Raw genomic sequence first — 115343 nt, 5'->3', positions numbered from 1 at the left:
CTTAGACGAGGCGAAAAACTTTGTAGCGAAAATTGGCTACCCAGTAATCGTTCGTCCTGCCTTCACACTTGGTGGTACCGGTGGCGGTATTTGCTACAACGATCAAGATCTAGAGGAGATTGTTACATCTGGTCTAAAATATTCTCCAGTAACACAATGTTTACTTGAAAAATCGATTGCTGGTTATAAAGAAATCGAATATGAAGTAATGCGTGATGCTGCTGACAACGCTATCGTTGTATGTAACATGGAAAACGTTGACCCAGTTGGTATTCATACAGGTGACTCTATCGTAGTGGCACCTACACAAACACTTTCAGATCGAGAAAACCAAATGCTACGTAATATTTCATTAGATATTATCCGAGCACTAAAAATTGAAGGTGGCTGTAACGTACAGTTAGCACTTGATCCATATAGCTTTAATTACTATGTGATCGAAGTAAACCCTCGTGTATCGCGTTCATCAGCATTAGCATCAAAAGCAACAGGTTATCCAATTGCAAAGCTAGCAGCAAAAATCGCGGTTGGTTTAACATTAGATGAAATCAAAAACCCTGTAACAGGTTCTACGTATGCTTGCTTCGAGCCAGCTTTAGACTACATCGTGGCGAAAATTCCACGTTGGCCGTTCGATAAATTCGAATCAGCAAAACGTAATCTTGGTACACAAATGAAAGCGACTGGTGAAGTAATGGCACTTGGTCGTACATTTGAGGAAGCTATGCTAAAAGCAGTGCGCTCTCTTGAAACAGGTCAAGTTCACTTAGAGCTAAAACATGCAGAAGAAAACTCTGATTCTTGGATTGAAAAACGTATTCGCAAAGCAGGTGACGAGCGTCTATTCTTCATCGGTGAAGCACTTCGTCGCGGTGTAACAATTGAGCAAATCCATGAATGGTCTGCCATTGACTTATTCTTCTTAAATAAATTCAAAAACATCGTAGATATGGAGCAAACACTTGCTGACAATAAAGACGATAAAGAAGTGTTACGTACAGCAAAACGACTAGGCTTTGCAGATAAGAAAATTGCTGAGCTTTGGGAAACAACACCAGAAGAAGTATATGCATATCGTAAAGAAAATGGCATTATCCCAGTATACAAAATGGTGGATACGTGTGCAGCGGAGTTTGAATCTGAAACACCATACTTCTATGGCACATATGAGGATGAAAACGAATCGATCAAATCAGACAAGCCATCAGTTATTGTACTTGGTTCTGGTCCAATCCGCATTGGGCAAGGGGTAGAATTTGACTACGCAACAGTACACTCAGTATGGGCAATTCAAGAAGCAGGCTACGAAGCAATTATTATTAACTCGAATCCAGAGACAGTATCCACTGACTTCTCGGTTTCAGATAAATTATACTTTGAGCCATTAACAATCGAAGACGTTATGCATATTATCGACCTTGAGCAACCAATTGGAGTAGTTGTACAATTCGGTGGTCAAACAGCTATTAATCTAGCTGATAAATTAGCTGCCAATGGCGTGAAAATCCTAGGAACAACTCTTGAAGATATCGACCGTGCGGAAAACCGAGATAAATTCGAGCAAGCATTACGTGAATTGAACATTCCACAGCCACTAGGTCAAACAGCTGTATCTACGGAGGAAGCACTTGCTATTAGTGGACGTCTAGGCTTCCCGGTACTAGTTCGTCCTTCATACGTACTAGGTGGACGCGCAATGGAAATTGTCTACAACGAAGAGGAATTACAACATTATATGGAGAACGCGGTAGAAGCATCTCCAGATCATCCAGTATTAGTAGACCGCTACTTAACGGGTCAAGAAATCGAAGTAGATGCCATTTGTGACGGTGAAAATGTCTTAATTCCAGGTATTATGGAGCATATCGAGCGAGCAGGGGTTCACTCTGGCGACTCGATCTCTGTATACCCGCCACAAAAATTAACACAAGCACAAAAAGATACGTTAGTGGATTATACAACTCGCCTTGCAAAAGGTCTTGGCATCATAGGCTTAATGAACATTCAATATGTTATTTCACAGGGCGAAGTATTTGTCATTGAGGTTAACCCTCGTTCATCTCGTACAGTACCGTTCTTAAGTAAAATTACAAACATTCCGATGGCAAATATTGCAACGAAAGCGATTCTTGGTAAATCAATCGTAGAACAAGGCTATCCAACAGGCTTAGCGCCAGAGCAAAATGGTGTCTTCGTAAAAGTACCAGTATTCTCCTTCGCTAAATTACGTCGTGTTGACATTACACTAGGGCCTGAAATGAAATCAACAGGTGAAGTAATGGGTAAAGATGCAACATTAGAAAAAGCACTTTACAAAGGCTTAGTTGCAGCAGGTATGGAAATTCGTACAGAAGGAACAGTATTGTTCACTGTATCCGATAAAGATAAAGAGGAAGCAATTGAACTTGCAAAACGCTTCTCAACAGTAGGCTATCGTATTGTCGCAACTGAAGGTACAGCTAAAGCGTTTGAAGATGCAGGCGTACGCACAGATATAGTTGGAAAAATCGGTGCAAAAGGTGAAACATTAATCGATTTAATTCAAAACGGTGAGGCACAGCTTGTTGTCAACACTTTAACAAAAGGCAAGCAACCGGCACGTGATGGCTTCAGAATTCGTCGTGAGTCTGTAGAAAATGGCGTACCTTGCTTAACTTCATTAGACACAGCGGAAGCAATGGTTCGAGTTATTGAATCAATGACATTCACAGCAGAACAAATGCCAAAAGCGGAGGTAGTACATTAATATGATTCGTCAAGAGAAAATGACGGTCGTCTCTCAAAAGCAAATTGCGACAAACATTTTCGAATTGACACTTCGTGGAGAACTGGTTCAGGATATGACACCTGGCCAGTTTGTCCATGTAAAGGTGTCAGATTCATTGGAGCCGCTTTTACGTCGACCAATTAGTATTGCAAATATAGATAAAGACAACAACGAATTTACAATGATTTATCGTGCGGAGGGTCGTGGAACACAAGTGTTAGCGACAAATCGCGAAGGGCAGCTTGTCAATGTCCTTGGTCCAATCGGTAATGGGTTCCCTGTAGAAGCAGTAAAAGAGGGAGGCACAGCTCTACTAGTTGGTGGGGGAATTGGAGTACCTCCATTACATGAGCTTTCCAAGCAATTGAACGCGCGTGGTGTTAAAACAATTCATGTGCTAGGCTTCCAATCGGAAGATGTATGCTTCTATGAGGAAGAATTCAGTGCCCTTGGTGAAACACATTATGTAACGGTTGACGGTTCTAAAGGAACAAAGGGCTTTGTCACAAATGTTTTAGAGTCACGAGCACCTGAATTCGATGTCTTTTATTCTTGCGGTCCGCTACCAATGTTAAAAGCACTTGAAGGCTTTTATCCAGAAAAAGAAGGTTATTTATCATTTGAGGAGCGTATGGGCTGTGGGATCGGTGCTTGCTTTGCATGCGTATGTAAAACAACAGACCAAGTAGCAAAAGACTATGTAAAAGTATGCTCTGACGGTCCAGTTTTCCCGAAAGGTACGGTGGCATTATGAGTCGTTTAAACATTCAATTGCCAGGCTTAGACTTGAAGAATCCAATAATGCCAGCATCCGGCTGCTTTGGCTTTGGACGTGAATATGCACAGCTTTATGATTTATCAAAGCTTGGCGCTATTATGATTAAAGCTACGACTGTGGAAACACGTCCCGGCAATCCAACCCCACGCGTAGCAGAAACAGCAGCAGGGATGTTGAATGCAATTGGTTTACAAAATCCCGGAATCGAAAAAGTAATGAATGAAGAATTAAAGTTTTTAGAAAAGTATGATGTGCCAATCATTGCAAATGTTGCTGGTACGGAAACAGAAGATTACGTGGAAGTAGCACGACGTATTTCAACTGCAGGAAATGTGAAAGCATTAGAGCTTAATATTTCTTGTCCGAACGTTAAATGTGGCGGAATTCAATTTGGGACAGACCCTGCAACTGCACGTGAGTTAGTTAAAGCTGTCAAAGCTGTTTCTGAAGTGCCAGTATACGTGAAATTGTCTCCTAACGTAACGAATATCGTAGAAATTGCACAAGCTGTTGAAGCAGGTGGTGCAGATGGCATTACAATGATTAATACACTAATTGGTATGCGTTTAGACGAGCGTACAGGTAAACCAGTGATTGCCAATGGTACAGGCGGCTTATCTGGTCCTGCTGTAAAACCAGTAGCAATTCGCATGGTTTATGAAGTGTATAAGGCTGTCAATATTCCGATTATTGGGATGGGTGGCGTGACAGAGGCGCAGGATGTTATTGACTTTATGTCGGCTGGCGCTTCTGCAGTTGCTGTTGGAACAGCAAACTTTGTCGATCACTTCGTTTGTCCAACTATTATTGATGAACTACCAGCAAAGCTCGATAAATTAGGAGTAGAGCATATTTCAGAAATTATCGGGAGGAGCCATCGTCTATGAATACAAAACCAATACTTGCACTAGATTTTCCTGGAGAAGCAGAAGTATTCAACTTTCTAAAGCACTTTAACGAGCCTCTTTTCGTAAAAATCGGTATGGAATTATATATGCAGGAAGGGCCGGATATTGTACGCAAAGTAAAAGATCTAGGTCATGATATTTTTCTAGATTTAAAATTACATGATATTCCCAATACAGTGGGCTCTGCTATGAAAGGCCTAGCAAAATTAGGAGTAGATTTAGTCAACGTTCATGCTGCGGGCGGACGTCCGATGATGGAGGCAGCACTTGAGGGGCTTGAAGCGGGTACTCCGGCAGGACGTGAACGAGCGGCATTAATTGCTGTAACACAGCTGACGTCTACAACAGAAGAGCAAATGCACGCAGAGCAAAAAATTGCTTTATCTTTACAGGAGTCTGTATTACATTATGCAAGCTTAACAAAACAAGCTGGTTTAAATGGTGTTGTCTGCTCCGTACATGAGGCAAAAGCTATTGCTGAAGCATGCGGTGAAGATTTCTTGCGTGTGACACCTGGTATCCGATTAGCAGGTGGCGACGCACATGACCAAAAGCGCATTGCAACACCAGACGGCGCAAAACGTGACGGTTCTTCATTAATCGTCGTTGGACGTGCCGTTACAGGTGCACAAGATCCAGTAGCAGCATATAAAATCGTAAGTGAATTATGGGAGGCATAACTATGACATTACAAAATGAAATCGCACACGCTATGTTAAAAGTAGGTGCAGTAGAATTAAATCCAACAGAACTATTCACATGGGCATCAGGCATTAAATCCCCAATCTACTGTGATACACGTCTGACAATTTCTGACCCTGTAATTCGTAAGCAATTAGCAAATGGTCTAGCATCTCTTATTAAAGAAAACTTTGGTACAACAGAAATCGTAGCAGGTACAGCAACAGCAGGCATTCCACATGCTGCTTGGGTAAGTGATATTTTAGAATTACCAATGGTGTATGTACGCTCTAAAGCAAAAGAGCATGGCCGTGGTAACCAAATAGAAGGAAAATACGCAGCAGGTCAAAAAGTCGTAGTAGTAGAAGACATCGTTTCTACAGGCGGCTCATCCATTACAGCTGTTGAAGCTTTACGCGCAGCAGGTTGTGAAGTACTAGGCGTTGTTTGCGTTTACACATACAACCTTCCACGCGCTGAACAAGCATTTGAAGAGGCAGGCATAAAATATGTATCTCTAACAAATTTCGATTATTTAATTGAAGCAGCTAATGAATCAGGCACTATTAAAGAGGAAGATATTCCATTCTTAAAAGACTGGCATGGAAAATTAAAAGCAGGAGAGCTTTAAATTCCTTCAGCGGGTGTTCAAACATCCGCTGAAAGAATTTAAGCCTCCGGCGGATGTCACGGAATCGAAAAGGAGTTAATAAAGGATGTTAGCCTAAAATCATCGCATCCATGCGATAACGGCTAACTGACCTGCATCGGTAAAAACGCCACGTCCTGTGGCATTACCGAAATGACCGACATCGTGTCGGCCCTCACGCAGGCCTAAGCACAAAGTCGATTCCGGACGCAATTATGCCGAGGCATAATTGATTTAATAAAGGGTGGTATGAATTATTTCATACCACCCTTTCATTGTGTCAAATTAGATAAAGTATGGCTCTCCGGCAAAACGAGGGGTTGATTTCCGTTCCGGCTGGGCGCTTTCCAGGGGGCGTCCGATGCTCCAAAATGCCAATCGCTGATAAAAGTGCCGAGAATCGCTGATAAAATCGAGAAAACCGCTGATAAAGTGCCGAGAATCGCTGATAAAATCGAGAAAACCGCTGATAAAGTGCCAAGAATCGCTGATAACAACATGAGAACCGCCGATAGCATCATGAATCGCACCTGTAGTAAAGCGGTAGGTTGGAATGGAAATCATCCTCATTTCAAGCACATCAACATTCACAAAGATTTCCTTGACCATTTCAGACGGTAAACATACCCGTACAATATCGGGTATGTTTACAGCCTTTTTTATTTTTTAGTAACTTACAGTAAAGGAGAAATGAGTCGCATAAGTGATTCAAGCATGCGCTTTTGAATACTTCGCTTTTGAAATGACGCCCATGTAATTTCTATAGATTCTTTAAAATCTTGTTCAAAATCATCTTTTATATCCAGAACTGTTTTAGATTCATAAAGGACCGCAATGATTTCATAATTAAGCTCAAAACTACGAATATCCATATTTGCTGTACCAATTGATGCAATTTCATCATCGACAAGTATAATCTTAGCATGCATAAAAGCATCTTTCACGCGGTAAATGGAGACACCCGCTTTCAGAAGCGGTGTAAAGTATGATTGGGATGCTTGATCACTAATGATGCTATCGCCTTTTCCTGGATATAAAATGCGGACATCTACTCCAGAAAGTGCACTCAAACGTAATAATGTTAATGTTTCCTGATCAGGAATGAAGTATGGAGTGGCAATCCAAATTGACTTTTTTGCAGAACCCATAATTTTCAATAAAGCATTCCGAATATTTGTATCATCTGAGCTAGGTCCACTTGCAACGATTTGTACGGCACCTTCTGCCTGATGAATCCCTTGACTTGGAAAGTATGTGCTATCCATAAATTGATTCCAAGATTCGGTATTTAAACTACTAGTGGCATAGAGAAAATCTTCTAGGAAAATGGCTTGCAGTTTATATAATGCTTTTCCTTCTATTTTTAAATGACTATCACGCCAAATAGGAAACTTCTTCGAACGACCAAGATATTCATCTCCGACATTAAGCCCACCTGTAAAACCAATCGTCCCATCTACAATTACAATTTTCCGATGGTTACGATAATTTACGGTTTCTAATAGCCAAGGTGAAAGAATAGAATCAAATTCAACTACTTCAATTCCTGCTTCTTTCATTGGTTGTAAGAAACGTCTACGTAATTTACTACTGCCGAGTCCATCGAAAAGAAAGCGTACGATCACGCCAGATTTTGCTTTTTTTATTAAGGCGTCTCGAATCGTTGTACCGATTTCGTCTGATCGATAAATATAGTATTGAATATGAATATGATGTGTAGCATTTTCAATTGCTTGTAGGATTTCAGTAAACGTTTCATCACCATTTGTTAAGAGTTTTGTTGCTGTTTCATTTGCAACAGGACCACCGCCAAATTTTTGGATAACTTGTGTCAAGTAGGTGGATCGTTCATTTAAAGGGGAAGAGAGTTCTAAATTAAAACTTCTTCCTTCTAAAATTCCACGGAATAACTTCCTTTTTTCTTCTGAACGATGTAAATGTTTCTTTCTTCTCCAGCGACTTCTTCCGAATAGTAAGTACAGAAGTAAACCGATAACAGGGAGAATGGCTAATACTAAAAACCAAGCCAATGTACTTTGTGGGGAACGGTTTTCAATAAAAATAACGAAGGAAATTCCTATAATTGTGATAGGCAATAGTATGCCTATTAAGGTATATAAGGAAATAAAGGACTTATTTAAGACTCCGAGCATAATTGCCGCAATTGTAAATACAAATAGTAATTGGACTACGCGATTTTTCATATGTATACATTTTCACCTATTCTTTTTTATTTTTTTATAAGACGAAGTAGTACTTTAATAGTTTTATGATAAATTGTTTTCTTTTTATTTACAATATAGACACTTCCACGCTAACGGATATTGTTAGTAATGACCAAATCAATATCGCTAAATCGCAAAATGCTGCCTCTACTGTAAATCAAAAATCTTTAATATTGATCATTTTAAAACATTTAGAGCAATTATACCTCGGCATAATTGTTGTAGCTGACGCTTCGCTTTCGCTACAGAAAATATTGCTGAAAGAAGTTAAATTTTCTCAATTATACTTCTCCCAAATGATAAATCAACTTAACGGAAAATAATAATAAACAATTCATTAAGCGTAATATTTTCCATTAGAAGGTATTGAATATTTGAAATATTCACAATAATAAAATAATTAAATTGAGAAACTAATATAAAAAAAATTACAATTAAATATTAAGAGGTATGTATATCTTTGTTGAAGAAAAAAAGAGGGATAATATTATTTTAATAAAACGAAACACGTTTATTTTATGATATGAATTTTTTAACAAGTAATAAATATTTATTATTAATGTTATTATGTTGTTTTTTTAGGGAATAAAAATAGTTTTTTGTGAATAATTAACTATTATCTGACATTAATTGTTTTAATAAAATAATAGAGTGTTGAGAAATGAAATAATAAATAATAAATAATTATGAACTAGATTTCTAATGATTTTGATTATGATGTAAAGTCTAAATTATATTTATTTTTACAATAATTTAAAAATGTACTTGATTTAATATATTAATTCTAGATAAAATGATGGTACAATTAATTGTCAGATAATTCTTTTGTTGGAATAATATTTTGAGAATGAGAGTGATTATTAATGACAACAATTTATATGAAATTAAGATGCTTATTATATTCAAGGATGAAACTGTTTTAATTTTTCTGAAAATTGAAATGCACAGTGGTGATAACATTAAGTAAACAAAAGCAAATTCATTTAAATTGAATGTGGTTCTTAAAAAGTTGGTTTTTTCTTTTGATTTGATAGGGAGGTAATCGTGTGACTAATAATCATGAAATGATTATTGAGATTAATAATTTACGTACAAGCTTTCGGCGAGCAGATGAATATTTCGCTGCAGTAGATGGTGTTGATTTGCGCATTCGAAAAAATGAGGTGCTTGCAATTGTAGGTGAGTCAGGTTGTGGTAAAAGTACTTTAGCTACATCAATTGTTGGGTTACATAATCCTATCAACACAAAAATTGAAGGTGAAATATTATATAAAGGTAAAAATTTGGTAGATATAACGGAGCAGCAATATACCGAGTTACGCGGGAGTGATTTCGGTTTTATTTTCCAAGATCCACTGGCAGCACTGAATCCGTTAAAGCGAATCGGTTCCCAAATTGAAGAACCGCTTATATACCATACGAATTTAAATGAAGCACAACGCCGTGAGCGTGCAATGGAGTTATTACAGCAAGTAGGTATACATAACCCGGAACGTATTTATAAGCAATATCCGCATGAATTATCAGGTGGTATGCGACAACGCGTAATGATAGCGACAGCGATTGCATGTAAGCCACCTCTTATTATTGCAGATGAACCAACAACGGCATTAGATGTAACGATTCAAGCGCAAATACTAGATTTATTAAAAGAATTACAAATAGAAACTGAGTCAGGCATTTTGTTAATTACCCATGACTTAGGTGTAGTAGCTGAAGTAGCAGATCGTGTTGCAGTAATGTATGCTGGACAAATTGTCGAAGAAGCACCGGTTATTGAATTATTTAGAAATCCTAAACATCCATATACACGTTCGTTACTTAACTCTATTCCTCAATCTCATAAGGTAAATGAAAAGTTAGAGGTTATTCATGGTATGGTTCCTTCATTATTTAAATTGCCACGTGGAGGTTGTCGATTTGCACCGCGTGTTCCATGGATTGACGAAAGCGCCCATGAGGAAAATCCAATATTACATGAGGTTGGACCAGAACATTTTGTTCGTTGTACGTGTTGGAAAGACTTTCACTTTAAGAAGGATGAGGGAAAATAATATGAGCTTTATGCAAATTAAAGATTTATGCGTGCATTATCCTATCCGTGGTGGTTTCTTCAATACCATTGTAGATCATGTTTATGCGGTAGATGGCATTAGTATGGAGTTTGAAAGAGGAAAAACGTATGGTCTTGTTGGAGAATCAGGATGTGGTAAATCGACAACAGGTAAGGCAATTATTGGTTTGGAGAAAGTAACATCAGGTCAAATACTCTATGAAGGACAAGATGTAACGAAAATGCGTCGTAGCGGTAATTCAGGATTTAATCGTGACGTACAAATGATTTTCCAAGATTCCCATTCAAGTATGAATCCAAGAAAACGTATACGTGATGTTATTGCAGAGCCTATTCGAAATTTCCTGCGTTTAAGTGAAGAGGAAGAACGAAAACGAGTTAACGAACTTTTGGCGATTGTTGGCATGCATGAGGATGCCCAATATAAATATCCTCATGAATTTTCTGGTGGTCAAAAGCAACGATTGGGTATTGCACGTGCTTTGGCATGTCGCCCAAAATTAATAATTGCAGATGAGCCTGTTTCTGCGCTTGATTTATCTGTACAAGCACAGGTTTTAAACTTTATGCAAGATATACAAGATGAATTTGGTGTAACGTACTTATTCATTTCACATGACTTAGGTGTTGTAAAGCATATGTGTGATGAAATCAATATTATGTACCGAGGACGTTTTGTAGAAAAAGGACAAAGAGAAGATATTTATAATGATCCACGTCATATTTATACACACCGTTTATTATCTGCAATTCCAGATATTGAGCCTGAAACTCGTGTAGAACGTAAGCAAGAGCGTTTAAAAGTAAGTCAGTATTATAAAGAAAATCAACATAAATATTTTGATAAAGACGGAAAAGTTTATCCTTTACAATCAATTTCAGATACACATGCCGTAGCATTGGCTTCGATTGAAGGAGGAATGTGATTATGTGGAAAACGGTTCTTCGAAGAGTCATCATCATGGTTCCACAAATTATTATTTTAAGTATGTTAGTGTTTATCATTGCTAAGCTAATGCCAGGCGATCCATTTACAGGTTTAATGGGACCAGAGACAGATCCTAACCGTATTGAAGAGTTGCGCGAAGCAGCAGGCTTAAACGACCCATGGTATCAACAATATGCTAGATGGGTGTCAAATGCAGTACATGGCGACTTAGGTAAAAGCTACACATATCAACGTAGTGTAACATCACTTATTGGTGAACGTGCACTCAATACTTTCTACTTATCATTAGTTGCAATGATCCTAACGTATTTAATTGCAATTCCATTAGGGCTTCTAGCAGGTCGTTATCAAGATTCTCGATTAGACCGAGGAATTGTGTTTTATAACTTTTTAAGTATGGCAATACCTCCGTTCGTCTTTGGTTTAATTTTAATTTATGTATTCGGCTATATATTAGGCTGGGTTCCAACATCAGGTTCAGTAAATGTATTAACGGAAAAAGGTACTTTATCTTACTATTGGGATAAATTGTATCATATTATTACACCTGCTATTACGATGGCGGTTTTGGGTACGTATACAATCATTCAATATTTACGTTCAGAAATTATTGATTCTAAAAACCAAGACTATGTTAAAACAGCACGCAGTAAAGGTTTACCAATGAATAAAGTATATACACGACACATTTTCCGTAATTCATTAATTCCGATTGCGGCAGGTCTTGGGTTCACTATTACAGGTTTACTAGGCGGAACAATCTTTATTGAAACAATCTTTAGTTATCCAGGTATGGGAGAACTATTCATGTCTTCAATTGCGAGTCGTGACTATAGTGTAATTACAGCACTTATCGTGTTGTATGGTTTCTTGGGGTTACTTGGAAGTATGTTATCAGATATTATTTTAAGCATCGTAGACCCACGAATACGTATCGACTAACTTGCAAAGAATAGAGGTGACTTTACATGGATAAAACAGAAGAGAAAAAATTAGAAGAACAACATCGCCCAGCAGTAGGTTTCCAAGTCGTTTGGCGTGAGTTTAAAAAAGATAAATTAGCAATGTTTTCATTAATATTTATAACTTTATTAGTAATAGCGGTATTTATTGCTAGTTTTATTATTGATGTAGACGAAATAATGAAAGTTAAATTACTAGGTCGCTTTGCGGAGCCAGGTGTTGATGGATATATTTTAGGTGCAGATGACGCAGGGCGTGATATTTTTGGACAATTAATTATCGGAGCTAAAAACTCTTTAATTATTGCTGTAAGTATTACGCTTATTGCAGCAGTTATCGGTATTATTATGGGTTTAATCACTGGCTATTATGCGGGTAAAGTTGATCTTGTTATTATGCGAATTATGGATTTCATTATGATTTTACCTAATTTTATGATTACGATTGCCATTGTTTCAACGCTAGATAATTATTCACCAGTACACATCGTTATATTATTAAGTATATTTGCTTGGATTGGGAAGGCAAGATTAATACGTAGTAAAACATTAACTGAGGCTCGTCGAGATTATGTAAGTGCTTCAAAAACGATGGGTACAAGTGATTTCAAGATTATGTTTAGAGAAGTTCTACCAAATTTAAGCTCCATTATTATTGTTAACTTAACATTAAGTTTAGCTGGTAATATGGGTGCTGAAACAGGGCTTTCATTTTTAGGGTATGGCTTACCACCTTCAACACCAAGTTTAGGTACTCTAGTAAGCTATGCAAGAGATCCTGAGATTTTAGTAGATAAATGGTGGATTTGGTTACCCGCAGCATTATTTATTTTAGTAATGATGCTTGGTATAAATTATGTTGGTCAAGCGTTACGACGTGCGGCTGACTCAAGACAACGATTAGGTTAAGGAGGAAGGGTAAATGAAGAAAAAAAGTTATTTTCTTTTAACTTTACTATTGACACTAGTTTTAGCACTAGCGGCATGTAGTGGAGGAGGCAAAGAATCTTCAAAGGATTCTGATTCAAAAGGTGGTAATGATTCTGGAAAGAAAACTGAATCATCTCGTAGTTTTCCAATGGAAGTAGAGAATGAAGGAGAACCAATTAAAGGTGGCGTTTTACAAGTAGCTTTACCAAGTACATCACCGTTCAAAGGTATTTTCTTACAAGAACTTTACTCAGATAATAATGACTCAGCAATTATGAAGTTTGCAAGTAACATTCTTTTTGAGAATGACGGTGACTTCCAAGTAACAGATAAAGGACTTGCAACTCTGAAGGTCGACGCAGATGCAAATAAAGCAACTGTAAAAATACGCGAAAATGTAAAATGGTCAGATGGAGAGCCTTTTACAATCGACGATGTTATTTTCCCTTATGAAATTATCGGTAACCCTGATTATGAAGGTGTACGTTATGATGATGATTTCCAAAATATTATTGGTGCTAAAGAGTATCATGATGGGAAAGCTGATACAATTTCAGGTTTAAAACGAGTAGATGATTATACATTAGAAATTTCATTTAAATCAATTTCACCAGCAATTTACAGTGGTGGTGATGGATTATGGAGTTCAGCTGCACCAAAACATCAATTAAAAGATATTCCAGTGAAAGAAATGGTAAGTTCAGATGCTGTTCGTGTAAACCCAGCAACTTTAGGGGCTTTCAAGTACGATAAAATTGTAAACGGTGAGTCTGTTAAACTTGTTAAAAACGAACACTATTGGAAGGGTGAAGCTAAACTCGATGGTGTAGTAATAAAAGTAGTTTCGCCAGAAACATTACCGAAAGCATTAAATTCAGGAAGCTATGACTTAGCGATTAATGGTTTCCCAGGATCAAAAATTACACAAATAGAAAATTCAAAGAACTTAGCAATCCTATCACGTCCACAATTAGCTTATAGCTATTTGAGTTTCAAGCTAGGTAAATTTGATAAAGCAAAAGGAATTAACATAACAGATAAAAATGCAAAATTAAATGATCCAAAATTACGTCAAGCATTAGTCTATGCTATCGATGTAGAAGGCGTTAACGAAAAATTAAGTAATGGTATTCATACACGTGCGACAACGTTAATTCCACCAGCATTTGCATCATTCCATACAAAAGATATGCCAGGCTTCACATATGATGCTAAAAAGGCAAAACAATTATTAGATGAAGCAGGCTATAAAGATGTTGATGGCGATGGTATTCGTGAAGACAAAGATGGTAAGCCATTTACAATTAAATTAGGTGCACAAGGTGGTACTGAGGTTCTAGAATCTACGATTGAATACTACCGCCAAAACTGGAAAGAGGTAGGCATCAATGTTGAATTAGCTTCTGGCCGTCTAATGGAGTTTAACTCATTTAGTGATAAACTTAAAAAAGATGATCCAGAGATTGAAATGTTCTTTGGTGCTTGGGGTACAGGAACAAATCCATCTCCAAAAGGTTTATATGGTGAGGGCGCATTATTCAACTACTCACGTTTTGTATCACCTGAATTAACTGCAATGTTAGATGATATCGATTCTAAAGAATCTTTAGATGTAAATCATCGGAAAGAAGCATTCCGTAAGTTTGAAGAGTATATGTTTGAACAGGCTACAACAATTCCAACTGTAGCAATGACTGAGATCATTCCAGTTAATAAACGTGTTAAAAACTTTAATGTTGACTATGCAGATGAAACTCAATATCAAGATATCGAGTTAACTGCTGATGCTCCATTAAAAAACTAAATAGCACATAGTTAAGTGTGAAAGTGTAAAGCTGTAGGTAATTTCCTTAAAAGGAATTTCTACAGCTTTTTTACGTTTGTGTAACTTCAAATGTCCGTCGAGAAATTAATTTATTTTTTACAAAAAAATAAGGAGAAGTCCGTAACAAATAGTTGAATTAAATTATTTGTCTTCCGTAATAATTCTAGCTTTAAGGCGTTGATGTGTTAATAGAAAAAATTATTTATTAATAGTTATTAGGGAAAAGATGTGAAAATGGTGAAATGTAAAAAAACGGGATCAGCGTCATAGGTGAGACCCTGTAGTGCAATCGGACAACCTCAGCAAAGCACCCGGTCGGAATGGAAATCAATCACACGTTACGGTTTCAGCTAAAATTCATCTAAAAACCTAATCCGAATAAATGTAGAATTTATGAGGAAAAGTATAAGGAATAAATGAATATTTGCTATATTGTCATAATAAAAAAGTAATACTTTAAACCGATAAAGTGGGAAGTCAACAAAATACTCATTGAAGAAAAAAACAAATTTATTGAGTGAAATTGGAATAGTTGTATGGATTAATTTGTATATAAGAATATAAGAAATGTAAAAATTCACTTGATTAAATGTATTATTTCTAGCTAAAATGATAATACACTTAATTATCAGAATATTATTTCATTTGGGATTTGCGCGAAAATTGTTTGTGGAGTTGAGATTGATATTCTTTTAAATTGATGATTTTATACTTTGAAATGATTTTGAAATAAATTATTTTTGATGAACTTAATATCTAAATGTAATTTTTATGTAAAAAAGATAGTGCTTAACATGCAGCATCTAACTCAATACATTGGCAACAGTAGTTAAGTAAAAACTCTTAAAAGGTGTGATATAAAATGAGCTTAATGTTAGAAGTGAAAAACCTTAAAGCTGGTTTTGATATAGACGGGGAGCTATATCATGCAGTTGATGATGTTTCATTTTCAGTTAAATCTGGTCAGATCATTGGAGTGGTTGGTGAATCAGGCTGTGGAAAAAGTGTAATGTCTCTTTCTATTATGCAATTACTTCCCAAAGGAGTTGGTAAAATCACTGGAGGTGAAATAAGATTCCACGGGAAAAACATAGAGAACTATTCGAACGACGAGATGAATAAAATTAGAGGAAATGATATTAGTATGATTTTCCAGGAACCTATGACATCCTTAAATCCTGTTTTTACTATAGGCTCACAAATTGAAGAGATTATGCTTAATCATAGTAAAATGTCTAAAGCTGAGGCTAGAAGTAATGCGATTGATTTATTAAAACAGGTTGGCATTCCAAGAGCTGAAAAAATTGTAAATGAATACCCTCATCAATTGTCAGGTGGTATGAGGCAAAGAGTAATGATTGCTATCGCTATTGCTTGTCAGCCTAGACTTTTAATAGCGGATGAACCAACTACTGCACTTGATGTAACAGTTCAAGCCCAAATACTAGATTTATTGAAAAGTATTCAGGGGGAAAATAACATGTCTATTGTACTGATCACTCACGATTTAGGTGTAGTCGCGGAAATATGTGATGAAGTAATTATTATGTATGCTGGAAAGATCGTAGAACGAACAACTGTTGATAACTTGTTTTACAATCCCAAACACCCATATACGAAACTCTTAATGGAATCTATTCCGAGAATAGATACAGAAGTAAATGAGTTAGCTACTATTAAAGGCATTGTACCTTCTTTAAAAAATATGCCTCAAGTAGGCTGTCGTTTTGTTGATAGATGTCCATCGGCGATGCCTGAATGTAGCAGTGTTATGCCGCAACTTACCTTCGTAGATGACAATCATGAAGTCTCTTGTTTACTTTATGAAGGCTGTAATTCTAGAAAGGGTGTGAGCAAACAATATGAATCAAACTTTAAATAATAAAGAAAATTTATTGGAGCTAATTAATTTAAAAACCTATTACCCGATTAAAGGTGGATTATTCAAACATACGATTGGACATGTTAAAGCAGTTGATAATATTTCTTTTGCCATAAAAAATGGTGAAACATTAGGGTTAGTAGGCGAATCTGGCTGTGGAAAGTCAACAACAGGTCGTACGATTTTAAGATTGTTAGACGCAACGGAAGGAAAAGTTATTTTTAATGGACATGATATTACAAAATTGCAAGGAAAATCATTAAGAGAAATAAGGAAAGATATCCAAATGGTGTTTCAAGATCCTTATGCATCATTAAATCCTATGCAAATGGTAGGTAGTATCATAGCTGAACCAATCATGAATTACTATAAAAAATCACTTAAATCCTTAAAAAATGAAGTTTTAGAGCTTTTACAAAAAGTTGGCTTACCCGAAGATGCATATTACAAATATGCGCATGAATTTTCAGGTGGACAGCGTCAGCGGATTGGTATTGCTAGAGCACTTGCACTTAAACCAAAACTAATTATAGCGGATGAACCAGTTTCAGCATTAGATGTCTCTGTGCAATCTCAGGTTCTTAATCTGCTAAAAGAGTTGCAGGATGAGTTTGACTTAACATTTTTATTTATTGCTCATGATTTAAGTGTTGTAAAACATATGAGTGATCGAATCGGTGTTATGTATTTAGGAAACATTGTGGAAATTGCAGATAAAGAACATATTTATGATGAACCACTTCATCCTTATACACAAGCGTTAATCTCTGCAATCCCGGTACCTGATCCAAGGAAAAAGAGTAGCCGTATCGTATTAGAGGGGGATATCCCTAGTCCGGCTAATCCTCCTAAGGGGTGCCCTTTCCATCCACGTTGTCCGAAGGCGATGGTAGAGTGTTCATTATCTAAACCAACCTTAAAGGAGGTGAAGCGGGGGCATAGAGTTGCATGCCACTTATATTAAAAAATAATAAGAAAATAGTGTGTTAATTATTTTCAAAATAAAATTCACGGGGGGATAAACAATGAAAAAATCAGCATTATGGGCTTTCATGCTAATGCTAGTAACAGCTTTGCTTTTAGCAGCGTGTAATAGCGACAACTCGACAACTGACAAGGATAAGGAAAAAGATAAAGGTGATTCCACAAAGACTAGTGAAACAGCAAAAAATAAGGTTGTAACTTTCGGTACCGACCAAGCGCCTGAAGGTGTATTTGACCCAGCATTTAATGGAAGTGTTGTAGATAGTTATATCCAAAATTTCACAATGGATGGTATTTATGATGTAAATGATAACTTAGAATATGTTCCTAATTTAGCAACTTGGGAAATTAGTGAGGATAAATTAACTTATACGTTTACATTTAAGAAAGGTGTAAAATGGCACAATGGTGAGGAGTTAACAGTTGATGATTGGGTATTTGCATTAGAGACACTAGCTGATAAAGATTACGATGGCCCACGATTCAATTATGTTGAAAATATTAAAGGCGCAAAAGCAAAAAAAGAAGGGAAAGCTGACAAAATCGCAGGGATCGAAGTCGTTGATCCATATACTGTGAAAATTAATTTTGAAAAAGTGAAAGTTAATAACCTAGAAAACCTTTGGCAGTATCCTATGCCAAAGAAACATTATGAAGGTATTGCTGTTAAAGATTTAAGCGAGTCGAAACAAGTTCGTGCAAATCCTGTTGGCGTAGGACCGTTTAAAGTGAAAAAGGTTGTAGACGGCGAATATTCTGAATTAGAGCGTTTTGATGATTACTGGAAGGGCAAGCCGCAGCTTGATGGGGTGATTGTAAAAGTAATTGACCCATCATTGGCAGCTGGTGCGTTCCAAAACGGAGAAATTGACATCATGGATATTAGACCACAATCTGTGAAAGAATTGTCAGCATTGAAAAATGTACGTATTGAAGAAACGAATGGTGTAGTTTACTCGTATATCGGTCTTCGTTTTGGTCATCGTGATAAAGCTACTCTTAAAAATGTAGCAGATTTTGATAAGTTTAAATCAAAAGAATTGCGCCAAGCACTATTATACGCAATTAACCGTCCAGCAATGATCGATGCTTTCTTAGAAGGAAAAGCTAAAGTTGCAAATACTGTGGTTCCAAGTGCCTTCTGGACTGCTGCAGAGGAATCTGACTTAAATCAATATGCATACAATCCAGAAAAGGCTAAAGAGCTTCTTAAGTCTGCAGGTTATGTAGATATTGATGGTGATGGCTTTGTAGAAGATCCTAAAGGTAAGCCATTTAAAATTTCATTTGGCCACTATGCTGGTCCTGCTGCCTTTGAGGGTCGTTCACAAGCGATTATTCAAGCTTGGAATGATATTGGAGTGAAAACAGAACAAGCAACTGGTACTTTAATCGAATTTAACTTATATAACGATATGAAAGATAATGATGATGCTGCATTAGAAGCATTCTTCGGTTCTTGGAGTACAGGGGCAGATCCTGACCCAACTGGATTATGGGGGAACGATGCAGAATGGAACTTCGGTAGATACGTAGATGCGAAAAACCAAAAATTATTGGATAAAGCCTTAAGTGAAGAGGCATTTGACAAAGATAAGCGTAAGCAAACTTATGTGGAATGGCAAAAATACTTCAATGAAGAATTACCAGCCCTACCATTATGGGAAGGCTTAGATTTATATGGCATTAATAATCGACTACAAGGTGTTCATATTAACGCTGTTGGTTTCCAAACAGATGTTTATAAATGGTATATCGAGGAATAAATTGTAAACTTACAAAGAATTATTAAGCCTACTAACTAGGTCCACTTCATGAATTGGGCCTAGTTAGTAAATTTCTATATAAGGAGACGTCACATGCTTCAATACACACTTCGAAGATTTCTTGGCATGATTCCATTGTTACTCCTTATTTCTGTGGTGGTGTTCTTTTTAGCGAAAATGATGCCAGGGGATCCATTTGCTGGTGAAATCAATCCTTCTAATACGAATCCACAATACATCGAAGAAATGAGAGAAAAATTAGGCTATAATGACCCGATTATCGTGCAATATGGTAGATGGGTCGGTAAATTTATACAAGGGGATTTCGGGAAATCTACTGTTTATAAAAAACCGGCTGCAGAGATTATTGCTCAGCGAATACCAAATACAATATTTTTAGCGTTAACATCATTAGTTTTCACGTACTTTTTTGCATTTCTTATGGGAATGTATGCAGGAAGAAAGCCTTATACACTCGGAGATAATTTAATTGCAACTTATAATTATTTAGCTTTAGCCATTCCATCGTTTGTTGCAGGAATTGTTGCTATTTATTTCTTTTCCTTTAAGCTAGGATGGTTTCCTTTTAGTGGTTCCGTAGGTGTAGGCATAGGGGAGGGAACTTGGGAGTACTACATGAGTAGGATGCACCATGTTTTATTACCGGCACTTATTTTAGGATTAATGGGAACGGCGTCCTACACACAATTTTTACGAAATGACATTATTGAAAATAGTAGGAAAGATTTTGTAAGAACAGCGAGAGCAAAGGGAACAAAAGAGTCGAAAATATATAACAAACATATTTTACGAAATTCTATTATTCCAATAATTACGTATCTAGGTTTTGATATTGCAACATTAATTAGTGGTGCGGTAATAACAGAAACTATCTTTACTTATCCAGGTGTAGGCGCACTCTTCTTAGAATCTGTTGGACGTAGAGATTATGCGGTCATGATGTCGATAACAATGTTACTTTCGTTTTTAACGCTTTTTGGAAATTTAGTGGCGGATATATTATATGGTGTGGTAGATCCGCGTATTAGACTAGATTAAGGAGGGGAAATTATGACATTGGTAACTGATCAAGAAGTTTTAACTCCAAAGACACCGAAAAAAAGCCCCTCGCCATGGGTGATAGCGAGACGAAAGTTTGTAAAAAATAAATTAGCTATGATTAGTCTAATTTTTTTACTACTAGTTATCGTTTTATCTTTTTTAGCTCCCTATATTACAACAAAAGACATTGTACGTGTCGACTTTATGAAAATTAGTCTACCTCCATCAAGTGAGCATTGGTTAGGAACAGATACGAATGGACGAGATGTTTTTACTAGAATGCTCTACGCTGGTAGATCATCTTTAACAGTTGGATTAGGCTGTATGATTTTTATTGTAATAATCGGAACAGCTGTTGGCGCTATTTCAGGGTATTTTGGAGGAAAAATAGATCAAATGTTAATGCGATTTACTGACTTCGTATTAATGTTTCCGTTTTTAGTTTTCTGTATTGTTTTAAATACTATACTTTCAGGAAAAATATCCGGTCTATGGACATTAATAATTGTTATTTCACTTTTAATGTGGGGAAGCGTTGCAAGGATAGTTCGAAGTAGGGTTTTAACTGAAAAAGAAAATGAGTATATATTAGCTGCTCAGTCAATTGGTTGTAAACCTTCAAAAATAATCATTAAGCATTTATTGCCTAACGTTGCATCGACGATTATTGTACAAGCAACATTATTGATGGCGATAACAATTGTTGCAGAATCTAGTTTAAGCTTTTTAGGACTAGGTGTACCAGCTGATACCCCGAGCTGGGGCAATATGCTATTTGAGGCTAGAAACTCAGAGGTACTGAAAAATATGCTTTGGATGTGGGTACCACCTGCAACGGCTATTACTCTAGTTATTTTGTCGATCAACTTTATTGGAGAAGGATTAAAAGATGCTTTAAATCCAAAATCAAGAAGGTAATTGGTGCATATTGTTGCCACCTAGCTCAAGAAAATAGGACACCATAAAAAGTAATATTAGTTACTAAACTTTCATAGCAAGAAAATCCTTATAAACCTGTTGTGTTATCAGCTATTCAGCTTTTTAAAACTCGGCCAAGGACGTTCTTATGACTTGCTCATCAGTTATACGATAATTGTTTTTACGCGCTATATTTTCACCGCATGGCAAATGTGAAAAGAGTGGATTCCAAAACATTTGGCAATCTGTTTAATGAACGTGAAGACATAAGAGACATCGATTCCTGACAGCCAAATGAAAAAATGACTGGCGTCTCTACCTAGTTGTTTCAAGTAATGTCTAGGCATTTCAGGATGCTAGAGTTGAGTATTAATTAAAGATATTTTTCATAAGAATCAATTTTCTGTATATTCTAAAAAATAACTTGATAAATCTCTTACTTTTTATTACAATTAAGTTATAGTTTTGTAATATTGTGTTTTCGAAGGAGGTGAATTGGTAAATGAAAAGAGATATTTTTGATTTAGATTTAAAAGTATCAGAAGTAAGCCCACAGATATCGCATCCAGAACAAGAACTACCAAGTTCTAAAGATGCTAACGCTAACCTTTCTTTTAAGCCACCTTGTCCAATAAGACCATAACTATAAATGCGGTGAAAAGTTATTTCTTTTCGCCGCTTTATATTTTTGCTAAATCCGAAATTTTAATAGAATAGGGAGGTTAAATTATGAAAAAAGACTGGAGTATATTGGATTTAAGTGTTGTGAGAACCCCATTATTCCCACTTTCATTTTATATAAGTAAATTATCCTTAGAAACAAATCCAGAAAATATTATAAATTTAGTTCTGAATAATCAAGTTATTAAAGAAGCAATATATTTTGCTAATCCAAATCTCTTAAATGAATTAAAAAAATATAACAATAAAAGTGATAAGAAAAAAAGAAATATTATAACCTCTTTATATAAATACCTTGCAAGAATTTCTACAAAATCAACTCCTTTTGGACTTTTTTCAGGAGTTCAAGAAGTTTCGCAAAAAAATACTTCATATACCTCTTTAAATAATCAAACAGAAAAAAAAAATAATAAATATATAAGAGTAGATTCGATGTGGTTACTAGGTGTAATAGAAAAAATTGAAGTTCAGGAACAATTGTGGGATTTTATAAATGTTAAATTTGTGGATATGTATTTATTTGAGGGAGATAGGATATTTTTCCCGTACAAAACGATGTACGGACAATTTGATAGATATAAAGAACAAGGTGAAAAAAATGGTTTTTCCATTCGGAATAGCGAGCTAATTAATAAAATAAGGTTAATTGCAACTGACTTTATCCCACTTTCTGTTTTGTTATTTGAGCTGAAAAATATTTATACGGATTTTAATGTGACTGAAATTAAATCTTATTTGAAACAATTAATATCCCTTGAAATATTACATACAAATTTGCGTCCAAATTTAACAAATGCAAATAGTCTAGATGATTTACTATTATTTTTTAAAAGAAATAATTTAGCAGATCAGCCAATGTGTCAATTGCTTTATAAAATACAAGAATGTATTTCAGAATATTCCGATTTGGAATTAGGTAAGTTTGAAAGTATTGAGTTATTGAATGAAATAAAAGTGAAAATGGAGGATTTATATAAATGTAAAGATTATTTACATATAGATTTAAAATTTGAAAGTGATTATGAGCTTCCAAGAAACTGTAATGAGGATATAAAGAAAGCAATTGATATACTAAGTCTTTTTTTAATTCATCGCAATCATAATCACAATCAAAGTTTAGAAACCTTTAAAAAAGTATTTATAGAAAAGTATGGCTACAATACAGAAATAAAATTAGTTGAATTACTATATTCTCTTGAAATTACTGATTATACGACAAAGAATATAACGACAAGAACTTTAGATGAGGTAGAGGATCATACAATTTATAATTATATGGAAAGCTTAATCACTAATGCTTTATTTCAAGGGTTTGAAGAATTGGAGATAACTGATAACGAAATAATAAAGTTTAAACAGTATCAAAAAATAGACTTCTCCTATGTAAATGAGTCATTTGATATGCTATTCTCAATAGTCAAAAATAATGATCTTGTTTATTTGACAGTTAATAATGATAATTTTTCTGACAATGCTGGACAATTAATAGGAAGATTTTTTCCTTTGTTAAGTGATAAATATATAAAGGAAATTGAAATATTAAATGATTTTGAAAAGAGTATTTATGGAGATAATTATGAGATAGCTGAAGTTGGTTGTCAAAGTGTTTACGGAAGAGCTTCTAATATAAGTTCAACTATAAATCCTAGGGATCATGAATTACCTATTCTTTCAGGTTTTTCTAAATTAAAAAATAATATAAAAATTGGTTCGATTCTTTCTGGAATTAATGATTATGGAGAATTATATTTGAAAAATTCTGACACAAACAACTTAATTGTTCCTAAAACAACAAATATGTTAAATGGTGTAAATTATTTTCCTGAGGTATATAAATTTTTATTAGACGTAGGAAAAGAGGGGGAGATTCCTTTTCAAACTTTCTTTCCGATTTTTTATAATAAATTTGTATTTACTCCTAGAATCAGGTATAAAAATATTGTTTTGTCTAAAAAACAATGGAGAATTGACATGTATATTCTGCAGTTAGAAAAGCAGTTCAAATATGAGGATTGGGAATATGCAATTTCTAAATGGAGAGAAACGTACAAAGTTCCAAGAATAGTTGAAATGAAAAATTTAGATTCGACAATTTATTTTAATTTAGAAAATTCATTGCATTTAAAAATTTTAAGAAAAGAATTTTCTAAATTAAATAAGCTTATTTTTACTGAAGTAGACTATGGAATTGATATTAATTCTATTAAAGAAAATCAATTTAAAGAAGAATTAACAGTATCTATATTGAATAAAAGGAGTATTAAAAAGAAATTTAATACAATGCATAATAATCCAGAAATCAAAAGGAAGATTATTCCTGGTGATGATTGGATTTATTATAAACTTTATATTAAAGAAGATTATCAAGATGAGCTATTAATAAAGTCTGTATTACCATCTATGAATAAATTATTGAAAGAAAATAAGATATATTCTTATTTCTATGTAAGATATATTGATTCTCGTCCTCATATTAGGCTGAGGATAAAAGTAGACTCAACAAATTTTAATTTTGTATTTTCATTTATGTATGATTGGATAAAAAAATATATTGAAGAGAATTTTATAGATAGTTTAAGTATTGATACGTATTATCCAGAATATATGAGATATGGTGGGCAACGATTAGAAGAACGATTTCATGAAGTATTTTTTGCAGACAGCCAATATTGTTTAGAGTTATTAAATCTAAACAATAAAATTGGGGAACCTATTGAGAAAATAATTATTTTTTCGGTAAAGTGTTTATTACAGGATATTGGTTTCGAAAAAGATAAGCAGATTAAACTTATAAATCAATATTTAGACCTACATAGGTTAAATAAAAAAATATTGAAATTAAGTTTCAAAGATTATATTTTAGAAAATTCAGGGATAGATGATTCTAATTTCGAATCTGAAGAATTTTCAAAATTTAGAGCATGTGTGCTTAAACAATTCTCTAAAGAGTTAGAAATTGCTCAATTAGAAGGATTTGATATGAATGATATTGTCCTATCAGTAATTCATATGAATGTAAATAGATTAATGATTATATATAGAGAAAAAGAAAATCAACTAATGTATAGTGTATTAAAATTTCTTGAGAAAAATTAAATAAACTTCAAGTTCTTCTTACATCATATTACATTTTTTGTGATTTTTATAAATTGTATCTGGGGGTAAAACCAATGCATACTTCTTCTTTAGAGCTTCAAAAACAATGTTCAATACTTTTTGAAGAACATCTGAAAAACTTTGCTAACAATACTTTGAAAACAAATTTTGAAGATCAAAGTATTCATACTCTTAGTCATGGGATTCCGGGACTTTGTATTTTTTATGCAAGTTTAGATAAGTTGTATCCGAAAAATAATTGGGACTATTATGCACACAGGCATTTAGAAATATTAAATAAAAAGATAGATTTTAATATTATAGATGTATCACTTTACCGTGGAATAAGTGGAATTGGGGCATCAGTTTTATCTTTAGCAAAAGAGGGTAGATACCAACAATACTTAAAATCATTAAATGAAGTTTTAGAAAATCGAATTAGAAAATTACTAAATGAATTCCCTTCAGAATCTGACGTCTCAATATATGATGTTATTTCTGGAATATCAGGTGTAGTTAGATATATGCTATTTTTTAAAGAAAATAATAATATTAATCAGTTAATAAATGAACTAGTTAGTAAGATAATAGTATTTGCAGAATCTGAAATGGATAAACTTTCTGGTGATTTTGCAAATAAAAATGATTCTGTTAACCTGGGAACCGCACATGGTTTATCAGGCATCTTATCAATTTTATCAATAGTCAAACTAGAAAAATTTGAAGTTGAAAAATTGAATCTAACTATAGTTAATCTAGTAGCGTTTTTTGAAAAAAATACATTCAAAACATTAGGTGTACTTACTTTCCCTGAACGCTTACCTTTTATAAATACACCTAGACATAAAAAATATATTAATTCCTCTTGGTGTTACGGTCTAACTGGGATTACTAGATCAATGATTTTAGCATCTAAGGCAATAGATGATATGTTACTTAAAGAAAAATATATTAATAATTACAACATGTTCCTCAACTCTTTAAATTTAGAGAAAGGAAAGGTTTCTACCGTATTTTGCCACGGTGTTTCAGGGATAATTTATGAAACCTTCTTGATATATAAAGAATCTGGAAATATTAAATTTATTGAACACATTTTAAAGTTACTAACTATATTACATGACAATTCAGATTTTAATAATTTCAATTCATTTCCGGATCGCTCGTTAGAAGAAAACTATATTGAATACAAGGAGGGGATTTTAGACGGAACTATAAGTGTATACATAGTAATATTATCTATTTTGTTAAACGAAAGGGAAAATATGGATTGGATTTTTTTGAAAAGTTAATTTTAAAACGAAGGGGAATTGAAACTTAATTCATTTTCTTCTGAACAAATTAGTCTTTCTGATTGGCGTGATAAGTTTAGTTATATCACAAGATTTTCAAATATTTTCAGATACAATAATGAAAATACTAACTCCCATCACAGTGTTTATACTGTAGACGGGAGTTAGTGTTTTATCGATTAGCAACCCAAGTTTTCACAAGATCTGCAGTACCATAAACGTAATGCTGATTGCCAACTTCGTGGTATGCTGCGCTATCGTCAACTTCCGTATGCTTGTACGGAATACGTTGACGGCGTTTTTCTGACATAGGGTCAGGAAGTGGAATTGCTGATAATAATGATTTTGTATACGGATGAACAGGGTGATTATAAATATCATCTGCTTTACCGATTTCCAATATTTTACCACGGTACATAACAGCGATACGGTCACTAATATACTTAACCATTGATAGGTCATGGGCAATGAAAAGATATGTTAAGCCACGTTCTTTTTGCAGTTCTTTTAATAAATTAACAACTTGCGCTTGAATTGAAACGTCAAGTGCAGAAATAGGTTCATCGGCGATAATAAATTTAGGATCTAAGCTTAGCGCACGAGCAATTCCAATACGTTGACGTTGACCGCCCGAGAATTCGTGTGCATAACGGTTTGCGTGCTCTTTATTTAAGCCAACAGCCTCTAACAGTTGATTAACTTTTTCACGACGCTCTTTTTTATCTTTGTAAAGACCGTGAATAGTAAAGCCTTCACTAATGATTTCTCCGGCTGTCATACGCGGATTTAATGAAGCGTATGGATCTTGGAAAATCATTTGCATTTGACGATTGAATTTCTTTAAGTCATTTTTAGATTTTTTCCCATGGACGTTCTCGCCATCGAAAGTAATTTCCCCATCGGTAATGTCGTACAGGCGTATAATAGAACGACCCGTTGTTGATTTACCACAGCCGGATTCTCCTACAAGACCGAGTGTTTCACCTTCGTATACATCGAAGCTAATACCGTCAACAGCTTTAATAGGGTTATTTGCTGAACCGAAATGCTGCTTTAAATTTTTAATTTCTAAAATTTTCTTTGCGCCCGTTTTAGTCATTTGATTGTGCCTCCTTTGCTAAATATCCTTCAATACGTTTAGCAACCGCATCTGGAAGCGGAATTTTTGGTGCATCAGGATGCATCAACCAAGTTTTGGCAAAGTGTGTTTCGCTTACTTGGAACATCGGTGGCTCTTGCTCGTAGTCAATAGCCATTGCAAATTCATTACGAGCGGCAAACGCATCGCCCTTTGGAGGGTTTGTAAGATCTGGTGGTGAACCAGGAATTGTACGTAATAGCTCATCAGTATCATTATCTAAGTCTGGCATTGAACCAAGCAAACCCCACGTATAAGGATGCTTAGGATTATAGAAAACATCATTAACAGTACCATATTCAACGATTTGACCTGCATACATAACTGCAACACGGTCGGCAACGTTTGCCACGACACCTAAATCGTGGGTAATGAAAATGATCGATGTTTTCGAAGTTTTTTGGATTTCTTTCATTAGCTCTAAAATTTGCGCTTGAATAGTAACGTCTAATGCTGTTGTTGGTTCATCGGCAATTAGAAGCTTAGGATCAGCTGCAAGTGCGATGGCAATAACAACACGTTGACGCATACCGCCTGAAAATTCATGCGGGTATTGGTTATAACGTTTTTCAGGGAAGGGGATACCTACCTGCGTTAAAAGTTCGATTGCACGTTTTTTAGCATCAGCTTTTGATACTTTTTTATGTTGTAAAATTACTTCAGTTATTTGACGTCCGACCTTCATAGTCGGGTTTAAGCTTGTCATAGGATCTTGGAAAATCATTGCAATTTCATTTCCGCGTACTTTTGACATTTCTTTATCGCTTAAAGTCACTAAATCACGGCCATTAAATAATATTTGCCCGGACTCATAAATACCAGGTGGCTGTGGAATTAGTTTCATTAATGCGTTACTCGTAACACTCTTACCAGAACCGGATTCACCAACGATTGCGAGTGTTTCACCTTCTTTTAAGTCAAAGTTTACACCACGAACAGCACGAACAAGCCCTGCATAAGTTTTAAAGTTTATTTTTAAATCTTTTACTTCTAGAATTGTTTTACTCATTTTGACCACCTCCTTATTTACGTAGTTTTGGATCTAATGCATCACGTAAGCCGTCACCAACTGCGTTAAACGCAAAGATTGTTAGTGAAATGAACAGTGCAGGGAATATTAAACGCCAAGGAGCATTTGTAATCGCACCATTTCCATCAGAAGCCATTGTTCCCCAAGAGGCTTGTGGAGCAGGAACCCCAAGTCCTAGATAACTAAGGAAAGACTCTGTAAAAATAGCAGATGGCACTGTTAATGTCATTGTTACTAAAATTGCACCAAGTGCATTTGGCACTAAATGTTTTAAAATTAAATGTCCTGTTCTTGCGCCAAGAGTACGAGCTGCTAAAACATACTCTTGATTTTTAATAGATAATACTTCACCACGTACAATACGGGCCATATTGATCCAACCTGTAATCGATAGTGCGATAATCATTGGTATAATACCTTGTTCTAATACTACTAAAAGGACGATTACAACTAATAGGTAAGGAACAGCTGTTAAAACATCGGCAATACGCATCATAATATTGTCAACACGACCGCCTGCTAAACCAGAAATACTTCCCCATAATACGCCAATGATCAAGTCTATGATTGCCGCAGCAAAGCCGATGAATAAAGAAATGCGAGCGCCAGCCCATACGCGAACGAAAATATCTCGACCTAAATCATCTGTACCAAACCAAAATTCTGATGATGGTGGAGCATTAAAAGCACCTAATTGATCACTATAGTGGTATTGTGAAAACATCGGCACTAATATAGCCATTAAAAAAATAATTATTAACGCAATTAAACCAAAAATCGCCATTTTATTATGGGAAAAACGAATAAATACTTCCTTCCAAAAGGAGACAGATTTATCTGCTAATTTTTCAGTGGCTTCGTGATTTCCGCCAACAATTTTAAACTTATCTTTTTCGATTTGTTGCTGTGTCATTACTTTTTCGCTCCTTTCAATCTAATTCGCGGATCGATCACGCTGTATAAAATATCTACGATGAATACCGCAAATAAAAGAATGATTGAGTAGAACACCGTTGTCCCCATAATAACTGTATAATCACGGTTCGTAATACTTTGCACAAAGTGTTTACCTAATCCAGGAACCGCAAAAATTTGCTCTACGATGAAGCTACCTGTAACAACAGCAGCAGTTAATGGACCTAAATAAGTAACAACTGGTAAGAGGGCGTTACGTAAAGTATGGCGGAAGACAATTGTCCATTTGCCTATACCTTTTGCACGAGCCATTTTTACGTAATCACTATTATTTTGTTCAAGCATACTTGATCGTATCAGTTTAGCAATAAAGCCCATATGCGTTAATGCAATAGCAAAGGCTGGCAATATACTATAACTAAAGCCTTTCCATCCACTAATGGGGAATAGCTGAAGTTTATATGCAAGGAAATATTGCATGAGTCCAGCTAATATAAAGGATGGAACGGAAATTCCAAGCACCGCAAAGGTCGTTGCCAAATAATCTGGCCACCTATTATGATAAAGCGCAGCAATTACGCCGATTAATACACCAAATCCAATCGCTAGCAGCATCGCTTCAATTCCTAAAGTTAACGATACAGGGAAGCCTTCTGCAATCATATCATTCGTAGAACGCGCTTTATATTTCATAGATTCACCGAAATTAAAAGTGGCCGCATCGATTAAATAATCTTTGTACTGAATATACCAAGGGTTATTTAATCCATACGTTTCGTTTAACTTTGCCTCTATTTGAGGAGGGAAATTACGTTCAGATGCAAATGGGTTACCAGGAGCAAGACGTAATAGGAAAAACGTAGCCGTTACGATGACGAAAAGCGCGAGAAGTATATACATCAGCCTTTTCAAAATATATTTAATCACATAAAACTCCTCCTTCAATTTGTCAATTATCTGACAAATAAGTGCCTTCGTATTTTAAAAAGAGCTGACTCGCACCGCAGTGGCTACGAGGCAGCTCTTCGCTTAGAGCTTAAAAGAAATTATTATTTCATCTTTACGTATTTAAGGTGAATATCACCAGTTGGATTTGGATTTAAGTTTTCAATGCCTTTTTTAACTACTGATAAGTTAGTGTAGTAGTAAATAGGCGCAACTGGGAATTCTGTCATAATAATTGCTTCTGCTTGTTTTAAATATTCAATACGTTTAGCTTCGTCTACTTCAGCAACTGCTTTTTTCAATAAATCTTTGTATTGAGCATTTTCCCAGCCTGTTTGGTTGTTACCGTTTTTAGCCGTATCGAACTGTTCAAGGAATGTATATGGATCTTTAAAGTCAGCTACCCAGCCCATACGACCAATTTGATAATCACCAGTTTTTAATTTATCAATATAAACTTGCCATTCTGAGTTATCTAACTGAGATGAAATACCAAGTTTTTTGCTCCATTCTTCTTGAATATATTGAGCGATTGCTGCATGCCCTTCAGAAGTGTTAAATGAAATGTTAACTTTAAGATCTTTAGGGTCTTTAATACCAAGTTCTTTCATCCCAGCTTCAAGAGCAGCTTTTGCTCCATCAACATCATTATCTTTCATGTAACCACGGTCATTTTCAAATCCAGGGATTACTATAGGAACCATACCTGTAGCCGGTTTTTGTTCACCTTTAGTTACATTGTCAATTAATGTTTTACGATCGATTGCTAAAGTAAGAGCTTTACGGATATTTGCATTTTTCATAATTTTATCTTTTGTATTGAATTTATACCAATAGATACTTGCTTCGTCCTTGATTGTTAAAGAACCATCTTTTTTGAATTCATCAATTACATTAAGATCTATTGTTTGGAATGGTTTACCGATATAGTCAAGCTTGCCACTTTTAAAGTTAGTAGCAACAGTTGGCTCTTTTTCAATCATAGCAACATTTACAGTATTAACATCTACATTTGATGCATCCCAATAATCTTCATTTTTTGTAAGAACGATAGAATCGCTATGTTTCCAATCGCTTAATTTATAAGGACCATTTGTTACGTAATCTTTACCTGCGTCTGCGTACCATTCTTTATTAGCTTCAGTCACTTTTGGGTTAATTGGTAAATACGTTTTAAATCCTGTTAATTCTAGGAAATAGGGAGTTGGGTTTTCTAAAGTTACGACTAAAGTTTTGTCATCTTCAGCTTTGATACCAACGCCATCAGCAGATCCTTTTCCTTCGTTGTAAGCTTGAGCCCCTTTAATTGGGTAGAAAATAGAAGAATACGCAGAAAGGTTTTCTGGATTTAACGCCCATTTCCAAGCATATTCGAAGTCACCTGCTACAACGGCATCACCATTTGACCATTTTGCATCACGTAAGTGGAAAGTATAAGTCTTTTTATCAGGACTGATTTCCCACTTCTCAGCCATGCCTGGAGTAGGATCACCATTAGCGTCTGAAACAGTTAGACCCTCAAAAATGTTAATTAAGATTGCACTAGATGTAGTATCTTCTGCAAGTCCTGGGTGTAAAGATGGTGGTTCTGAAGCAACTGCTAAGTTAAGCTCTTTAGCTTTTGAACCAGAATCTTTTGTACCGTCTGAAGATGAAGAATTATCAGACTTTTCACCACCGAAGCCACATGCAGCTAGTACTAATGAGAATACTGCAAGGACTGTTAATAATAAAAACTTTTTGTTTTTAATCATGTAAATCCCCCTTATACAATTTTAAGCCTTCTATGAAGCTCTTATTTAATATACCAAAAAAATCATTGTGCACAAAATAAAAAATATTCGAATTTATATAGTATTATCTGACATTTTTGAAGATAGTAATTTTTTTCGATTTATCACATTAAATAGAGAAAGCGCTTTCATGATAAAAAAATGATGTTTATTTATTGTATATATCAAAAATAGAATAAAAATTAAAAAATAACTCACTATATCGAAAATTCGTATTCTTCAGATAATAATATTATTATCTGTAAAATGAATCAAAAGTCATGCGTGTGATATGTAAGATATTTATGTAGATTTGTAGAAAATCGTTGTAAAACTGAGTGATTTATATTCCTGAGTAGGAATTTTTTGTAATTTACATTCTCGAAGAATGAATATTTTTATCTATTAATGATATATAAGAAACTTGTTTTGTATTTTTCTTAGATTAACCAGTATAAAAGAGAAGAAAGAAAAATTAGAGTAAAATGTGCCTCTCTTAAAGAATAAATATCGGGTATTTTAGTAAAAAATGTTTTTTTGAAATAATTTACACGTTACTTGAATATACAATGATGTATAAAAAACAGTGTATTGAATCAATTATATGAATGTAGGATTGGACATGCGATAAATGGAAAAATGCATATGTTTTTGGTATTGTTTTATGGAGAAATCCAATTGTCTCGCTTATGAGGAAAGCTCCTACATAAAGTTACTAAACATTGTGTAGGTAGAACTTGATGAGTAGAAAATTACTGCATTTCTTTGTATGGTCTATTTTACCATATTTACTAAGTTAAATGGTAGTCTTCCTAAAAATAAACAGTAAAGTACGGTTAACGGTAGTTAAAGGTGAACGTTTCCTTAGGCGAGCGAAGGATTATTAGCGTATATGTTGTTAGTCTCCTTAACTATGGTAGCTCCGTTGCACTCGCGCTTTCGATATCGGGAATGTAGGTAAACATTAATAAAGCAGAGCATTTCGATTATAGAAATACTCTGCTTAAATGTATCAATTATGCCGTGACATCCGCCGGAGGCTTTAACTTCTTTCAGCAGATGTCTTTTGTACCGAAAGCGTAGCGCCAGGCACAGATGTTTGGACACCCGCTGAAAAGTAACTTAAATCCGCATTCATCTCACCACCTATAGAGGTGGGAGACTTCTGTACCTGTCACTTTGCTTTCGCTACAGGAAATAAATGCTGAAAGAAGTTAAAGCTTAAATTGATTAATTTGGGTTTGTAAGTCCGAGGATTTTTCACTTAAATCTGTAGCAACATGATTTACTTGTTGCATTGTTGCTGCTTGTTCCTTACTAGCTTCAGCAATGAGCTGTGTATTGGCTTCACTAGAAGAAGCGCCCTGAGCAATTTCTGCAACAGAGGCTGCTACTTGTTCAGCGCTTGCAGAGATTTCTTCAGTAGTAGATGAAATGTCTTCTATTTGATCTGTCATTGTAGTGATCGCTTTTGCGATTGCTTCGAAAGAGTTGCCAGCATCGTCAATAATTCTCACACCATCTGTGACAGAATGTAGCCCATCTTCGACAGCCTTCTCTACATTTTGTGTATCTTCTTGGATTTCTTGTGTTAACGTAACGATTTGATTGGCTGATTGCTTTGATTCTTCTGCTAGCTTACGAACTTCATCTGCTACAACAGCGAAGCCTTTACCGTGTTCACCTGCACGTGCAGCTTCGATTGCAGCGTTGAGCGCTAATAAATTCGTTTGATCTGTGATGGCTGTAATTACTGTAGTTATATTGCCTATTTCTTCTGATTGCTTACTTAACTTTTGAACGAGCTTGTTAATCGTTTGAGTAGAATCATAAATCACGTTCATTTGTTGTTGAGCTTCATCAACTGTACTATTACCGTTATTCGCCAATTCAGTTGTTGTTACTGCGCTTTGGTGAAGTTGTTGAGTTGCTTCTGCTATACGTTGTACACCTAGTGCTGTTTCATCCATTGCATGTGCACTCTCATTGGAAGCAATTGTAGCAGTAGATGCTGCATTCGCTGTCTCGTTAATGCGTTCAGTAATCTCATCAGCAGAAGCAGAAATTTCTTCGATAGAGGCGGATAGCTCTTCAGCAGAAGCTGATAAATGTTCCGCATTGCCTTGGATATGTGTTAATAAACCTCGTAAGCTACTTTTCATTATGTTAAAGGCTGTAGAAAGCTGACCGATTTCATCTTTAGATTGATGAGAAAGATCTTGATGATATAATTCACCATTAGCAATATTATTGGCAGCCATAACAACGGATTTCAAAGGTCGTGAAATTGTACGCTGTACATAATACATCAGAGATACCCCAAGTATTACACCAATAATGATAGCAATGATTGAGATTGTTTGAGAATTTGATACTGCTTGTTTAGATTCTTTCGTGACAGTATCAAGTTGATTTTTTTGATAACTTACAATTTTCTCTGATACTGCTAACAAATCTGTATTTGCTTTTTGAACATCGCCATTAACTTTTTGTATCGCTTCTTCTAATTTTCCAGCATCATGAAGTGCTAATGCTTCTTCAGCTGCTTTGTTAAAAGCTTCATTATATGTATTTAGATCCTTTGCATAGGTCTCCATTTCGGATGAATCAGATTTTTCATTGATCTCTTTTACATGCGCATCTAGCATTCTAGCATGCTTTGTAAAGTTATCTTTATTAGCTGCTGAGTCTTCAAGGAGTATTGCCCGAATGTAAAGACCTTGCATTGCTCGTTCAGTTTGAATATTATTAGCTAATTCTACTAGCGTTACACGGTTTTCTAGTGCATTTTCTACCTTCTTATCAATGTTTGAGAATTGAATAAACATAATGACTAATGAAATAATTAAGGTCAGAATGATGGTTAAAAAACCAAAGCTTAATTTTTTGCCTACAGACATAAAGATACGTCCTTTCTGGAATGCTATTTACTTTTTATTTAAATTTAGCCATTTAGAAGGGGGGAAGTCAATAACCTCGGAATAAACAGTACGGAATATTCATCAGTTTTTTTAGGGTTATTATAATAAGGAACAATAGATACAAAAATCAATCAAGATAAAGGGGAATTTAATAGTCGTATAGTACAGATTTCGTGGTCATTGTCATAAAAATTGAATACGATACATTTCATCATTGAGGTAAGCTCCCCATGGAGATGACGAGACGTATTGAAGCTCCCCACAAAATACTGAATATGGAGTTTAACGATTAAATCGCTATATAACTTTAGCAACCAAAAAAATTACATAAGAAAAGCGTGAGAAATCAACATTTCTAAAATTGATTTCTCGCGCTTTTTAAGGTTTTATCCAGTTATGTCCTAGCCTCAACCTTTAAGATTGTTTTTTTAACTGTAAAATGACAGTTTCATCAGGGTCGATGTATAAAGTCTTTTGTTCAAAGTAAATAACAAAACCAGGTTTAGAGCCATTTGGTTTTTTTACCTGACGTATTTCTGTGTAATCTACAGGAACAGAGGAAGAGTCTCTTGCTTTTGAAAAATAGGCAGCAAGTGTTGCAGCTTCTCGTAATGTTGTTTCGTCAGGTTCACTTGTATGGATGACAACATGTGAGCCTGGAATATCCTTCGTATGCAACCAAATATCTGTGCGTTTAGCAATTTTAAATGTAAGCATGTCATTTTGTTTGTTATTTTTTCCTACAGAGATCGCTACACCTGTTGAAGAGACATAACGTTCAGGCTCAGGCTTCGCTTGTTTTTTCTTTTTTCGTGCATGGCGTAATTTCAAATAACCTTGTTCTGCTAATTCTTCGCGAATTTCTTCAATATCTCCAGGAGCAGCTTGTTGTACCTGCTGAGCAAGCATTTCGAAATAGGTAATTTCTTCTTGCGTTTTTTCTAACTGTTCTTGAACCATAATAAGGGCATTTTTTGCTTTTGTGTATTTTGTGTAATAGCTTTGAGCGTTTTCAACAGGTGTTTTACGTTCACTCACTGGAATAGTGATTTCTTCATCCCCAGTTTCACTATAATAGTTAGTGACAGTTACTTCCTTTACACCTTTTTCAAATGCGTAAACATTCGCCATCAGTAATTCTCCAAATAATTGAAACTGATCTAGCTTAGATGCGCGTTCGTAGTCTTTATTTAACTTTTTAGTTTTTAATATAAGCTTGTCAATTTCATTTTGTAGCCATCGCTCCAAATCACCAGCCTGCTGTTTAACACGATCACGCTCAGCTCGAGCGAAGAATACACGGTCAAGTAGCTCATGGACATTTGGATAAATCGTTACATCTCCTTGTAAATGTGTAAGCGCGATTGGTGAGAAGTACGTTTTATTATTTGCGATTACATACATCGGCTTTGTTCCACCATTATTAAAGGAAGCTATAAAATTTTTAAAGCAATTTACACGATCATCTGTATCTGCTAATCGGAATAATAATTCCTCAGCATGGATAGGTGAGAAACCAATAAATTGCGAAACTACTTCCTTAGCCGTTTTTGGTTCAGAGAAAAACAGTGTAAGCTGTTCGTCGGTTACTGCTAGAGGGTGCCATTTATTCTGTGCGGGCGGTGCGATATAAGGCTGACCAGGTAAAACTGTACGGAAACTATTCACGGAAGGTGACAAATGCTTTAAGCTGTCGACTATTTTTCCCTGTTCCTTATCTATTAATAACAGGTTACTGTGACGGCCCATAATTTCAGCATGTAATTCCCTTACAATAGGGTCGCCTATTTCATTTTTACTTTCAATTTCTACTATTATAATTCGATCAAAATCGTGCTGTTTAATAGAAGAAATAAAACCACCCTCTATATGCTTTCTCAACAGCATACAAAACATTGGGGGTTCTGCTGGATTTTCTATAGATTGCTCAGTAAGGTGAACACGTGCGTAAGAAGGGTGAATCGAATAAAGTAATTTATGATTGCTTCCGTTCGCACGGATATGTAGAACTACTTCCTGAGCGTTTGGTTGATGTATTTTAGTGATCCGACCTGTTACTAATTGTTGTAAGTCGGCTGTCATTGAATAAGTAAATAAGCCATCAAATGCCATATGAATTCCTCTTTCCAACGATATAAGCATCCTTGGTACTTTCGTATTTTATATTTTAACAGGTGTATTGATTAACCATTTCTATTGCAAATTACATAAAAGGTGCAGATTTCCGTTACGGGCTACTTGCTTTCCTGCGGGCGAGCGTCGAGCCGCTTCCTCCGCTTCGCTCCGTGCAGGGTCTCGTCTGTCTCGCTTTCCCGCGGGAGTCAAGTAGCCCTTCACTACAATCTGCTAAAAATGGGCACATTTAAGCAAAATATCAACAAAAAATCGCTCGATAGCATAACAAGGTTTTCTTAATCAACACACCTTATAGTTAAATCCATTTATATGCTCATCACCATAGTTTGTGGTTGATTTTCGTTACGGCTGGGCGCTTTGTTGTTGACGCTTCGCTTTCGCGCAGATAAAACATTTGTTGTTGCTGTCGCTACGCTATCGCACAGAGCAAAGCTTCCTGGGGGCGGTGGGCCAGCACGATGCTGGTCACGAAGGCGTTATCAAAGGAAGTGATGGTTTTAGCCTGCGTTCCTCTATTGCTGATTCCCGAGGAGTTGCCCAGTCTCCACTTCAATCAGCTTCTAGACATGGCATAAATTTTACCAAAGGTCAGCCCTTCTTTTGGTGATGAGTTTTTTCTTATGTTTATCATAGCATTTTTTAGGTGAATATTAAAATATAGCTTCATATGTGGTAGAATTAACTTTTGCTCTATCTTCATTCAGTAGGTGTTTTCCCACCTACTGAATGAAGATAGAGCCTCCGGACGCAATTACGCCAAGGCGAAATTGATCTAATTTTTTACGGTGAGACACGTCATAAATGACAGAGCTTATGTTATAATAATCCCAGTATGCAAAGAAAGGTGTGACGAACCTTGGTGCGTAGTATGACTGGTTTTGGCAGAGGTGTCACAACAACAACAGACTTTCAATTAACCGTAGAAATGCGCTCGGTCAACCATCGATTTTTAGAAATCAATGCAAAATTCCCGAAAGAATGGCTTGAAGCAGAAATTTTTGCAAAGAAATTAATTTCACAAGCTTTGTCACGTGGCAAAATTGATGTGATGGTTTATGTTAAGGATTTAGAGAACGTCGAGCAATCTATTGAAATTAATTGGTCATTAATTGAAGCGTATCGTAAGGCAAAAGAGCAATTAGCAAGTAAAGTACCACTAGAAGAAAAATGGACAATGCAAGAGCTACTATCACTTGAACAAGCGCTTGTACAGGAAAAGCCACAGCTCACACCTGAGGATTTACTCTGTGCTGTTGAAAAGGCTATTTCACAAGCACTTGAACAGCTCATTCAAATGCGTGAGCGTGAAGGGCAAGAATTGCATGATGTTGTTGTACAATATAAAGAACAGTTAGTGGAACAAGTGAACCACATTCGTTCATGTGCCTCTCTTGCTGTAGAAAAATATCGTACACGATTATCGGAAAGAATTTCTCAAGTGGCGGATGGAGCGTTGTTAGAAGATCGTCTACTTGCCGAAGTAGCGATATTCGCAGAACGTGTGGACATCACTGAAGAATTGGACCGATTAGATAGTCATTTTAATCAACTGGAAGAAACATTACAAGAAACGATTTCAGTTGGCCGTAAATTAGACTTTTTAATGCAGGAAATACACCGCGAGATCAATACGATTGGTTCAAAAAATCAATCAACAGAGGCGGCCGTTGCAGTAGTTCAGGCGAAAACAATTTTAGAAAAGATGCGCGAGCAAGTTCAAAATATCGAATAGCTTGCTTTGTATCTGTTATAAATTAAGGGAGATATAGAGAATAAATGATAAAAGAACGTGGATTATTAATTGTTCTGTCTGGCCCATCTGGTGTAGGTAAAGGGACAGTGCGAAAAGAATTATTTTCTCAGCCGAATACGAATTATGAGTATTCCATCTCGATGACAACACGAAATCCTCGCGAAGGTGAAGTAGATGGTGTAGACTATTTTTTCAAGACACGTGAAGAATTTGAAGCGTTGATTGAACAGGGTGGCTTGTTGGAGCATGCTGAATTTGTAGGGAATTATTACGGAACGCCGTTAGCCTACGTAAATGAAACACTTGATGCAGGACGTGATGTGTTTTTAGAAATTGAAGTGCAAGGTGCTGCACAAATCCGCAAAAAGGCACCAGATGCATTATTTATTTTCTTAGCCCCACCAAGCTTAACGGAATTAAAAGACCGTTTAGTTGGTCGAGGGACGGAAACAGCAGACGTTATTGCGAAGCGTATTGCAACTGCAAGCGAAGAGCTCGAAATGATGAGCCTTTATGATTATGTAGTTGAAAATGATGAAGTGACAAATGCTTGTGATCGTATAAATGCGATTATTAAAGCAGAGCATTGTCGTAGAGAACGTGTTGAAAAAAGATATTTGTCAATGTTGAGAGGAGAATAAAACTATGTTATACCCATCAGTAGATACATTAAAAAAAGAAATCGATTCAAAATACTCTTTAGTAAGTCTAGCATCTAAACGTGCTCGTCAAATGCAAGAGGAACAAGACACTGAACGTTTACACAAGTATGTTTCCCATAAATACGTAGGGAAAGCGCTTGAAGAAGTAGCGGCAGGTGTACTTACGAAAGTATCACAGGATGAGTCAACTGTGTACGAAGACGAAATCTAACATTGATAAATAAGCTTTTGCCAAATTAATGTTAAAGTCTGCAGTGGATTTTTGATTATACAGAATGTCGAGAGCTCCCGGGGAATGTTCCTTTGGGAGCTTATCATTTGAAAGGACGATTGTGCATGAATAAAAATATTTTACTTTGTGTTTCAGGTGGCATAGCAGTTTATAAGGCTGTCGCTCTAGTTAGCAAGCTATCTCAGGCAGGAGCAAATGTAAAGGTTATCATGACAGCATCAGCAAGACAATTTGTGAATCCGCTGAGCTTTCAAGTTATGTCCAAAAATGATGTTTTTTTCGATACTTTTGATGAAAAGGATTCGAGTGTTATTGCCCATATTGATTTGGCGGATTGGGCAGATTTAATTTTAGTTGCACCAGCTACCGCAAATGTCATAGGTAAACTGGCGAATGGAATTGCAGACGATATGGTAACGACGACCTTGCTTGCAACTACTGTCCCTGTATGGCTTGCACCAGCGATGAATGTACATATGTATGACCATCCAGCGGTAAAACGAAATTTGGCTCAGTTACAATCTGATGGCTATCAATTTATTGAGCCTTCGGAAGGATTTTTGGCATGTGGCTATGTTGGCAAAGGTCGTTTAGAGGAGCCAGAAAAAATTACGGCGATTGTGCAAGAATTTTTTTCAGAGAAGCTTAAGCTATTAGCTGGTAAAACGGTAGTGGTTACAGCTGGGGCGTCTTATGTTCCAATGGACGAGCACCATGTAATTAGTACGCAGGCGAATAGTAGAATTGGTCAGGCAATAGCAAAAGAGGCAAAAACACTTGGGGCAAATGTAATCCTTATAGATGAGGACGAAGCAAGCGTGCATAAACTCTTTGAGCAGCTTGAAGATTATAAAAAACAATATCCATCTGCATTTTTTATCCATGCAGCAAATACGCCTACAATTGAAGGGGCACCGATACTATCCGTAGAAGGCATGACCGTAATAACTTTTGGGCAAAAGGTTATTGGAAAGCCAATGTTAACAATTACGTCTGACACGTGGATTGATTTTAGTGACACGGCAGAAGTAAAAGGTCAAATATGGGATACGACAAATGCCATGCAGTTTGCGCAAGCATTTTGGACATATTTATTACAAGGTGAGAAGCAATGAGTTTGTTGATTGCAGAGGTTATAGTGGATGTTTCAACATACCATGTAGATCGTCCATTTGACTATGAAGTGCCTACAGAATGGGCACATATTATCGAGATGGGCTGTCGTGTAAAAGTACCGTTTGGGCCAAGAAATGTTCTAGGCTTTGTGGTCGGATTAAAAAATGAAACAGAAGTACCATCTAATAAATTAAAGTCTATTGCGCAAATTTTAGATATAGAGCCTGTATTAACCGAAGAAATGCTGTTAATGGCGAAGTGGTTGAAAAACGAAACGATTTGTTATGAAATTGATGCCTTACAGGTCATGCTCCCATCAGCGCTTCGAGCGAAGTATGAAAAAATCATAACGCTATTAGAGGAGAAAGATGCTTTGCCAGATGAGGCGCAAGCTATTTTTGGTAAGCGACAACAGGCTAATTTCAAAGAATTCGAGCGTGCAGAATTACTTCCTTTATTAAAACAGCTTATTACTAATAAAATTGTAAAAATAGAAAATGTTGTGAAGCAGCAAGGCAATGTGAAAGAAATACGGATGGTCAAAATTTCCGATCATCAGCAAGATATCCACAAAGCAATGGAAGGTGCAGTGAGAGCAGCTAAACAACGCCAGCTGATTGAATGGATGGGCAGTCATCTAGGAGAGGTCCTTTTGCCACAGAAAATCTATGAGGAAACAGGTGCATCTCCCGCGGTATTACAGTCGGTTATTGACAAAGGGGCCGCCCATTTTATACAAGAAGAGGTGTATCGTGATCCCTTTACGAAGGAGGTTTCCCGTACGCAATCTTTACAATTGACGGAAGAGCAGCACATTGCACTTAAGGCTATTAACGGGTCGATGGAAGAACAGACGGCGCAAACTTTTTTACTACACGGCGTCACGGGAAGCGGTAAAACTGAAATATATTTGCAAGCGATACAAAAGGTGTTAGATGAAGGTAAGGAAGCCATTATGCTAGTGCCTGAAATATCATTAACACCACAAATGACAGAGCGTTTTCGTAGTCGTTTTGGTGAGATGGTTGCTGTGATGCATAGTGGCTTATCTGTCGGTGAAAAGTATGATGAATGGCGTAAAATTCAGCAAGGAAAAGTAAGTGTTGTTGTTGGAGCTCGTTCAGCCATTTTCGCACCTTTTACAAATTTAGGCCTCATTATTTTAGATGAAGAGCATGAATCAACCTACAAGCAAGAAGATTCACCTCGTTATCATGCTAGAGATGTAGCGATTTGGCGAAGTGAATTTTACAAATGTCCTGTTATATTAGGTAGTGCAACGCCTGCACTTGAATCATTTGCGAGAGCAAAGAAGGGCGTATATAGTTTGCTATCCTTAAAGCAACGTGCTTTGCACCAACCGCTACCAACTGTTTTTATTGCCGATATGCGAGAAGAACTTCAAAAAGGGAATCGTTCTATGTTTTCGGAGCAGCTTATTGATGCTATACGTATAAGGCTTGAGAAAAAAGAACAGATGGTGCTGTTTTTAAATCGTCGTGGCTATTCTTCTTTTGTGCTTTGTCGTGATTGTGGGACGGTTGTACAATGTCCGAACTGTGACATCTCATTAACGTATCATCGGACAACCGAGAAATTAAAATGTCATTATTGCGGTTATGAGGAGCGTGTTCCTCAAATATGTCCACAATGCCAGAGTGAGCATATTCGTTATTTCGGTACGGGAACACAAAAAGTCGAGGAAGAAATTTATAAGCTATTTCCTGAGGCAAGGGTTCTCCGAATGGATGTTGATACCACAAAGCAAAAGGGTGCACATGAAGAAATTTTGCAAGCATTTGGAGAAGGACAGGCAAATATTTTGCTAGGGACGCAAATGATTGCTAAAGGTCTTGATTTTCCTAATATTACGCTTGTTGGTGTACTTAGTGCTGATACATCTCTGCACCTACCTGACTACCGTGCAGCGGAGCGTACATTCCAATTATTAACGCAGGTTAGTGGTAGAGCTGGACGTCATGAAAAGCATGGTGAGGTTATTGTTCAATCGTATACACCAGAGCATTATGCAATTGAATTGGCCAAAATACAAGATTACGAGCCATTTTACGAACGTGAAATGTTTTTACGTCGCCGCTCTAGCTATCCACCGTATTATTATGTAGCGCTTGTTCAAATATCTCATGAGGATGTCATGATGGCAGCAGAGTATGCTGGAAGGGCAGCGGATTGGCTAAGGGAAAACTTATCAAACAAGGTAGCAATTATTGGACCAACAACTGCAAGTATTAGTCGTCTCCAAAATAGATATCGTTATCAATGTTTGATAAAATATAAAATTGAACCAAATCTCATTCCTGTATTACAGCGCCTTTTAGCGATGTATCGAGGGGAATGGATTAAACAGGGAATATTAATGACGGTAGATTTAGATCCGTCAACTATATAAAATGATTCATCACTCAAAGTTTGGGATGACATTTTGTTAAAACTGATGTCATGAGGATAAGTTGATTGGAGTGGAGATTGGGCGACTCCTTGGGGATTAGCAATAGAGGAACGAAGGCTAAAACCATCACATCCTGTGATAACGCCTTCGTGACCAAAATCGGTGCTTTCGCACATATAAAACATTTGTTGCCCCAACGCCCCAGGAAAGCGCCCAATCGGAACGGAAATCAACTACGAGTTATGATGCTGAGCATATTAAATGCTGACAGAGTCGTAGCTAGTGATATGGAGTCCAATTAAATAAGGTATAACTTTAAATCAGGCGTGTTGATTAGGTAAATATAGGTTTGTTATTGGCTGATAGAAAGATTTTTTTGTTGCTATCTTGCTAATATTTTCCCATTTTTTACTGATTGTAGCGGAGGGCTACTCGACTCCCGCGGGAAAGCGAGACAGACGAGACCCTGCACGGAGCGCAGCGGAGGAAGCGGCTCGACGCTCGCCCGCAGGAAAGCGAGTAGCCCGTAGCGGAAATCAGAGCCTTCTAAATAATTTGAGTGGTTAAAAATAACTAATCAACACACTTGACCTTAAATATAGAAATGAGGAACATAAGATGGCAATTAAAAAAGTTGTTGAACATCCAGCAAAGGTACTATCAACGCCGTGCGCGGAAGTAAAAGAAATTAATGAAGAAATTATTACATTACTAGATGATTTATATGACACAATGGTTGAATACGATGGTGTTGGTATTGCTGCACCGCAAATAAATGTAGGATTACGTGTTGCCATTGTCGAGCTTGGCGAGGAACGAGATATTTTAGAAATGATTAATCCGACTGTCATTGAAACAGATGGCGCTGAAGTAGATATTGAAGGATGCTTAAGCTTCCCAGGATTATACGGTGAGGTTGAACGACCTGACTATGTGAAAATTGAAGCATGTGACCGTGAAGGACGTGTATATGAGTTAGAAGCGGGAGGCTTTGATGCACGAGCAATTTTACATGAAATCGATCATTTAGATGGCGTGCTATTTGATTCAAAAATCAAACGCATTTTAACTGAAGAAGAGCTTGAAGCAATGTACGCTGAAGAGGAGGAATAATATGACTTCAATAATTTTTATGGGAACACCTGATTTCTCAGCGCCAATTTTGCGTATGCTACATCATGAAGGTTATGATATTAAAGCTGTAGTTACACAACCAGATCGTCCAGTTGGGCGTAAGCGTGTGCTAACACCACAACCTGTTAAGGTAGCAGCGATGGAGTTAGGTTTACCTGTTATTCAGCCTGAAAAGCTACGTGGTTCTGAGGAATTACAGCAAATTATTGATTTACAGCCTGACCTAGTCGTAACAGCTGCTTTTGGACAAATTTTGCCGAAAGAATTGCTAGATGCACCACCGCTTGGTTCCATTAACGTCCATGCGTCACTTTTACCAAAGTATCGTGGAGGAGCACCTATTCACCAAGCAATTATTGATGGTGAAAAAGAGACGGGTGTAACGATCATGTATATGGTGGAAAAGCTTGATGCAGGTGATATCATATCTCAAAAGGCTATCCCAATTGAAGAGGAAGATCATACAGGTGGACTATTTGATAAGCTAAGTGCTGTAGGCTCTGATTTATTAAAAGCTACACTTCCTTCTATTATTAATGGAACGAATAATCGTACCGTGCAGGATGAAGCACAAGTAACCTTTGCAAGCAATATTTCACGTGAGCAAGAACGTATCGATTGGACAAAGGATGCTACAACTTTATACAATCAAGTGCGTGGTCTTCATCCGTGGCCAGTTGCCTATACAACATTTGAAGATGGCAACTTTAAAATTTGGTGGGCACAAGTTGGTAACACAAAGCATGATACTTTACCAGGTGAGGTTGTTGCGATTTCAAAGGATTATTTTGAAGTTGCAGCAGGAAATGGTACAACACTTGCCTTGTATGATGTACAACCAGCTGGTAAAAAACGCATGACAGCAGAGGAATATTTGCGTGGTACAGGTTCTAAATTACAGATCGGGGACCAATTTAAATGAGTAAAAAAAGCGTAGTAATTTGGGATGGAAATGTGCGCGATGCTGCACTTTCTATTCTGTTAGCAGTAGATAAAAATCAAGCCTATAGTAATTTGCTTTTAAATGAAACAATCAAGCGACATAAAATTGAAGCGAAGGATCGTGCGCTTTTAACAGAAATTACGTATGGTACTTTACAATATAAAATGACACTCGATTACTATTTAGAGCCATTTATCCGTGGCTCAGTGGATCATTGGGTGCGCTGGCTTTTACGTTTATCTTTATATCAAATGCATTATTTAACACGTATCCCACCACATGCAGCGGTAAATGAGGCTGTAGAAATTGCTAAGCGTCGAGGTCACAAAGGGATAGCTTCAATGGTCAACGGTATTTTACGTTCTATTTTACGTCAGGGTGTAGCTTCTACTGATGACATTAAAGATCCAATTGAGCGTCTTGCTATTGAAACGAGTCATCCCGAATGGTTAGTGCAACGCTTTGTAGATAACTACGGTATTGAAGTAGCGGCTGAAATGCTACATGAAAATAATGTACCTCCAGTGCAGACTGTACGTGTAAATACGACGAAAGCAAGCGTTGAGCAAGCGATTGCCAGTATAGAAGAGGAAGGTTTAGCAGCGAAGAGAAGCGAGCTAATGCCTGAATGTTTACATGTAACAAATGGTCAGCCAGCTCGAACAAAGGCATTCCAAGAAGGGCTTATTACTATTCAGGATGAAAGCTCAATGATTCCAGCAAATGTTTTGCATCCATCACCTGGCATGCGCGTCTTAGATATGTGTGCAGCTCCGGGAGGAAAGACAACACATATAGCTGAGATTATGAAAAATGAAGGTTCAATTTTAGCGACTGACCTTCACCCTCATAAATTAGATTTAATCGACCATAATACGGATCGTCTAGGGATTGATATCGTAGAGACTGCTCCGATTGATGGACGTAAGGCACCGGATTTTCTACAACCAGAATCATTCGATGCTATTTTAGTCGATGCACCTTGTAGTGGTTTAGGTGTTATGCGCCGTAAGCCAGATATTAAATATACAAAGCGAGAAGAAGATTTAGAAAGCCTCCAAAAAATACAATTGGCACTATTAGATGCTGCAACAAAAGTATTGAAAATAGATGGCAAGCTTGTGTACAGTACATGTACAGTAGATAAAAGGGAAAACGAAGGTACTGTAGAAGCCTTTTTAACAACGCATCCAGAAATGGAAGCTATACAACTAGAATCTTTACCAACAAAATTAGCGGAAAAGCAAGCAAATGGCATGCTTCAAGTCTTTCCACAAGACTTTGGTAGTGACGGTTTCTTCGTTGCCGCCTTTCGTAAAAAAGGAGGATCCAACTGATGGTGGATCAAGAGAAATTTAATGAGCGCATTAACGACTTAGTTGAAGAAGCGGAAGACAAGCCTGTTCGACGCGCGAAAAAAGAAAAACCAACTTTAAAGGAATCGGTATACTCATTACAGCCGGACCAATTAGAAGAATGGTTAAAGGAAAATGGTGAAAAACCATTCCGTGCAGCACAAATTTTTGATTGGCTTTATAATAAACGTGTAAAAACATTTGAAGAGATGTCTAACCTTTCAAAAGGATTACGTGAAAAGCTAGAAGCAAGTTTTTCTTTAACGACATTGTCAACAATTATTAAACAGGAATCTAAAGATGGTACGATAAAGTTTTTATTCCAACTACAAGACGGCTATTCTATTGAAACTGTATTAATGCGTCATGAATATGGGAACTCTGTTTGTGTGACGACACAAGTAGGCTGCCGAATTGGCTGTACGTTTTGTGCGTCAACTTTAGGTGGATTAAAACGTCACTTATTAGCAGGGGAAATCGTGGAGCAAGTTGTCAAAGTACAACAAACTTTAGATGAATTGGACGAACGTGTGTCACATATCGTCATTATGGGTATTGGAGAACCTTTCGATAATTATGAAGCGATGATGAACTTCTTAAAAGTCATCAACCATGAAAAAGGGTTAAATATTGGTGCTCGTCACATCACTGTCTCAACATCAGGAATTGTTCCTAAAATTTACGAATTCGCTGATGAACAACTACAAATTAACTTTGCAGTATCCTTGCACGCACCAAACCAAGAGGATCGTCAAAAACTGATGCCAATTGCACGTGCTTATAAATTAGATGAATTAATGGAAGCCGTTCGTTACTATACTAAAAAAACTGGCCGACGTGTTACTTTTGAGTATGGTTTAATGTCTGGTGAAAATGATTCTGTTGAAATTGCAGAAGAATTATCTGCATTAATAAAAGGACTTAAATGCCACGTGAACTTAATTCCTGTAAACTACGTACCAGAACGTGATTATGTTCGCACATCCCGTAGTCAAATTTTTGCCTTTGAAAAAACTTTAAAGAAGAATGGTATTAACGTAACGATCCGCCGAGAGCAAGGTTCTGATATTGCTGCTGCGTGTGGTCAATTACGTGCGCAAGAGAGATCTGAAGAGACGAGGTGACCAGTGTTGAAATACACAGTCGAAAGTGATATTGGGTTAAAACGAGCAATTAATGAAGACCGTGCGGCATTTTTTAAACGTCCAGACGGGCTTGCACTAGCACTTGTAGCAGACGGCATGGGTGGTCATAATGCTGGCGATGTAGCGAGTGATATGGCGATGAAGCAGATAGAATCCGTTTTTTTACAGGCAGAGGCACATCATTTTGCATCAACAACATCAAAAAAAGAGTGGTTATTACAAGCGGTCAAGCAATTGAATAAAAGTATATACGACTATTCTTTATCACACGAAGACTGTAAAGGAATGGGCACGACGTTTATTGCAGTGTTAATTGAAAAAAATCATTGCTTTATCGCACATGTTGGTGATAGTCGTGTGTATTATTTCTTTGATGATGGTGCACAACAAATAACAAGAGATCACTCCTATGTAAATGTTCTGGTTGAAAATGGTGAAATTAGTGAAGAGGAAGCGTTGACGCATCCGAAGAAAAATTTCATCTTAAAAGCAGTTGGTACAGAAGAATCGATCGAACCTGACTTTTATGAAGTTGATTTAGCATCAGAATCGTATTTACTCATTTGCTCTGACGGTTTAAGCAATAAACTTACAGTGTATGAAATGGCATCAATTATTACGTATCCGGATTCAATAGAAGAAAAAGGACGAAAACTTGTGGAATTAGCAAATGCAAGCGGGGGAGAGGACAATATCTCCCTCGTGCTACTCACAAGGCTAGATGAGGAGGTGTAAGTATGCTTGTAGGTAAACGAATTAGTGATCGCTATAAAATTATAGGGCTAATTGGTGGCGGTGGTATGTCCAATGTTTATTTAGCACATGACATGATTTTAAACCGTGATGTAGCGATCAAAATATTACGCTATGATTTTACCAATGAGGATGAATTGCATCGCCGTTTTCAACGTGAAGCACTTTCTGCTACAAGCCTTACACATCCAAATATCGTTAGTGTTTATGATGTAGGTGATGATGGTGATCTACATTATATTGTGATGGAGTATGTCCAAGGAAAAACATTAAAGCAGTACATACAGGAATTTGCACCAATTTCTCCTGCTAGAAGTGTGCATATTATGAAGCAGTTAACATCAGCAATTGCCAATGCTCATGAAAATCATATTATCCATCGTGACATTAAACCTCAAAATATTTTAATGGACGCTGAAGGAAATGTGAAAATAACTGATTTTGGCATAGCGATGACGCTTAGTGCAACGTCATTTACACAAACGAACTCCGTACTAGGAACGGTGCATTATTTATCACCAGAGCAGGCTCGTGGTGGTACGGCAACAAACAAATCTGATATTTATGCACTTGGCATTGTTTTATATGAATTATTAACAGGGGAATTGCCGTTTTCAGGCGAGTCAGCTGTTTCAATCGCGCTTAAACATTTACAATCCGAGACACCGTCCGTTCGTGCATTCGATGCTACAATACCTCAAAGCGTTGAAAATGTTGTGCTAAAAGCTACAGCGAAAGATGCTTCTCATCGTTATTCAACTGTAGAAGAAATGCAGGCAGATTTAGAAACAATTTTATCGCCAAATCGAATCAATGAACCAAAGTTTGTCATACCGGAAGATAATGATGTGACAAAGGCTATTCCGATTATAAAAGAGCCAATTATACGTAAAGACGAAGATTTAACGAAGACCAGAGTAATCGAACCAATTACACAAGCAAAGCCGAAACCCGAGGCTAAGAAGCCTGTGGAAAAGACAGCACCTGTAAAGAAAAAGATAAAATGGCCAATATATGTTGCTGGACTATTAATAGCGGCTATCGCCATCTTCCTATCCCTTTATTTTGGCACAGATCTATTTATTCCTAAAAAGACGCCTGTACCTAGTGTGGCTAATATGACAGTTGAGGAAGCTACGAAGAAATTAGTGGCTGAAGGTTTTACTGTTGGTAAAGAACCTCAGGAGCGTTATGATGAGGACGTTGAAAAGGGTAAAGTCATTGAAACAGACCCTGCAGAGAGTACAGAGCGTATAAAAGGTACGGAAATTGATTTAATCGTCAGTCTTGGAGTAGAAACGACGAAAGTGGAAGATTATAGAGGACAGCAAATCAGCCAAGTTAAATCAATATTAGAGGGTGGTAAATTTTCAGACCCAGATATTAGTTGGGTGCATTCAACAGAACGAGAAGGAACAATTATTGATCAAGAGCCTAAACCTCAAGAAGAGGTAATCGCTAAAGATACAAAGATGAAATTTACGGTAAGCGCAGGTATACAAATGGTTACCGTAGGTAATGTTGTGAATTACACGAAGGCTGAAATGGATGAGTATGTAAGAAGTAAAGGCTTAAAATGGAGTATTGCCCGTGAAGACTATCATAATACAGTAGCTGCCGGAAGTGTTATTTCCCAATTGACAAGAGCTGGGACTGAAGTTGAACCAGGCTCTACAATAGCTGTTGTTATAAGTAAAGGACCTGCCGAAAAACCTGTAAAAACTATGGTGAAAACTGTGCATGTGGAAATACCATATGAACCAACAGAGGAAGGTATGGAGCAATCTATTCGTATTGAAATTGAAGATAAAGACCATACAATGTCAACAGCTGCCGATGAATTTACTATTACGGCTAATAAACCGTATAAAATACAGCTTGTCATTGAAGAGGGCAAAGTAGGCGCATATAAAATTATACGTGATTCGCAAATTATTGAGGAAGACAGTTTCAATTTTGATGATGTTAAATAAGGGGGAATTGGATGGCGCAAGGCCAAATACGTAAAGCATTAAGCGGTTATTACTATGTATATGATGGAGAACAACTAATACAATGTCGAGGACGTGGGGTTTTTCGCAATCGCGGGGAATCCCCACTCGTTGGCGACAATGTAGAATATACTCTGGAAACAGAGGGATCAGACGGTACTATTCAAAAAATTATGGAACGCCAAAATGAATTAGTACGTCCTCCAATAGCCAATATTGATCAAGGGATTTTAGTATTTTCTGTAAAGGAACCTAATTTTAATACAATTTTACTGGATCGTTTCTTAGTTGTTTTAGAGTCATTTCATGTTCATCCGATTATTTGTTTAACAAAGATGGATTTGCTAGAAGGTCATGAACGCGAGGAATTGCAAAGCTATATAGCAGATTATGAAAGCATGGATTATACAGTGCTACAAACCTATAAAGGTGAGGAAGAATTAGTTGATCGTCTACAACCTATTTTAAAGGGAAAAAGTTCCGTGTTAGCAGGGCAATCTGGAGTTGGGAAATCTACACTACTTAATACATTGATTCCAGATTTAAATTTGAAAACCGGAATTATTTCACAAAGCTTAGGGCGAGGAAAACATACGACTCGCCATGTCGAATTAATCGAGGTATGTGACGGCTTATTAGCAGATACTCCAGGATTTAGTTCGTTTGATTTTGATGAAATAGAAAAAGAAGAATTAGGCGCATGCTTCCCTGAAATGGCCCGTATGGCAGATGATTGTAAATTTAGAGGCTGTTTACACTTAAAGGAGCCAAAATGTGCAGTAAAGGTAGCTGTTGAGGCGGGAGAAATTCGTGACTATCGTTATAAACACTACAAACAATTTATGCAAGAAATTATGGATCGAAAGCCGAGGTATTAATGATGATACAAATAGCACCATCAATTTTAGCAGCGAACTTTGCTAAATTAGGAGAAGAAGTTAAAGAAGTAGAAAAGGCAGGGGCACAGCTTATTCATATCGATGTTATGGATGGTCATTTTGTGCCAAATATTTCTTTTGGCTCTATTGTATTAGACGCCATTCGTCCTTTAACTAATTTACCACTAGACGTTCATTTGATGATCGAAAATCCTGATCAATATATTGAACAATTCGCCAAAGCAGGAGCAGACTATATTACGGTGCATGTAGAAGCTTGCCGCCATTTACACCGTACAATTCAATTAATTCGCTCGTATGGAGTCAAACCTGGTGTTGTATTAAATCCACATACACCAATAGAATCTATTCAACACATTTTAGAAGATATTGATATGGTGTTGTTCATGACAGTGAATCCAGGGTTTGGTGGGCAAAAATTCATTCATTCTGTTGTGCCAAAAATTGAAGCATTAGCAGCTATTATTAAAGAACGTAATCTCGATATTGCTATAGAGATTGACGGTGGTATTAATGCAGAGACTATTATTCCTTGTGCCAAAGCAGGAGCAACAATTTTTGTAGCTGGTTCCGCTATTTATAGTAAAGAAGATCGTACCGCGGCCCTACAGGAAATTTTAGCTGCTGGTGAGGCTGCGATTCAAGGATGACAGTAGTCGTTGTTTGTGCAGGTGGGCCAAGAGCGGAACTCTGTTCATTTAGCCCGTATAAAGAACAAAGTGATGTGTTATTTATCGGAGCAGACCGAGGAGCGCTATATTTAATCGAGCAAGGAATCACACCGCATGCCATAGTAGGAGATTTTGACTCACTATCGCAAGAGGAATACAAGCTGGTGATGGCACATACAAATGATAGACAACGATTCCAGGAAGAAAAAGATGAAACGGATACGGACTTAGCGTTATTAAAAGCTTTGACCTATACACCGCAAGAAATTGTACTTACAGGTGTTACAGGTGGTCGTTTAGATCATTATGAGGCAGCGGTTCGTTCGATTTATCGGTTACAAAAAGAGCATCCGCAGGTAGTATTGAAGATTATTAATCATGCAAATATGTTGCAATTTTTAATGCCGGGCAAGCACTTCATTGAAGCAGACGAACAATACCGTTATTTATCTTTCTTTGCACATGAAGAGCCGATTAAAGATGTGACATTAAGGCATGTAAAATATGAAACAACAAATGAAGAAATCTCTCTTGGTACATCTCGCTTTACAAGTAATGAAATAATAGGGAATTCAGGGTCTATATCTTTCTCGCAAGGCATATGTTTAATGATAAGAAGCATAGATTAGCGTAAGGGGGAGAGAGTCCTGAAAGTATATACGTTCCAGCTGCCGAAATTTGTAAGTAGTATTACGCGTACATGTATCAACATTTTTAAAAAAGAAAAGAAAGTAAAAAAATCCGACTAACACTAGTCGGATTTTTACTTTTTGGGAAATAAATGTATCTGTGAAATTAATGTAGCATGTAAAAAAATATGGTGCTTCAGCAAAGCGAGGGGTTAATTTCCGTTCCGACTGGGCGCTTTGTTGTTGCTGTCGCTACGCTTTCGCACAGAGCAGAGCTTCCTGGGGGCATCCGATGAGCCGCTTCACTCGCGTTGCTCGCTCCAGGGTCTCGGGCCAACACGAGGTTGGTCACGAAGGCGTTATCACAGGACGTGATGGTTTTAGCCTTCGTTCCTCTATTGCTGATCCCCAAGGAGTCGCCCAGTCTCCACTCCAATCAACAACTTCACATAGCATGCGACAGCAACAACAAATGGACAATCACATCACTGTTAGTAGTTACTCTGTTCAAATAAGGTGAGTAGCTATACCGTTCATTTTTGACATGCATAAAATTGATAAAAGATGAAGATTGTTAATTTCTGCAGATTGTTGCTGCTATATGTAATGAAAGCCGCTAGGAATTACTATGAGAAGTAATTTCTAGCGGCATAGTCATTTTATTATATAAATATTCACAAAGGCGGTTGGTAGTTTGCCTAGTTATTGAGACAGAAAAAAATCGATTTTGCGCCAAATGCGAAAATCGATTTTTTGGAAGCGACGATTAAACGCGCTCGATTTTACCTGATTTTAATGCACGAGTAGAAACCCATACACGTTTTGGTTTACCGTCTACTAAGATACGAACTTTTTGAAGGTTAGCACCCCAAGAACGTTTGCTAGCGTTCATAGCGTGGGAACGGTTGTTACCAGTACGAGCTTTACGCCCAGTGATTACACATTGTTTTGGCATGTTGTATTCCCTCCTTACTGTTAATGCTGAAAGATTATTATTTCAGTTCGGTATTTCACATACCATAATAATTTAACATACGATGACGTTCAGTGCAATAGTTTTCACATAACCTTTCAAGAAAAAAACCTTTACAGACAAAAAGTACTTGTTAAATAATGGTTGTTGATTTCTAGGTGTTACAATTCCTGGTATATAGTAGCTCGATTTTAACCCGCACTAACTGCACGCCCGATTTGTATGTAATATATAAAAATAAAATAGTTTTTTAATTAGGCTCGTTGAATTAAAGTACCCACCTATCAGCATAATGGATAGATGGGTACTTAAGTGGTCTTTATGTTTATTTTGAACTTCTATGAATAAAAAATTTATATATTTTTTTGAAGACGAAAAGCATACCCAATCCCTTTGTTTGAATTAAAACTAAATGACCTAAATATTTTGGTGTATCCATGAACGTAACTTTTCAGCGTAGAAAGGTCGTTCGTCAGGATCTGTGTAGTAACCTTTCGTCATGTAAAGATTGTCACCTTCATATCTTGGATATACATGAAGATGATAATGCCACACATCTTGATTTCCCGCAGGTTCATTATGCTGCCGAGTAGAAATCCCATCACAACCGTATGTATTTTTCATTGCAAATGCTGTTAATTGAGCAACACGATGGATTTCAGTAGCCATTTCTGCTGGAAGTTCATATATATTTTCAAAATGTTCGTTCGGAACAACTAGAACATGTCCTTTATTGTTCGGCCACCATTTACTCGCAATAAATGCTGTTACATGTTTGTTTTGATAAATAATGTCTTTTTGTTTTGTACCATTATTTTGTTTTTCTTTCCCTGATACAATCCGACAAAATGGACACTCATAATTTTTTGGCTTATGAGAATACAACTTAGCACACCACCATTTCCTTATGTATATAAATATTGAAATATTTATCAATACTTTTATTATATAAGGAAATCAGAAAGAGGGTATGAAAATAAAATTTCTACGCCACCTTTAAAATCTTTATTATCTTTAATGACTTTAATATTTTTTAAACATTTTATGAATATATAGATGCCTAGAATGTTGTTCAGTAAGGAAAAATTCCGCTCCGTGCTACTCTATTTCTTGATGGTGAGCGTCGAGCCACTTCTGCCGTAACAGTACGATGACACTTCATTTTCGCAGAAAACATTGATTGCTTCCGCTACGTTACATTTCGCTTTCGCACAGACAAAACCCAGTTGTTGCCCTGACGCCCCCGGAAAACGCCCAGCCGGAACGAAAATCAACCCCTTGCTTTGCCGAAGAATCATTTTTTTACATAACATTTTCATTTCATTGAAACAATAGTTTTACAAAAAACATGGAAGTTGATTTTTGAAATAAAGCATCAGCTTTTTTATTTTTTTTGAGAATATTTTATGCAGCGAAGTGAAATGCCGCTATAAAGTTTTGTTTTTGACTACATGAAACCTGCCTAGCAATATGGTAGGTTTTTTGAGCTTTTTTAAAGGTCGAGCTAATCTTGTTCAATTTTCAACGATTTTGCAAAGATTACTTGTATTTTTCATTATTTAGACGATAAATAAAGAACAAATTATTGCAAGATTGTTTATTAGGGGCGGAAGTTATGGGAAATCAAGAAGAGCTAGCTCTCTCTATACAAAAAGAAATGATTCAATTTAATTTAAAACGCATGCGAACAGTAGCATGGATATTGATGTATATATCAGCCATTATTACAATTATTCATTATGGCGAGGTCTTCTTTGTGAAAACAGAAAGAGCGATGGTGCCAGCTTATATAGCCATCCACACTATTCTGTTTTATCTAGATCTAGCGGTGTTATTATTTGTGAAAGAAAAGAAACTTAAGGTTACATTCCTTAATTTACGAAAATACGAAACGATCTTACTTGTTTACATCTATACAATATTGTTATTAATTACTGTCATAACCGTAATGGACGTTTATTTCTTTAAACATACGGCTCTTTATGAGGTGCTGTTTTTATTGATTTGCACTGTTTTTGCTATCCCTTTCCTGAAAATTTTTTGGATTATGTTAATAACAGTGTCGCCAATTTTAATAAGTGCTTATTTGAGTGTTGGAATATCAGGTGAAAGTATTAAAATATTTTTACCGATGTCCCTTATTATTCCCATAGGGCTAATGATTCAGCGTCATACTTATAAAGTTCAAAGTAAAATTACGAAGCAACATATTTTATTACAAGAAGAAATGAAAAAATCTAAGAATTTGTCAAAATTATTAGCTGAGAAAAATAATGAACTATCAGAGCAAGTGCTTCGGGACACGTTGACAAATTTACCTAATCGACGAGCCTTTAATAATAAATTGACACAAATAGGGCAACAACTTAGTAAACCATCATCTTTATCGGTCATGATGATTGATATTGATTTCTTTAAAAATTTAAATGATTATTACGGTCATTTACAGGGTGACGAAGCATTGATAAAGGTGGCTGCTCTATTAGATGAAATTGCAGAAAAGTATAATGCATTTGCAGCGCGGTGGGGAGGCGAAGAGTTTGTAATCGTTAGTCAGCATGCCGCAAAGTTTTCAGAGCATGTTTGTGAGGAAATTTTAGAGGAAGTACGCAACTTAAATATTCGTCATGAACGTTCGGAAGTAGCTGATATTGTAACAGTCAGCATCGGGATGTGTCATGCCAAAATTTCAAATAGCGAGCAACTGAAAATATGCTGTGAATTAGCTGATCAAGCACTATACACAGCAAAACAAAACGGTCGTAATAACTTTTACTGCAAAAGTGGAAATTTCGATGAAGATGTATGTTTACCTTTTTAATGTCAGTAAAACGTTGATACAATGCGCTTTCATGCCTTCTAAGGTTGCTTAATGCATAACGAAAGTGTTACAATATCATTTAGTCAAAAAGAGCCAAGGGGGCATTTCTATGTCAATTGAATTAAACAATGAATTCGGCCAAATTGATATTTCAACAGATGTACTTGCACAAATAGCTGGTGGCGCTGCTGTAGAATGCTACGGTATTGTTGGCATGGCATCTAAACATCAAATTCGTGATGGTCTAACTGATATTTTACGTAAAGAAAATTTTGCAAAAGGTGTTGTTATTCGAAAACAGAACGACGATTTACATATTGATATGTACATTATTGTTAGTTACGGGACAAAAATTTCGGAAGTTGCTTATCAAGTACAATCGAAAGTGAAATATACAGTGGATAAAACATTAGGTATGAGCGTGAAATCTGTCAATATCTTTGTGCAGGGCGTTCGTGTAGCGAATGATTAAGAGGAGGAACTAATTCTAATGCAGTCTTTAGACGGAATAAAGTTTGCAGAAATGGTGCAAATGGGTGCTCATCACCTATTCCAAAATGCAAATTATGTTGATTCATTAAATGTATTTCCAGTACCAGATGGTGATACAGGAACGAATATGAACTTATCGATGACATCTGGGGCAAAGGAAACGGAGCAGTATGCGTCAGAACATATCGGCAAAACAGCTCAAGCTTTATCAAAAGGTTTACTTATGGGAGCACGCGGAAATTCAGGCGTTATTTTATCGCAGTTATTCCGTGGCTTTGGTAAATCGATCGAAAAAGAAGCGACAATTGATGCCATGGGCTTTGCCGGTGCCTTCCAAGCAGGCGTAGAAACTGCTTATAAAGCAGTAATGAAGCCAGTTGAAGGAACGATTTTAACGGTTGCACGTGAAGCGGCGAAAAAAGGTGTAGAAGTGGCAGAAACTGAAACCGATATCATTGCAGTGATGGAAGCATTTACTGCTGAAGCACAGGCTTCGTTGCAACGTACGCCTGAACTTCTTCCTGTTCTAAAAGAAGTCGGTGTTGTAGATAGTGGCGGTCAGGGTCTTCTATTTGTGTATGAAGGATTTTTAGCATCTTTAAAGGGCGAGCCATTACCGGTGAAAAATGAAGCAACTTTAGATGATTTAATTAATGCAGAACATCATAGAGCACAAGATTTCATGAATACTGTGGATATTGAATTTGGTTATTGTACAGAAATCATGGTACGTTTTGAAGAAGGAAAAGAGCCATTTAGCGAAGAACAATTCCGCAATGAATTAAATCCTCTAGGTGATTCTTTACTCGTTATTTCAGATGAAGAAATTGCAAAAGTGCATATTCATTCTGAACAACCAGGCGCTGTTTTAGCAATGGGTCAAAAATATGGTAGTCTTATTAAAATTAAAGTCGACAATATGCGTGAACAGCATTCTGCCATTGTTGGTGAGGATCATAAAGCTCCTTCTTCAGCTAAAAAAGCAGAAAAGCACCCATATGCAATTGTAACGATTGCAATGGGCGAGGGAGTTGCTGAATTACTTCGTTCAATTGGTGCCTCTTATGTTATTGAAGGCGGTCAAACAATGAACCCTTCAACTGAAGATATTGTGAAGGCAGTACAAGAAATTGGTGCTGAAAAAGTATTGATTTTACCAAATAACAAAAATATCGTGATGGCAGCAGAACAAGCAGTAGAGCTTTTAGATATAGAAGCGGCTGTAGTTCCAACGAAAACAATCCCTCAAGGTATGGCAGCAATTTTATCGTTTAATCCAGAAGCGGCAGTTGAAATGAACCAAGCAACAATGACAGAAGCCTTCGCAAATGTTAAAACTGGCCAAGTAACTTATGCAGTTCGAGATACATCTATTGATGGTGTGGAAATTCATAAGGATGATTTCATGGCTCTTGCAGAAGGGAAAATTGTATTATCTACTCCAGCATTAAAAGATGCTGCTGAGAAGGTGATTACTGATTTGGTGGATGAAGATGCAGAAATTGTAACAGTCATCTATGGTGAGGATACAACCGAAGAAAATGCCTCAGAATTAGTGAAATTCATTGAAGAGAATTATCCAGAGGTTGAAGTAGAGTTATTTAATGGTAAACAAGGATTATATCCATATATTATTTCAGTAGAATAATTCACTCTACTTTGCGCATAAGTAGACAAAGCAGTGCACAAGCCGTGTACTGCTTTTGTTTATGGTACAAGGAGAATAGGGGATAATAAACGAGCTAAATTAGCTAAAAATAAATGATTTGATGTATGCATCCAGTGGACACTGAACTTGGAAATACTGGAATATCAGCATTTTGAAATTATTGTGTATACGGAGTAGACAAAAGTTAATCTATATTTCCGTTGTGTAAATTATAGTCGTGTAAATTTTCTGAAAGTTGATAAAGAAGTGCTTTACTTTTATAGTAACTATCAAGCATGATATAAATAAAAAATCGATATTATTATATGGATAGAATAGAGGGATGTTATTATGAAGTTTACTTCAGTATTTGATATTATTGGACCAGTGATGATTGGGCCTTCTTCTTCTCATACGGCAGGTGCCGCACGAATTGGTCGTGTTGCTAGAGATTTATTCGGAAGACAACCAAAGTGGGCGAAAATCCACTTATATGGTTCGTTTGCTGAAACGTATAAAGGACATGGAACAGATGTAGCTTTGGTAGGGGGCCTATTAAATTACGATACATTCGATGAGCGGATCAAAACAGCTTTTGCCGATGCAGAAAAGGCAGGGTTAGATTATGAGTTTATCCCAGAAACAGCAAATATGGAGCATCCGAATACAGCTCGCCTTGTAATTGGCGATGATGAAGGAGAGATGTCTGTCGTTGGTATTTCTATCGGTGGCGGTAAAATTGAAGTGAGTGAGGTGAATGGCTTCAAGCTACGTCTAACAGGAGGCATGCCAGCAATTCTTGTTGTCCATGATGATCGTGCAGGCTGTATTGCCAATGTGGCAAATTGCTTGGCGATGCATGCAGTCAACATTGGGCATATGGAGGTTTCTCGTATTGAACGTGGTTTAACAGCCCTTATGGTGATAGAAATCGATCAAAACATCGAGGAAAAAGTATTACAACAAATTTCTTTAATACCACATATTTCGAAGGTTTCTAAAATTAATAACTAAGGAGGTGCCCCAATATGGACGTATTGTTTCATAATGTTCGTGAACTAGTTGAACGAGCGGAGCAAGAAGGAAAACTAATTTCTGAAATTATGATAGAGCAGGAAATGTTAATAACTGGACGCACAAGAGAAGAAATTATACAGCAAATGGACAATAATTTAACGGTGATGGAAGAAGCTGTTGAAAGAGGCTTGAAGGGTGTAAAATCTGTAACAGGCTTAACGGGCGGTGACGCAGTATTGCTTCAAAATTATATTGCGCAAGGCAAATCACTGTCGGGGGATTTATTACTAGACGCGGTGAGTAAGGCTGTTGCAACAAACGAAGTTAATGCAGCTATGGGTACAATTTGTGCTACTCCAACTGCGGGTTCTGCTGGGGTTGTACCAGGGACATTGTTCGCGGTAAAGAACAAGCTAAATCCGACGCGTGAGCAAATGATTCGTTATTTATTCACATCGGGTGCTTTCGGCTTCGTTGTTGCTAATAATGCTTCGATTTCAGGTGCTGCTGGAGGCTGTCAAGCAGAGGTTGGCTCAGCTGCTGGTATGGCAGCGGCTGCGATTGTAGAGATGGCTGGTGGTACGCCTCAGCAATGTTCAGAAGCATTTGCTATTACATTGAAAAATATGCTAGGGCTTGTTTGTGACCCGGTAGCGGGATTAGTAGAGGTTCCTTGTGTTAAGCGAAATGCTATGGGAGCGGCAAATTCCCTTGTGGCAGCGGATATGGCACTTGCAGGGGTCACAAGTCGCATCCCGTGTGACGAAGTGATTGGTGCGATGTACCGAATTGGACAATCTATGAGTCCGAATTTAAAAGAAACTGCACGTGGAGGACTTGCTGCAACACCAACAGGCAAAGCTATTAGCAGAGCCATTTTTGATAATGGCAATTTAGAAAGTATCAAGTCACTTCAAAAATAAAAATATTCAACACGCTTTTCCTAAGTGGAAGGCGTGTTTTTTTGAGGTTCTACATGGTGTAGGTGAAAATGTAAGGCATAATGGTGAAATAGTTCGGGAGGGTAGTTTTGACAAAGAGAGTTTTGCCAACAATGTTCATTTGTTCTAGTTTGCGATTTACAACAATTAATAACCCTCTTCATAATTGAAATTGGGTCATTTTTTAATTGATGTTGCATTAAAATTTGGACACTTTCTAAAAAGTAACTTACCCGCATTCATCTCACCACTTATAGAGGTAGGAGACTTTTGTAACTGCTGTTTCACTTACATTACATAAAAGATTTGTACCTGTCACTATGCTTTCGATACAATAAACATTCACTGATAGAAGTTAAAACGAACGCCGTGTATATAAGTTGATTGGAGTGGAGGCTGGGCGACTCCTTGGGGATTAGCGTCACAGATGAGACCCTGCAGCGAAGCGAAGCGGCTCATCGGACGCCCCCAGGAAAGCGCCCAGCCGGAACGGAAATCAACCACGCTTTATGGTGATGAGTCAAGAATATGGAGTATCACCAAGAAAATGTATTGGGATGAAAAAGTGATTATTCATGCGATATAATTAACTATTAATCAATTGAATTGCTATCTTACTGAAAATGAAAAGTTATATAATGATATTGAATATATAAAATGCTTAGTATGTTTTATTCAAAAGTGTTAAATGCAAACAACATTATTATGAAAGCCAAGAGTAATCGTAAGAAAGGGGAAAACTCATATGCTGAAAAATAGTATGGTTATACGAATGACTATAGGTAAAGTACTTGTGGTGAAAAACTTTGGAGGAGCTGTCGTGCAAGGTGACTGATCTAACGAATCCCGTTACTGAATTAAAGGGAATCGGGAAAGAAACAGCAGGGCATTTAGAGGCATTGGGCATCGAGACGATTGCGGATTTGTTATGGACATTTCCGCATCGACATGAGGATTTTCGTTTAAAGGATTTAGCACAAACACCACATAATGAACGTGTCACAGTTGAGTGTAAAGTTGAACGTGAACCGACAGTACTGTTTTTAGGTCGCAATAAATCACGATTACAAGTCACGGTGCTGGCAGGTCGACATTTAGTTAAGGTTGTTTTTTTTAATCAAGGCTATTTGAAGCAAAAGCTTGTACCGGGAGCTATTATAACCGTTACGGGAAAATGGGACCGTGGCAGACAAGTAATCAATGGAACGTCTGTAACGTTTGGCCCTAAGACAGATCAAGTTGACTTTGAACCTGTTTATAGTCTAAAAGGTTTGATTCCACAAAAGCGTTTTCGTAAATATATGCGACAAGCATTAGATGAGTTTGGTGCAGAGATACCGGATGCTGTTCCGCAGCATTTACAAGCCGATTATAAGCTTGCTACAATGCGTGAAGGGCTTGAGGGAATTCATTTCCCTGTTGATGCTGGGCATTCGAAACAGGCTAGAAGACGTTTTGCCTATGAAGAGTTACTAAACTTTCAAGTACGTATTCAAGCGTTACGTAAAATTAGGAAAGATAGTGAGCGCGGTACAGTTATACAGTTTGATTTGCAAAAGTTACGTGCTTTTATTGCGTCATTACCCTATGAATTAACAGGTGCGCAAAAACGCGTTGTCAATGAAATTTGTAAAGATTTGAAAGAGCCACATCGTATGAACCGCTTACTTCAAGGTGATGTAGGGTCGGGGAAAACAGTTGTTGCGGCAATATGTTTATATGCTGCTGTAACTGCTGGTTTTCAAGGGGCGTTAATGGCGCCGACGGAAATTTTAGCTGAGCAGCATGCTGAAAATTTAAAGGAATGGTTTGAGCCGTTTGGCGTACGTGTAGCTTTACTATCAGGATCGACGAAAGCAAAGGAGCGTCGTTTACTTTTAGAAGAACTGGCAAACGGAGACATAGATATTTTAATTGGTACACATGCGCTAATTCAGCCTGATGTTGTTTTTTACAAACTTGGTTTTGTTATAACAGATGAACAGCATCGTTTTGGTGTAGAGCAGCGTAGAATATTGCGTGATAAAGGGGAAAATCCAGATGTACTCTTTATGACGGCGACACCAATCCCGCGTACACTCGCGATTACAGCATTTGGAGAAATGGATGTTTCAATGATTGATGAAATGCCAGCGGGGCGTAAGCAAATTGAAACGCATTGGATGAAAAAAGAGCAATTTGGCTCTGTTATGTCAAAGCTAGAATTAGAGCTTGCTGCAGGTAGACAGGCTTATGCTATTTGTCCACTAATCGAGGAATCAGACAAGCTGGATGTACAAAATGCTGTAGAAATCTATGAGCAACTTGCAACATATTTTAATGGGCGTTACAATGTCGGATTAATGCATGGTCGCCTATCAGCGGATGAAAAAGACGCTGTCATGCGAGCCTTTAGTGAGGGAACTATTCATGTGCTCGTGTCTACAACTGTTGTCGAGGTAGGAGTTAACGTACCGAATGCAACTTTTATGATTATTTATGACGCTGAACGCTTCGGCTTAGCACAGTTGCATCAGCTACGTGGGCGTGTTGGGCGTGGTGAACATCAGTCATATTGTGTGTTACTAGCAGATCCAAAATCCGATGAAGGTAAAGAGCGAATGCAGTCGATGACGGAAACGAATGACGGCTTCCGCCTAGCTGAAAAGGATTTGGAATTACGTGGTCCAGGTGATTTCTTTGGGCGTAAACAAAGTGGTTTGCCTGATTTTAAAGTAGCGGATTTAGTGCACGATTATCGCATACTAGAAACTGCGAGAAAAGATGCAACGGATATGCTTGAGACGGATGCTTTTTGGCATGATGATGAGTACAAATATTTGCGTGAAATGCTTGAAAATTCAGGTGTTTTACAAGGGGACCGCTTCGATTAACTGAATCTTTGATGCTCAATTAGGAATGTGAGCGCTTGTTTTAAAAACAAGTCTTGCATTCTTTTTTTATACTCTATATACTGATATTAGTACCAAGTGCTAATAACAACTAAAAAGGTGGCGAATGATGTTGAGACGAACGAAAAAAGAGCGACAGCGACAATTATCCGAAACGATAGCTGATAATCCATTCGTCACAGATGAACAGCTAGCAACACAGTTTCAGGTTAGTGTCCAAACAATTCGTTTAGATCGTATGGAATTATCTATTCCGGAATTACGAGAACGAATTAAAGATGTTGCTTCGAAAACCTATGAAAATGAAGTTAAATCACTACCGATTGATGAAGTGATCGGAGAAATAATTGATATTGAATTGGATAATCGTGCATTATCTATTTTTGACGTAAAAGAAGAACATGTTTTTCAGCGCAATGGCATCGCACGTGGACATCATTTGTTTGCACAGGCAAACTCATTAGCGGTAGCAGTAATTGACGACGAACTAGCATTAACAGTACATTCTAACATTACCTTTGTGAAACCTGTTAGAGCTGGAGATCGTGTTATTACAAAAGCGATCGTTATCGGACGTGATGAAAAAAATCATCGTACAAAAGTAGAGTTAACGTCCACTGTTAACGGTGAAACAGTTTTTGTTGGTGAATTTGATATGTACCGCACGAAAGGTAAAGGTGAACAACAATGAAATTAGCGCTTGATGGAATGGGTGGAGACAACGCACCAAAATCAGTTGTTGAAGGTGCGTTATTAGCATTAGAACAAATTCCAGATTTAGAAATTCAATTATATGGTCAGCAGCAAAAGCTTGAACCATTTTTAAAAATACATGATCGATTAACTGTAGTACAGTGTGATGAAGTTGTCGAAGGAACAGACGATCCAGCACGTGCTGTTCGTCGTAAAAAGGATTCATCCATGGCACGCATGATGGATGCGGTTGAAGAAGGAAGGGCGGATGCTTGTCTTTCAGCGGGTAATACAGGTGCTTTAATGGCAGGAGGCTTATTTAAAGTAGGACGTATTGAAGGGATTGCTAGACCTGCTCTAGCCACTACACTTCCTACTTTAGATGGTAAGGGCTTTTTAATGCTCGATTTAGGGGCAAATGCGGACGCACGACCTGAGCATTTATTGCAATATGCGATTATGGGCGATATTTATGCGAAAAAGGTAGGAGGCTTACAAAAGCCACGTATCGGCTTATTGAATATCGGTACTGAAGATAAAAAAGGGAATGAATTAACGAAGGCAGCTTTTGGCTTATTAAAAGAAGCTGATTTAAATTTTATTGGTAATGTTGAAGCTCGAGATTTACTTGAAGGGGTAGCGGATGTTGTTGTAACAGATGGCTTTACAGGTAATATGGTGCTGAAATCGATCGAAGGTACTGCTGGCGCGTTATTTTCAATGCTAAAAGAAGCGTTTATGTCTTCAACAAAAACGAAAATTTCGGCAGCACTTATGAAAAATAATTTACGTGACCTAAAAAATAAAATGGATTACACAGAGTACGGTGGTGCAGGCTTGTTTGGTTTGCAAGCACCTGTCATTAAGGCGCACGGCTCATCCAATGCCAAAGCAATATACAGTGCAATTCGCCAAGCAAATACGATGGTTGAGCATACAGTCATCTCGACGATTACAGATACAGTACGTCACTTAGAAATTGATTAACTTATTTCAGCGGGTGTCCAAACACCCACTGAAATAGAGGAACTCAGTCTAAGAACGCCACGTCCTGTGGCAATTTATGTGTGCGAAAGCGCAGCGTCAGCAACAACACACGACTGAGTGACCAACATCATGTTGGCCTAAAGCCTCCGGCGGACGCAAATTAGGCCGAGGCATAATTGATTAAAAAGGGGATTAATAAAAAATGACGAAAATAGCATTTGTTTTTCCAGGCCAAGGTTCTCAAGTAGTTGGGATGGGGCAAGAGTTTATTGAGAATGCGGCAGAAAGTAAAGCATTTTATGAGCGTGCAAATCAATCGCTTGGCTTTGAGCTATCTAAGCTGATGTTAGAGGGACCAGCTGAGGAGCTCACATTGACTTACCATGCACAACCGGCACTCTTAACTACTGGTGTAATGGTTGCAGAAAAATTACGTGCGGCAGGTATAACACCAAATTTTGCAGCTGGACATTCACTTGGAGAATATGGTGCATTAGTAATCGCTGGTGTGCTCTCGTTTGAGGATGCAGTTTCTGTTGTGCATAAGCGGGGGCTTTATATGAATGAAGCTGTACCTGCAGGGCAAGGTGCTATGGCAGCTATTCTGGGGATGGAGCTTGAGGCACTGCATGAAGTAACTGAAAAAGTATCTGCAGCAGGTGAGCCAGTTCAGGTAGCGAATGTAAACTGTCCAGGGCAAATCGTTATTTCTGGTACAAAAGAAGGCGTTGAAAAGGCTTCTTTAGCGGCAAAAGAAGCTGGTGCAAAACGAGCAATTCCTTTAGTTGTTAGTGGTCCATTCCATTCAGAGCTAATGCGACCATCATCTGAAAAATTAAAAGCAGCGTTGGCTGATATATCATTATCAGCTCCACAAATTCCTGTAATCGGCAATGTAATGGCGAAAGGATTAGAGGATGTTCCAGCTGTTCAGCATGAATTAGTAGAACAAGTATATAGCGCTGTGCAATGGGAAGCATCTGTGCGTGAAATGATTGCGCAAGGTGTGGATGTCTTTATTGAGTGTGGACCAGGCAAAGTATTAAGTGGATTAGTGAAAAAAATCGACCGATCTGTTGCAACATACTGCGTTTATGATGAAGCATCATTAGAGGCTGTACTAGAAGCGGCGAAGGAGTGGACAATTAATGCGTAAATTAGAGGGTAAAGTAGCTGTTGTAACGGGTGCTTCACGTGGAATAGGAAGATCTATTGCATTAAAGCTTGCTGACGAGGGTGCTAAAGTTGTCGTTAACTACAGCGGTTCACAGGCGAAGGCAGAGGAAGTTGTCGCGGCGATTCAAGAGAATGGCGGCGAGGCAATAGCCGTACAAGCGAGTGTTTCAAAAACAGAGGAAGTTTCAGCATTAATGGATGTAGCGGTGAAAACATTCGGCTCGCTTGATATTTTAGTCAATAATGCGGGCATTACGCGTGATAACTTGTTAATGCGTATGAAAGAAGATGAATGGGACGCTGTGCTAGATACGAACTTAAAAGGTGTTTTCCTTTGTACGAAAGCAGTAACACGTCAAATGATGAAGCAACGTGCAGGCCGTATCATCAATATTTCATCGATTGTCGGTGTAGCTGGTAATGCAGGGCAAGCTAACTACGTAGCTGCAAAAGCCGGTGTTATTGGGTTAACTAAAACAACTGCAAAGGAATTAGCATCACGTAATATTTTAGTAAATGCAATTGCACCAGGCTTTATAGAAACTGAAATGACTGAGCAACTACCAGAAGATTTAAAGCAAGGTATGCTTACGCAAATTCCTCTAGCAAAACTTGGGCAGCCTGAGGATATTGCAAAGGCCGTAGCTTTTCTAGCTTCAGATGATGCTAACTATATGACAGGTCAAACGTTACATATAGATGGCGGTATGGTAATGTAATTTCAATTAGTCATAGATAATGATTTTTTGTATAATCATTGAGGGGAGGTGAATGTTTTGTCTACAGTATTAGAACGCGTAACAAAAGTAATCGTGGACCGTTTAGGTGTTGAAGAAAGTGAAGTTACACTAGAAGCTTCTTTCCGTGATGATTTAGGTGCTGACTCATTAGACGTAGTTGAGCTTGTAATGGAGCTTGAAGACGAATTCGATATGGAAATTTCTGATGAAGATGCTGAGAAAATCTCAACAGTTGGTTCTGCAATTTCATACATCGAAAGTAAATTAAACTAATCCGTTTAACTTTATTGAGCAGAAATTAATCACCTCTATCGGTGTTGACATGAATGCGGTCATTATACAATAAATGTTTATGATTAAATAAAGTTAAAGCCTTTAGCAGAAGTTACTCATGCTTTACTTCAGTGGAAGAGCAGATACTATGCTGAGGTGTATTTAAAAAGGGGACGAAATGGTTCGTTTAGCGAACCATGATCGTCCTCTTTTTTATCTTTATTCAGTAGAAGACACTCACTTGTGAAGGTGGTAAGAAGAATACAATAGTCGTTCCTTTTTAGTGAGTGTCCTAACACCTACTGATATTAAGGAACTCAGTCTAAGAACGCCACGTCCTGTGGCGACGACTGAGTAACCAACATCACGTTGGCCTAAAGCCATCGGACGCATTGTTTATCTGCGCGAAAGCGAAGCGTCAGCGGCAAATGTTTCCTGCGCGAAAGCGAAGCGTCAGCGGCAAATGTTTCCTGCGCGAAAGCGAAGCGTCAGCGGCAAATGTTTCCTGCGCGAAAGCGAAGCGTCAGCGGCAATTACGCCAAGGTGAAATTGGCCTTGAAAAAAATAATTTCCAAAACATTGTATTTAAGCCGAAATACTTTTGCATAAATGCCTTGAAAAAGGTACACTTAAACGGTAGAAACTATTAGGAAGGCAGATTGTTCAATGGCTATGAAAAGAAAAGGAACTATGCAGAAATCTGGCGTGCTTCCTGAAAAAGTACGCAATCAATTCGAGCTGTTACAGCATGAATTAAATATCACATTTATTAATAAAAATTTATTGTATCAAGCATTCACACATTCATCTTATGTGAATGAGCATCGCCGTAAATTGTTTACGGATAATGAGCGTCTTGAATTTTTAGGAGACGCAGTACTTGAACTGTCTGTTTCTAAATACCTTTTTGAGAAATACTCTCATATGAGTGAGGGTGAACTGACGAAGCTACGAGCATCCATAGTATGTGAGCCTTCACTTGTTATCTTTGCAAATGAATTAGGCTTTGGTCGCTTTGTATTACTTGGAAAAGGTGAGGAATTAACAGGTGGACGGGAACGCCCAGCGTTACTTGCAGATGTATTTGAGTCATTTGTAGGTGCCCTTTATTTAGATCAAGGCTTACAAACGGTTGTGTGCTTTTTAGAACGAATCGTATTCCCGAAAGTAGAAGTCGGTGCTTTTTCGCATGTGATGGATTTCAAAAGCCAATTGCAAGAAATGGTACAGCAAACAAATAACGGTCTTCTTCATTATGAAATTATTGATGAAAAGGGTCCTGCACATAACCGTACCTTTGTATCGAGCGTACTATTAAATGGGCAAGAGCTGGGTATTGGTCGTGGGAAATCAAAAAAAGAAGCCGAGCAGCAAGCTGCGCAATGTGCGATGCGTTCAATGCGTGAGCAAACTGCAAAAGAGGAGGCTTAATAGATGTTCCTAAAACGACTCGAAGTGATTGGCTTTAAATCTTTTGCGGAACGCATTGGAGTTGATTTTGTACCTGGTGTTACAGCGGTGGTCGGACCAAATGGTAGTGGTAAAAGTAATGTCATTGATGCTATTCGTTGGGTACTTGGGGAGCAATCGGCAAAGTCGTTACGTGGGGCAAAGATGGAGGATGTTATTTTTGCTGGAAGTGACTCACGAAAGCCACTAAACTTTGCAGAGGTAACATTAATTTTAGATAACACAGATGAACAGCTAGCTTTTTCTTATACAGAAGTTAGCGTAACAAGACGCGTATACCGTTCAGGTGATAGTGAATATTTACTAAATAACCAGCAGTGTCGCCTGAAGGATATTACGGACTTGTTTATGGACTCAGGACTTGGGAAAGAGGCCTTTTCCATTATTTCGCAAGGCCGTGTCGATGAAATTTTAAATAGCCGACCTGATGACCGTCGTTCAATTTTTGAAGAGGCAGCTGGCGTATTAAAGTATAAACTAAGAAAGAAAAAGGCAGAGCATAAGCTTGTTGAAACAGATGAAAATTTGTATCGTGTTTTAGATATATTACATGAGCTAGACAGTCGTCTGGAGCCGTTAGAAATTCAGGCATCAAGTGCAAGAGATTATGTGCAAATGTCAACAGAGTTAAAGGATTTTGATATTGCTATCCTTGTGCACGATTTAAAAAATTGTGCACAATCTTTGCATGCTCTGAAAGCTGAGTATACGGAGCTATATGAAACGGAGCAAAAACAAGCTCATCATATTTCTTCGATAGAAAAGCAAACTGCAAGTATTCGTAAGCTTTTAAAAGAGTTAGATGATTATCTAGATACGACTCAGGCTGAGTTTGTTAATGCAACGATGGAGGTAGAGCGTTGGGATGGTCGTAAAGCGTTAATGGCTGAAAAGCGACAAAATGCTTCTAATCAACTACTTCAATTGAATACGGCATTACAGGAAGCAAAAGATGAGGCTGAGGCACTTATAGCTCAAGAGCAAGAGAAAAAAGAATTGTTCACTGAAAAACAGCAAGAGGTTGCAGCGCTGAAACAAAGCATTAAGCAATTAGAACAATCTTTGAATCGCTCAGTTTCTGAAATTGAAGAAGAAATTGAAGAACAAAAAAACCGCTATATCGACTCTTTAAATGAAGAAGCAACAGTTAAAAATGAATTGAAAAATATTGAACAACAGTTAGCGCAGCAAAAAGCGATGGCGACACGAATGTTAGACCAGACTGATGAAATCGGGCAAGAGCTTGCGCAAATTCTAGCTGAAAAAGAGAAGCTAGTTGTTGCTCATACCACAACAACTAAAGAATTGCAGGAAAAACTTGAGCAATATGAAACATTGCAAATACAGCTTAAAAACGTCAATGCATCATTTAATGAAAAGCAGGATATGCTTTATAAAGCTTATCAGCATCAGCAGCAACTGAAAGCTAGAAAAGATACGCTTGCTGAGCTTGAAGCAGATTTCTCCGGGTTCTTCCATGGAGTAAAAGAAGTATTATTAGCACGTGATAAAGGTGAATTAGCTGGGATCGAAGGAGCCGTGGCAGAGTTAATTCAAGTCGACGGGAAATATTCTCAGGCTATCGAAACAGCATTAGGAGCAGCCTCTCAACATATTGTGACAACCAATGAACAATTTGCTCAACAGGCAATTCATTGGTTAAAACAAAAGAGAGCTGGACGCGCAACTTTTTTACCTAAAACTGTTATCAAGTCACGGAAGATCAATCTATCTATGATTCAGCTAGCCACTGAGCACCCAGCATTTGTCCAAATGGCTGATGCACTTGTAACGTTCGAAGAAAACAACCGCACAATTGTCGAGAACCTCCTTGGTAATGTTATCGTTGCATCAAGTTTAGAAGGTGCAAGCCAAATTGCTCGTTTATGTGGGTTTAGGTATCGTGTTGTAACACTTGAAGGTGATATCGTCAATGCAGGTGGTTCATTAACTGGTGGTGCAATGAAGCAACAATCTTCACTCTTTACAAGAAAAGCGGAATTAGATGGTTTAATAGTAAAGCTAGAATCGTTGGAAGCATCTATTTATAGTGCTGAACAGTCTGTCTCAGTTGAGAAAGAGAAGCTTGCAACACTGCGAGACAAAGTAGAACAATTGAAACTTGACGGTGAGCAACTTCGAAAAGATGAAATGCAACAGGCGAGTCGTATACGCGAGCTAGAGGTTGGTGAGAAAAGCTTGTCTGCACGTGTATCTTTTGCTTCTAATGAGACACAAGATGTAAAAACACGCGAAGAAGCATTGTTAGCTCAAAAGGAAGCGGCTACGGAGCGTTTAACGGCATTAGCAACAGAACTGTTAGAGATAAATGAAACAGTGGAGCAACTAAGTAAGGTGAAGCTACAAAGTGAATCGGAGAAAGATTTACTTCGTGAGCAGTCAGCGGAAAAACGCTCGCAGTTAGCGGTAATGCAGGAGCAAATGTCACAAGTGCAAATTGCTACAGCAGAGTTAGCTCTACAATTAAACAAAGCTCGTCAAAAAGTCGAAAATATTTCTCAGGAAATAATCTGGCTTCAATCTGATGAATCGACAAAACTTTTAAGCGATGAAGAAGTGGATGAGCAAGTTGCTACGTGGAAAACGAGAAGAGATTCGTTGCAAGACACTATTTCACAGAAAAAAGATGAAAAAGTAGCACAACAACAAGAGCTTACTACTTTAGAAGAACAGCTGAAGGAATTGCAACGTACACATAAAGGCTACCTTGAAGCAATACGTGCAAATGAATTGAAGCGAAGTCGCGTAGAGTTTGAAATCAATAATTTCAATGAACAGCTAGAAGAAAACTATCAGCTATCATATGAGGAAGCTGAAGAGTTAGCCCTTGCAATTGAAGATGAAGAGCATATGCGACGTCGAGTGAAATTACTGAAGAAATCTATAGAAGAGCTAGGTCCTGTTAATTTGAGCGCCATTGAGGAATACGATCGCGTACTTGAACGCCATTCATTTTTAACAGAGCAGCGTGAGGATTTACTTGCTGCACAGGAAACATTACATGAGGCTATAAAAGAAATGGATGAAGAAATGACGCTACGATTTAGTGAAACCTTCTATGCCATTCGAGAGCAATTTAAACTCGTATTCCGTGAATTATTTGGTGGAGGACAGGCGGATTTAGTGTTATTGGACCCTCAGAATCTGCTAGAAACAGGTATAGAAATTGTAGCACAACCCCCAGGTAAAAAATTACAAAATCTAAGCTTGCTTTCAGGTGGCGAACGTGCACTAACCGCAATCGCTTTATTATTCTCCATCCTAAATATTCGACCTGTACCATTTTGTATTCTCGATGAGGTAGAAGCGGCTTTAGATGAGGCAAATGTCGTTCGATATAGTCAATATTTGAAGAAATTTAGCCGTAATACGCAATTTATTGTGATCACACATCGTAAAGGAACGATGGAGGGAGCGGATGTGTTGTATGGTATTACAATGCAGGAATCTGGCGTATCTAAACTTGTATCAGTAAAATTGGAAGATGAACCCGTACTTGCGGAGCAAAGGAGCGAACAAGCATGAGTTTTTTTAAACGTTTAAAAGATAAATTGACAGGCAATCCCATCGAGGAAGAAAAAGTAGTAGCAATCAATGAAGAAGAAGCTGCTGAACAGAAGCAAGACGAAGCAACAAAGCCTGCTCAAATTGAAGCAACTGTAGATGAAATGGAAAAAGCCGAGGATCTTTCTGTAACGGAAACCTCAATTGAAACAGAGACTCCTGTAGCAATTGAAGATCAAGAGCAACAAGAGGTGCAAGAGGTCGCAGTAGTAGAAGAACCTGTACAGGAGAAAAAACCTTCTGCATGGTCTATTACACAAAAGTTCAAGGCTGGTCTTGAAAAAACGCGTAATTCATTTACTTCTAAAGTAAACGACCTAGTTGCTCGTTATCGAAAAGTGGATGAAGATTTCTTTGAAGAATTAGAAGATTTATTATTACAGGCAGACGTTGGCTTTGAAACAGTAATGGAGCTAATGGACAAATTACGCTTTGAGGTTCAGCGTAAAAATATAAAAGATACGGACGGTATTCAAACGATTATTTCTGAAAAACTTGTGGAAATTTATGAGCAAGGAGAAGAGGATTTAATCGAGCTTAATATGCAACCTAAAGGTGAGCTTACGGTAATTTTATTCGTAGGGGTAAACGGTGTTGGGAAAACGACGACAATCGGTAAACTTGCGCATCGTCTGAAATCACAAGGTAAAACAGTTGTTTTAGCAGCAGGTGATACTTTCCGTGCTGGTGCCATCGATCAATTACAAGTTTGGGGAGATCGTGTAGGCTGTGAAGTGATTAAACAATCGGAAGGTTCAGATCCAGCAGCGGTTATGTATGATGCAATTCGTGCAGCGAAAAACCGTAATGCAGATGTGTTAATTTGTGATACAGCAGGGCGCTTACAAAACAAAGTAAACTTAATGAATGAGCTTGAAAAAGTTCATCGAGTAATCTCACGTGAGGTACCGAATGCTCCGCATGAAGTACTATTAGCATTAGATGCAACAACAGGTCAAAATGCACTTGTTCAAGCACAAACATTTAAGGAAGCTACAAATGTAACGGGGATCGTTTTAACGAAGCTTGACGGCACTGCAAAAGGTGGTATTGTTCTTGCTATTCGTAATAAATTACACATTCCTGTGAAGTTTGTTGGTCTTGGTGAAAAAATGGATGATTTACAACCATTTGATGCAGAGCGTTATGTGTATGGCTTATTTGCTGAAGGTTTAGATAAAGAATTACAAAATAGTGAGGACTAGGTTCATCACCGATGTGGATGACTTTTGTTAAAACGTATACTATGTAAATAAGTTGATTGGAGTGGAGGCTGGGCGACTCCTTGGGGATTAGCAATAGAGGAACGAAGGCTAAGAACATCACGTCCTGTGATAACGCCTTCGTGACCAACATCCTGCTGCTGACGCTTCGTTAGCACTACGCTTTCGCGCAAAAAACATCTGTTGCCCCAAGCGGCTCATCGGACGCCCCCAGGAAGCTTTGTTCTGTGCGAAAGCGTAGCGACAGCAACAACAACAACAAAGCGCCCAGTCGGAACGGAAATCAACCACACGCTTGGTGATGATCCGAGGATTAACATTTAAGTAAGTAAATTTGTAATTGCGCTCGTCTGTGCAGGTGAATCGCATTGTTTAAAAGGGAAATACTAGCTATAGGTGAAAAACGCCTAAAAAGCAGTTAATTAAAGCTTTTAGACAAGGAGATTACCTTGACACAGACGGGCGCTTTTCGTTATGATACAAATGACTAATAACGGGAGGAGAAACATTCGATGCTACTTGAAAAAACAACACGCATGAACTTTCTCTTCGACTTTTATCAAGCATTATTAACAGATAAGCAACGAAGTTATATGGAGCTCTATTATTTAGATGATCACTCACTTGGAGAAATCGCTGAATCGTATGGGGTTTCGCGCCAAGCTGTTTATGATAATATTCGTCGAACAGAAGCGATGCTTGAAGAATATGAAGAAAAACTATGTTTACTTGAAAAATTTCAACAACGTACACAAATGCTTGCGCAGCTAACAACAGGGATTACAGAACAAAGTATGACAATTGAAGAGCAGCTAACGCTTATAGAACAGTTGAAAGAATGGGATTAGGAGGCGAAAGCAATGGCTTTTGAAGGATTAGCGGAACGACTCCAAGGAACGATCCAAAAGATTAAAGGTAAAGGTAAAGTATCGGAACAAGACGTTAAAGAAATGATGCGCGAAGTCCGATTTGCTTTAATCGAGGCGGATGTTAACTTAAAAGTAGTCAAAGAATTCGTTAAAAAGGTCAGTGAACGTGCTGTCGGTGTAGATGTTATGCAAAGCTTAACACCAGGTCAGCAAGTTATTAAAATCGTACAAGAAGAATTAACAGAATTAATGGGTGGCGAGCAAAGCCCAATTAAATTTAATACAAAGCCACCAACTGTTATTATGATGGTCGGCTTACAAGGTGCAGGTAAAACGACAACTACAGGTAAATTGGCAAATGTGTTACGTAAAAAATATAATCGTAAGCCATTACTAGTTGCTGCAGACGTTTATCGTCCAGCGGCTGTTCAGCAGTTACAAACATTAGGAAAGCAGTTATCCCTACCTGTGTTTGCATTAGGAACCGATGTATCACCAGTAGAAATTGCACGTCAGGCAATTGAATTGGCAAAAGAAGAACATCATGATGTCGTTATTATCGATACAGCTGGTCGCTTGCATATCGATGAAGATTTAATGCAAGAATTAAAAGATATTCGTGCGTTAAAAGAGCCGGATGAAGTATTCCTAGTTGTAGATGCTATGACAGGTCAGGATGCTGTAAACGTGGCAGAAAGCTTTAATGAAGCGGTCGGTATTACAGGAGTTGTTTTAACAAAGCTAGATGGTGATACACGTGGTGGTGCGGCGCTATCAATTCGTTCCGTTACACAGAAGCCCATTAAGTTTGTCGGTATGGGTGAGAAGATGGATGCGCTTGAACCATTCCATCCAGAGCGTATGGCATCTCGTATATTAGGAATGGGTGACGTTCTATCGCTTATTGAAAAAGCTCAGGCAAATGTTGACGAAGCAAAGGCTAAAGAACTAGAGGAAAAATTTAAAACTCAGTCTTTTACGTTCGATGATTTTGTTGAACAATTGCAGCAAGTAAAGAAAATGGGACCAATTGACGAAATTTTAAAAATGTTACCAGGTGCTGGAAAAATCAAAGGCTTAGACAATGTTAAAGTTGATGATAAGCAAATGGGACGTGTAGAAGCGATTATTTATTCGATGACACCTGCTGAAAAGACGAATCCAGAAATTATTAACGGTAGCCGTAAAAAGCGTATAGCGAAGGGTTCTGGGACATCAATTCAAGAGGTAAATCGTCTATTGAAGCAATTTGAAGAAATGAAAAAAATGATGAAGCAAATGACAGGCATGGCGAGTGGCAAAGGAAAGAAAAAGATGAAACTACCAGGCTTCGATTCATTGTTTAAATAATATTTTATAGGTGTTAAGAAAAAACACTTTACAAACAACCTAAACATTGATAATATACTATCTTGTGTGAAACTTATTCGGAGGTGCTATTAAAATGGCAGTTAAAATTCGCTTAAAACGTATGGGAGCTAAAAAATCTCCTTTCTATCGTATCGTAGTTGCAGACGCTCGTTCACCACGTGACGGTCGTTCAATCGAAACAGTTGGTACTTACAACCCACTAACTAAACCAGCTACTGTAAACATTGATGAAGAGAAAGCTCTTAAATGGTTAACTGACGGTGCAAAACCATCAGATACAGTGCGTAACTTGTTCTCAGAACAAGGTATCATGGAAAAATACCATAACCAAAAATTCAGTAAATAATCGGGGGCGAGGTCTTTGAAGCAGCTGATTGAAGCAATCGTTTTACCGTTAGTCGATTATCCAGAAGAAGTTCGTATAGAGACGGATGAAAATGCAAATCGAATTGTTTATAAACTTTTTGTTCATCCAGAGGATCGAGGGAAAGTCATAGGCAAGCAAGGGCGAGTAGCGAAAGCGATTCGTACAATTGTTTATTCAGCGGCGGGTAGTCACCATCAAAAAAAGACCTACGTCGATATATTGGATTGAAAGAAAAGATTTTCACGCTCTTTTACATGCAACAAGCACTGGAGAGTCCTGACAGGTATGTTTACATGCGCTTAGGAATTCGAAGTGGCCTTGAGGTAAAGCGTAAAATCTGGACTTGAAAGGAAGGAGCTTGCCGGTTCCTTCCTTTTTTTATTATCGTAGTTACATTGAGAGATAATTGAACATAATGACATTGAGGAAGACTGGTCAACGTCTAAGCTATAACACCGTCCACCAAAAGTTAAACTGCTTTTGTAGGTGAAACGTGAGAGAAGGTTGCTTTTTGATCTGATTAGCAAGGAGCTTGACGGGGATGAGCATGTTTAGCATTTTTATCTTCATTCAGCATAAGACTCCCATCTCTTAGGTGGTGAGATGAATGAGGATGTGATTCCTTTTCAGTGGGTGTCAAACACCCGCTGATATAAAGGAACTCAGTCTAAGAACGCCACGTCCTGTGGCGACGACTGAGTGACCAACATCACGTTGGCCTAAAGCCTCCGGCGGATGTCACGGATTTTTAAAGGAATGAATTGTGCGGGCACAATTCAAAATCCGGACGCAATTCCGCCAAGGCGAAATTGATATGAGGTGAGATTTGAATGGAATGGTTTAATGTAGGTCGTATTGTCAATACACACGGTATTCGCGGTGAGGTGCGTGTGTTATCAACAACAGATTTTGAGGAAGAGCGCTTCGCAGTAGGAATAAAGCTTGCGGCGTTTAAAAAAGACGATAAAAAGCCAACGTGGGTAACAATTGAATCAATGCGTCGTCATAAAAACTTTATTTTGTTAACCTTTGAGGGAATGAATAACATCAACTTGGTTGAGCCTTTCAAAGAAGGAATGCTCAAAATTACGAAAGATCAAATGACAGATGATTTATTAAAGGAAAATGAATATTTCTTCCACGAAATAATTGGCTGTACAATTGTATCTGAAGAAGGCGAAACAATCGGGGCAGTGACTGACATTCTTCAAACAGGCGCTAACGATGTATGGGTAGTCAAGGGCACTAAAAAAGAGCATTACATCCCATATATCGAGGATATCGTCAAGGAAATTGATGTTAATGAGAAGAAAATAGTGATACATGTAATGGAAGGTCTTCTATGATGAATATTCATGTGTTAAGTTTATTTCCGGATATGTTTACAGGTGTTTTTGGAGCATCCATATTAAAGAAAGCACAGGAAAAAGGTGCTGTAAATCTGGAAGTAACTGATCTCCGTGGATTTTCAGGTAACAAGCATAATCAAGTAGACGATTATCCGTATGGTGGTGGTGCGGGAATGGTATTAAAACCAGAGCCGATGTTTAGCGCTGTAGAGGCTATTACAGAAGGGAAAAATCCTCGTATCATTTTGATGTGTCCGCAAGGTGAACGCTTTACTCAAAAAAAGGCAGAAGAGCTAGCGCAAGAAAAAGAACTAGTATTTTTATGTGGGCATTATGAAGGTTATGATGAACGCATTCGTCAGCATCTTGTCACAGACGAGATTTCAATTGGAGATTTCGTATTAACTGGTGGCGAGCTAGGGGCTATGACGGTTATAGATAGCGTTGTACGACTTCTGCCGGGGGTTTTAGGACAAGAGGATTCCCACATACAAGATTCGTTCTCAACGGGTCTTCTAGAGCACCCACATTATACACGCCCTGCTGAATTTCGCGGAATGAAAGTACCTGATGTTTTACTATCGGGTAATCACGCAAAGATTGAGCAATGGCGTACGGAAGAGTCTTTGAAAAGAACATTCGAGCGTCGTCCTGATTTACTCGAGAATTATCCATTAACAGACAAGCAAAAATTGTATTTAGAAAAACTTAAAAACAACGATAAAGATGCTTGATTGCTATCTATATTTATGATAACATCTAATCTGTACTTCTATGTGAAGTACTGAATTACGGTGTTCCGCTGTGGCATAGATTGCGTGCAAGAGCATCTGTCTAAGGAGAGAAAAACAATGTCAAACATTATTACAGAGATTACAAAAGCTCAACTTCGCACTGATCTACCAACTTTCCGTCCTGGTGATACTGTTAAAGTACACGTGAAAGTAGTAGAGGGTACTCGTGAACGTGTCCAAGTATACGAAGGTGTAGTAATTAAACGTCGTGGTGGCGGTATTAGCGAAACTTTCACAGTTCGTAAAATTTCTTACGGTGTAGGTGTTGAACGTACATTCCCTGTACACACACCAAAAATCGCTAACTTAGAAGTTGTACGTCGTGGTAAAGTACGTCGTGCTAAACTTTACTACCTACGTAACCTACGTGGTAAAGCTGCTCGTATTAAAGAAATTCGATAATTATGACTTAAAAGTGAGGGGCTTGTGTAACAAGCCCCTTTTCTTTTTGCTTGTCATCTTAAATAGCTATCAACTAAAATGAGGATAGACAAGGGGGCAAATCTCGATGGAAAAGCAGATAAAGGAAAAGAATGAATTATGGGAATGGACAAAGGCACTTCTAATTGCATTTGCGATTGCAGCGATTATTCGTTATTTTTTATTTACACCCATTGCAGTAGATGGCCAATCCATGATGCCAACCCTTGAAGATGGCGACCGTATGATTGTGAATAAAATTGGTTATAAAATAGGTGAACCAAAACGCTTTGATATTGTTGTATTCCATGCTCCTGAGAAGAAAAACTATATTAAACGTGTTATTGGGCTTCCGGGAGAGACATTGGAATATAAAAATGACCAATTATACATTAACGGTGAACCGATAGATGAGCCTTATTTAGATGCTTACAAATCAAAAATTACAGAAGGTACTTTAACCGAGGATTTTACATTAAAAGACATTGATGTAAACCTAAAAGATAATGTAATTCCAGAAGGCTATGTTTTCGTTATGGGAGATAATCGTCGATACAGTAAGGATAGTCGTATTATTGGAGTCGTCGATCAGAAAGAGATTATTGGTAATACAAGTCTGATTTTCTGGCCGTTCAGTGATATTAAAATTGTAAAGTAATTCTTGAAAGGGAGGGCTAAACACTCCCTTTTTCTTTTAGTTTAGGAGGTATAGATATGACTATACAATGGTTTCCGGGGCATATGGCAAAGGCCCGTAGAGAAGTAACAGAAAAATTAAAGCTAGTTGATATTATATTTGAATTAATAGATGCACGTTTACCGCTATCTTCCCGAAATCCGATGATAGACGAAGTGATTAATCAAAAACCGCGTCTCCTTATCTTAAATAAACAAGATATGGCAGATGAGCACGAAACACGTAAATGGGTTGAATATTTTGCACAACGTGGCCATAAAGCAGTAGCAATCAATTCCCTTGAAGGCAAAGGATTACAGCAGGTTACAAAGGCTGCTCAAGAAATATTAAAAGAAAAATTTGACCGTATGAAGTCACGTGGGATGAAGCCAAGAGCTATTCGTGCAATGATTGTTGGAATTCCTAACGTAGGGAAATCGACGCTCATTAATCGTCTAGCAAAGAAAAATATAGCAAAAACGGGGAATACTCCAGGGGTAACTAAGGCTCAACAATGGATAAAGGTAGGCAAGGAGCTAGAATTACTCGATACACCAGGTATTTTATGGCCGAAATTCGAAGATCAAGAAGTAGGCTTTAAATTAGCCTTAACAGGTGCTATAAAGGATACAATAACGAATATGGAGGATTTAGCTGTATATGGTCTACGCTTTTTATCCGTTCATTATCCGGCACGAATGGAAGAACGCTATGGCTTCCAGTTTATCCATGAAGATTTAGTGGATACCTTCGATCATATCGGTAAACTTCGTCGTGTTTTCGGTACTGGAGGAGAAATCGATTATGATCAAGTAGCTCAACTAATCGTTCGCGATATTCGTGGGTTACAATTAGGCAAACTAACATTTGACTTTGTTGCCGAACAACTTGAAAAAGAAACAGAGCAGTAATAATACGAAACTTTAATTAGTGGGCGTTTTTCATCTCCGCTGATTATTAGTCTTCACCAATCGGGCATTTACGAGCAGTGAATCCCTCACCTAAAATCTTTGCTTTCGATACAAATAAATTACTGCCCGTTAATGCGGGATAACGAACGTAAAACTGTCATACTCACGCCTTAAATCGTGAGCGTGACAGTTTTTCTTTTAGGAATACTTCTTTTTGCCGATAAATGATATAGAGCGAGAAAAAGAAATTATATTATTATTGATATAGAAAAAAGGGAATACATATTTTTGGTTTATCACCAAAAGTTGAGGATGTCTTTTATTAAAACATATGCTATATATAAGTTGATTGGAGTGGAGGTTGGGCGACTCCTTGGGGATCAGCGTCACAGATGAGACCCTGTAGCGAGCAGCGCGAGTGAAGCGGCTCATCAGACGCCCCCAGGAAGCTTTGCTCTGGCGTCAGCGGCAAATGTTTTATCTGCGCGAAAGCGAAGCGTCAGCGGCAAATGTTTTATCTGCGCGAAAGCGAAGCGTCAGCGGCAAATGTTTTATCTGTGCGAAAGCGAAGCGGCAGCAATAAAGCGCCCAGCCGGAACGGAAATCAACCACACGTTATGATGATGATCCATATTTTGAGAGAATCCACTACCTTCTAGTGAAAAAATGGCTGATATTAGTAGAATGTTCGATAACAATCAGCGCAAAATGTTTTAAACTGTTGATGTAGACAAAAAGGGAGTATATATATGAAAACGATTAAAGAAATTACTACAGCATTGAAGGAAGCGGAGGAATGGCAGGACTGGATGACGGGGGTAGCAACCGATGAACGTGCAGGCGTGCAAAAGGCTTGGCAAAGCTGGCAAAAGCGTCAAGAGAAAAAGCAACAGATACTGCAGGAACATCAAGCGAAAATTGATTTCGATCGAAGCTACGGAGGAGAAAATACCTTAATTGCAGGGGTAGATGAAGCAGGGCGTGGACCGTTAGCAGGACCAGTAGTAACTGCTGCTGTTATTTTACCTGTAAACTGTGAGGCTCTAGTCGGATTAAATGATTCAAAGCAATTATCAAAAGATAAACGCAATGCGTATGCTGCTTTAGTAAAAGAGCATGCATTATGTTATTTTATCCATTTCCAATCAGCACAACAAATTGATGAATTAAATATTTACGAAGCGACGAAGCAATCGATGAAGACAAGTGTAGAATCATTATCTATTAAACCTAATTATGTGCTAGTCGATGCTATGACGCTACCAATCTCTATTCCACAGGATTCAATAATTAAAGGGGATGCGAAAAGCTTAGCTATTGCAGCTGCATCCATATTGGCAAAAACGGCTCGAGATGATTATATGGATCAATTGGACGAGGAATTTCCTATGTATGGTTTTGCTCAACATGCAGGATATGGAACAAAACAGCATTTAATAGCCCTTGAAGAATTTGGTCCAACTATTCATCATCGCAAATCATTTGAGCCGATAAAGTCAATGCTTTAACTTGTTTCAGCAATGTTTTATGTAGCGAAAGCGGAGCGACAGCTACAGATGTTTTATGTAGCGAAAGCAAAGCGACAGCTACAGATGTTTTATGTAGTGAAAGCAAAGCGACAGCTACAAATATTTATTGTACAAACATCCGCTGAGATAAGTTAATGTTCCGGCGGATGTCATTTAACAGGCACACCAAGCGAAAATTAGAAATGACATTTGTTAAAACGTATATCATGTGGATAAGTTGATTTGAGCTACGCCTGCGCCCCCCTAGGAAAGCGTTCAGTCGGAGCAGAAATCGTCCCCACGTTAAAAAAGGACGCCAATTACGCTAAGGAGTAGTTGATGAAAGGAGTATGTATATGACAGCCACATCTTTTAATCCGATTCAAATGCAACAAACTGCTTTAACCCCAACTAATCAGCCACTTACTTTAAAACAAGGACAAGTATTTCAAGGAACAATCAAACAATTATATCCAGATCAAATGGCAGAAATACAAGTTGGTCAGCAGAAATTTATTGCTAAACTCGAAGTGCCGCTAAAAGCAGGTGATGCCCACTTCTTCCAAGTAACTGGTACAAGCCCACAAACAGAACTAAAAGTTGTTACCGGCCCTATGGAGCAAACGGCTTCTCAAAGTCAACAAATTAATCAGTTACTTGAATCAATGAATTTGCCCAAAACAGCTGAGATGCAGCAAATTCTAGCTCATTTTATGAAAGCGCAGCTACCGATTTCAAAAGAGCAGCTGATGCAGGCAGAAGTGTGGTTAAAGGCATTACCAGAGGGTGTTACTAAGATGGATGCCCTGCAAGCCATTCAAAAAATGGTGGAGCTTAAAATGCCGATGACAAATGATGTTTTTCAAGCTCTTATTAGTGGACAAAAAACGAATGGCATGATTTCCGTAATGGAAAACTTTACGCAACTTTTAACGAAGGATATAGCTTTACCAGAAAACCTTAAGCAAAATCTAATGCAACAAGTACAGGCTATTGCAAAGCCTTTTGAAGTAGAAACAGGTAGTTTAGTACTTGCCAAGTCCATACAAATATTAACGAATAATGCTGCTTCTATGAGTGAAAAGATTCAAGCCATGAATATCTTAAAAGAGGCAGGGATACTTCCTCAGCAGGCAACTTTGCAAAACTGGTCAAGTCTTAGCGATATAAAGTCTATACAGTCAAATCAGTTCCAACAAGCTGGAGAAGTTATTCAAACCATTTTAACGACAAAATCTGACAATATAAATCATCTTGTTGACCAGCTTAAATCTTGGACAGCAAATCAAAGTTTGCTTACCAATGAACAAAAGCAGTCATTAAATCAACTTATAGATCGATTTAATCAGCTACCAGCAACTAAACAAACGCTAGAGATTTTCGCAAAACAGATGCAAGAACAGCTTATAAAAGCATTTGCAGAAAATTCTTCGGAGCGTTTATTTACACAAGACGCCAATGCTCTTTCAGTAAAGGACCATTTATTATCGCTTTTAAAGCATGAAGCTACTACTCCACTACAAAATGAAGCATTCATGCGAAGTCTTATGAAAAATAGTGTTGAATCCCCGCAATCAATGATTCAACAGATCGTTACGCAGGCAGATGCCCATGTACAAAATTCTATGGACAGTAAAGCAATGGAACATGCACTTAAAACGGTATTAAAAAATCTAGGAGTTAGCTATGAAGCGACACTTAGTAATAAGTCAGCAGATTTACAGCAGATTGCCCATCAATTAAAACCTCAGCTACATACATTATTGCAGGAAACACATGTTACTCCGCAGCTGAAGGAAGCTGCGGAAATGTTAATGGCACGTATGAATGGCATGCAGCTAGCATCAGGAGAGAATGGCCATCAGCACCAGCTTATTATGCAAGTACCATTGGAATTCTTCGGCAAGAAAATGGATGCAACATTACAGTGGAATGGACGCATGAAGGAAGATGGTAAAATTGATGCCAATTATGCGCGTATATTATTTTATTTACAAATGGAATCTATGAAAGAGACGGTTATTGATATGCAGGTTCAAAATCGTGTAGTTTCTGTGACAGTATTTAATGAAAATAATGATATTATTCCGCTTGCAGAACCACTAAAAGCAGCATTAAAAAAAGGACTAGCTGAAAAAGAGTATCAACTTTCAGGCGTTTTTATTAAACAATTTGAAAAAAACCAACCTGAAATAACCCCTGTAGTAGAACAGCAGGAGGAACATAATGGGGTGGATTTTCGCATATGAGTGAAGAAAAATTTACTCGAAAAGAGGCTATCGCTCTCACGTATAAGTTAGGACGTTTTGATAGTCCGACAGTCGTAGCAAAAGGAAAAGGGAAAATAGCGGAAAATATATTAGCACGCGCGAATGAGCACGATGTCCCGGTTTATGAGGATCCTAACCTTGTTCAATTACTTGGACAATTAGATTTAAATGAGTCAATTCCAGAAGAATTGTACGAAGCTGTCGCTGAGGTATTTGCATTTATATATCGATTAGATCAACAATATGCGCAAAAATACAGAAAAAACGAAGAATTCTGATTTTCATAAAACTCTGTTTTAGTACACTAAACAGAAGAAAACGTCATATTAAAAGATAAAAAATGAATAAAAGACAAAGTGTAGACTTTATCAGAATCTTTCGTTAGAATAGATTATGTTAGTAAAACAATTTTATGCAAATGTTTGATGGGAGGATGTATTATGAATATCCATGAATATCAAGGGAAAGAGATTCTTAGAAAATATGGTGTAGCTGTACCGAACGGAAAAGTTGCTTTTTCCCCTGATGAAGCAGTGAAAGTAGCAAAGGAACTTGGCTCTAATGTGACAGTAGTCAAGGCGCAAATTCATGCAGGTGGACGCGGTAAAGCAGGTGGCGTAAAAATCGCTAAAAACCTTGACGAGGTGCGTACATATGCAAAAGAATTACTAGGCAAAATTTTAGTAACTCATCAAACAGGTCCTGAAGGAAAAGAAATAAAACGCTTATATATTGAAGAGGGTTCTGATATTCAAAAAGAATACTATTTAAGTTTAGTATTAGACCGCGCAACATCCCGTGTAACAGTGATGGGATCAGAAGAGGGCGGCATGGATATTGAGGAAGTAGCGGAATCACATCCAGAAAAAATCTTCAAAGAAGTTGTGGATCCTGTTGTGGGATTAACAGGTTTCCAGGCACGTCGCATGGCGTTCAATATGAATATTCCAGCTAACCTAGTAGGGAAAGCTGTTAAATTAATGTTAGGCTTATATCAAGCATTTATCGACAAAGATGCTTCTATTGTAGAAATTAATCCACTTGTTATAACTGGGCAAGGAGAAGTTTTGGCATTAGATGCTAAATTTAATTTCGATGCAAATGCGTTGTATCGTCATAAAGATATTGTCGAATTACGTGATTTTGATGAAGAAGATCCAAAGGAAATCGAAGCATCAAAATATGACCTTAGCTATATTTCGTTAGATGGCAATATTGGCTGTATGGTTAATGGAGCTGGTCTTGCGATGGCTACAATGGACACAATTAGCTATTATGGCGGAAGCCCCGCTAACTTCTTAGATGTAGGTGGCGGCGCTACGGCAGAAAAAGTAACAGAAGCTTTCAAAATCATCCTTTCTGATTCACATGTAAAAGGCATCTTTGTAAACATTTTTGGCGGAATTATGAAATGTGACATTATCGCTGAGGGTGTTGTAGCAGCTGCCAAAGAAATTGGACTAGCTGTGCCGTTAGTTGTACGTTTAGAAGGTACAAATGTAGAACTTGGAAAAGAAATTTTAAATGCATCTGGTTTGAACATCGTTGCAGCGGATTCAATGGCTGACGGTGCACAAAAAATTGTGGGACTAGTAGGCTAAGGAAGGCAGGGAGAACAATGGCTGTATTTATTGATAAAGATACGAAGGTAATTGTACAAGGGATTACGGGCGAAACAGCGCTTTTCCATACGAAGCAAATGCTTGAGTATGGTACTAAAATTGTAGCTGGTGTAACACCAGGTAAAGGTGGTCTTGAAATCGAAGGAGTGCCTGTATTTAACACTGTAGTGGAAGCTGTAGCTGCAACAGGTGCGACAACTTCAGTTATTTATGTACCTGCTCCATTCGCGGCAGATGCTATTTTAGAGGCAGTTGATGCTGAATTAGAATTAACAATCTGTATTACTGAACATATTCCTGTCCTTGATATGGTTAAGGTTAAACGTTATATGGAAGGTAAAAAGACACGTCTAGTAGGTCCAAACTGTCCAGGTGTTATTACGGCAGATGAATGTAAGATTGGTATTATGCCAGGGTATATCCATACAAAAGGGCATGTAGGAGTTGTTTCTCGCTCTGGTACGTTAACATACGAAGCTGTACACCAATTAACACAAGCTGGTATTGGCCAAACTACAGCTGTAGGTATCGGTGGAGACCCTGTCAATGGTACAAACTTTATCGATGTTTTGGAAGCGTTTAACAACGATCCAGAAACATATGCAGTTGTAATGATCGGGGAAATTGGGGGTACAGCTGAAGAAGAAGCGGCTGAGTGGATTAAAGCGAATATGACGAAACCTGTCGTTGGCTTTATCGGTGGACAAACAGCACCTCCAGGAAAACGTATGGGTCACGCTGGTGCTATTATCTCAGGTGGTAAAGGAACAGCAGCAGAGAAAATTAAGGCAATGAATGCTGCTGGTATTGAAGTAGCGGAAACGCCATCTGTCATTGGTGACACACTTATTAAAGTAATCAAAGAAAAAGGGCTATACGAAAAGTGTAAAACCCATTAAAATGGAAGATGTAGCACACTGTGGCTACATCTTTTACTTTATGTAGACACGGCTTTAATATGCTTCTAACGGAATTGTGTTCAAGAACTTCCCACTTCCTACTTACTTTTAAGAACCTTTCCTAAAAAAAGCTGTGTCATTAAAGATGCGGTCATTTAATTTCTTCTATTTAAAAGGAGGTTTTTAAATGATTTTTTCAGTCGATACACAGAGATTACTAGCTTTACATTATATATACCCATTACCACTTCAAAAACTTCAGCAATTACTGTCCCCGGTGGATATACTAAGTTATTTTGAAGACGCGCCCCCTTACGAGATTGCAAAAGCACTGCAACTACCATCTCAAAGAGCATTGGAAATATCCAGGAGTTTTCGACAAATTATGACATTCCCTTTTAGGGAAGCTTATGAACGGGCCAATATTTCCCCTATTCCTTTTCATCATCCTTTTTACCCGGCGCAATTATTTGAAATATCAAGTCCACCTACTGTATTGTATGTGAAAGGTCGGTATTCTCTATTAACGGACGAAAAACAAGTAGCCATTATAGGCTCTAGAAAGGCTACAACTTATACAAAGATTGCGATGGATCTAATCGTCCCACCACTTGTTGAACACGGATATACTGTCGTAAGCGGGCTTGCAAGAGGGGCAGATACGATCGCTCATGAGACAACCATAAAGGTTGGTGGTTCCACAATTGCAGTGCTTGGTCACGGGTTTAATTATTTATACCCTATGGAAAACCAGCCTCTCGCTGAGCATATGGCGGAGCATCAGTTACTTGTCACAGAGTATCCTCCGTATATGAAGCCTGAGAAATGGCATTTTCCAATGCGTAATCGAATAATTAGCGGATTGTCCAAAGCTTTAGTAGTAACCGAAGCAGCATTAAGAAGTGGAACGCTTATTACAACAGATTATGCATTAGAGCAAGGAAAAGATGTATTTGTTGTGCCGGGTCCAATTAATGCGGAGCAATCAAAAGGCACAAATAAACTACTATTAGAAGGAGCTATTCCGGTGAGCAATGGTCACGAAATCGTTGAAACACTTACTCTCTTTTCTAACAAAAATTGAAAAAAAGTTGCATTATCTTAAAATCTGTTATACATTTTGCAACAGGTAACTTAAAAAATTAGCAATAGACCTCTCTAAGGGGGAGACATAGATGGCGGATTATTTAGTGATTGTAGAATCACCAGCAAAAGCAAAAACAATTGAACGATATTTAGGGAAAAAATATAAAGTGAAAGCGTCAATCGGGCATGTTCGTGATCTACCACGTAGCCAAATGGGTGTTGGTCCTGAAAATGATTTTGAACCTAAATATATTACTATTCGTGGTAAAGGTCCTGTTTTACAGGACTTAAAGTCAGCAGCTAAAAAAGTGAAGAAAGTCTTTCTAGCGGCCGATCCAGACCGCGAGGGAGAAGCGATTGCTTGGCACCTTGCGACTGCGTTAAATATTGATATTCATTCAGATTGTCGTGTCGTTTTTAATGAAATTACAAAAGATGCGATTGTAGAATCTTTTAAAAATCCACGTCCTATTAATATGGATTTAGTAGATGCACAGCAAACACGTCGTATATTGGACAGACTTGTTGGTTATAACATTAGCCCGATTCTTTGGAAAAAAGTTAAAAAAGGATTATCAGCAGGACGAGTTCAATCTGTAGCACTACGCATGATTATTGATCGTGAAAATGAAATTAAAAACTTCCAACCGGAAGAATATTGGACAATTGAAGGTTCTTTTGAAAAAGGTAAGAAAACGTTCGATGCGCTTTATTATGGTAATGGCAAAGAAAAAATTAAATTAACAAATGAAGAACAAGTAAAATCTATTTTAAAAAATGTTAAAGGTACAAGTTTTGAAGTTGTCAATGTATCTAAAAAAGAACGTAAACGAAATGCAGCACCTGCTTTTACAACATCTTCTTTACAGCAAGAGGCCGCACGTAAGTTGAATTTCCGTGCTAAGAAAACGATGATGCTTGCGCAACAATTATATGAAGGTATCGATGTTGGTAAAAAAGAGGGAACAGTCGGTTTAATCACTTATATGCGTACCGACTCAACACGTATTTCGGATACAGCAAAAACAGAGGCAATTGCCTACATTGAATCTAAATACGGCAAAGAATTCATCTCCACAGAATCGAAGCAGGCTAAAAAAGCATCCAATGCACAAGATGCCCATGAGGCCATTCGTCCAACTAGTACGATACGAACTCCAGATGAATTAAAAGCAGTGCTTAGTCGCGACCAATTGCGCTTATATCGTTTAATTTGGGAGCGCTTTATCGCTAGTCAGATGGCGCCGGCTGTACTTGATACAGTTGCTGTTGATTTACAAAATGGGGATGTTTTATTCCGTGCAAACGGCTCACAAGTTAAATTTGCTGGCTTTATGAAGTTATATATTGAGGGTACGGATGATCAAACTGAAGAAACAACAAAGCTTCTACCTGAAATGGAAGTTGGCGATCAAGTAAAATCTCTTGAAATTGAGCCAAAGCAACATTTTACACAGCCACCACCACGCTATTCAGAGGCTCGTCTTGTAAAGACAATGGAAGAGTTAGGTATAGGGCGCCCGTCCACATATGCACCGACCCTCGATACAATTCAGCGCCGTGGCTATGTCGTATTAGATGCAAAACGATTTATGCCGACTGAGCTGGGAGAAATCGTGCACCAACTCGTATTAGAGTTTTTCCCTGATGAAATAAATATCGAATTCACAGCACAAATGGAGCAAGATTTGGATGATATTGAAGAAGGTAGTCGTCAGTGGAAAGAAATTGTCCGTGAGTTTTATAAGGATTTTGAGGTCCATGTAAAGCATGCAGATGAGGCTATGGAAAAGGTTGTTATAAAAGATGAACCGGCCGGCGAGGATTGTGAGCTTTGTGGATCTCCAATGGTCTTTAAGCTTGGACGATATGGGAAATTTATGGCTTGTTCAAACTTCCCAGATTGCCGCAATACAAAAGCTATTATGAAACCTATTGGCGTAAAATGCCCATCCTGTGAAACAGGCGAAATTGTAGAACGAAAGAGTAAAACAAAGCGTTTATTCTATGGCTGCAATCAGTACCCTGAGTGTGAATTTGTTTCTTGGGATAAGCCAATTAGTAGACCATGCCCGAAATGTAGTGCATTATTGGTAGAGAAAAAAATTAAAAAAGGTGTGCAAATTCAGTGTACGAAATGTGACTATGAAGAGACACCTACTCAATGATAGAAAGATGGTAAGAACATGACTGAACAAGTAGTAAATGTAATAGGCGCAGGTCTTGCGGGCAGTGAGGCTGCTTGGCAAATTGCTCAACGTGGTGTGAAAGTTAGACTTTATGAAATGCGTCCAGTAAAGCAAACACCAGCTCACCATACTGATAAATTTGCAGAGCTTGTTTGTTCAAACTCACTACGTGCAAATGGATTAACAAATGCCGTAGGTGTGATTAAAGAAGAGATGCGTATTTTAGATTCTGTTATTATGAAGGCAGCAGATGCATGTTCAGTACCAGCAGGCGGTGCCTTAGCAGTGGATCGTCATGAATTTGCGGGCTATGTGACAGACTCGGTGAAAAATCATCCTCTTGTCGAAGTAATTCATGAAGAAGTCACGGAAATTCCAGAAGGCATTACTGTGATCGCTACAGGACCACTAACATCGAAAGCTTTAGCTGAAAAAATTCAGAGCTTAACAGGTTTAGATTATTTATATTTCTATGATGCAGCAGCACCAATTATTGAAAAAGACAGCATTGATATGGAGAAAGTTTATTTAAAATCTCGTTATGATAAAGGGGAAGCAGCTTATTTAAACTGTCCTATGACAAAGGAAGAATTTGATCGTTTCCGTCAAGCGTTAATCGAAGCAGAGGTTGTGCCATTAAAAGAATTTGAAAAGGAAATTTACTTTGAAGGCTGTATGCCAATCGAAGTAATGGCTGCTCGCGGGGAGAAAACAATGTTATTTGGACCAATGAAGCCAGTAGGTCTAGAAGATCCAAAAACAGGGAAACGACCTTATGCTGTTGTTCAATTACGTCAGGATGATGCAGCAGGAACTCTTTACAATATAGTTGGCTTCCAAACACATTTAAAATGGGGACCACAGAAAGAAGTATTGCAATTAATTCCGGGATTAGAGAATGTTGAAATCGTTCGTTATGGAGTTATGCATAGAAATACATTCATTAATTCGCCAAAGGTTCTAGAGAAAACTTATCAGCTTCGCGAGCGAAAAAATATTTTCTTTGCTGGCCAAATGACAGGTGTCGAGGGATATGTTGAATCTGCTGGTAGTGGATTAATTGCTGGTATAAATGCAGCTCGATTAGCATTAGGGCAAGAACAACTTATCTTCCCATTCGAAACGGCGTTAGGAAGTATGGCGCGTTATATAACAGAAGCACAATCTAAAAACTTCCAGCCAATGAACGTCAACTTTGGAATTTTCCCCGAACTACCACCAGGACGTCGTTCAAAACCAGAGCGTGCAGAGATGCATGCTACACGTGCAATAAGCACAATTCGTAATTTTGTGAATTCACAAACAATTTGATTGCAAAAAGCCTCTAAAAGTTGATATACTCTTAGAGGCTTTTTCTTTTTTGTAGGCAAAATGCTAATTTACACGAATTTTATTATTTTGTATGGAGATTTTCTCAAAATATAAACATTTCCACTTGCTATATGATGAAGATAGGTATAGTGTCAATATGTATGTTTTCTACATTAACAATACCCAAAGTGACAAACTAAAGAGGATCATCGAAAATTGACATTCTTTTAATGGCAAGTGAAAGCACTTTAGGCTCATCAGCCAACGTTGAATTGCATTTGTAAAAAACGTATGCCATGTATATAAGTTGATTGGAGTGGAGGCTGGGCGACTCCTTGGGGATCAGCGATAGAGGAACGAAGGCTAAAAACATCACGTCCTGTGATAACGCCTTCGTGACCAACATCCTGCTGCTTACGCTTCGTTAGCACTACGCTTTCGCGCAAAAAACATCTGTTGCCCCAAGCGGCTCATCGGACGCCCCCAGGAAGCTCTGCGCGAAAGCGAAGCGTCAGCGGCAAATGTTTTATCTGTGCGAAAGCGAAGCGGCAGCAACAAATGTTTTATCTGTGCGAAAGCGAAGCGGCAGCAACAAATGTTTTCTGTAGCGAAAGCGAAGCGGCAGCAACAAATGTTTTCTGTAGCGAAAGCAAAGCGTCAGCTACAAATGTTTTTTCTGTGCGAAAGCGAAGCGACAGCAACAAATGTTTTCTGTAGCGAAAGCAAAGCGGCAGCAACAAATGTTTTCTGTAGCGAAAGCAAAGCGTCAGCAACAAATGTTTTCTGTAGCGAAAGCGAAGCGACAGCAACAAATGTTTTCTGTAGCGAAAGCAAAGCGTCAGCTACAAATGTTTTTTCTGTGCGAAAGCAAAGCGTCAGCTACAAAGCGCCCAGCCGGAACGGAAATCAACCCCACGTTATGGTGATGACCCATAATTTGAGAAGATTATCAATAAATCCATTGGTGGTGAATCTTTTAATGTTAGTTTCGTCCCAAGATGCACTTGAGCAGTTTATGCTTTATATCCAAATTGAAAAAAACTTCTCTGTTCATACAGTGCGAGAGTATGAATCGGATTTACTAGATTTTTTAGCGTTTTTGCAGGCGGAGGGCGTAAATGATTTAGCTAGTGTTGAGTATATACATGCACGTCTTTATGTGACGAAGTTGTACGATGAAAAGAGAGCAAGATCATCGGTATCAAGGAAAATCTCCTCAATACGCTCCTTCTATCGCTTTCTAAATAGACAGTACGGATTAGATGATGGGGCATTTCGATCACTTTATCATCCCAAAAAAGAATCACGCTTACCTAGTTTTTTCTATGAAGAAGAGTTGAAGCAGTTATTTGATGCGAATGTTGGCGATGATTTGAAATCATTAAGAAATACGGCTATATTAGAGCTGTTATATGCGACAGGTATTCGTGTAAGTGAGCTCACATCTATTCAAGTAGAAGATGTTGATTTCCATTATTCAATTATTAGGGTAATGGGAAAAGGGCGAAAAGAACGTATTATTCCATTCGGGCAATTTGCGAGTTTAGCTATGCAGGATTACATAGAGCAAGCTCGTCCACGATTGATGAAAAACACAAGTCATCAGCAATTGTTTGTCAACATGCGCGGTGGGGAACTTACTCCTCGAGGTGTACGTCATATTTTAACTGAAATGATTGACAAGGCCTCGCTCCATACGAAAATATATCCACATATGCTTCGCCATACTTTTGCCACACATTTATTGAATAATGGCGCAGATTTACGTACGGTGCAGGAGTTATTAGGCCACGCTCATTTAACTTCTACACAAGTTTACACACATGTAACAAAAGAGCATCTTCGTCAAACATATATGAATGCTCATCCAAGGGCATAATAAGCTAAGGAGGAAGGCAAATGGGACAAATTCATGCGACAACGATATTTGCGGTTCATCATAATGGAGCTTGCGCTATGGCAGGTGATGGTCAAGTAACCCTAGGGAATGCGGTTGTAATGAAGGGTACAGCAAGGAAGGTCAGACGTCTGTTTAATGGGCAGGTACTTGCCGGATTTGCCGGATCGGTTGCCGATGCTTTTACACTTTTTGAAATGTTTGAAGGAAAGTTAAATGAATACAATGGCAACTTACAACGTGCAGCGGTTGAAGTAGCTAAGCAATGGCGCGGTGATAAAATGCTACGTCAATTAGAGGCCATGCTGCTTGTAATGGATAAAAGTACGCTCCTTCTTGTTTCAGGTACGGGAGAGGTAATTGAACCGGATGATGGGGTTTTGGCAATTGGTTCTGGGGGAAACTATGCATTATCAGCAGGTCGTGCTCTGAAAAAATATGCGGGTGATACAATGTCTGCTCGCGAAATTGCAGAAGCAGCATTAGAAACTGCTGCTGAAATCTGTGTGTTTACGAATCATAATATTATCGTGGAGGCGCTTAACTAATGACAAAAAATAATTTAACGCCAAGACAAATTACTGAGCATTTGGATCGTTATATCGTTGGACAAAATGAAGCGAAGCGAGCGGTAGCTATTGCGTTACGTAATCGATATCGTCGCTCACTGTTAAGTGATGAGATGAAGGCTGAGGTAATTCCAAAAAATATTTTGATGATTGGACCTACAGGTGTCGGAAAAACAGAAATTGCACGAAGAATTGCAAAGCTAACGAATGCACCATTTGTGAAGGTAGAAGCAACAAAGTTTACAGAAGTAGGGTACGTTGGACGCGACGTAGAGTCAATGGTACGTGATGTAGTAGAAGCTTCTCATCGTCTTGTAAAAGAAGAAATGACGGATTCTGTAAAGGACCAAGCAGAAGAATTAGCAAACGAAGCCATCGTTAAGCTATTGGTTCCTTCCTTACGAAAAAAACAGTCTATGCAAAATCCATTTGAAATGTTATTTGGTGGGAAAGAACCGCAAGCCAATGACGATTCCTCTGAAGAAACTGAAGTACGCTCCAAACGTGCGCAAATCGCTATCGATTTACGCAATGGTAAATTAGAAAATGAATGGGTTACAGTTGAAGTAACGGAACAAAATTCTTCTATTTTCGATGCGTTACAAGGAACTGGCATGGATATGTCAGCTAACAGTGGCATGCAGGATATGTTATCTAATTTGATGCCTAAAAAGCAGAAGAAACGCCGTGTACAAGTGAAAGACGCGCGCCGTATTCTAACAATAGAGGAAGCAAATAAGCTTATAGATGCAGATGAAGTTGCCCAAGAAGCTATTTCAAGAGCTGAACAGTCAGGTATTATTTTTATTGATGAGATTGATAAAATCGCTAGTAAGGATGGTAACTCCTCTGCGAATGTATCACGTGAGGGTGTGCAACGTGATATTCTGCCAATCGTTGAAGGTTCTACTGTAACGACGAAGTACGGTGCTGTCAAAACAGACTTTATGTTGTTCATTGCTGCTGGAGCATTTCATATGTCAAAGCCATCAGATCTAATTCCTGAATTGCAAGGACGATTCCCGATTCGGGTAGAGCTTGAAAAATTAACGAAACAAGATTTTGTACGTATTTTGAAAGAGCCAGACCAATCACTTATTTTGCAATACAAGGCATTATTAGAAACAGAAGGCGTGGAAATAAACTTTACGGAAGACGCGATTGAACGAATTGCAGAAATTGCAACCGAGGTCAATCAAGCGACAGATAATATTGGAGCTCGACGTTTACACACAATTTTAGAACGTTTATTGGAAGAATTATCGTTTGAAGCTGCAGAAATTGCGCCTGCGAATATTCCAATTAATGCTGCATATGTAGATCAAAAACTTGCGGGTATAGTAAAAAACAAAGATTTGTCACAGTTTATATTGTAAGCTAAGGCTGAATAGTTTCATTCAGTTATAAAAAACTTTAGAATATTAAGTAAATACTCTTCGGATTATTTATAGGAGGAACATATAATGAATTTATTAGAAAAAACACGTAAAATTAACTCGATGCTCCAAGCATCTGCTGGTAAGCCGGTAAACTTTAAAGAAATGGCAGATACATTAGGAGATATTATTGACAGTAATGTTTATATTGTGAGCCGTAAAGGGAAGCTTTTAGGCATTTCAATTCATCAACAAATTGAAAACGAACGTATGAAAAAGATGTTCGAAGAGCGTCAATTCCCAGAAGCGTATACACATAGCTTGTTTACAATTTCTGGAACATCTTCAAACCTAGATATTAATGACGAACATACTGCTTTCCCAGTTGAAAACAAAGAGCTATTCCAAAATGCATTAACAACGATTGTTCCGATTGTTGGTGGTGGTGAGCGTCTAGGTACATTAATTCTTGCTCGTTTATCTTCACAATTCGAGGATGATGATTTAATTTTAGCTGAGTATGGTGCAACAGTAGTTGGTATGGAAATTTTACGTGAAAAATCTGAGGAAATTGAAGAGGAAGCTCGTAGCAAAGCTGTTGTACAAATGGCAATTAATTCTCTTTCATACAGTGAGTTAGAAGCTATTGAACATATCTTTGAAGAGCTTGACGGCCATGAAGGTCTACTTGTTGCTTCAAAAATTGCAGACCGAGTTGGCATTACACGTTCAGTAATCGTAAACGCATTACGTAAACTAGAATCTGCAGGTGTAATCGAATCTCGCTCTCTAGGTATGAAAGGTACTTACATTAAAGTACTAAACGGTAAATTCTTAAATGCATTAGCTGAAATTAAAATGAAATAATAAAACGTTCTTTAGGAACGATGTCAGGCATCTGGAATGGATTTTCCAGATGCCTTTTAACTTCTCTCATATCTTTTTTTAACGTTAGTGAAACGACAGGTACAGAAGTCTTCCACCACTATAGATGGTGAGATAAATGTGGATTTAAGTTACTTTTCTATAGGTGTCCAAACACCTGAAACTGTCCTATGCTTCCTTTTTTGCGCAGATAAACAAAAGCAGCTCATTGGACGCCCCAAGTCGGTACAGAAATCACCCCCCTCGTTTTGCATAAAGATTTAATATGACACTTAAAATTCATTAGTAACATGAAGGCATCAGGAATAATTGTGTTCCAGATGCCTTTTTGAACTTTTCCGTATTTCGACAAGAAATCGACGAAAATTTCAGCTGATTTACAATGCTCTAATTAAGTCGAACTATGTTATAGTACTAAATAGGGGGGAGAAATAATCTATGTTTTAATTCTTTTCCTCATCTCCTATAGGTATGTTTTCAACCCTTATAGACGCAATTATCATTGCTTTCTCCCTAAATTAGATTTTTTGAGTATGCATTACTTTTTGCATAAATGAAAAAAATAGATGCTCCAATTGATACTTATAAGACAGTCTAGAATAACTATTCTGAATTTTAAGTATTTTTTACAACTTGTACTTAAATAGTAAAAAGGAACTCTAATATAGACATTGTGTCTACTGATATTTTGTTAAAAAAAGGAAAAAAATCAATCCTAAAACCGTAAACACTGTCTGAGTAGTGTAAATTAACTAGATATGTGTTGTGTCCTGTGAAGCCCGTAGTAGCAAGGGGTGCGGAAGTATTGTCCTGGTTATTTGCGAATAAAAATAGGTCTGATATACTATTAAAAAGGGACAAAAGACAATAGACACTAGGTATCATCTTAATTACAATTGTGTTATTGGATAAAAAATGAAATACATAAATGAGGTGAGTGTTTTGGATTTGTTTGGAGGAACTATTAGTAGTTTGGAAAACGGACTTTCCTATGCAACTTTGAATCATAAAACGATCGCTAATAACATTGCGAATGTCGATACGCCGAACTATAAGGCGAAAAGTGTAAGTTTTAAAGATATGTTGGAGAAAGAACAACAAATGTCACTGTCGGCATATCGTACTGATAGTAGACATTATGATTTCGAGATTCGACAATCAACACCTGGAGTGAATAATGTTGATGGCTTACGTTATCGAAATAACGGTAATGCCGTAGATATGGATGCTGAACAGGCGAAACTAGCGGAAAATCAAATTTATTACAACGCATTAATTGAACGTATGAACGGTAAGTTAAACACATTAAATACTGTTATTAAAGGAGGTAAGTAATAGATGTCTATTTTTCATGGAATGAATACCACTGCCTCAGCTTTAACAGCACAGCGTTTACGAATGGATGTCATTTCTTCAAATATGGCAAACATGGATTCAACGCGATCTAAACAAGTGAATGGGGAGTGGGAACCATACCGTCGAAAGTCTGTGACATTTACAGCACAAGAGGGACAGTTTTCAAATTTCTTTAATGTAGCACTTGGTAAAAACGCAAAAAGTGGCGTTGGTAACGGCGTAAAAGTTACACAAATAAAAGAGGATACAGAAACACCTTTCAAACTTGTGTATGATCCAACTCATCCCGATGCAAATGCAGATGGCTATGTAAATATGCCAAATGTAGATCCATTAAAAGAAATGGTAGATTTAATGTCAGCTACTCGTTCCTACGAGGCAAACGTAACTGTATTGAATGCAAATAAATCCATGCTGACAAAGGCTTTAGAGATTGGAAGATAAATAAGAAGAAAGGAAGATACATAATGACAATTTCGTCCGTTTCACAAATGACACCTATGCAGGTTGTAAATGAAACAAATAAACTTAAAACGACACCTTATGAAGCACAACAGAGCTTTGCGAACTCGTTAAAAGAAGCAATATCGAAAGTAAATGATCAACAAATTACTTCTGACAATCTTACTCAAAAGTTAATTAATGGAGGAGATGTAGAGTTGCACGAAGTGATGATTGCATCACAAAAAGCGAGCATTACATTAAATGCAACAATTGAAGTTCGCAATAAGGTGATTGAAGCTTACCAAGAAATAATGCGAATGAGTGTCTAACTTTATTTGAACAAGTGATTACATTCACTATTGAAGTAAAGAATATATCCCATAATTTATACTTTTTTAAATGAATGATTGATGTAGAGGATTGACGACTCCTTAAGGATTACGTTACAGATAATACCCTGGAGACAGAAGTGGCGAAGGTTAAAAGCATCAAGTCTTGAGATAATGCCTTGACCAACATCCTGATTGCCACAAGTGTGGCTCATCGGACGCTCCTAGGAAAAAGACTAATCGAAACGGAAATCAACCCGTTATGGTGATGATATTGATTGAATGTTATGGGATACCACTGTTTTCGCGAATTATTAGATGGATAGGTTATTCACTATAACCGGAGGATCATAATGAATGAACGATTGACGAAAATAAAAAACGACACCAGCCAATTTTGGACAAGTCGTAGTAAAAAACAAAAAATTGTGATGATCGGTTCTTTAGTAGGGGTTGTAGCACTTGCTATAGTTATTACAATTTTTGCTACAAAAACTACATATGTACCACTTTATAAGGATTTATCGACAAGAGAAATCGGACAAGTGAAGGAAGCGCTAGACACTCAAGGTGTAAAGTATGAAATTGAACCGGGAGGGACATCGATTTCAGTCCCTGAAGACCAAGTAGATTCATTGCTAGTGCAGTTGGCATCGGACGGATATCCGCAAACAGGGTCGATTGATTACTCTTTTGCAAAGGGCTCTGGATTTGGTATGACAGATAATGAGTTTAACCTCTTAAAAAAAGCAGCAACTGAAACAGAAGTTGCAAAGCTCATTAAAAATCTAGACGGTGTAAAAGATGCAAAGGTAATGATCAACGTTCCAGAAGAGGGCGTTTTCTTAAAGGATGTTAAAGATGAAGCGACAGCATCTATTGTTTTAAATACAGACCCTGGCTATAAATTTACAGAGCAACAAATTGCCACTATGTACAATTTAGTAGCAAAAAGTGTTCCGAATTTAAACACGGATAACATTGTTATTTCTAACCAATTCTCCGAGTACTTTGATCTACATGCTGCAACTGCTGATGGAACTTCAACAACGACAGCTGAAGGTCAGCTACAAGCGAAGAAATTGGTTGAGCGCGACCTACAGCGACAAGTTCAAAGTATGCTAGGTACGCTTATGGGACAAGACAAAGTAGTAGTTTCTGTGACAACAGACATTGATTTCAAAAAAGAAAATCGTGAAGAAAACCTAGTTACACCAGTTGACGAAGAGAATATGGCAGGAATAGAAATTAGTGCTCAACGTATTTCGGATCAATATTCTGGTACAGCTGCGGCTACTGGTACACCTGAAGCTGAAACGACAACAGATAACTTTACCACTTATAACGAAGGTACCATGGGTAACGGGGATTCCGAGCATACCGAAGAAACAATTAATTATGACGTAAACCGTATACGCAAAGAGATCCAAGAGGCACCATATAAAGTTCAAGATATAGGTATCCAAGTAATTGTTGAACCACCGACAGGAGCTGACGCAGGAACGTTACCAAATGGGGTTCAAGAGGATATCCAGAAAATTTTAAGTACTATTGTTCGTACGACGATTTCTAAAGATGTAGCAGCAGAACTTACTCAAGATCAAATCGATGAAAAAGTAGCTGTTTCAGTGCATCCTTTAAATGGTAAAGCAACAGAGACAGCTAGTGAAAAATCTGTTATTCCATGGTGGGTTTGGGTAATCGGCGGCATATTACTAGCTGTAATATTATTGCTTGCATTCTTCATTATCCGTTCACGTAAACGTGCGGAAGAAGAAGAAGAACTTAGTATCCTAGATGAACAAGAAGAATTAATGATTGAAGATATTAATGAAGAAATTGAAACGGAAGCTACAATGCGTCGTAAGCAGCTTGAAAAAATGGCAAAAGATAAGCCAGACGATTTTGCGAAGTTACTGCGTAGTTGGATTGCGGAAGACTAACTAGGAGGTTCGACTGTGTCCAAGAAAGATAAAGAATTAACTGGAAAACAAAAGGCCGCGCTCTTGTTAATTTCATTAGGGCCTGAGGTTTCAGCTTCTGTTTACAAACATTTAACAGAAGAGGAAATTGAACGCTTAACATTAGAGATTTCAAGCGTTAAAAAAGTAGAAGCAAACGTTAAAGAAGAAATTATTGAAGAATTTCACAATATTGCACTTGCGCAAGACTATATTACACAGGGTGGTATTGGTTACGCGAAGACAGTATTGGAAAAAGCACTTGGTGTAGAACAGGCGCAAACAATTATTAATCGTCTAACATCTTCTTTGCAAGTGCGTCCATTTGACTTTGCGCGTAGAGCTGATCCAGCACAGATTTTTAACTTTATTCAAAATGAACATCCACAAACAATTGCCCTTATTCTATCTTATTTAGAGGCAGGGCAAGCGGGTGTTATTTTATCTTCATTACCACAGGAAGTACAAGCTGATATTGCTAAACGTATAGCCGTAATGGAATCAACTTCTCCAGAAGTTATTAGTGAAATTGAATCTGTATTAGAGCGTAAATTATCATCAACCGTTACACAGGATTACACGGAAACGGGTGGCATTGACGCAGTTGTTGAAGTGTTAAATGGTGTAGACCGACAAACGGAAAAAACGATTCTCGATGCACTCGAAATTCAAGATCCAGAGCTTGCTGAAGAAATCAAAAAACGTATGTTTGTATTCGAGGATATTGTTACGCTCGACAACCGCTCAATTCAACGTGTTATTCGTGATTGTGAAAATGAAGACTTACTGCTTTCAATGAAAGTTTCAAGCGAAGAAGTAAAAGATATTATTTTCCGCAATATGTCACAACGTATGGCTGAGACATTTAAGGAAGAAATGGAAATTATGGGACCTGTACGTCTGCGTGATGTAGAGGAGGCACAATCTCGAATTGTTGCTGTCATTCGTCGCTTAGAGGATGCTGGTGAGATTATTATTGCACGTGGTGGAGGAGATGACGTCATTGTCTAGAATCATCCGTTCTGTATATACACAGTCCAATGGCGATCATGTCAAAAAAATTCAAATTCGTGACATGTTTGAGATGCAAGAGGTAGAGAACGGAGAAGTTCCACCTCAAAAACAAATTACTATCGAAGAAGTGCTAGAAGAGCGCGAACGTTTATTTGCAGAGGCTAGAGCTACTTTACAAGCTGAACGTGAGGCTTTTGAACAAGAAAAGCAAATGTTCTTTCAGGAAATTGAACATTTAAAGCAAGGTTGGGAAGAAGAACGACCTAATCGAGTGCAAGAAGCTTATGATGAAGGATTTGGTCAAGGCTATGAGGACGGGATAAACAAAGCTAATGAAGCGATGGCGCAATCACTCCAAACGGCCAATGAAATAATCATTCATGCAGGGGAAAATGCTCGGAAATATATTGAAGATCAGGAATCGATTATTTTAGAGCTAGGCTTAACTACAGCAGAGCGAATTATTGATGCATCTTTAGAGCGAGACAACGAATTATTTGTTTCAATCGTTCATAGAGGACTTAAAGAAGCGAGAGAAATGAAAGAAATAAAAATTTATGTTTCGCCTACCTACTATGCTTTAATTACTGCTAATCGGGATGAACTAGCTGAAATGTTCCCAACTGACGTACCATTTATGATTTTTGTAAATGAGGAGTTAGAAAATGAAACAGATTGTTATATTGAAACAAATCATGGCCGTATTGTTGTAAGTATTGATGAGCAATTGAACGAACTAAGATTGAAGCTACATGAAATATTAGAAAGTAAGGAATGATCTAGATGAAAACGGCTCAATTAATCGAACAAATTCCTCAAATACCAACCTTTAAAAAATTTGGTAGAGTAACTAGAGTTGTCGGCTTGATGATTGAGTCACAAGGTCCAGATAGTTCTATTGGTGATGTCTGTAAAATTCATGTGGAAACTTCTAAAAACGGCCATCAAATCATCTTAGCAGAGGTTGTAGGCTTCAAAGATGAAATTGTCGTCTTAATGCCTTTTACTTCGCTTCGAGAAATATCAATTGGCTGCCTAGTCGAAGGTACAGGGGCACCGCTTGAGGTAAAAGTGGGCCCTGAGCTAATCGGTAAGGTACTTGATTCTATGGGGAATCCAATAGATGGAACTGTATTACCGAAAGGATTAATGACAGTTCCGACAGAGCAGGACCCACCCAATCCACTAACGCGCCCGCCGATAAATGAAAGACTTGAAGTAGGTGTTAAAGCAATTGATGGCATGCTAACAGTGGGTAATGGACAACGTGTTGGTATTTTCGCTGGTTCTGGGGTCGGGAAAAGTACATTGCTCGGTATGATTGCGCGAAATACCCAAGCAGATTTAAACGTAATCGCGCTAATTGGGGAACGTGGTCGTGAGGTTCGTGAGTTTATAGAGCGTGATTTAGGACCAGAGGGTTTAAGTCGATCGATAGTAGTAGCTGCTACCTCTGATCAGCCTGCACTAATGCGAATTAAAGGGGCCTTTACCGCAACAGCGATTGCTGAATATTTTAGAAATCGCGGCTTAAATGTCATGTTGATGATGGACTCTGTGACTCGTGTTGCTATGGCGCAGCGTGAAATCGGTCTTGCGACAGGTGAACCACCAGCTCAAAAAGGTTATACACCATCTGTATTTGCGATTTTACCTAAACTATTAGAACGCACAGGTACTAATGAGAAAGGCTCTATTACTGCCTTTTATACAGTGTTAGTAGATGGTGATGATATGAATGAGCCAATTGCAGATACGGTGCGAGGGATTTTAGATGGTCATATAGTCCTTGATCGAAACCTTGCTAATAAAGGTCAATATCCAGCTATTAATGTCTTAAAAAGTGTTAGCCGTTTGATGAATCATGTGGCAGAGCCAGAGCACAAAAAGGCTGCAGAACGATTAAGGGAGCTCTATTATACATATGACAAGTCAGAGGATTTAATTAATATCGGTGCCTATAAGACAGGAACATCAAAAGAAATTGATGAAGCCATTTACTATGAACCTCTCATTACCGCTTATTTAAAGCAAGGCTATTTAGATAAGGTGACCCTAGAGGAAAGCAAGAATGAGTTAATTTCATTATCGATTGGTGGTGGAAAATAGGGTGGTAAGCTATATATATCGTTTTGAAAAAGTGTTAACCATTCGAGAGCAAGAAAAAAATGAAACAGAAATTGCCTATAAAGAATCTGTACGTTCTTTTGAAGAAATTGCAACTAAGCTATATGAGTTGTTAAAAAAGAAAGAAGATTTAATAGAGTTTCAGCAGGAGCGTTTAGCTGTAGGTTCATCAATAGAAGAAGTTCATCACTATGCACGGTTTATTGATAGCCTCGAAAAAACAATTACTGATGTACAGCAAAAAGTTGTTCAAGCTCGTGCAAAAATGAATTGGCACGAAGAAAAATTATTAGAAAAAAACTTGGAAGTACGTAAATTTGAAAAAATGCGAGAGAAAGATTTTAAAGTGTTTCAGCAGGAACAGGATCGTATCGAAGGCATTTTTTTAGATGAGATTTCATTGCTTACGTATAACAAGAGAGAAATCAGGTGATTTCATGGCGAAAACAGACAATCGACTTAAAGCAGAATTAGTAGAACAACCGCCTAAACGTAAATCAGGAGGCTTGCGAAAGTTTTTTACGTGGTTTGTAATACCTATTATGTTTGTAGCGGCAGTTCTACTTGTTGTTGCAACCCTAATGAATACGAATGTTTTTGATTTAGGGAAAAAGGCAGTTCAAAGCTTACCATTCGTTCCTTCAGAAGAACAACAAGCAAAAGATGCTGTCGTTAATAATGATTCCAAAGTTGTAAAGTTACAGGCCGAAATACAAGAAAAAGAAGCGGAAATCGTACAGCTTCAAAAAAAGATGGATACGGCAACAACTGAAAAAGAAAAGTTAACGACAGAAAATGAACAGTTAAAATTTGAAATTGAAAAATTAAATAGGGAGCAAAGTGATGTAAAGCGTGACTTTACTGATATTTTAAAAACATTTGATAAAATGTCCCCTAAAGCAGCAGCGCCAGTTCTTATTAAAATGAGCGATACTGAAGCACTTCGTATTTTAACAAACTTAAAACCAGATAAATTAGCTGCGATTTTAGAAAAAATGGATCCACAAAATGCTGCTAAATATACAGAAATGATGGCTAAACAATAAGGAAATCTGAAGGGGGGTGAAAAAATGGATGTGGCAATGATGCAAATGATGTCTAAGGCTATACCAACTAAAACAGCAGCTACAAAACCTACAACATCAGGTGATTCCAATGTGAATGCAAATGGACCGTCGAACAAGTTTGGGTCTGTTTTTGGACAGATTATTTCTTCTTCAAATCAAATACAGCAGCCTACACAGTCAACAGACATAAAAGATACATCTGATTTGACAGCAGTTTTAAATGCTGAATCTATAGAAGACGTACTAGACTTACTGGGTATTCCACACGACGATGGCTTGTTAATGCTTCAAATTGGTGATGAAGGCAAAGCTGTTGCAATTGATGAAATGTTAAATCTGGATAACCTAATGGATGCATTGGGGATTGATACCGAGCAACTTCAACAATTAGTACAACAGTTGCTAGGAGAAGATAAAGAAGCAAAAGATGTATGGGAGCTTTTAGCAATAGTAGACGCTCAGGCACCAATGCTTCAAACGCAAATCGTAGCAGCTTTACAAGGCGAAGGACAAGTGACTCCAAAGGAAACAGCGCCATTACTTCAAGTGTTAAAGTTAGCACAATTAGTTGGGCAAAAAACGGACTTAACAGCATCACAAGAAAACTTGCTAACTGACATAAAAAGTCTTTTGACAACGATTCAAACACAAGTAGAGACGACTCTATCTGAACAGCAAGTAACAACTAAAACAACAGTAACGCTTCCGTTGCAAGGCTTCCAAAAAGTAGTTCAACAAGTTCAGGTTACAAAGCCGACAGACACAAGTGCTAATGAAATAGTGACTCCTAATACAGTCCAAACAAAAGCAGACACGTTCCAAGTGACACTGCCGGCCGCAAAGCCAGCACAGTCTGAGGCATTTTTGAAAGAGATGCAAGCAATCATCAATAAAGCCCAAATCTCGAATGCACAAGGTATTACACGCTTAACTTTGAAATTGTATCCTGAAAATCTAGGAACAATACGTATCGAGCTTGTGCAAAATGACGGTGTCCTGACAGCACGACTACTGGCTTCTACGGCTCATGGACGTGAATTACTTGATAGTCAGGCACATCAATTAAAGCAAGCCTTTGTTCAGCAAAATATTCAAGTTGATCGTCTCGATATTGCTCAATCATTGCAAGACGCAGATCGCCAACAACGCGACCAAAGCTTCTTCAATAATTTCTTCAAGCAACAACAGCAAGATGAGCAGGAGCAAAAAAACGACGATGACGATGAAGGCAAATCGTTTAGTGACTATTTAATTAATGAGGAGGTGTAAGGATGGCAGATGCAACGACTAATACAAAACCAGTAAATACAAATGTAACGGATGAACTTTATTATTCCAATTATAAGAAGCCAACGAAGCAGACGGGTAATAGTGAACTTGGTAAGGATGCCTTTCTTCAATTATTAATTACGCAATTGTCACATCAGGATCCAACAAATCCAATGGACGACCGAGAATTCATTTCTCAAATGGCACAATTCTCTTCTTTAGAACAAATGCAAAATATGACAAAAGCGATGCAATCATTACTTGCCTCACAGCAACAAACACAACTTATGAGTTATACAACATTTGTTGGTAAGGAAGTACAATGGCACGAGATAACAGATAAGCTAGACGAAAAAAACAAACCTATTATTAATGAAGGATCAGGCACAATTAAATCGGTGAAGTTTGTAGATGATGAACCGGTGTTTGTACTAACTGATGGTAAGGAATTAACTCCTCGTAATATCTCAGCTATTTTAGGCGGTTCAAGTGAAAATGTAGTAACAGAATCTCCACTTGTACAAGCAAGCAAACTAATTGGTAAAAATGTTACGTATATGGACGGCGAGCAAGAACTACAAGGACGTATCGTTTCTGTAACGAATAAAGATGGCGTAATTCATTATGTCTTAGACAATGACAAAAAATTAACAGATAAAGAATTTACCGTAATCAGCGAATAAAGGTGGAGAAGAATGATGGATAAGTTTTCAATTCATCGTGTACCATTGCATCCATCTATTCGCCAGACACAACCTAAGCCAATAAACACACAGCAATCGTTTAAAGCTCATTTACAAGAAGCTACCAATCAACAAGAGTTAAAAGTGAGCAAGCATGCCCATGAACGTATTATGGAGCGTAAGATAGCGATTTCTGAACAGGAATGGCAGGTTGTATCGGACAAGGTATTTGAAGCACACTCAAAAGGTGTCAAACAACCATTAGTCTTGATGGATCAAGCAGCTTTAATTGTCAGCGCTAAAAACGCAACTGTCATTACAGCAATGGATCGCACGGAAGCAAAACAACAAGTATTTACAAATATTGATGGCACTATTGTGCTTTAAGGGCTGGACCTTTGAAAGGAAGCCTAAGTGTGCTGATTGATAGAGGCACACAATATAAATGAAGGGAGAACGACATTATGTTACGTTCTATGTATTCAGGTATTTCAGGTCTTAAAAACTTCCAAGTAAAGCTAGACGTTATTGGTAATAATATTGCTAACGTTAATACAGTTGGATTTAAAAAAGGGCGTGTTAATTTTAAAGATCTAATGTCTCAAACACAAGCAGGAGCTGCAGGATCTACTTCAACAACTGGGGGTGTAAACCCAAAACAAGTAGGTTTAGGTTCACAATTAGCCGCTATTGATACTATCCACGGTGGCGGATCCTTACAAGGGACAGGGCGTGGACTAGATTTAGCGATTGAAGGTGATGGCTTCTTTATGGTGGCTAATGCTAATGGCGCTCCAGAAGAAGATAGTGGCTTTATTACTGATGAAGGTTTTAATAACACGTTATTCACGCGTAATGGTATTTTCTACATGGACAACAATGGTTACTTAGTCAATGGTGATGGGAAATATTTAGTTGGTATAACAGCTGGTGACGAACTAGTTATCGAGAAGGATGACACAGGTATATTCCATGAAGATGGACTAAAAGCATCTGGTGATGAAGGTGCTAACTTATTTGATGATGCTGGGGAATTAACACCTGCTGAGGGTACTGTAGGTCCAATTCGTATCCCAACAACAGCTAAAGAGGTAAACATTGGAGAAGATGGTACGATTACTTATACGGATTTAAATGGTAAACTAATGTGGGCTGGACAGTTGATAATGGCTAAATTCCCGAACGCTGGTGGTCTTGCTAAAGTAGGGAGCAATTACTATCAACAAACAACGAATTCAGGAGTAGCGTATGCACAAACAGCTACTGTAGCAGGTATGGGTAAAGTTGTTCCAGGTGCGGTAGAAATGTCCAACGTAGACCTTTCAGAAGAGTTCACAGAGATGATTGTTGCGCAACGTGGTTTCCAATCAAATACACGTATTATCACAACTTCTGATGAAATTCTTCAAGAGCTTGTGAATTTAAAACGCTAGATTTTAGTATGAGGTTTATACTTAATATGTAGGTAAAGAAAATACCGGTTAAGATTACAAAGTGCTCAAAACTAAAAACATAATTTCATATGAGGGAGGGTCGGGCCGGCTCTCATGCTAGACCCGGCCCTATTTCAATGATTGAACTAACACGTTTAAATGGCAAAGCATTTACATTGAATGCTTTATACATAGAAACGGTCGAATCTTTTCCGGATACGACCATTACATTAACGACTGGAACCAAAATCATTGTTTTACAGAGTCAAGATGAGGTGCGACAAAAGGTAACAGCCTTTTATAAAAATATACAAATACTATCAAACCCGCATCTACGAGGTGAAGAAGATGAAGAATAACAAAGTGTTAACGATGATTATCATCGTACTAGTAGCAATCATACTTATCGGGGGTATTTGCTTTGTATTATTTACCCAATTTAATAAGCCGGCAAAGTCTCTTGAGCCAACTATTGATGAAATCGTAGAAGCTTCTGTTGAAATTCCGGAGATTACTACAAATCTAGCTGATAACAAAATTGTACGCTTTTCGTTAAAAATTCAAACATCAAATAAAGATGCTGCTGCTGAATTAACGAAACGTGATTTCCAAGTGAAAAATATTGTTATTCAAGAGCTTTCAGAAATGGAGCAAAAAGATTTAGAAGGTAAGCAAGGGAAACAAGTTTTCCAAAAATCATTAAAAACAAAAATTAATGAATTGATGCAAGAGGGAGAAATTCAGGAAGTTTATTTTACCTCCTTCATCACCCAATAATAAAGAAACTGCTTGAAATGGAGGTGGGCAAATGGCAGGAGATGTGTTATCTCAATCTGAGATAGATGCGCTGCTTTCCGCAATATCAACTGGGGAAATGTCAGCGGACGACATAAAAAAAGAGGACGAGGGGCGCAAGGTTAAAGTTTATGACTTTAAACGAGCACTTCGTTTCTCAAAAGATCAAATCCGAAGTTTGACCCGAATACATGAAAATTTTGCACGATTGCTGACAACCTTCTTTTCTGCACAGCTGAGAAGCTATGTGCAGATTACTGTTGCATCAGTGGACCAAATACCATTTGAAGAGTTTGTACGTTCGATTCCGAATATGACACTCATTAATGTGTTTGAAGTGCCGCCATTAGATGGTAATATATTGATGGAAATAAACCCAAACATTGCCTACTCGATGTTAGATCGTTTAATGGGCGGTAGTGGGGCGAGTCATAGTAATGTAGATAACTTAACAGAAATAGAAACTAAAATTATGACAAACCTTTTTGAACGTTCATTCGACAATTTACGCGAGGCATGGGAAAATGTTGCGGAAATTGATCCAATCTTAGTAGAGCTTGAGGTCAACCCTCAATTTTTACAAATGATTTCACCAAATGAAACAGTTGTCGTTATTTCCTTAAACACGATCATCGGTGAGACAAGCGGTATGATTAATATTTGTATCCCGCATGTTGTATTGGAGCCAATTGTTCCAAATCTTTCTGTTCGTTACTGGATGCAGACGAATACAAAAGAGATGTCTCCAGAGCAAACAAAAATGCTTGAAACACGTGTGAAACAAGCACAACTACCTGTTTCCGTTGAACTAGGTATTACAGACATTACCATTGAGGATTTCCTCACAATGCAAGTTGGAGATGTTATTCAATTAGAACAAAAAATTGAAGATCCACTACTGTTAAAAGTAGGGACATTACCGAAATTTACAGTTCAACCAGGAAAACAAGGCAAAAAATTAGCAATCCAGATTATCGACCCTTTGAAAGGAGGAGACGAAGATGAGTGATGAAATGCTCTCCCAAGAAGAAATTGAAGCGTTATTAAGGGGCGAAACGTTGGAAGATAAAAACAGCGGCACTGAAGCTTCTACAAATGAGGAAATTAATGATTTAAAAGTAGAGGATTACCTCGATTCGTTTGCCCAAGATGCATTAGGTGAGGTAGGAAATATATCTTTTGGTAGCTCTGCTACAGCGCTGTCAGCGTTATTAGGTCAAAAAGTAGATATTACTACCCCAAGTATTTCAATGATTAACCGAAATAAATTAGAAGAGGAATTTCCTCATCCTTATGTAGCCGTACAGGTTGAATATACAATCGGATTGACAGGAATGAATTTACTTGTCATTAAGCAATCCGATGCAGCGATTATTGCTGATTTAATGTTAGGTGGAGATGGCTTAAATCCGAAACCAGATTTAGGTGAAATTCAGCTAAGTGCCGTGCAAGAAGCTATGAATCAAATGATGGGTTCTGCGGCTACTTCAATGTCGACAGTATTTAATAAAAAAGTGGATATTTCTCCACCTACTATTGATTTAATGAATATTTCTCAGAACGAAGGACGAGAAAATATTCCTGAAGATGATTTACTCGTAAAAGTATCTTTCAGATTGAAAATTGGTAATTTAATTGATTCGAATCTAATGCAATTATTACCGCTGAAATTTAGCCAAAACATTGTAAAATCTCTATTAGGAGAAACGGAATCGATCGAGGAACCTGTGGCTGCAACTATAGCGCCTGAAGCGCCAGTAGCACCGACACCTGTACAACCACAGGCGTCTATGCAACCACAAGCACCTGTAACACCACCGCCTGCACAGCCAGTATATCAACAGCAAGCAGCGCCTGTGCAGCAACCAATGTATCAAGAGCAACAACAGATTCCGATGCAAGCAACAAGACCTGTTCAACCGGTCAATGTTCAACAAGCACAGTTTGCTAGTTTTGATCCAAATGTTATCTCGCAATCTGAAGCTAGAAATTTAAATATGCTACTTGATATTCCATTGCAAGTTACTGTAGAGTTAGGACGTACAAAGCGTTCTGTAAAAGAGATATTAGAACTATCTAGTGGTTCGATTATTGAACTAGATAAATTGGCTGGTGAACCAGTTGATATTTTAGTAAATAGCCGTTTAATCGCTAAAGGTGAAGTCGTTGTTATTGATGAAAACTTCGGTGTCCGCATTACAGATGTTTTAAGTCAAGCAGAGCGTTTAAATAATTTAAGATAGTTTCAATTGGAGGAGTTAACCATGTCTAAAAGAATTTTGATTGTAGACGATGCCGCATTCATGCGCATGATGATCAAGGATATTTTATCGAAAAATGGGTTTGAAGTTGTTGGAGAGGCTGCTGATGGTTTACAGGCTGTTGAAAAGTACAACGAATTAAAGCCAGATTTAGTAACAATGGATATTACGATGCCAGAAATGGACGGTATTGCTGCTCTTAAAGCAATTAAAGGTTCAGATCCAAATGCAACTGTAATTATGTGTTCGGCAATGGGACAACAAGCAATGGTAATCGATGCAATTCAAGCTGGTGCGAAAGACTTTATTGTTAAACCTTTCCAAGCTGATCGTGTAATTGAAGCGATTCAAAAAGCTCTAGGATGATTGAATGCAAATGTTAAAATCATTTCGTCTAACGATGATTTTCGCATTTCTTGTATCCTTCCTGTTTTTGTACCCTACAACAACTCCTGTGTATGCAGAATCTAACACAAAATTTGTCGACGACTGCATTAATAAAAAAGGAGATTGCAAAGAAGATAGTACTCCAGCTGCTGAGAAAGATTCAGATTTACAAGCGGCTGGAGACGTATCTGCGTGGGAATACATAAAAATGGTGTTGGCGCTTATTTTTGTTATAGCTTTATTTTATGGATTAATGAAGTTTTTAAATAAAAGAAATTTGAACTTTCAACGTAATCAATTAGTACAAAATTTAGGCGGTTTATCTTTAGGTGCTCAAAAGTCGGTACAACTATTACAAGTAGGTAAAACACTCTATTTAGTTGGGGTCGGTGAGGATGTCCAGCTATTACGTGAAATTACTGATCCTGATGAAGTTGCAACACTTTTAGCACTATATAATGAACGACAAGAACTTGCAGTAACATCACCGTATATTGCAGAAGTATTATCTAAGTTTAAGAGAAAAAGTAATGAAAGTTCACCAGCGCAGCAAAAACAAGGCTCTTTTGGTGAGCTATTTGAAAAAAAGATTTCCGAAATTAAACAGGAGCGTAGTGAAGAACTGGAGAAATGGAAGCAAAAGGAGAATGATGATAAATGAATGATGTAATCAGTGTTTTTTCCAACGGCGACCCGACAAATGTCTCTAGCGCTGTTAAGCTTCTTTTGTTGTTAACAGTTCTTTCACTGGCACCAAGTATTTTAATTTTAATGACATCATTTACACGAATAGTTATCGTATTATCGTTTGTTCGTACTGCGTTAGCGACACAGCAAATGCCACCGAACCAGGTCATTGTGGGCCTTGCCTTGTTTTTAACTTTCTTTATCATGGCCCCAACATTTCAAGAGGTCAATAAAGAGGCATTGCAGCCACTATTTTCTGAGAAAATTGGAATTGAAGAAGCGTATGATCGTGCCAGTGTGCCGTTTAAAGAGTTTATGAGTAAGCATACAAGGCAAAAGGATCTTGATTTATTTTTAACCTATAATAAAGCAGAAAAGCCAGCATCAGTAGAAGAAATTCCCCTTACAATGCTCGTACCTGCTTTCGCATTGAGTGAGATTAAAACAGCGTTTCAAATTGGCTTTATGATATTTATTCCATTCCTAGTAATCGACATGATTGTTGCAAGTACTCTAATGTCGATGGGGATGATGATGTTACCACCGGTTATGATTTCATTGCCGTTTAAGATTTTATTATTTGTACTCGTTGATGGTTGGTACCTTGTGATGAAATCATTACTACAAAGTTTTTAGGGGATGATACAGTATGACAGGTGAATTGGTTATTTCAATTGCAGAGCGTGCCATTATGGTTATCCTTCTAACAAGCGGTCCGCTATTATTAGTTGCTTTAATCACTGGTTTAGCGGTAAGTATTTTTCAGGCAACAACATCGATTCAAGAGCAAACTTTAGCATTCGTTCCAAAAATCATCGCTGTATTAGCAGCCATCGTATTTTTCGGTCCTTGGATGTTATCACAAGTGACTAGCTATGCGAGAGATATTTTTGAGAATTTAACGCGTTATATAGGGTGAGTAGATGAATGAATTAATCCCGCATTTTACGGTTTTCTTATTAGTGCTTGTGCGCGTATCGGCATTTTTTGTCACTGTGCCTTTTTTCTCGTACAGAACGATTCCGCCACAAGTTAAAATAACGCTCGCATTAGTTTTAGCTTGGATGATGTATTACACAATTGACGTTGAACCATTTGTATTTAATGGTGATTACATACTTTTAGTGATGAAAGAAGCGCTCATTGGACTGTTGCTCGGTCTAGTTGCTTATATCATCATGTCGGCAATTCAAATTGCCGGAAGCTTTATAGATTTTCAAATGGGTTTTGCCATTGCCAATATTATTGACCCGCAAACAGGTGCACAAAGTCCATTGATAGGACAATTTTTTAATACGCTAGCATTACTTTTTCTACTAGCTATAAATGGACATCATATGATTCTCGATGGAATTTATTATAGTTATCAATTCTTACCGATGGATCAAGGATTTCCAAATTTCGCAAATGCCAATTATATAGAGTTTATCATCACAACATTTACAGCTGTTTTTGCGATTGCCTTTCAAATGGCTGCTCCTGTTGTAGCAACTTTATTTTTAGTCGACTTGGCGCTAGGAATCACGGCGAAAACTGTACCACAATTAAATATTTTTGTTGTTGGTTTTCCTATTAAAATTGGTGTTAGTTTTCTAGTGTTATTCACAATGATGACTGTAATGGTTCAAGTGATACAAAAGCTTATTACAATTATGATATATGCGATGCGTGATTTAATGGCTATTTTAGGTGGTGGATAAAATGTTGCTACTGCTGGATTTAGATTTACAGTATTTTGCGGGAGAAAAAACGGAAAAGGCGACGCCCAAAAAACGACAAGATGCTCGAAAAAAAGGTCAGGTCGTCAAAAGTCAGGATATTTCCAGTGCGATTGTCATGCTCATGGTATTTATCTTTTTATTCTTCTTTGCAGGTTCGATGCGAGACGATCTTTTAGCTTTTTTCAGGCAAACTTTTATTCATAACATACGCGTAGAAACACTAACGATTGATAGTGTGATGAGCTTATTTACAGAAACATTAGTGCAAATGGCTTTTATTATTGTCCCAATAATGGGAATTGCATTTGTTGGAGCATTGGCAGGTAACTTCCTACAGTTCGGTTTCCTATTTACATTAGAGCCGATGAAGTTTGATTTAAAAAAAATGGACCCGATTAAAGGGTTAAAAAAGATATTTTCTGTTAAAGCCATTATAGAGCTTCTCAAATCGGTATTAAAGATTGGCTTCATCGGTGGCGTTACGACAATTATAGTTTGGACGAATTTGCCGGAAGTTTTGGCGTTATCCTTTAAAAGCCCATGGATAACTCTTATTACAGTGGGTAAGCTTGTTGGTATCATGGGGATTGCTGCTTCGCTCGTCTTACTATGTGTATCCCTTTTAGACTGGATGTATCAAAAACATGATTACGAAAAAAATCTTAAAATGTCTAAGCAAGATATTAAAGATGAATATAAAAATAGTGAGGGCGATCCACTGATAAAATCGAAAATCAAACAACGCCAACGCGAAATGGCGATGCGTCGAATGATGTCAGAGATTCCAAACGCCGATGTTGTCATAACAAACCCAACTCACTATGCGATTGCCATCAAATATGATGAGGAAAGTATGGATGCCCCACGCATCGTTGCTAAGGGTACAGACTTTATCGCTCAAAAGATTAAACTGATTGCGAAAGAACATGATGTGATTATGGTTGAAAATAGGCCATTAGCACGAGCAATGTACGATCAAGTAGAAATTGGCGATCAAGTACCAGAAGAGTTTTTCAAAGCAATAGCCGAAGTGCTTGCTTATGTTTATCGAATTAAACGGAAAATTTAAAGCTTTTTGTAGGAGGGACACAAATGAAAGTTCGCGATATAGGGGTTTTAGGTGCGGTTATTTTAATCGTTGCGATGCTCATCATTCCTCTTCCTCCGTGGATGTTAAGTTTCTTAATCGTCATTAATATTACATTAGGATTAATAGTACTGTTAACAGCAATGAGTATGAAGGAAGCATTAGACTTTTCTATTTTCCCTTCAGTTATTTTATTGTTAACTTTGTTCCGACTCGGACTGAGCGTTTCTACAACACGTGCCATTTTAGCCAAAGGTGATGCTGGTGCGGTTGTTGAAACGTTTGGTGATTTTGTAGTCGGCGGGAATGTACTAGTTGGTTTAGTTGTATTCTTAATTCTTGTGTTAATTCAGTTTATCGTTATTACAAAAGGAGCGGAGCGTGTAGCTGAAGTAGCAGCACGTTTCACACTGGATGCGATGCCGGGTAAACAAATGAGTATTG

Annotated in this window: 107 protein-coding genes and 1 pseudogene (2 of these 108 only partly in view); 95 read left to right on the top strand and 13 right to left on the bottom strand. The window is 37.7% G+C overall.

Annotation, left to right across the window (positions count from 1 at the left end):
• The 5 genes in view from carB to pyrE are tightly spaced (at most 2 nt apart) and all read left to right on the top strand, a layout consistent with a single transcriptional unit that may run on beyond the window.
• Positions 1–2746, top strand: the 3' portion of a protein-coding gene (carB, locus tag ACIQ7T_RS01350; RefSeq protein ID WP_402868211.1) for a carbamoyl-phosphate synthase large subunit. It extends 452 nt beyond the left edge of the window; 2746 of the gene's 3198 nt are visible here — the last part of the coding sequence; the start codon falls outside the window, past its left edge; its stop codon occupies positions 2744–2746.
• A gap of 1 nt (position 2747) precedes the next feature.
• Positions 2748–3521, top strand: a complete 774-nt coding sequence (locus ACIQ7T_RS01345; protein WP_100544005.1) for a dihydroorotate dehydrogenase electron transfer subunit — start codon at positions 2748–2750, stop codon at positions 3519–3521.
• Complete coding sequence (locus tag ACIQ7T_RS01340) at positions 3518–4432, top strand: dihydroorotate dehydrogenase (RefSeq protein ID WP_402868209.1); 915 nt, start codon at positions 3518–3520, stop codon at positions 4430–4432. The genes ACIQ7T_RS01345 and ACIQ7T_RS01340 overlap by 4 nt, the downstream gene beginning before the upstream one ends.
• A complete protein-coding gene (pyrF, locus tag ACIQ7T_RS01335; RefSeq protein ID WP_370075296.1) occupies positions 4429–5133 on the top strand; it encodes an orotidine-5'-phosphate decarboxylase in 705 nt (234 codons plus the stop codon). The genes ACIQ7T_RS01340 and pyrF overlap by 4 nt, the downstream gene beginning before the upstream one ends.
• Before the next feature lie 2 nt (positions 5134–5135).
• Complete coding sequence (pyrE, locus tag ACIQ7T_RS01330) at positions 5136–5765, top strand: orotate phosphoribosyltransferase (RefSeq protein WP_142507525.1); 630 nt, start codon at positions 5136–5138, stop codon at positions 5763–5765.
• Positions 5766–6068: 303 nt separating this feature from the next.
• Here pyrE and ACIQ7T_RS01325 read toward each other — a convergent pair whose 3' ends face one another.
• A complete protein-coding gene (locus ACIQ7T_RS01325) occupies positions 6069–6374 on the bottom strand; it encodes a hypothetical protein (protein ID WP_402868206.1) in 306 nt (101 codons plus the stop codon).
• A gap of 83 nt (positions 6375–6457) precedes the next feature.
• Entirely contained in the window at positions 6458–7987 is a 1530-nt protein-coding gene (locus ACIQ7T_RS01320; RefSeq protein ID WP_370075293.1) for a cardiolipin synthase, read from the bottom strand.
• A gap of 1085 nt (positions 7988–9072) precedes the next feature.
• On the opposite strand from ACIQ7T_RS01320, the gene ACIQ7T_RS01315 reads away from it, so the two are divergent.
• The 14 genes and pseudogenes from ACIQ7T_RS01315 to ACIQ7T_RS01255 all read left to right on the top strand — a co-directional run bounded on the left by ACIQ7T_RS01315 (position 9073) and on the right by ACIQ7T_RS01255 (position 26429).
• On the top strand, positions 9073–10062 hold the full coding sequence (locus ACIQ7T_RS01315) for an ABC transporter ATP-binding protein (protein ID WP_402868270.1): 990 nt from the start codon (positions 9073–9075) through the stop codon (positions 10060–10062).
• A gap of 1 nt (position 10063) precedes the next feature.
• Positions 10064–11008 (top strand): ATP-binding cassette domain-containing protein, encoded by a 945-nt coding sequence (locus tag ACIQ7T_RS01310; RefSeq protein WP_402868204.1) that lies wholly within the window; start codon positions 10064–10066, stop codon positions 11006–11008.
• Between the two features lie 2 nt (positions 11009–11010).
• Positions 11011–11973, top strand: a complete 963-nt coding sequence (opp4B, locus tag ACIQ7T_RS01305; RefSeq protein WP_132357499.1) for an oligopeptide ABC transporter permease — start codon at positions 11011–11013, stop codon at positions 11971–11973.
• Positions 11974–11999: 26 nt separating this feature from the next.
• The gene (locus tag ACIQ7T_RS01300) at positions 12000–12902 is read left to right on the top strand and encodes an ABC transporter permease (RefSeq protein ID WP_402868202.1); all 903 of its coding nucleotides are present in this window, start codon (positions 12000–12002) and stop codon (positions 12900–12902) included.
• 13 nt (positions 12903–12915) lie between these two features.
• Positions 12916–14727, top strand: coding sequence for an oligopeptide ABC transporter substrate-binding protein (locus ACIQ7T_RS01295; RefSeq protein ID WP_370075290.1), 1812 nt, complete (start codon positions 12916–12918; stop codon positions 14725–14727).
• An 883-nt stretch (positions 14728–15610) separates the two neighbouring features.
• The gene (locus tag ACIQ7T_RS01290) at positions 15611–16630 is read left to right on the top strand and encodes an ABC transporter ATP-binding protein (protein ID WP_370075289.1); all 1020 of its coding nucleotides are present in this window, start codon (positions 15611–15613) and stop codon (positions 16628–16630) included.
• Complete coding sequence (locus ACIQ7T_RS01285) at positions 16611–17594, top strand: ABC transporter ATP-binding protein (protein ID WP_370075288.1); 984 nt, start codon at positions 16611–16613, stop codon at positions 17592–17594. The genes ACIQ7T_RS01290 and ACIQ7T_RS01285 overlap by 20 nt, the downstream gene beginning before the upstream one ends.
• A gap of 61 nt (positions 17595–17655) precedes the next feature.
• Positions 17656–19380, top strand: a complete 1725-nt coding sequence (opp4A, locus tag ACIQ7T_RS01280) for an oligopeptide ABC transporter substrate-binding protein (RefSeq protein ID WP_370075287.1) — start codon at positions 17656–17658, stop codon at positions 19378–19380.
• 93 nt (positions 19381–19473) lie between these two features.
• A complete protein-coding gene (gene opp4B, locus ACIQ7T_RS01275) occupies positions 19474–20439 on the top strand; it encodes an oligopeptide ABC transporter permease (RefSeq protein ID WP_370075286.1) in 966 nt (321 codons plus the stop codon).
• Positions 20440–20451: 12 nt separating this feature from the next.
• Positions 20452–21360, top strand: a complete 909-nt coding sequence (gene opp4C / locus ACIQ7T_RS01270) for an oligopeptide ABC transporter permease (RefSeq protein WP_402868198.1) — start codon at positions 20452–20454, stop codon at positions 21358–21360.
• Between the two features lie 117 nt (positions 21361–21477).
• A pseudogene (locus tag ACIQ7T_RS27965) lies at positions 21478–21611 on the top strand (IS4 family transposase); the annotation flags it as partial.
• A gap of 251 nt (positions 21612–21862) precedes the next feature.
• Positions 21863–22003 (top strand): hypothetical protein, encoded by a 141-nt coding sequence (locus tag ACIQ7T_RS01265; RefSeq protein ID WP_370075284.1) that lies wholly within the window; start codon positions 21863–21865, stop codon positions 22001–22003.
• An 86-nt stretch (positions 22004–22089) separates the two neighbouring features.
• Positions 22090–25137: a lantibiotic dehydratase gene (locus tag ACIQ7T_RS01260; RefSeq protein WP_402868196.1), complete on the top strand. Its 3048-nt coding sequence runs from the start codon at positions 22090–22092 to the stop codon at positions 25135–25137.
• A gap of 74 nt (positions 25138–25211) precedes the next feature.
• Positions 25212–26429: a lanthionine synthetase C family protein gene (locus ACIQ7T_RS01255; RefSeq protein ID WP_370075282.1), complete on the top strand. Its 1218-nt coding sequence runs from the start codon at positions 25212–25214 to the stop codon at positions 26427–26429.
• A gap of 172 nt (positions 26430–26601) precedes the next feature.
• Here the strand turns inward: ACIQ7T_RS01255 and ACIQ7T_RS01250 are convergent, their stop codons facing one another.
• The 7 genes from ACIQ7T_RS01250 to ACIQ7T_RS01220 form a co-directional block, all read right to left on the bottom strand.
• Positions 26602–27528: an ABC transporter ATP-binding protein gene (locus ACIQ7T_RS01250; RefSeq protein WP_370075281.1), complete on the bottom strand. Its 927-nt coding sequence runs from the start codon at positions 27526–27528 to the stop codon at positions 26602–26604.
• Entirely contained in the window at positions 27521–28576 is a 1056-nt protein-coding gene (locus ACIQ7T_RS01245; RefSeq protein ID WP_370075280.1) for an ABC transporter ATP-binding protein, read from the bottom strand. The genes ACIQ7T_RS01250 and ACIQ7T_RS01245 overlap by 8 nt, the downstream gene beginning before the upstream one ends.
• Positions 28577–28589: 13 nt before the next feature.
• Positions 28590–29510: an ABC transporter permease gene (locus ACIQ7T_RS01240; RefSeq protein ID WP_370075279.1), complete on the bottom strand. Its 921-nt coding sequence runs from the start codon at positions 29508–29510 to the stop codon at positions 28590–28592.
• Positions 29510–30439, bottom strand: a complete 930-nt coding sequence (locus ACIQ7T_RS01235; RefSeq protein WP_370075278.1) for an ABC transporter permease — start codon at positions 30437–30439, stop codon at positions 29510–29512. The genes ACIQ7T_RS01240 and ACIQ7T_RS01235 overlap by 1 nt, the downstream gene beginning before the upstream one ends.
• A gap of 122 nt (positions 30440–30561) precedes the next feature.
• Positions 30562–32211, bottom strand: coding sequence for a peptide ABC transporter substrate-binding protein (locus tag ACIQ7T_RS01230; RefSeq protein ID WP_370075277.1), 1650 nt, complete (start codon positions 32209–32211; stop codon positions 30562–30564).
• A 1232-nt stretch (positions 32212–33443) separates the two neighbouring features.
• Positions 33444–35129: a methyl-accepting chemotaxis protein gene (locus ACIQ7T_RS01225; RefSeq protein WP_370075276.1), complete on the bottom strand. Its 1686-nt coding sequence runs from the start codon at positions 35127–35129 to the stop codon at positions 33444–33446.
• A gap of 435 nt (positions 35130–35564) precedes the next feature.
• Positions 35565–37262 (bottom strand): Rqc2 family fibronectin-binding protein, encoded by a 1698-nt coding sequence (locus tag ACIQ7T_RS01220; RefSeq protein WP_402868192.1) that lies wholly within the window; start codon positions 37260–37262, stop codon positions 35565–35567.
• Positions 37263–38142: 880 nt separating this feature from the next.
• On the opposite strand from ACIQ7T_RS01220, the gene ACIQ7T_RS01215 reads away from it, so the two are divergent.
• The 16 genes from ACIQ7T_RS01215 (at position 38143) to ACIQ7T_RS01140 (ending at position 53499) form a co-directional block, all read left to right on the top strand.
• Positions 38143–39018 carry a YicC/YloC family endoribonuclease gene (locus ACIQ7T_RS01215; protein WP_402868191.1) on the top strand — a complete coding sequence of 292 codons (876 nt, stop codon included), beginning with the start codon at positions 38143–38145 and terminating at the stop codon, positions 39016–39018.
• A 44-nt stretch (positions 39019–39062) separates the two neighbouring features.
• On the top strand, positions 39063–39680 hold the full coding sequence (gene gmk, locus ACIQ7T_RS01210) for a guanylate kinase (protein ID WP_132357484.1): 618 nt from the start codon (positions 39063–39065) through the stop codon (positions 39678–39680).
• Positions 39681–39684: 4 nt separating this feature from the next.
• The gene (rpoZ, locus tag ACIQ7T_RS01205) at positions 39685–39912 is read left to right on the top strand and encodes a DNA-directed RNA polymerase subunit omega (protein WP_053483349.1); all 228 of its coding nucleotides are present in this window, start codon (positions 39685–39687) and stop codon (positions 39910–39912) included.
• A 125-nt stretch (positions 39913–40037) separates the two neighbouring features.
• Positions 40038–41048 (top strand): bifunctional phosphopantothenoylcysteine decarboxylase/phosphopantothenate--cysteine ligase CoaBC, encoded by a 1011-nt coding sequence (gene coaBC / locus ACIQ7T_RS01200; RefSeq protein ID WP_402868188.1) that lies wholly within the window; start codon positions 40038–40040, stop codon positions 41046–41048.
• On the top strand, positions 41045–43459 hold the full coding sequence (priA, locus tag ACIQ7T_RS01195) for a primosomal protein N' (protein WP_370075272.1): 2415 nt from the start codon (positions 41045–41047) through the stop codon (positions 43457–43459). The genes coaBC and priA overlap by 4 nt, the downstream gene beginning before the upstream one ends.
• 618 nt (positions 43460–44077) lie before the next feature.
• A complete protein-coding gene (def, locus tag ACIQ7T_RS01190; protein ID WP_049668389.1) occupies positions 44078–44572 on the top strand; it encodes a peptide deformylase in 495 nt (164 codons plus the stop codon).
• 1 nt (position 44573) lies between these two features.
• The gene (fmt, locus tag ACIQ7T_RS01185) at positions 44574–45515 is read left to right on the top strand and encodes a methionyl-tRNA formyltransferase (RefSeq protein WP_370075271.1); all 942 of its coding nucleotides are present in this window, start codon (positions 44574–44576) and stop codon (positions 45513–45515) included.
• Complete coding sequence (gene rsmB / locus ACIQ7T_RS01180; protein WP_402868186.1) at positions 45512–46873, top strand: 16S rRNA (cytosine(967)-C(5))-methyltransferase RsmB; 1362 nt, start codon at positions 45512–45514, stop codon at positions 46871–46873. Before fmt ends, rsmB begins: the two co-directional genes overlap by 4 nt.
• Entirely contained in the window at positions 46873–48015 is a 1143-nt protein-coding gene (gene rlmN, locus ACIQ7T_RS01175) for a dual-specificity RNA methyltransferase RlmN (protein WP_370075269.1), read from the top strand. Before rsmB ends, rlmN begins: the two co-directional genes overlap by 1 nt.
• Positions 48016–48021: 6 nt before the next feature.
• Entirely contained in the window at positions 48022–48771 is a 750-nt protein-coding gene (locus ACIQ7T_RS01170) for a Stp1/IreP family PP2C-type Ser/Thr phosphatase (RefSeq protein ID WP_402868268.1), read from the top strand.
• A 2-nt stretch (positions 48772–48773) separates the two neighbouring features.
• A complete protein-coding gene (gene pknB / locus ACIQ7T_RS01165; protein WP_402868184.1) occupies positions 48774–50762 on the top strand; it encodes a Stk1 family PASTA domain-containing Ser/Thr kinase in 1989 nt (662 codons plus the stop codon).
• Positions 50763–50773: 11 nt separating this feature from the next.
• The gene (gene rsgA, locus ACIQ7T_RS01160) at positions 50774–51658 is read left to right on the top strand and encodes a ribosome small subunit-dependent GTPase A (RefSeq protein WP_402868182.1); all 885 of its coding nucleotides are present in this window, start codon (positions 50774–50776) and stop codon (positions 51656–51658) included.
• A 2-nt stretch (positions 51659–51660) separates the two neighbouring features.
• A complete protein-coding gene (gene rpe / locus ACIQ7T_RS01155; RefSeq protein ID WP_402868180.1) occupies positions 51661–52329 on the top strand; it encodes a ribulose-phosphate 3-epimerase in 669 nt (222 codons plus the stop codon).
• Positions 52326–52979 carry a thiamine diphosphokinase gene (locus tag ACIQ7T_RS01150; protein ID WP_402868178.1) on the top strand — a complete coding sequence of 218 codons (654 nt, stop codon included), beginning with the start codon at positions 52326–52328 and terminating at the stop codon, positions 52977–52979. The genes rpe and ACIQ7T_RS01150 overlap by 4 nt, the downstream gene beginning before the upstream one ends.
• A gap of 18 nt (positions 52980–52997) precedes the next feature.
• Positions 52998–53099: a stage V sporulation protein SpoVM gene (gene spoVM, locus ACIQ7T_RS01145; RefSeq protein WP_100544041.1), complete on the top strand. Its 102-nt coding sequence runs from the start codon at positions 52998–53000 to the stop codon at positions 53097–53099.
• Between the two features lie 172 nt (positions 53100–53271).
• A complete protein-coding gene (locus tag ACIQ7T_RS01140) occupies positions 53272–53499 on the top strand; it encodes a hypothetical protein (protein ID WP_370075264.1) in 228 nt (75 codons plus the stop codon).
• Positions 53500–53745: 246 nt separating this feature from the next.
• Here the strand turns inward: ACIQ7T_RS01140 and rpmB are convergent, their stop codons facing one another.
• Both rpmB and ACIQ7T_RS01130 read right to left on the bottom strand, forming a co-directional pair.
• A complete protein-coding gene (rpmB, locus tag ACIQ7T_RS01135) occupies positions 53746–53934 on the bottom strand; it encodes a 50S ribosomal protein L28 (protein WP_370042904.1) in 189 nt (62 codons plus the stop codon).
• 435 nt (positions 53935–54369) lie between these two features.
• Positions 54370–54837 carry an HIT family protein gene (locus ACIQ7T_RS01130; protein WP_370075263.1) on the bottom strand — a complete coding sequence of 156 codons (468 nt, stop codon included), beginning with the start codon at positions 54835–54837 and terminating at the stop codon, positions 54370–54372.
• Between the two features lie 730 nt (positions 54838–55567).
• On the opposite strand from ACIQ7T_RS01130, the gene ACIQ7T_RS01125 reads away from it, so the two are divergent.
• The 14 genes from ACIQ7T_RS01125 to ftsY all read left to right on the top strand — a co-directional run bounded on the left by ACIQ7T_RS01125 (position 55568) and on the right by ftsY (position 73891).
• Positions 55568–56773, top strand: coding sequence for a GGDEF domain-containing protein (locus ACIQ7T_RS01125; RefSeq protein ID WP_402868175.1), 1206 nt, complete (start codon positions 55568–55570; stop codon positions 56771–56773).
• Positions 56774–56882: 109 nt separating this feature from the next.
• A complete protein-coding gene (locus tag ACIQ7T_RS01120; RefSeq protein ID WP_132357473.1) occupies positions 56883–57245 on the top strand; it encodes an Asp23/Gls24 family envelope stress response protein in 363 nt (120 codons plus the stop codon).
• Between the two features lie 18 nt (positions 57246–57263).
• Positions 57264–58913: a DAK2 domain-containing protein gene (locus tag ACIQ7T_RS01115; protein WP_370075261.1), complete on the top strand. Its 1650-nt coding sequence runs from the start codon at positions 57264–57266 to the stop codon at positions 58911–58913.
• Positions 58914–59264: 351 nt separating this feature from the next.
• Positions 59265–59927: an L-serine ammonia-lyase, iron-sulfur-dependent subunit beta gene (gene sdaAB, locus ACIQ7T_RS01110; RefSeq protein ID WP_402868173.1), complete on the top strand. Its 663-nt coding sequence runs from the start codon at positions 59265–59267 to the stop codon at positions 59925–59927.
• Between the two features lie 14 nt (positions 59928–59941).
• On the top strand, positions 59942–60853 hold the full coding sequence (gene sdaAA / locus ACIQ7T_RS01105) for an L-serine ammonia-lyase, iron-sulfur-dependent, subunit alpha (RefSeq protein WP_402868171.1): 912 nt from the start codon (positions 59942–59944) through the stop codon (positions 60851–60853).
• 845 nt (positions 60854–61698) lie between these two features.
• Positions 61699–63744 (top strand): ATP-dependent DNA helicase RecG, encoded by a 2046-nt coding sequence (gene recG / locus ACIQ7T_RS01100; protein ID WP_402868169.1) that lies wholly within the window; start codon positions 61699–61701, stop codon positions 63742–63744.
• Between the two features lie 130 nt (positions 63745–63874).
• Positions 63875–64453: a transcription factor FapR gene (gene fapR / locus ACIQ7T_RS01095; protein ID WP_132357884.1), complete on the top strand. Its 579-nt coding sequence runs from the start codon at positions 63875–63877 to the stop codon at positions 64451–64453.
• Positions 64450–65442, top strand: coding sequence for a phosphate acyltransferase PlsX (plsX, locus tag ACIQ7T_RS01090; protein WP_402868167.1), 993 nt, complete (start codon positions 64450–64452; stop codon positions 65440–65442). Before fapR ends, plsX begins: the two co-directional genes overlap by 4 nt.
• Positions 65443–65644: 202 nt before the next feature.
• The gene (gene fabD, locus ACIQ7T_RS01085) at positions 65645–66598 is read left to right on the top strand and encodes an ACP S-malonyltransferase (protein ID WP_402868165.1); all 954 of its coding nucleotides are present in this window, start codon (positions 65645–65647) and stop codon (positions 66596–66598) included.
• Positions 66591–67337: a 3-oxoacyl-[acyl-carrier-protein] reductase gene (gene fabG / locus ACIQ7T_RS01080; protein ID WP_402868163.1), complete on the top strand. Its 747-nt coding sequence runs from the start codon at positions 66591–66593 to the stop codon at positions 67335–67337. The genes fabD and fabG overlap by 8 nt, the downstream gene beginning before the upstream one ends.
• Positions 67338–67394: 57 nt before the next feature.
• The gene (acpP, locus tag ACIQ7T_RS01075) at positions 67395–67631 is read left to right on the top strand and encodes an acyl carrier protein (protein ID WP_036124798.1); all 237 of its coding nucleotides are present in this window, start codon (positions 67395–67397) and stop codon (positions 67629–67631) included.
• A 666-nt stretch (positions 67632–68297) separates the two neighbouring features.
• On the top strand, positions 68298–69062 hold the full coding sequence (gene rnc, locus ACIQ7T_RS01070; protein WP_370075254.1) for a ribonuclease III: 765 nt from the start codon (positions 68298–68300) through the stop codon (positions 69060–69062).
• Positions 69063–69065: 3 nt separating this feature from the next.
• Complete coding sequence (gene smc / locus ACIQ7T_RS01065; RefSeq protein ID WP_402868160.1) at positions 69066–72647, top strand: chromosome segregation protein SMC; 3582 nt, start codon at positions 69066–69068, stop codon at positions 72645–72647.
• On the top strand, positions 72644–73891 hold the full coding sequence (ftsY, locus tag ACIQ7T_RS01060) for a signal recognition particle-docking protein FtsY (RefSeq protein WP_370075252.1): 1248 nt from the start codon (positions 72644–72646) through the stop codon (positions 73889–73891). Before smc ends, ftsY begins: the two co-directional genes overlap by 4 nt.
• A gap of 5 nt (positions 73892–73896) precedes the next feature.
• Here the strand turns inward: ftsY and ACIQ7T_RS01055 are convergent, their stop codons facing one another.
• Complete coding sequence (locus ACIQ7T_RS01055; protein WP_402868158.1) at positions 73897–74082, bottom strand: hypothetical protein; 186 nt, start codon at positions 74080–74082, stop codon at positions 73897–73899.
• Positions 74083–74421: 339 nt separating this feature from the next.
• On the opposite strand from ACIQ7T_RS01055, the gene ACIQ7T_RS01050 reads away from it, so the two are divergent.
• From ACIQ7T_RS01050 to trmFO, 17 genes are all read left to right on the top strand, one after another.
• Positions 74422–74757 (top strand): putative DNA-binding protein, encoded by a 336-nt coding sequence (locus ACIQ7T_RS01050; protein WP_132357463.1) that lies wholly within the window; start codon positions 74422–74424, stop codon positions 74755–74757.
• 12 nt (positions 74758–74769) lie between these two features.
• Positions 74770–76128 (top strand): signal recognition particle protein, encoded by a 1359-nt coding sequence (gene ffh / locus ACIQ7T_RS01045; RefSeq protein WP_370075250.1) that lies wholly within the window; start codon positions 74770–74772, stop codon positions 76126–76128.
• A 94-nt stretch (positions 76129–76222) separates the two neighbouring features.
• Positions 76223–76495 carry a 30S ribosomal protein S16 gene (gene rpsP, locus ACIQ7T_RS01040; RefSeq protein WP_142507488.1) on the top strand — a complete coding sequence of 91 codons (273 nt, stop codon included), beginning with the start codon at positions 76223–76225 and terminating at the stop codon, positions 76493–76495.
• A gap of 15 nt (positions 76496–76510) precedes the next feature.
• The gene (locus ACIQ7T_RS01035) at positions 76511–76744 is read left to right on the top strand and encodes a KH domain-containing protein (protein ID WP_004269410.1); all 234 of its coding nucleotides are present in this window, start codon (positions 76511–76513) and stop codon (positions 76742–76744) included.
• Positions 76745–77346: 602 nt separating this feature from the next.
• Entirely contained in the window at positions 77347–77862 is a 516-nt protein-coding gene (gene rimM / locus ACIQ7T_RS01030; protein ID WP_370075248.1) for a ribosome maturation factor RimM, read from the top strand.
• On the top strand, positions 77862–78599 hold the full coding sequence (gene trmD / locus ACIQ7T_RS01025) for a tRNA (guanosine(37)-N1)-methyltransferase TrmD (protein WP_370075342.1): 738 nt from the start codon (positions 77862–77864) through the stop codon (positions 78597–78599). The genes rimM and trmD overlap by 1 nt, the downstream gene beginning before the upstream one ends.
• Positions 78600–78716: 117 nt before the next feature.
• On the top strand, positions 78717–79061 hold the full coding sequence (rplS, locus tag ACIQ7T_RS01020; protein ID WP_049668419.1) for a 50S ribosomal protein L19: 345 nt from the start codon (positions 78717–78719) through the stop codon (positions 79059–79061).
• A 106-nt stretch (positions 79062–79167) separates the two neighbouring features.
• A complete protein-coding gene (lepB, locus tag ACIQ7T_RS01015; protein ID WP_337991310.1) occupies positions 79168–79737 on the top strand; it encodes a signal peptidase I in 570 nt (189 codons plus the stop codon).
• Positions 79738–79793: 56 nt separating this feature from the next.
• Positions 79794–80666: a ribosome biogenesis GTPase YlqF gene (gene ylqF, locus ACIQ7T_RS01010; protein ID WP_402868154.1), complete on the top strand. Its 873-nt coding sequence runs from the start codon at positions 79794–79796 to the stop codon at positions 80664–80666.
• A 749-nt stretch (positions 80667–81415) separates the two neighbouring features.
• Entirely contained in the window at positions 81416–82174 is a 759-nt protein-coding gene (locus tag ACIQ7T_RS01005; RefSeq protein WP_402868152.1) for a ribonuclease HII, read from the top strand.
• Between the two features lie 356 nt (positions 82175–82530).
• Positions 82531–84423: a hypothetical protein gene (locus tag ACIQ7T_RS01000; protein WP_402868150.1), complete on the top strand. Its 1893-nt coding sequence runs from the start codon at positions 82531–82533 to the stop codon at positions 84421–84423.
• Positions 84420–84722 carry an EscU/YscU/HrcU family type III secretion system export apparatus switch protein gene (locus tag ACIQ7T_RS00995; protein ID WP_370075242.1) on the top strand — a complete coding sequence of 101 codons (303 nt, stop codon included), beginning with the start codon at positions 84420–84422 and terminating at the stop codon, positions 84720–84722. The genes ACIQ7T_RS01000 and ACIQ7T_RS00995 overlap by 4 nt, the downstream gene beginning before the upstream one ends.
• Before the next feature lie 162 nt (positions 84723–84884).
• A complete protein-coding gene (gene sucC / locus ACIQ7T_RS00990; protein WP_370075241.1) occupies positions 84885–86045 on the top strand; it encodes an ADP-forming succinate--CoA ligase subunit beta in 1161 nt (386 codons plus the stop codon).
• 17 nt (positions 86046–86062) lie between these two features.
• Entirely contained in the window at positions 86063–86965 is a 903-nt protein-coding gene (gene sucD, locus ACIQ7T_RS00985) for a succinate--CoA ligase subunit alpha (protein ID WP_370042877.1), read from the top strand.
• A 187-nt stretch (positions 86966–87152) separates the two neighbouring features.
• Complete coding sequence (gene dprA, locus ACIQ7T_RS00980) at positions 87153–88049, top strand: DNA-processing protein DprA (RefSeq protein WP_402868147.1); 897 nt, start codon at positions 87153–87155, stop codon at positions 88047–88049.
• 91 nt (positions 88050–88140) lie between these two features.
• The gene (gene topA / locus ACIQ7T_RS00975; protein ID WP_370075238.1) at positions 88141–90219 is read left to right on the top strand and encodes a type I DNA topoisomerase; all 2079 of its coding nucleotides are present in this window, start codon (positions 88141–88143) and stop codon (positions 90217–90219) included.
• 18 nt (positions 90220–90237) lie between these two features.
• Positions 90238–91551, top strand: a complete 1314-nt coding sequence (gene trmFO / locus ACIQ7T_RS00970; protein WP_402868145.1) for an FADH(2)-oxidizing methylenetetrahydrofolate--tRNA-(uracil(54)-C(5))-methyltransferase TrmFO — start codon at positions 90238–90240, stop codon at positions 91549–91551.
• A gap of 257 nt (positions 91552–91808) precedes the next feature.
• Here the strand turns inward: trmFO and ACIQ7T_RS00965 are convergent, their stop codons facing one another.
• On the bottom strand, positions 91809–91997 hold the full coding sequence (locus ACIQ7T_RS00965) for a hypothetical protein (RefSeq protein ID WP_402868143.1): 189 nt from the start codon (positions 91995–91997) through the stop codon (positions 91809–91811).
• Between the two features lie 258 nt (positions 91998–92255).
• Between ACIQ7T_RS00965 and ACIQ7T_RS00960 the strand changes: the two genes are divergently transcribed.
• The 29 genes from ACIQ7T_RS00960 to flhA all read left to right on the top strand — a co-directional run.
• Complete coding sequence (locus ACIQ7T_RS00960; RefSeq protein ID WP_402868141.1) at positions 92256–92477, top strand: hypothetical protein; 222 nt, start codon at positions 92256–92258, stop codon at positions 92475–92477.
• A 53-nt stretch (positions 92478–92530) separates the two neighbouring features.
• The gene (xerC, locus tag ACIQ7T_RS00955; protein WP_370075235.1) at positions 92531–93430 is read left to right on the top strand and encodes a tyrosine recombinase XerC; all 900 of its coding nucleotides are present in this window, start codon (positions 92531–92533) and stop codon (positions 93428–93430) included.
• A gap of 20 nt (positions 93431–93450) precedes the next feature.
• On the top strand, positions 93451–93996 hold the full coding sequence (hslV, locus tag ACIQ7T_RS00950; protein WP_132357448.1) for an ATP-dependent protease subunit HslV: 546 nt from the start codon (positions 93451–93453) through the stop codon (positions 93994–93996).
• A complete protein-coding gene (gene hslU, locus ACIQ7T_RS00945; protein WP_402868139.1) occupies positions 93996–95393 on the top strand; it encodes an ATP-dependent protease ATPase subunit HslU in 1398 nt (465 codons plus the stop codon). Before hslV ends, hslU begins: the two co-directional genes overlap by 1 nt.
• Before the next feature lie 87 nt (positions 95394–95480).
• Positions 95481–96260: a GTP-sensing pleiotropic transcriptional regulator CodY gene (gene codY, locus ACIQ7T_RS00940; protein WP_370075233.1), complete on the top strand. Its 780-nt coding sequence runs from the start codon at positions 95481–95483 to the stop codon at positions 96258–96260.
• Between the two features lie 960 nt (positions 96261–97220).
• Positions 97221–97613 carry a flagellar basal body rod protein FlgB gene (gene flgB, locus ACIQ7T_RS00935; RefSeq protein WP_370075232.1) on the top strand — a complete coding sequence of 131 codons (393 nt, stop codon included), beginning with the start codon at positions 97221–97223 and terminating at the stop codon, positions 97611–97613.
• Between the two features lie 3 nt (positions 97614–97616).
• Positions 97617–98078 (top strand): flagellar basal body rod protein FlgC, encoded by a 462-nt coding sequence (gene flgC / locus ACIQ7T_RS00930; protein ID WP_370075231.1) that lies wholly within the window; start codon positions 97617–97619, stop codon positions 98076–98078.
• 23 nt (positions 98079–98101) lie between these two features.
• A complete protein-coding gene (fliE, locus tag ACIQ7T_RS00925) occupies positions 98102–98407 on the top strand; it encodes a flagellar hook-basal body complex protein FliE (protein ID WP_370075230.1) in 306 nt (101 codons plus the stop codon).
• A 353-nt stretch (positions 98408–98760) separates the two neighbouring features.
• Positions 98761–100350, top strand: coding sequence for a flagellar basal-body MS-ring/collar protein FliF (gene fliF / locus ACIQ7T_RS00920; protein ID WP_370075229.1), 1590 nt, complete (start codon positions 98761–98763; stop codon positions 100348–100350).
• Positions 100351–100365: 15 nt separating this feature from the next.
• Positions 100366–101379 (top strand): flagellar motor switch protein FliG, encoded by a 1014-nt coding sequence (fliG, locus tag ACIQ7T_RS00915; protein WP_053594207.1) that lies wholly within the window; start codon positions 100366–100368, stop codon positions 101377–101379.
• Positions 101372–102160: a flagellar assembly protein FliH gene (gene fliH, locus ACIQ7T_RS00910; RefSeq protein ID WP_370075228.1), complete on the top strand. Its 789-nt coding sequence runs from the start codon at positions 101372–101374 to the stop codon at positions 102158–102160. Before fliG ends, fliH begins: the two co-directional genes overlap by 8 nt.
• 5 nt (positions 102161–102165) lie before the next feature.
• Positions 102166–103491, top strand: a complete 1326-nt coding sequence (gene fliI, locus ACIQ7T_RS00905) for a flagellar protein export ATPase FliI (RefSeq protein ID WP_132357440.1) — start codon at positions 102166–102168, stop codon at positions 103489–103491.
• A 1-nt stretch (position 103492) separates the two neighbouring features.
• Positions 103493–103942, top strand: a complete 450-nt coding sequence (fliJ, locus tag ACIQ7T_RS00900; protein WP_370075227.1) for a flagellar export protein FliJ — start codon at positions 103493–103495, stop codon at positions 103940–103942.
• Between the two features lie 4 nt (positions 103943–103946).
• Positions 103947–104555: a MotE family protein gene (locus tag ACIQ7T_RS00895; protein ID WP_323652765.1), complete on the top strand. Its 609-nt coding sequence runs from the start codon at positions 103947–103949 to the stop codon at positions 104553–104555.
• Between the two features lie 24 nt (positions 104556–104579).
• Positions 104580–105845, top strand: a complete 1266-nt coding sequence (locus tag ACIQ7T_RS00890) for a flagellar hook-length control protein FliK (RefSeq protein ID WP_402868135.1) — start codon at positions 104580–104582, stop codon at positions 105843–105845.
• 2 nt (positions 105846–105847) lie between these two features.
• Positions 105848–106528 carry a flagellar hook assembly protein FlgD gene (gene flgD / locus ACIQ7T_RS00885; RefSeq protein WP_402868133.1) on the top strand — a complete coding sequence of 227 codons (681 nt, stop codon included), beginning with the start codon at positions 105848–105850 and terminating at the stop codon, positions 106526–106528.
• Between the two features lie 15 nt (positions 106529–106543).
• A complete protein-coding gene (locus tag ACIQ7T_RS00880; RefSeq protein ID WP_402868131.1) occupies positions 106544–106915 on the top strand; it encodes a TIGR02530 family flagellar biosynthesis protein in 372 nt (123 codons plus the stop codon).
• 77 nt (positions 106916–106992) lie between these two features.
• A complete protein-coding gene (gene flgG / locus ACIQ7T_RS00875; protein ID WP_402868129.1) occupies positions 106993–107961 on the top strand; it encodes a flagellar basal body rod protein FlgG in 969 nt (322 codons plus the stop codon).
• 137 nt (positions 107962–108098) lie between these two features.
• On the top strand, positions 108099–108320 hold the full coding sequence (locus ACIQ7T_RS00870) for a flagellar FlbD family protein (RefSeq protein WP_402868127.1): 222 nt from the start codon (positions 108099–108101) through the stop codon (positions 108318–108320).
• Positions 108310–108738, top strand: a complete 429-nt coding sequence (gene fliL / locus ACIQ7T_RS00865) for a flagellar basal body-associated protein FliL (protein ID WP_370075222.1) — start codon at positions 108310–108312, stop codon at positions 108736–108738. The genes ACIQ7T_RS00870 and fliL overlap by 11 nt, the downstream gene beginning before the upstream one ends.
• A gap of 31 nt (positions 108739–108769) precedes the next feature.
• Positions 108770–109765, top strand: a complete 996-nt coding sequence (fliM, locus tag ACIQ7T_RS00860; RefSeq protein WP_370042860.1) for a flagellar motor switch protein FliM — start codon at positions 108770–108772, stop codon at positions 109763–109765.
• Complete coding sequence (gene fliY / locus ACIQ7T_RS00855; RefSeq protein WP_370075221.1) at positions 109758–110999, top strand: flagellar motor switch phosphatase FliY; 1242 nt, start codon at positions 109758–109760, stop codon at positions 110997–110999. The genes fliM and fliY overlap by 8 nt, the downstream gene beginning before the upstream one ends.
• Positions 111000–111020: 21 nt before the next feature.
• Entirely contained in the window at positions 111021–111383 is a 363-nt protein-coding gene (locus ACIQ7T_RS00850; RefSeq protein WP_049668450.1) for a response regulator, read from the top strand.
• Positions 111384–111393: 10 nt separating this feature from the next.
• Positions 111394–112065, top strand: a complete 672-nt coding sequence (locus ACIQ7T_RS00845; RefSeq protein ID WP_402868124.1) for a flagellar biosynthetic protein FliO — start codon at positions 111394–111396, stop codon at positions 112063–112065.
• Positions 112062–112727, top strand: a complete 666-nt coding sequence (gene fliP / locus ACIQ7T_RS00840; RefSeq protein WP_370075219.1) for a flagellar type III secretion system pore protein FliP — start codon at positions 112062–112064, stop codon at positions 112725–112727. The genes ACIQ7T_RS00845 and fliP overlap by 4 nt, the downstream gene beginning before the upstream one ends.
• A 13-nt stretch (positions 112728–112740) precedes the next feature.
• Entirely contained in the window at positions 112741–113010 is a 270-nt protein-coding gene (fliQ, locus tag ACIQ7T_RS00835) for a flagellar biosynthesis protein FliQ (protein ID WP_132357429.1), read from the top strand.
• 4 nt (positions 113011–113014) lie between these two features.
• Positions 113015–113791, top strand: coding sequence for a flagellar biosynthetic protein FliR (fliR, locus tag ACIQ7T_RS00830; RefSeq protein WP_370075217.1), 777 nt, complete (start codon positions 113015–113017; stop codon positions 113789–113791).
• A 1-nt stretch (position 113792) separates the two neighbouring features.
• Positions 113793–114881, top strand: a complete 1089-nt coding sequence (gene flhB, locus ACIQ7T_RS00825; RefSeq protein ID WP_370075216.1) for a flagellar biosynthesis protein FlhB — start codon at positions 113793–113795, stop codon at positions 114879–114881.
• Between the two features lie 23 nt (positions 114882–114904).
• Positions 114905–115343, top strand: partial view of a flagellar biosynthesis protein FlhA gene (gene flhA / locus ACIQ7T_RS00820; RefSeq protein ID WP_370075215.1) — the 5' portion only. Its footprint extends 1595 nt past the window's final position; only the first 439 of its 2034 coding nucleotides appear in the window; its start codon is at positions 114905–114907; the stop codon falls past the right edge of the window.

This window comes from Lysinibacillus sp. NPDC096212, from assembly GCF_044763105.1.
Classification (GTDB): Bacteria; Bacillota; Bacilli; order Bacillales_A; family Planococcaceae; genus Lysinibacillus.
The sequence above is the reverse complement of the archived record's forward strand: the minus strand, read 5'-3'. Positions and strand labels throughout refer to the sequence as shown.

Excerpts from the sequence above, each read along its gene's own strand:
- ACIQ7T_RS01345 (WP_100544005.1), top strand. The coding sequence starts at position 2,748 with ATGATTCGTCAAGAGAAAATGACGGTCGTCTCTCAAAAGCAAATTGCG.
- ACIQ7T_RS01340 (WP_402868209.1), top strand. The coding sequence starts at position 3,518 with ATGAGTCGTTTAAACATTCAATTGCCAGGCTTAGACTTGAAGAATCCA.
- pyrF (WP_370075296.1), top strand. The coding sequence starts at position 4,429 with ATGAATACAAAACCAATACTTGCACTAGATTTTCCTGGAGAAGCAGAA.
- pyrE (WP_142507525.1), top strand. The coding sequence starts at position 5,136 with ATGACATTACAAAATGAAATCGCACACGCTATGTTAAAAGTAGGTGCA.
- ACIQ7T_RS01320 (WP_370075293.1), bottom strand. The coding sequence starts at position 7,987 with ATGAAAAATCGCGTAGTCCAATTACTATTTGTATTTACAATTGCGGCA.
- ACIQ7T_RS01315 (WP_402868270.1), top strand. The coding sequence starts at position 9,073 with ATGATTATTGAGATTAATAATTTACGTACAAGCTTTCGGCGAGCAGAT.
- ACIQ7T_RS01310 (WP_402868204.1), top strand. The coding sequence starts at position 10,064 with ATGAGCTTTATGCAAATTAAAGATTTATGCGTGCATTATCCTATCCGT.
- opp4B (WP_132357499.1), top strand. The coding sequence starts at position 11,011 with ATGTGGAAAACGGTTCTTCGAAGAGTCATCATCATGGTTCCACAAATT.
- ACIQ7T_RS01300 (WP_402868202.1), top strand. The coding sequence starts at position 12,000 with ATGGATAAAACAGAAGAGAAAAAATTAGAAGAACAACATCGCCCAGCA.
- ACIQ7T_RS01295 (WP_370075290.1), top strand. The coding sequence starts at position 12,916 with ATGAAGAAAAAAAGTTATTTTCTTTTAACTTTACTATTGACACTAGTT.
- ACIQ7T_RS01290 (WP_370075289.1), top strand. The coding sequence starts at position 15,611 with ATGAGCTTAATGTTAGAAGTGAAAAACCTTAAAGCTGGTTTTGATATA.
- ACIQ7T_RS01285 (WP_370075288.1), top strand. The coding sequence starts at position 16,611 with ATGAATCAAACTTTAAATAATAAAGAAAATTTATTGGAGCTAATTAAT.
- opp4A (WP_370075287.1), top strand. The coding sequence starts at position 17,656 with ATGAAAAAATCAGCATTATGGGCTTTCATGCTAATGCTAGTAACAGCT.
- opp4B (WP_370075286.1), top strand. The coding sequence starts at position 19,474 with ATGCTTCAATACACACTTCGAAGATTTCTTGGCATGATTCCATTGTTA.
- opp4C (WP_402868198.1), top strand. The coding sequence starts at position 20,452 with ATGACATTGGTAACTGATCAAGAAGTTTTAACTCCAAAGACACCGAAA.
- ACIQ7T_RS01265 (WP_370075284.1), top strand. The coding sequence starts at position 21,863 with ATGAAAAGAGATATTTTTGATTTAGATTTAAAAGTATCAGAAGTAAGC.
- ACIQ7T_RS01260 (WP_402868196.1), top strand. The coding sequence starts at position 22,090 with ATGAAAAAAGACTGGAGTATATTGGATTTAAGTGTTGTGAGAACCCCA.
- ACIQ7T_RS01255 (WP_370075282.1), top strand. The coding sequence starts at position 25,212 with ATGCATACTTCTTCTTTAGAGCTTCAAAAACAATGTTCAATACTTTTT.
- ACIQ7T_RS01250 (WP_370075281.1), bottom strand. The coding sequence starts at position 27,528 with ATGACTAAAACGGGCGCAAAGAAAATTTTAGAAATTAAAAATTTAAAG.
- ACIQ7T_RS01245 (WP_370075280.1), bottom strand. The coding sequence starts at position 28,576 with ATGAGTAAAACAATTCTAGAAGTAAAAGATTTAAAAATAAACTTTAAA.
- ACIQ7T_RS01240 (WP_370075279.1), bottom strand. The coding sequence starts at position 29,510 with ATGACACAGCAACAAATCGAAAAAGATAAGTTTAAAATTGTTGGCGGA.
- ACIQ7T_RS01230 (WP_370075277.1), bottom strand. The coding sequence starts at position 32,211 with ATGATTAAAAACAAAAAGTTTTTATTATTAACAGTCCTTGCAGTATTC.
- ACIQ7T_RS01225 (WP_370075276.1), bottom strand. The coding sequence starts at position 35,129 with ATGTCTGTAGGCAAAAAATTAAGCTTTGGTTTTTTAACCATCATTCTG.
- ACIQ7T_RS01220 (WP_402868192.1), bottom strand. The coding sequence starts at position 37,262 with ATGGCATTTGATGGCTTATTTACTTATTCAATGACAGCCGACTTACAA.
- gmk (WP_132357484.1), top strand. The coding sequence starts at position 39,063 with ATGATAAAAGAACGTGGATTATTAATTGTTCTGTCTGGCCCATCTGGT.
- rpoZ (WP_053483349.1), top strand. The coding sequence starts at position 39,685 with ATGTTATACCCATCAGTAGATACATTAAAAAAAGAAATCGATTCAAAA.
- coaBC (WP_402868188.1), top strand. The coding sequence starts at position 40,038 with ATGAATAAAAATATTTTACTTTGTGTTTCAGGTGGCATAGCAGTTTAT.
- priA (WP_370075272.1), top strand. The coding sequence starts at position 41,045 with ATGAGTTTGTTGATTGCAGAGGTTATAGTGGATGTTTCAACATACCAT.
- def (WP_049668389.1), top strand. The coding sequence starts at position 44,078 with ATGGCAATTAAAAAAGTTGTTGAACATCCAGCAAAGGTACTATCAACG.
- fmt (WP_370075271.1), top strand. The coding sequence starts at position 44,574 with ATGACTTCAATAATTTTTATGGGAACACCTGATTTCTCAGCGCCAATT.
- rsmB (WP_402868186.1), top strand. The coding sequence starts at position 45,512 with ATGAGTAAAAAAAGCGTAGTAATTTGGGATGGAAATGTGCGCGATGCT.
- rlmN (WP_370075269.1), top strand. The coding sequence starts at position 46,873 with ATGGTGGATCAAGAGAAATTTAATGAGCGCATTAACGACTTAGTTGAA.
- pknB (WP_402868184.1), top strand. The coding sequence starts at position 48,774 with ATGCTTGTAGGTAAACGAATTAGTGATCGCTATAAAATTATAGGGCTA.
- rsgA (WP_402868182.1), top strand. The coding sequence starts at position 50,774 with ATGGCGCAAGGCCAAATACGTAAAGCATTAAGCGGTTATTACTATGTA.
- rpe (WP_402868180.1), top strand. The coding sequence starts at position 51,661 with ATGATACAAATAGCACCATCAATTTTAGCAGCGAACTTTGCTAAATTA.
- ACIQ7T_RS01150 (WP_402868178.1), top strand. The coding sequence starts at position 52,326 with ATGACAGTAGTCGTTGTTTGTGCAGGTGGGCCAAGAGCGGAACTCTGT.
- ACIQ7T_RS01140 (WP_370075264.1), top strand. The coding sequence starts at position 53,272 with ATGAGCCGCTTCACTCGCGTTGCTCGCTCCAGGGTCTCGGGCCAACAC.
- rpmB (WP_370042904.1), bottom strand. The coding sequence starts at position 53,934 with ATGCCAAAACAATGTGTAATCACTGGGCGTAAAGCTCGTACTGGTAAC.
- ACIQ7T_RS01125 (WP_402868175.1), top strand. The coding sequence starts at position 55,568 with ATGGGAAATCAAGAAGAGCTAGCTCTCTCTATACAAAAAGAAATGATT.
- ACIQ7T_RS01120 (WP_132357473.1), top strand. The coding sequence starts at position 56,883 with ATGTCAATTGAATTAAACAATGAATTCGGCCAAATTGATATTTCAACA.
- ACIQ7T_RS01115 (WP_370075261.1), top strand. The coding sequence starts at position 57,264 with ATGCAGTCTTTAGACGGAATAAAGTTTGCAGAAATGGTGCAAATGGGT.
- sdaAB (WP_402868173.1), top strand. The coding sequence starts at position 59,265 with ATGAAGTTTACTTCAGTATTTGATATTATTGGACCAGTGATGATTGGG.
- sdaAA (WP_402868171.1), top strand. The coding sequence starts at position 59,942 with ATGGACGTATTGTTTCATAATGTTCGTGAACTAGTTGAACGAGCGGAG.
- plsX (WP_402868167.1), top strand. The coding sequence starts at position 64,450 with ATGAAATTAGCGCTTGATGGAATGGGTGGAGACAACGCACCAAAATCA.
- fabD (WP_402868165.1), top strand. The coding sequence starts at position 65,645 with ATGACGAAAATAGCATTTGTTTTTCCAGGCCAAGGTTCTCAAGTAGTT.
- fabG (WP_402868163.1), top strand. The coding sequence starts at position 66,591 with ATGCGTAAATTAGAGGGTAAAGTAGCTGTTGTAACGGGTGCTTCACGT.
- rnc (WP_370075254.1), top strand. The coding sequence starts at position 68,298 with ATGGCTATGAAAAGAAAAGGAACTATGCAGAAATCTGGCGTGCTTCCT.
- smc (WP_402868160.1), top strand. The coding sequence starts at position 69,066 with ATGTTCCTAAAACGACTCGAAGTGATTGGCTTTAAATCTTTTGCGGAA.
- ftsY (WP_370075252.1), top strand. The coding sequence starts at position 72,644 with ATGAGTTTTTTTAAACGTTTAAAAGATAAATTGACAGGCAATCCCATC.
- ACIQ7T_RS01050 (WP_132357463.1), top strand. The coding sequence starts at position 74,422 with ATGCTACTTGAAAAAACAACACGCATGAACTTTCTCTTCGACTTTTAT.
- ffh (WP_370075250.1), top strand. The coding sequence starts at position 74,770 with ATGGCTTTTGAAGGATTAGCGGAACGACTCCAAGGAACGATCCAAAAG.
- rpsP (WP_142507488.1), top strand. The coding sequence starts at position 76,223 with ATGGCAGTTAAAATTCGCTTAAAACGTATGGGAGCTAAAAAATCTCCT.
- rimM (WP_370075248.1), top strand. The coding sequence starts at position 77,347 with ATGGAATGGTTTAATGTAGGTCGTATTGTCAATACACACGGTATTCGC.
- trmD (WP_370075342.1), top strand. The coding sequence starts at position 77,862 with ATGAATATTCATGTGTTAAGTTTATTTCCGGATATGTTTACAGGTGTT.
- rplS (WP_049668419.1), top strand. The coding sequence starts at position 78,717 with ATGTCAAACATTATTACAGAGATTACAAAAGCTCAACTTCGCACTGAT.
- lepB (WP_337991310.1), top strand. The coding sequence starts at position 79,168 with ATGGAAAAGCAGATAAAGGAAAAGAATGAATTATGGGAATGGACAAAG.
- ylqF (WP_402868154.1), top strand. The coding sequence starts at position 79,794 with ATGACTATACAATGGTTTCCGGGGCATATGGCAAAGGCCCGTAGAGAA.
- ACIQ7T_RS01005 (WP_402868152.1), top strand. The coding sequence starts at position 81,416 with ATGAAAACGATTAAAGAAATTACTACAGCATTGAAGGAAGCGGAGGAA.
- ACIQ7T_RS01000 (WP_402868150.1), top strand. The coding sequence starts at position 82,531 with ATGACAGCCACATCTTTTAATCCGATTCAAATGCAACAAACTGCTTTA.
- ACIQ7T_RS00995 (WP_370075242.1), top strand. The coding sequence starts at position 84,420 with ATGAGTGAAGAAAAATTTACTCGAAAAGAGGCTATCGCTCTCACGTAT.
- sucC (WP_370075241.1), top strand. The coding sequence starts at position 84,885 with ATGAATATCCATGAATATCAAGGGAAAGAGATTCTTAGAAAATATGGT.
- sucD (WP_370042877.1), top strand. The coding sequence starts at position 86,063 with ATGGCTGTATTTATTGATAAAGATACGAAGGTAATTGTACAAGGGATT.
- dprA (WP_402868147.1), top strand. The coding sequence starts at position 87,153 with ATGATTTTTTCAGTCGATACACAGAGATTACTAGCTTTACATTATATA.
- topA (WP_370075238.1), top strand. The coding sequence starts at position 88,141 with ATGGCGGATTATTTAGTGATTGTAGAATCACCAGCAAAAGCAAAAACA.
- trmFO (WP_402868145.1), top strand. The coding sequence starts at position 90,238 with ATGACTGAACAAGTAGTAAATGTAATAGGCGCAGGTCTTGCGGGCAGT.
- ACIQ7T_RS00960 (WP_402868141.1), top strand. The coding sequence starts at position 92,256 with ATGTTTTCTGTAGCGAAAGCAAAGCGGCAGCAACAAATGTTTTCTGTA.
- xerC (WP_370075235.1), top strand. The coding sequence starts at position 92,531 with ATGTTAGTTTCGTCCCAAGATGCACTTGAGCAGTTTATGCTTTATATC.
- hslV (WP_132357448.1), top strand. The coding sequence starts at position 93,451 with ATGGGACAAATTCATGCGACAACGATATTTGCGGTTCATCATAATGGA.
- hslU (WP_402868139.1), top strand. The coding sequence starts at position 93,996 with ATGACAAAAAATAATTTAACGCCAAGACAAATTACTGAGCATTTGGAT.
- codY (WP_370075233.1), top strand. The coding sequence starts at position 95,481 with ATGAATTTATTAGAAAAAACACGTAAAATTAACTCGATGCTCCAAGCA.
- flgC (WP_370075231.1), top strand. The coding sequence starts at position 97,617 with ATGTCTATTTTTCATGGAATGAATACCACTGCCTCAGCTTTAACAGCA.
- fliE (WP_370075230.1), top strand. The coding sequence starts at position 98,102 with ATGACAATTTCGTCCGTTTCACAAATGACACCTATGCAGGTTGTAAAT.
- fliF (WP_370075229.1), top strand. The coding sequence starts at position 98,761 with ATGAATGAACGATTGACGAAAATAAAAAACGACACCAGCCAATTTTGG.
- fliI (WP_132357440.1), top strand. The coding sequence starts at position 102,166 with ATGAAAACGGCTCAATTAATCGAACAAATTCCTCAAATACCAACCTTT.
- ACIQ7T_RS00895 (WP_323652765.1), top strand. The coding sequence starts at position 103,947 with ATGGCGAAAACAGACAATCGACTTAAAGCAGAATTAGTAGAACAACCG.
- ACIQ7T_RS00890 (WP_402868135.1), top strand. The coding sequence starts at position 104,580 with ATGGATGTGGCAATGATGCAAATGATGTCTAAGGCTATACCAACTAAA.
- flgD (WP_402868133.1), top strand. The coding sequence starts at position 105,848 with ATGGCAGATGCAACGACTAATACAAAACCAGTAAATACAAATGTAACG.
- ACIQ7T_RS00880 (WP_402868131.1), top strand. The coding sequence starts at position 106,544 with ATGGATAAGTTTTCAATTCATCGTGTACCATTGCATCCATCTATTCGC.
- flgG (WP_402868129.1), top strand. The coding sequence starts at position 106,993 with ATGTTACGTTCTATGTATTCAGGTATTTCAGGTCTTAAAAACTTCCAA.
- ACIQ7T_RS00870 (WP_402868127.1), top strand. The coding sequence starts at position 108,099 with ATGATTGAACTAACACGTTTAAATGGCAAAGCATTTACATTGAATGCT.
- fliL (WP_370075222.1), top strand. The coding sequence starts at position 108,310 with ATGAAGAATAACAAAGTGTTAACGATGATTATCATCGTACTAGTAGCA.
- fliM (WP_370042860.1), top strand. The coding sequence starts at position 108,770 with ATGGCAGGAGATGTGTTATCTCAATCTGAGATAGATGCGCTGCTTTCC.
- fliY (WP_370075221.1), top strand. The coding sequence starts at position 109,758 with ATGAGTGATGAAATGCTCTCCCAAGAAGAAATTGAAGCGTTATTAAGG.
- ACIQ7T_RS00850 (WP_049668450.1), top strand. The coding sequence starts at position 111,021 with ATGTCTAAAAGAATTTTGATTGTAGACGATGCCGCATTCATGCGCATG.
- ACIQ7T_RS00845 (WP_402868124.1), top strand. The coding sequence starts at position 111,394 with ATGTTAAAATCATTTCGTCTAACGATGATTTTCGCATTTCTTGTATCC.
- fliP (WP_370075219.1), top strand. The coding sequence starts at position 112,062 with ATGAATGATGTAATCAGTGTTTTTTCCAACGGCGACCCGACAAATGTC.
- fliQ (WP_132357429.1), top strand. The coding sequence starts at position 112,741 with ATGACAGGTGAATTGGTTATTTCAATTGCAGAGCGTGCCATTATGGTT.
- fliR (WP_370075217.1), top strand. The coding sequence starts at position 113,015 with ATGAATGAATTAATCCCGCATTTTACGGTTTTCTTATTAGTGCTTGTG.
- flhB (WP_370075216.1), top strand. The coding sequence starts at position 113,793 with ATGTTGCTACTGCTGGATTTAGATTTACAGTATTTTGCGGGAGAAAAA.